The organism is Bradyrhizobium sp. USDA 4473, assembly GCF_054063335.1.
The window spans coordinates 7,264,304-7,379,646 of record NZ_JBSSGE010000001.1 but is presented as its reverse complement, the minus strand read 5'-3'; the positions used below and the strand labels follow the sequence as shown (position 1 = coordinate 7,379,646).

Annotated in this window: 96 protein-coding genes and 2 pseudogenes (1 of these 98 cut by a window edge); 62 read left to right on the top strand and 36 right to left on the bottom strand. The window is 65.2% G+C overall.

The window, feature by feature from the left end; genetic code table 11:
• Positions 1 to 145 precede the first annotated feature (145 nt).
• The gene (glgA, locus tag ACVW17_RS34620) at positions 146 to 1,573 is read right to left on the bottom strand and encodes a glycogen synthase GlgA (protein WP_456798499.1); all 1,428 of its coding nucleotides are present in this window, start codon (positions 1,571 to 1,573) and stop codon (positions 146 to 148) included.
• 153 nt (positions 1,574 to 1,726) lie between these two features.
• Here glgA and ACVW17_RS34615 point away from each other — a divergent pair, with 153 nt between their 5' ends.
• From ACVW17_RS34615 to ACVW17_RS34580, 8 genes are all read left to right on the top strand, one after another.
• Positions 1,727 to 2,959: a CaiB/BaiF CoA transferase family protein gene (locus tag ACVW17_RS34615; protein WP_456798498.1), complete on the top strand. Its 1,233-nt coding sequence runs from the start codon at positions 1,727 to 1,729 to the stop codon at positions 2,957 to 2,959.
• A gap of 116 nt (positions 2,960 to 3,075) precedes the next feature.
• On the top strand, positions 3,076 to 4,617 hold the full coding sequence (locus ACVW17_RS34610; RefSeq protein WP_456798497.1) for an ABC transporter substrate-binding protein: 1,542 nt from the start codon (positions 3,076 to 3,078) through the stop codon (positions 4,615 to 4,617).
• 6 nt (positions 4,618 to 4,623) lie between these two features.
• A complete protein-coding gene (locus tag ACVW17_RS34605) occupies positions 4,624 to 5,574 on the top strand; it encodes an ABC transporter permease (RefSeq protein ID WP_456798496.1) in 951 nt (316 codons plus the stop codon).
• A complete protein-coding gene (locus ACVW17_RS34600; RefSeq protein ID WP_456798495.1) occupies positions 5,561 to 6,427 on the top strand; it encodes an ABC transporter permease in 867 nt (288 codons plus the stop codon). The genes ACVW17_RS34605 and ACVW17_RS34600 overlap by 14 nt, the downstream gene beginning before the upstream one ends.
• The gene (locus ACVW17_RS34595) at positions 6,424 to 7,407 is read left to right on the top strand and encodes an ABC transporter ATP-binding protein (RefSeq protein ID WP_456798494.1); all 984 of its coding nucleotides are present in this window, start codon (positions 6,424 to 6,426) and stop codon (positions 7,405 to 7,407) included. Before ACVW17_RS34600 ends, ACVW17_RS34595 begins: the two co-directional genes overlap by 4 nt.
• Positions 7,404 to 8,372, top strand: a complete 969-nt coding sequence (locus ACVW17_RS34590) for an ABC transporter ATP-binding protein (RefSeq protein ID WP_456798493.1) — start codon at positions 7,404 to 7,406, stop codon at positions 8,370 to 8,372. Before ACVW17_RS34595 ends, ACVW17_RS34590 begins: the two co-directional genes overlap by 4 nt.
• 133 nt (positions 8,373 to 8,505) lie before the next feature.
• On the top strand, positions 8,506 to 9,576 hold the full coding sequence (locus ACVW17_RS34585; RefSeq protein WP_456798492.1) for an alcohol dehydrogenase: 1,071 nt from the start codon (positions 8,506 to 8,508) through the stop codon (positions 9,574 to 9,576).
• A gap of 130 nt (positions 9,577 to 9,706) precedes the next feature.
• Complete coding sequence (locus ACVW17_RS34580) at positions 9,707 to 10,789, top strand: isocitrate/isopropylmalate dehydrogenase family protein (protein WP_456798491.1); 1,083 nt, start codon at positions 9,707 to 9,709, stop codon at positions 10,787 to 10,789.
• 191 nt (positions 10,790 to 10,980) lie between these two features.
• Here ACVW17_RS34580 and ACVW17_RS34575 read toward each other — a convergent pair whose 3' ends face one another.
• Together ACVW17_RS34575 and ACVW17_RS34570 are read right to left on the bottom strand one after the other, a co-directional pair.
• Entirely contained in the window at positions 10,981 to 11,307 is a 327-nt protein-coding gene (locus ACVW17_RS34575) for a hypothetical protein (protein WP_456798490.1), read from the bottom strand.
• Positions 11,308 to 11,740: 433 nt separating this feature from the next.
• Entirely contained in the window at positions 11,741 to 12,136 is a 396-nt protein-coding gene (locus ACVW17_RS34570) for a helix-turn-helix domain-containing protein (protein WP_016844123.1), read from the bottom strand.
• Between the two features lie 566 nt (positions 12,137 to 12,702).
• Between ACVW17_RS34570 and ACVW17_RS34565 the strand changes: the two genes are divergently transcribed.
• On the top strand, positions 12,703 to 13,014 hold the full coding sequence (locus ACVW17_RS34565; protein ID WP_456798489.1) for a hypothetical protein: 312 nt from the start codon (positions 12,703 to 12,705) through the stop codon (positions 13,012 to 13,014).
• Positions 13,015 to 13,065: 51 nt separating this feature from the next.
• On the opposite strand, the gene ACVW17_RS34560 is transcribed toward ACVW17_RS34565, so the two are convergent.
• The 3 genes from ACVW17_RS34560 to ACVW17_RS34550 all read right to left on the bottom strand — a co-directional run bounded on the left by ACVW17_RS34560 (position 13,066) and on the right by ACVW17_RS34550 (position 17,430).
• Positions 13,066 to 14,385 (bottom strand): dicarboxylate/amino acid:cation symporter, encoded by a 1,320-nt coding sequence (locus ACVW17_RS34560; protein ID WP_456756056.1) that lies wholly within the window; start codon positions 14,383 to 14,385, stop codon positions 13,066 to 13,068.
• 102 nt (positions 14,386 to 14,487) lie between these two features.
• A complete protein-coding gene (locus ACVW17_RS34555; protein WP_456756055.1) occupies positions 14,488 to 15,996 on the bottom strand; it encodes a sensor histidine kinase in 1,509 nt (502 codons plus the stop codon).
• 159 nt (positions 15,997 to 16,155) lie between these two features.
• Entirely contained in the window at positions 16,156 to 17,430 is a 1,275-nt protein-coding gene (locus tag ACVW17_RS34550; RefSeq protein ID WP_456756054.1) for a serine hydrolase domain-containing protein, read from the bottom strand.
• Positions 17,431 to 17,576: 146 nt separating this feature from the next.
• Between ACVW17_RS34550 and ACVW17_RS34545 the strand changes: the two genes are divergently transcribed.
• The 6 genes from ACVW17_RS34545 (at position 17,577) to ACVW17_RS34520 (ending at position 23,542) form a co-directional block, all read left to right on the top strand.
• Entirely contained in the window at positions 17,577 to 18,491 is a 915-nt protein-coding gene (locus ACVW17_RS34545; RefSeq protein WP_456798488.1) for an intradiol ring-cleavage dioxygenase, read from the top strand.
• A 346-nt stretch (positions 18,492 to 18,837) separates the two neighbouring features.
• On the top strand, positions 18,838 to 20,148 hold the full coding sequence (locus ACVW17_RS34540) for a CmpA/NrtA family ABC transporter substrate-binding protein (RefSeq protein WP_456798487.1): 1,311 nt from the start codon (positions 18,838 to 18,840) through the stop codon (positions 20,146 to 20,148).
• 66 nt (positions 20,149 to 20,214) lie between these two features.
• A complete protein-coding gene (gene ntrB / locus ACVW17_RS34535; protein ID WP_456756051.1) occupies positions 20,215 to 21,117 on the top strand; it encodes a nitrate ABC transporter permease in 903 nt (300 codons plus the stop codon).
• A gap of 10 nt (positions 21,118 to 21,127) precedes the next feature.
• Positions 21,128 to 21,922, top strand: a complete 795-nt coding sequence (locus ACVW17_RS34530; RefSeq protein ID WP_456798486.1) for an ABC transporter ATP-binding protein — start codon at positions 21,128 to 21,130, stop codon at positions 21,920 to 21,922.
• Between the two features lie 77 nt (positions 21,923 to 21,999).
• On the top strand, positions 22,000 to 22,425 hold the full coding sequence (locus ACVW17_RS34525; protein WP_456756049.1) for a globin family protein: 426 nt from the start codon (positions 22,000 to 22,002) through the stop codon (positions 22,423 to 22,425).
• A gap of 217 nt (positions 22,426 to 22,642) precedes the next feature.
• The gene (locus ACVW17_RS34520) at positions 22,643 to 23,542 is read left to right on the top strand and encodes an SMP-30/gluconolactonase/LRE family protein (RefSeq protein WP_456798485.1); all 900 of its coding nucleotides are present in this window, start codon (positions 22,643 to 22,645) and stop codon (positions 23,540 to 23,542) included.
• 39 nt (positions 23,543 to 23,581) lie between these two features.
• Here ACVW17_RS34520 and ACVW17_RS34515 read toward each other — a convergent pair whose 3' ends face one another.
• Positions 23,582 to 24,667 carry a substrate-binding domain-containing protein gene (locus ACVW17_RS34515; RefSeq protein WP_456798484.1) on the bottom strand — a complete coding sequence of 362 codons (1,086 nt, stop codon included), beginning with the start codon at positions 24,665 to 24,667 and terminating at the stop codon, positions 23,582 to 23,584.
• Positions 24,668 to 24,784: 117 nt separating this feature from the next.
• Here ACVW17_RS34515 and ACVW17_RS34510 point away from each other — a divergent pair, with 117 nt between their 5' ends.
• The 8 genes from ACVW17_RS34510 (at position 24,785) to ACVW17_RS34475 (ending at position 37,047) form a co-directional block, all read left to right on the top strand.
• Positions 24,785 to 26,266 carry an aldehyde dehydrogenase family protein gene (locus ACVW17_RS34510; RefSeq protein ID WP_456798483.1) on the top strand — a complete coding sequence of 494 codons (1,482 nt, stop codon included), beginning with the start codon at positions 24,785 to 24,787 and terminating at the stop codon, positions 26,264 to 26,266.
• A 128-nt stretch (positions 26,267 to 26,394) separates the two neighbouring features.
• Entirely contained in the window at positions 26,395 to 27,234 is an 840-nt protein-coding gene (locus ACVW17_RS34505; protein WP_456798482.1) for an aldo/keto reductase, read from the top strand.
• 276 nt (positions 27,235 to 27,510) lie between these two features.
• Positions 27,511 to 28,467, top strand: a complete 957-nt coding sequence (locus ACVW17_RS34500) for a DMT family transporter (protein WP_456756591.1) — start codon at positions 27,511 to 27,513, stop codon at positions 28,465 to 28,467.
• A 197-nt stretch (positions 28,468 to 28,664) separates the two neighbouring features.
• Positions 28,665 to 32,921 (top strand): autotransporter domain-containing protein, encoded by a 4,257-nt coding sequence (locus tag ACVW17_RS34495; protein ID WP_456798481.1) that lies wholly within the window; start codon positions 28,665 to 28,667, stop codon positions 32,919 to 32,921.
• Positions 32,922 to 33,037: 116 nt separating this feature from the next.
• Entirely contained in the window at positions 33,038 to 34,120 is a 1,083-nt protein-coding gene (locus tag ACVW17_RS34490) for a zinc-binding dehydrogenase (protein ID WP_456756044.1), read from the top strand.
• Positions 34,121 to 34,291: 171 nt separating this feature from the next.
• Entirely contained in the window at positions 34,292 to 35,050 is a 759-nt protein-coding gene (locus ACVW17_RS34485; protein ID WP_456798480.1) for an SDR family NAD(P)-dependent oxidoreductase, read from the top strand.
• A 4-nt stretch (positions 35,051 to 35,054) separates the two neighbouring features.
• Positions 35,055 to 36,314: an NAD(P)/FAD-dependent oxidoreductase gene (locus ACVW17_RS34480; protein ID WP_456798479.1), complete on the top strand. Its 1,260-nt coding sequence runs from the start codon at positions 35,055 to 35,057 to the stop codon at positions 36,312 to 36,314.
• A gap of 64 nt (positions 36,315 to 36,378) precedes the next feature.
• Positions 36,379 to 37,047: an amino acid ABC transporter permease gene (locus tag ACVW17_RS34475; protein WP_456798478.1), complete on the top strand. Its 669-nt coding sequence runs from the start codon at positions 36,379 to 36,381 to the stop codon at positions 37,045 to 37,047.
• A gap of 203 nt (positions 37,048 to 37,250) precedes the next feature.
• On the opposite strand, the gene ACVW17_RS34470 is transcribed toward ACVW17_RS34475, so the two are convergent.
• Positions 37,251 to 38,129 (bottom strand): transporter substrate-binding domain-containing protein, encoded by an 879-nt coding sequence (locus ACVW17_RS34470; protein WP_456798477.1) that lies wholly within the window; start codon positions 38,127 to 38,129, stop codon positions 37,251 to 37,253.
• 225 nt (positions 38,130 to 38,354) lie between these two features.
• Entirely contained in the window at positions 38,355 to 39,302 is a 948-nt protein-coding gene (gene ppk2 / locus ACVW17_RS34465; protein WP_456798476.1) for a polyphosphate kinase 2, read from the bottom strand.
• Between the two features lie 147 nt (positions 39,303 to 39,449).
• Between ppk2 and ACVW17_RS34460 the strand changes: the two genes are divergently transcribed.
• From ACVW17_RS34460 to ACVW17_RS34450, 3 genes are all read left to right on the top strand, one after another.
• Positions 39,450 to 40,622, top strand: a complete 1,173-nt coding sequence (locus ACVW17_RS34460) for a fumarylacetoacetate hydrolase family protein (RefSeq protein ID WP_456798475.1) — start codon at positions 39,450 to 39,452, stop codon at positions 40,620 to 40,622.
• A 424-nt stretch (positions 40,623 to 41,046) separates the two neighbouring features.
• Positions 41,047 to 42,348 (top strand): cytochrome P450, encoded by a 1,302-nt coding sequence (locus ACVW17_RS34455; RefSeq protein WP_456798474.1) that lies wholly within the window; start codon positions 41,047 to 41,049, stop codon positions 42,346 to 42,348.
• Between the two features lie 3 nt (positions 42,349 to 42,351).
• Positions 42,352 to 42,750, top strand: coding sequence for a hypothetical protein (locus ACVW17_RS34450; protein WP_456798473.1), 399 nt, complete (start codon positions 42,352 to 42,354; stop codon positions 42,748 to 42,750).
• Between the two features lie 29 nt (positions 42,751 to 42,779).
• Here ACVW17_RS34450 and ACVW17_RS34445 read toward each other — a convergent pair whose 3' ends face one another.
• From ACVW17_RS34445 to ACVW17_RS34435, 3 genes are all read right to left on the bottom strand, one after another.
• On the bottom strand, positions 42,780 to 44,282 hold the full coding sequence (locus tag ACVW17_RS34445) for a Spy/CpxP family protein refolding chaperone (RefSeq protein ID WP_456798472.1): 1,503 nt from the start codon (positions 44,280 to 44,282) through the stop codon (positions 42,780 to 42,782).
• Between the two features lie 293 nt (positions 44,283 to 44,575).
• Positions 44,576 to 45,244 (bottom strand): Clp protease N-terminal domain-containing protein, encoded by a 669-nt coding sequence (locus ACVW17_RS34440; RefSeq protein WP_456798471.1) that lies wholly within the window; start codon positions 45,242 to 45,244, stop codon positions 44,576 to 44,578.
• 821 nt (positions 45,245 to 46,065) lie between these two features.
• On the bottom strand, positions 46,066 to 46,527 hold the full coding sequence (locus ACVW17_RS34435; RefSeq protein WP_029078130.1) for an Lrp/AsnC family transcriptional regulator: 462 nt from the start codon (positions 46,525 to 46,527) through the stop codon (positions 46,066 to 46,068).
• Between the two features lie 130 nt (positions 46,528 to 46,657).
• Between ACVW17_RS34435 and ACVW17_RS34430 the strand changes: the two are divergent.
• Both ACVW17_RS34430 and ACVW17_RS34425 read left to right on the top strand, forming a co-directional pair.
• Positions 46,658 to 49,025: pseudogene (locus ACVW17_RS34430) on the top strand (transketolase).
• A gap of 214 nt (positions 49,026 to 49,239) precedes the next feature.
• Positions 49,240 to 50,673, top strand: coding sequence for an aldehyde dehydrogenase family protein (locus tag ACVW17_RS34425; RefSeq protein WP_456798470.1), 1,434 nt, complete (start codon positions 49,240 to 49,242; stop codon positions 50,671 to 50,673).
• A 119-nt stretch (positions 50,674 to 50,792) separates the two neighbouring features.
• Here the strand turns inward: ACVW17_RS34425 and ACVW17_RS34420 are convergent, their stop codons facing one another.
• Complete coding sequence (locus tag ACVW17_RS34420) at positions 50,793 to 51,755, bottom strand: SMP-30/gluconolactonase/LRE family protein (protein ID WP_456798469.1); 963 nt, start codon at positions 51,753 to 51,755, stop codon at positions 50,793 to 50,795.
• A 113-nt stretch (positions 51,756 to 51,868) separates the two neighbouring features.
• On the opposite strand from ACVW17_RS34420, the gene ACVW17_RS34415 reads away from it, so the two are divergent.
• Positions 51,869 to 52,690: an NAD-dependent epimerase/dehydratase family protein gene (locus ACVW17_RS34415; RefSeq protein WP_456798468.1), complete on the top strand. Its 822-nt coding sequence runs from the start codon at positions 51,869 to 51,871 to the stop codon at positions 52,688 to 52,690.
• On the opposite strand, the gene ACVW17_RS34410 is transcribed toward ACVW17_RS34415, so the two are convergent.
• On the bottom strand, positions 52,691 to 53,263 hold the full coding sequence (locus tag ACVW17_RS34410) for an invasion associated locus B family protein (protein WP_456798467.1): 573 nt from the start codon (positions 53,261 to 53,263) through the stop codon (positions 52,691 to 52,693). It abuts the gene before it with no gap.
• A gap of 34 nt (positions 53,264 to 53,297) precedes the next feature.
• Positions 53,298 to 53,990 carry a GntR family transcriptional regulator gene (locus ACVW17_RS34405; RefSeq protein WP_456756022.1) on the bottom strand — a complete coding sequence of 231 codons (693 nt, stop codon included), beginning with the start codon at positions 53,988 to 53,990 and terminating at the stop codon, positions 53,298 to 53,300.
• Between the two features lie 173 nt (positions 53,991 to 54,163).
• On the opposite strand from ACVW17_RS34405, the gene ACVW17_RS34400 reads away from it, so the two are divergent.
• The 4 genes from ACVW17_RS34400 to ACVW17_RS34385 all read left to right on the top strand — a co-directional run bounded on the left by ACVW17_RS34400 (position 54,164) and on the right by ACVW17_RS34385 (position 59,109).
• A complete protein-coding gene (locus tag ACVW17_RS34400; protein ID WP_456798466.1) occupies positions 54,164 to 55,867 on the top strand; it encodes an IlvD/Edd family dehydratase in 1,704 nt (567 codons plus the stop codon).
• Between the two features lie 163 nt (positions 55,868 to 56,030).
• Positions 56,031 to 57,023, top strand: coding sequence for a TRAP transporter substrate-binding protein (locus tag ACVW17_RS34395; RefSeq protein ID WP_456798465.1), 993 nt, complete (start codon positions 56,031 to 56,033; stop codon positions 57,021 to 57,023).
• Between the two features lie 164 nt (positions 57,024 to 57,187).
• Positions 57,188 to 57,772, top strand: coding sequence for a TRAP transporter small permease (locus tag ACVW17_RS34390; RefSeq protein ID WP_456798464.1), 585 nt, complete (start codon positions 57,188 to 57,190; stop codon positions 57,770 to 57,772).
• Positions 57,769 to 59,109, top strand: a complete 1,341-nt coding sequence (locus ACVW17_RS34385; protein ID WP_456798463.1) for a TRAP transporter large permease — start codon at positions 57,769 to 57,771, stop codon at positions 59,107 to 59,109. The genes ACVW17_RS34390 and ACVW17_RS34385 overlap by 4 nt, the downstream gene beginning before the upstream one ends.
• 233 nt (positions 59,110 to 59,342) lie before the next feature.
• Here ACVW17_RS34385 and ACVW17_RS34380 read toward each other — a convergent pair whose 3' ends face one another.
• Positions 59,343 to 60,134: an enoyl-CoA hydratase/isomerase family protein gene (locus ACVW17_RS34380; protein WP_456798462.1), complete on the bottom strand. Its 792-nt coding sequence runs from the start codon at positions 60,132 to 60,134 to the stop codon at positions 59,343 to 59,345.
• A gap of 249 nt (positions 60,135 to 60,383) precedes the next feature.
• On the opposite strand from ACVW17_RS34380, the gene ACVW17_RS34375 reads away from it, so the two are divergent.
• A complete protein-coding gene (locus ACVW17_RS34375; RefSeq protein WP_456798461.1) occupies positions 60,384 to 61,601 on the top strand; it encodes an NAD(P)/FAD-dependent oxidoreductase in 1,218 nt (405 codons plus the stop codon).
• Positions 61,602 to 61,698: 97 nt separating this feature from the next.
• Here ACVW17_RS34375 and ACVW17_RS34370 read toward each other — a convergent pair whose 3' ends face one another.
• Together ACVW17_RS34370 and ACVW17_RS34365 are read right to left on the bottom strand one after the other, a co-directional pair.
• Positions 61,699 to 62,607, bottom strand: coding sequence for a ribokinase (locus ACVW17_RS34370; protein WP_456798460.1), 909 nt, complete (start codon positions 62,605 to 62,607; stop codon positions 61,699 to 61,701).
• Between the two features lie 23 nt (positions 62,608 to 62,630).
• Positions 62,631 to 63,524: a sugar kinase gene (locus tag ACVW17_RS34365; RefSeq protein WP_456798459.1), complete on the bottom strand. Its 894-nt coding sequence runs from the start codon at positions 63,522 to 63,524 to the stop codon at positions 62,631 to 62,633.
• A gap of 216 nt (positions 63,525 to 63,740) precedes the next feature.
• Here ACVW17_RS34365 and ACVW17_RS34360 point away from each other — a divergent pair, with 216 nt between their 5' ends.
• From ACVW17_RS34360 to ACVW17_RS34315, 10 genes are all read left to right on the top strand, one after another.
• The gene (locus tag ACVW17_RS34360; RefSeq protein ID WP_456798458.1) at positions 63,741 to 64,601 is read left to right on the top strand and encodes a VOC family protein; all 861 of its coding nucleotides are present in this window, start codon (positions 63,741 to 63,743) and stop codon (positions 64,599 to 64,601) included.
• A gap of 247 nt (positions 64,602 to 64,848) precedes the next feature.
• Positions 64,849 to 65,553, top strand: coding sequence for a TetR family transcriptional regulator (locus ACVW17_RS34355; RefSeq protein WP_456798457.1), 705 nt, complete (start codon positions 64,849 to 64,851; stop codon positions 65,551 to 65,553).
• Between the two features lie 235 nt (positions 65,554 to 65,788).
• Positions 65,789 to 66,598, top strand: coding sequence for an ABC transporter permease (locus tag ACVW17_RS34350; RefSeq protein ID WP_456798456.1), 810 nt, complete (start codon positions 65,789 to 65,791; stop codon positions 66,596 to 66,598).
• A 58-nt stretch (positions 66,599 to 66,656) separates the two neighbouring features.
• Positions 66,657 to 67,655 (top strand): ABC transporter substrate-binding protein, encoded by a 999-nt coding sequence (locus ACVW17_RS34345; RefSeq protein ID WP_456798455.1) that lies wholly within the window; start codon positions 66,657 to 66,659, stop codon positions 67,653 to 67,655.
• A gap of 169 nt (positions 67,656 to 67,824) precedes the next feature.
• Complete coding sequence (locus tag ACVW17_RS34340) at positions 67,825 to 68,673, top strand: ABC transporter ATP-binding protein (protein WP_456798454.1); 849 nt, start codon at positions 67,825 to 67,827, stop codon at positions 68,671 to 68,673.
• Between the two features lie 13 nt (positions 68,674 to 68,686).
• Positions 68,687 to 70,093 (top strand): hypothetical protein, encoded by a 1,407-nt coding sequence (locus ACVW17_RS34335; protein ID WP_456798453.1) that lies wholly within the window; start codon positions 68,687 to 68,689, stop codon positions 70,091 to 70,093.
• Complete coding sequence (locus ACVW17_RS34330) at positions 70,090 to 71,241, top strand: Gfo/Idh/MocA family protein (RefSeq protein WP_456798452.1); 1,152 nt, start codon at positions 70,090 to 70,092, stop codon at positions 71,239 to 71,241. Before ACVW17_RS34335 ends, ACVW17_RS34330 begins: the two co-directional genes overlap by 4 nt.
• 15 nt (positions 71,242 to 71,256) lie before the next feature.
• A complete protein-coding gene (locus ACVW17_RS34325) occupies positions 71,257 to 72,450 on the top strand; it encodes a dihydrodipicolinate synthase family protein (protein ID WP_456798451.1) in 1,194 nt (397 codons plus the stop codon).
• Positions 72,450 to 73,313 (top strand): sugar phosphate isomerase/epimerase family protein, encoded by an 864-nt coding sequence (locus ACVW17_RS34320; protein ID WP_456798450.1) that lies wholly within the window; start codon positions 72,450 to 72,452, stop codon positions 73,311 to 73,313. Before ACVW17_RS34325 ends, ACVW17_RS34320 begins: the two co-directional genes overlap by 1 nt.
• Positions 73,314 to 73,425: 112 nt before the next feature.
• Positions 73,426 to 74,571: an alpha-hydroxy acid oxidase gene (locus ACVW17_RS34315; RefSeq protein WP_456798449.1), complete on the top strand. Its 1,146-nt coding sequence runs from the start codon at positions 73,426 to 73,428 to the stop codon at positions 74,569 to 74,571.
• Positions 74,572 to 74,595: 24 nt separating this feature from the next.
• On the opposite strand, the gene ACVW17_RS34310 is transcribed toward ACVW17_RS34315, so the two are convergent.
• Positions 74,596 to 75,288, bottom strand: coding sequence for an ion channel (locus tag ACVW17_RS34310; protein ID WP_456756004.1), 693 nt, complete (start codon positions 75,286 to 75,288; stop codon positions 74,596 to 74,598).
• 230 nt (positions 75,289 to 75,518) lie between these two features.
• Complete coding sequence (locus tag ACVW17_RS34305) at positions 75,519 to 76,445, bottom strand: Spy/CpxP family protein refolding chaperone (RefSeq protein ID WP_456798448.1); 927 nt, start codon at positions 76,443 to 76,445, stop codon at positions 75,519 to 75,521.
• Positions 76,446 to 76,496: 51 nt separating this feature from the next.
• Between ACVW17_RS34305 and ACVW17_RS34300 the strand changes: the two genes are divergently transcribed.
• Entirely contained in the window at positions 76,497 to 76,952 is a 456-nt protein-coding gene (locus ACVW17_RS34300) for a hypothetical protein (RefSeq protein ID WP_456798447.1), read from the top strand.
• Between the two features lie 524 nt (positions 76,953 to 77,476).
• Here ACVW17_RS34300 and rocD read toward each other — a convergent pair.
• Complete coding sequence (gene rocD, locus ACVW17_RS34295) at positions 77,477 to 78,691, bottom strand: ornithine--oxo-acid transaminase (RefSeq protein ID WP_456799004.1); 1,215 nt, start codon at positions 78,689 to 78,691, stop codon at positions 77,477 to 77,479.
• A gap of 118 nt (positions 78,692 to 78,809) precedes the next feature.
• Positions 78,810 to 80,033, bottom strand: a complete 1,224-nt coding sequence (locus tag ACVW17_RS34290; protein ID WP_456798446.1) for a cytochrome P450 — start codon at positions 80,031 to 80,033, stop codon at positions 78,810 to 78,812.
• A gap of 208 nt (positions 80,034 to 80,241) precedes the next feature.
• On the opposite strand from ACVW17_RS34290, the gene ACVW17_RS34285 reads away from it, so the two are divergent.
• The 6 genes from ACVW17_RS34285 to cnbZ all read left to right on the top strand — a co-directional run bounded on the left by ACVW17_RS34285 (position 80,242) and on the right by cnbZ (position 87,377).
• Complete coding sequence (locus ACVW17_RS34285; RefSeq protein WP_456798445.1) at positions 80,242 to 80,775, top strand: phosphonopyruvate decarboxylase; 534 nt, start codon at positions 80,242 to 80,244, stop codon at positions 80,773 to 80,775.
• A complete protein-coding gene (locus ACVW17_RS34280) occupies positions 80,772 to 81,362 on the top strand; it encodes a thiamine pyrophosphate-dependent enzyme (protein WP_456798444.1) in 591 nt (196 codons plus the stop codon). Before ACVW17_RS34285 ends, ACVW17_RS34280 begins: the two co-directional genes overlap by 4 nt.
• A 64-nt stretch (positions 81,363 to 81,426) precedes the next feature.
• Positions 81,427 to 82,128, top strand: a complete 702-nt coding sequence (locus ACVW17_RS34275; RefSeq protein WP_456755998.1) for a TetR/AcrR family transcriptional regulator — start codon at positions 81,427 to 81,429, stop codon at positions 82,126 to 82,128.
• A 1-nt stretch (position 82,129) separates the two neighbouring features.
• A complete protein-coding gene (locus ACVW17_RS34270; RefSeq protein WP_456755997.1) occupies positions 82,130 to 83,323 on the top strand; it encodes an efflux RND transporter periplasmic adaptor subunit in 1,194 nt (397 codons plus the stop codon).
• Between the two features lie 83 nt (positions 83,324 to 83,406).
• Positions 83,407 to 86,508 carry a multidrug efflux RND transporter permease subunit gene (locus ACVW17_RS34265; RefSeq protein WP_456755996.1) on the top strand — a complete coding sequence of 1,034 codons (3,102 nt, stop codon included), beginning with the start codon at positions 83,407 to 83,409 and terminating at the stop codon, positions 86,506 to 86,508.
• A 125-nt stretch (positions 86,509 to 86,633) separates the two neighbouring features.
• Positions 86,634 to 87,377: a 2-amino-5-chloromuconate deaminase CnbZ gene (cnbZ, locus tag ACVW17_RS34260; protein ID WP_456798443.1), complete on the top strand. Its 744-nt coding sequence runs from the start codon at positions 86,634 to 86,636 to the stop codon at positions 87,375 to 87,377.
• A 155-nt stretch (positions 87,378 to 87,532) separates the two neighbouring features.
• On the opposite strand, the gene ACVW17_RS34255 is transcribed toward cnbZ, so the two are convergent.
• From ACVW17_RS34255 to ACVW17_RS34200, 12 genes are all read right to left on the bottom strand, one after another.
• On the bottom strand, positions 87,533 to 88,420 hold the full coding sequence (locus ACVW17_RS34255) for an ABC transporter permease (protein WP_456755994.1): 888 nt from the start codon (positions 88,418 to 88,420) through the stop codon (positions 87,533 to 87,535).
• A gap of 4 nt (positions 88,421 to 88,424) precedes the next feature.
• The gene (locus tag ACVW17_RS34250; RefSeq protein ID WP_456798442.1) at positions 88,425 to 89,366 is read right to left on the bottom strand and encodes an ABC transporter permease; all 942 of its coding nucleotides are present in this window, start codon (positions 89,364 to 89,366) and stop codon (positions 88,425 to 88,427) included.
• 31 nt (positions 89,367 to 89,397) lie between these two features.
• Positions 89,398 to 90,909: an ABC transporter substrate-binding protein gene (locus ACVW17_RS34245; RefSeq protein ID WP_456798441.1), complete on the bottom strand. Its 1,512-nt coding sequence runs from the start codon at positions 90,907 to 90,909 to the stop codon at positions 89,398 to 89,400.
• A 17-nt stretch (positions 90,910 to 90,926) separates the two neighbouring features.
• Complete coding sequence (locus tag ACVW17_RS34240) at positions 90,927 to 92,030, bottom strand: ABC transporter ATP-binding protein (protein ID WP_456798440.1); 1,104 nt, start codon at positions 92,028 to 92,030, stop codon at positions 90,927 to 90,929.
• Positions 92,027 to 93,016, bottom strand: coding sequence for an ABC transporter ATP-binding protein (locus ACVW17_RS34235; RefSeq protein WP_456798439.1), 990 nt, complete (start codon positions 93,014 to 93,016; stop codon positions 92,027 to 92,029). The genes ACVW17_RS34240 and ACVW17_RS34235 overlap by 4 nt, the downstream gene beginning before the upstream one ends.
• Complete coding sequence (locus ACVW17_RS34230; RefSeq protein WP_456798438.1) at positions 93,013 to 93,723, bottom strand: DUF1028 domain-containing protein; 711 nt, start codon at positions 93,721 to 93,723, stop codon at positions 93,013 to 93,015. The genes ACVW17_RS34235 and ACVW17_RS34230 overlap by 4 nt, the downstream gene beginning before the upstream one ends.
• A 222-nt stretch (positions 93,724 to 93,945) precedes the next feature.
• Positions 93,946 to 95,751: a gamma-glutamyltransferase family protein gene (locus ACVW17_RS34225; RefSeq protein WP_456798437.1), complete on the bottom strand. Its 1,806-nt coding sequence runs from the start codon at positions 95,749 to 95,751 to the stop codon at positions 93,946 to 93,948.
• Between the two features lie 107 nt (positions 95,752 to 95,858).
• Entirely contained in the window at positions 95,859 to 96,854 is a 996-nt protein-coding gene (locus tag ACVW17_RS34220) for an ABC transporter ATP-binding protein (RefSeq protein ID WP_456798436.1), read from the bottom strand.
• Positions 96,851 to 97,834: an ABC transporter ATP-binding protein gene (locus ACVW17_RS34215; protein ID WP_456798435.1), complete on the bottom strand. Its 984-nt coding sequence runs from the start codon at positions 97,832 to 97,834 to the stop codon at positions 96,851 to 96,853. Before ACVW17_RS34215 ends, ACVW17_RS34220 begins: the two co-directional genes overlap by 4 nt.
• Positions 97,831 to 98,790, bottom strand: a complete 960-nt coding sequence (locus tag ACVW17_RS34210; protein ID WP_456798434.1) for an ABC transporter permease — start codon at positions 98,788 to 98,790, stop codon at positions 97,831 to 97,833. The genes ACVW17_RS34215 and ACVW17_RS34210 overlap by 4 nt, the downstream gene beginning before the upstream one ends.
• 11 nt (positions 98,791 to 98,801) lie before the next feature.
• Positions 98,802 to 99,782 carry an ABC transporter permease gene (locus ACVW17_RS34205; protein ID WP_456755985.1) on the bottom strand — a complete coding sequence of 327 codons (981 nt, stop codon included), beginning with the start codon at positions 99,780 to 99,782 and terminating at the stop codon, positions 98,802 to 98,804.
• A gap of 103 nt (positions 99,783 to 99,885) precedes the next feature.
• Positions 99,886 to 101,484: an ABC transporter substrate-binding protein gene (locus tag ACVW17_RS34200; protein ID WP_456798433.1), complete on the bottom strand. Its 1,599-nt coding sequence runs from the start codon at positions 101,482 to 101,484 to the stop codon at positions 99,886 to 99,888.
• A 379-nt stretch (positions 101,485 to 101,863) separates the two neighbouring features.
• On the opposite strand from ACVW17_RS34200, the gene ACVW17_RS34195 reads away from it, so the two are divergent.
• From ACVW17_RS34195 to ACVW17_RS34170, 6 genes and pseudogenes are all read left to right on the top strand, one after another.
• On the top strand, positions 101,864 to 102,112 hold the full coding sequence (locus ACVW17_RS34195; protein ID WP_018270495.1) for a DUF6489 family protein: 249 nt from the start codon (positions 101,864 to 101,866) through the stop codon (positions 102,110 to 102,112).
• A gap of 8 nt (positions 102,113 to 102,120) precedes the next feature.
• A complete protein-coding gene (locus ACVW17_RS34190; protein ID WP_456798432.1) occupies positions 102,121 to 102,912 on the top strand; it encodes an esterase/lipase family protein in 792 nt (263 codons plus the stop codon).
• 57 nt (positions 102,913 to 102,969) lie between these two features.
• Positions 102,970 to 104,521, top strand: a pseudogene (locus ACVW17_RS34185) (WS/DGAT/MGAT family O-acyltransferase).
• A 9-nt stretch (positions 104,522 to 104,530) separates the two neighbouring features.
• The gene (locus tag ACVW17_RS34180; protein WP_456798431.1) at positions 104,531 to 105,526 is read left to right on the top strand and encodes an alpha/beta fold hydrolase; all 996 of its coding nucleotides are present in this window, start codon (positions 104,531 to 104,533) and stop codon (positions 105,524 to 105,526) included.
• Between the two features lie 122 nt (positions 105,527 to 105,648).
• Positions 105,649 to 108,882 carry a bifunctional cytochrome P450/NADPH--P450 reductase gene (locus tag ACVW17_RS34175; protein ID WP_456798430.1) on the top strand — a complete coding sequence of 1,078 codons (3,234 nt, stop codon included), beginning with the start codon at positions 105,649 to 105,651 and terminating at the stop codon, positions 108,880 to 108,882.
• A gap of 167 nt (positions 108,883 to 109,049) precedes the next feature.
• Positions 109,050 to 109,724, top strand: a complete 675-nt coding sequence (locus tag ACVW17_RS34170) for a spermidine synthase (RefSeq protein WP_456755978.1) — start codon at positions 109,050 to 109,052, stop codon at positions 109,722 to 109,724.
• Between the two features lie 137 nt (positions 109,725 to 109,861).
• Here ACVW17_RS34170 and ACVW17_RS34165 read toward each other — a convergent pair whose 3' ends face one another.
• Positions 109,862 to 110,257 carry a nuclear transport factor 2 family protein gene (locus ACVW17_RS34165; RefSeq protein WP_456756589.1) on the bottom strand — a complete coding sequence of 132 codons (396 nt, stop codon included), beginning with the start codon at positions 110,255 to 110,257 and terminating at the stop codon, positions 109,862 to 109,864.
• A 176-nt stretch (positions 110,258 to 110,433) separates the two neighbouring features.
• Positions 110,434 to 111,354 carry an alpha/beta fold hydrolase gene (locus ACVW17_RS34160; RefSeq protein ID WP_456798429.1) on the bottom strand — a complete coding sequence of 307 codons (921 nt, stop codon included), beginning with the start codon at positions 111,352 to 111,354 and terminating at the stop codon, positions 110,434 to 110,436.
• A gap of 178 nt (positions 111,355 to 111,532) precedes the next feature.
• On the opposite strand from ACVW17_RS34160, the gene ACVW17_RS34155 reads away from it, so the two are divergent.
• The 5 genes from ACVW17_RS34155 to ACVW17_RS34135 form a co-directional block, all read left to right on the top strand.
• Positions 111,533 to 111,916 (top strand): hypothetical protein, encoded by a 384-nt coding sequence (locus ACVW17_RS34155; protein WP_456755976.1) that lies wholly within the window; start codon positions 111,533 to 111,535, stop codon positions 111,914 to 111,916.
• Positions 111,913 to 112,995, top strand: coding sequence for a PHA/PHB synthase family protein (locus tag ACVW17_RS34150; RefSeq protein WP_456755975.1), 1,083 nt, complete (start codon positions 111,913 to 111,915; stop codon positions 112,993 to 112,995). Before ACVW17_RS34155 ends, ACVW17_RS34150 begins: the two co-directional genes overlap by 4 nt.
• 26 nt (positions 112,996 to 113,021) lie before the next feature.
• A complete protein-coding gene (locus ACVW17_RS34145) occupies positions 113,022 to 113,618 on the top strand; it encodes an N-acetyltransferase family protein (RefSeq protein WP_456798428.1) in 597 nt (198 codons plus the stop codon).
• Positions 113,619 to 113,801: 183 nt separating this feature from the next.
• Positions 113,802 to 114,278 (top strand): phasin, encoded by a 477-nt coding sequence (locus ACVW17_RS34140; RefSeq protein WP_194455579.1) that lies wholly within the window; start codon positions 113,802 to 113,804, stop codon positions 114,276 to 114,278.
• A 221-nt stretch (positions 114,279 to 114,499) separates the two neighbouring features.
• Positions 114,500 to 115,343 carry the 5' portion of a DUF445 domain-containing protein gene (locus ACVW17_RS34135; RefSeq protein WP_456798427.1) on the top strand. The gene runs 440 nt beyond the window's last position, so 844 of the gene's 1,284 nt are visible here — the first part of the coding sequence; the start codon lies at positions 114,500 to 114,502; its stop codon lies off the right edge, out of view.

Below are 115,343 nucleotides of genomic sequence, written 5' to 3'. Positions count from 1 at the left end.
AATTTCATGCATGCGTCGTCGTCCGGGTGGGCACCCGGGAGGAGCAGCATGATCGCACAAATAGGTTCGGCGGCGGAGGCTGATTGCTACGCGGCGGCTGGGATCCCAGCGTGGCCGACTTCACAACCCTGCGAGGCTTTGCGCCTTAGGCCGCTGCTCGCGGCAGGATGAGCTTTTTATACAGCGCGCTGTAGCAGGCGGCCGACAGGTCCCAGCTGTAGGATTTGGCCATCGCGCTGGCGCGCATGGCGTTGAGGCGATCCTTGGCGCGGTAGGCGTCGAAGGCACGCCTGACACCGCCGAGGAAGGATTCCGGCGATGGTTGGGAGAACAGGAAGCCTGTCTCGCCGTCGGCGATGGTTTCCGCAAGCCCGCCGGTCTGGTGGCCGATCGGCAGCGAGCCGAAGCGCTGCGCGTACATCTGGCTGAGGCCGCAGGGCTCGAAGCGCGACGGCATCAAGGTGAAATCGCTGCCGGCGAAGATCCGGCGCGCCTGCGCATCGTTGAAGCCGATGATGACGCCGATCGCGTCCGGCCGGCGCCGGTGCGCGGCGACCAGCGCGTCCTCGATCGCGGGCTCGCCGCTGCCGGTGACGACGATCTGCCCGCCGGCCTCGAGGATCTCGTCCGCGGCCGACAGCACGAGGTCGACGCCCTTCTGATGCACGAGCCGCGCGACCAGGCCGAAAATCGGCCCGCGCGAGACCGCCAGCCCGAATTGCCGTCGGACATAATCGGCGTTGGCCTGCTTGCCCTTCCAGTCGCCGGCGCCGAACGGCTGCGCGAGCTGGGCGCAATGGCGCGGATCCCAGCTCTCGTCGATGCCGTTCAGGATGCCGGTCAGCTGGTCGGCGGCGGAGCGCACGCGCAGCAAGCCCTCCAGCCCGCAGCCGAGCTCCGCCGTGGTGATCTCCTTCGCATAGGTCGCGCTGACCGTGGTCAGGTGCGAGGCGTAGACGAGGCCGCCCTTGAGGAAGGACAGCTTGTCGTAGAACTCCAGCCCGTCGATGTGGAACGAGCTTTCCGGTGCGCCGATCCGCCGCAGCGAGTCCTTCGGAAACAGGCCCTGATAGGCGAGGTTGTGGATGGTCAGGATCGATGGAATCCGCGAGTCGCGCCACGCGAGGTAGGCGGGTGTGAGTGCGGCCTGCCAATCGTTGGCGTGAACGAGGTCGGCTGCCCAATTCTTGTCCAGCGTTCCGGCTGCAAGTTCGGCAGCAGCCGAAGCAAAGCGCCCGAAGCGGATGTCGTTGTCCGGCCAGTCGCGACCGGATTCGTCGCCATAGGGATTGCCCGGCCGGTCGTAGAGCTCCGGACACAGCAGCACGTAGACCGGCAGCCCGTCCTTGGTCGATGCGCGGCCGAGCGTGCAGGCCGGCATCTCGGCAAGCGCTGCGCATTGCCCGACGATCTCAATACGCGTGAATTGCTCGACCACATCCCGGTAACCGGGAAGCATGATCCTGACGTCGCTCCATGGTCGGAGCGCCCGAGGCAGTGCGGCGGAAACGGCGCCGAGCCCGCCCACGCGGACGAAATCGTCCATCTCGGTCGTGACGAATAAGACCTTCAACAAGCGCCCTCGTTCCAGCCCGTGACAGGGCTATGCAAGATCGGGTCCAATCTGCCTTTGAGTCAAATGCAAGACCGCCCGCGGTCCCGGTCTGGACGAGACGCTTTCCTGTCAGGATGGCTCACTTTAGGGTCGCGCGATGCCGAACAACCAATGACGAACGTGGAGGAAGCCTTGCCAACGACAATAGCTGCCGACGATGAGGGGAATTTGACACGAAGTTTCGACGGCCTTCGTGTGCTCGATTTTTCGACCACGATCGCCGGACCTCATTGCACGCGGATGCTCGCCGACATGGGCGCGGAGGTGATCAAGATCGAGCCCGCCGAGGGCGAGACGATGCGGACGCGGCCGCCGGTGCGCAACCATTGCTCGACGGCGTTCGGCCAGCTCAATATCGGCAAGAACAGCCTGGTGCTCGACCTGAAGTCGCCCGCGGGCGTCGAGGCCGTGCGCCGGCTGATCGCGACCGCCGACGTGCTGGTGGAGAATTTCCGCCCCGGCGTGATGCGGCGGCTCAAGCTCGACTATGCCTCGGTGCGCGACATCAATCCGAAGCTGATCTTCTGCTCGATCTCCGGTTACGGCCAGACCGGCCCGTCGGCGGAATTGCCGGCCTATGCGCCGGTGATCCATGCCGCCTCGGGCTACGAGATGGCGCATCTCGCCTACCAGCCGGGCCGCTCGCGCCCGGACTATTGCGGCATCTATCACGCCGACGTGCTGACCGGCGTCTATGCCTTCGGCGCGATCTCGGCGGCGCTTTATCAGCGCAGCTTAAGCGGCAAGGGCCAGCACATCGACGTCTCGATGCTGGAATCGACGCTGAGCCTGACCCTGAACGAGTTGCAGTGGTCGCAATTCGAGGTCAAGCAGAGCCAGCGGCCGATGTTCGGCCCGATCGAAACCACCGACGGCTACGTGATGGTGGCGATCGCGAGCGAGAAGACGTTTCAGAATCTGATGCAGGCGATCGGCCGGCCGGAATGGGTGTCCGATCCGCGCTTTGCCAAATATTCCGATCGGCGGGACAACTGGGCGGGTTTGATGGAGGGCGTCGAGGCATGGTCGCGCGCGATCAGCACGCAGGCCTGCCTTGCCGCGCTCAATGAATATGGCGTGCCGTCGTCGGCCTATCGCACCGTGCGCGAGGCGCTCGCCGATCCGCAAATCGCCCATCGCGGTGCGCTGGCCGAGGTCGAGGACGGCGGCGGCAGCTTCAAGGTGCTCAACCTGCCGTTCCGCATGTCCGGCGCTGCGGTCGGCGCGCGCAAGCGAATGTCGACGCTCGGCGAGCACACGCTGACCTATCTGAAGGAGATCGGCCTTTCCGACGACCAGATCGCAGGGTTCGCAGCGCAACCGGCGAAGACGGCGAGCGATTAAGCCTGCGGCTTTTCATCCGTTTTACGGTCTTGTCGCGCGCGGCGATTCCGGACAAGCTGCCGCCAACACACGACGATCCGGAACACCGGACGTCGCCCACCTGGGAGGGAGCATCGATGAAGCTGGTCGGGCGCGCGCACGCGGTGGCGCGCATATTTCTTGCGGCGGGAATAGGTGCGGCCGCATTCGCTGTACCTGCCCATGCGCAAAAGCAGGGCGGCACGCTCACCGTCGGCCAGGAGCTCGACATTCCGGGCTTCGACCCGCTCAAGGTCGGTGTCTACGACACCTCGGCCAACACCGCAGCGGCCGCGATCTTCGACACGCTGATGACGCTCGACGAGAAGGGCGAGCCGAAACCGAAGCTCGCGCTGTCCTGGGAGCATTCCGACGATTTCAAGACCTGGACCATCAAGCTGCGGCCCGGCGTCAAATTTCACGACGGCACGCCGTTCAATGCGCAGGCGGTGAAGGAGAACTTCGATCGCCAGAAGGATCCGGCCAACAAGTGCCGCTGCGCCTTCTACATTACGAGCATCAAGAGCGTGGACGTCATTGACGACCTCACGGTGCGCTACAATTTCAGCGATCCGGCGGTGAATTTCCCGGCGACGCAGTCGATCCAGAGTTCCAACAATGTGATGCAGTCGCCGACCGCGTGGAAGACCAAGGGCGACGATTACAATCGCAACCCGGTCGGCACCGGCCCCTACATCCTGAAATCCTGGACCGCCGGCGACCGCATGGTGCTGGAGAAGAACCCGGACTATTGGGACAAGGGCAAGCCCTATCTCGATCGCGTCGTGCTGAAGCCGTTGCCGGATGCGCAGTCGCGCTTTGCCTCGCTGCAATCGGGTGAGGCCGACGTCATCTGGGACGATGAGTACGACGCCGACAATATCGTCAAGGCGCAAAAGGATTCCAGCCTGACCGTGCATTCCTATGCCGGCTCCGGCGCGCAGGTCTACGCGTTCAACACCAAGGCGGCACCGTTCGACGACGTCCGCGTGCGCCAGGCGCTGGTGATGGCGCTCGACCGCAAGAAGATCTCGCAGGCGATCACCAACGGCCTGGCGCGGCCGGCCAGCAATCCCTATGGCGACGGCTCCTGGGTCAAGTGCAAGGACGACGGCGCGCTGCCGGAAGACGTCAACAAGGCCAAGGCGCTGCTCAAGGATTACGGCAAGCCGGTCGATTTCAAGATGATCGTCTCGGCGACGCCGCGCGGCCGCACTGTCGGCCAGGTTTTGCAGCAGATCTGGAAGCGGGTCGGCGCCAATATGGAGATCGAGCAGGTCGATCAGGCCACGATCGTACCGCGCGCCTTCATGCGCCAATTCCAACTGACGCCGTGGCGCATCGTCGATCTCGCCGATCCCGATCCGCAGATGTACGCCAACTTCCACACCGGCAGCCCGGTGGCACTGGCGAATTTCTCCGATCCGGAGCTCGACCGCCTGCTGGAGCATGCCCGAACCACCGCCGATGTCGCCAAGCGGACCGAGGACTATTGTGCGGTCAGCCGCCTGATCAACAAGGAGGCGATCTGGTTCTGGACTTTCCAGAACACCTATTACGCGATATCGAGCGCGAAGGTGAAAGGCATGCCGAAGATGTTCAACGGGGTGCTCGACGTCTCCACCGCCTGGAAGGAATAGCCTTTCATGCTGTTCTTCGTCGCGCGCAGGCTCCTCTATCTGGTGCCGGTGCTGATCGCGGTTTCGGTTCTCACCTTCGTGATCGCCTCGCTGCTGCCTGGCGATCTGGCGTACGTGATCCTCGGCGACCAGGCGACGCCGGAGAACGTCGCGGCGCTGCGTCACGACATGGGGCTCGATCAGCCGATCTGGCTGCGTTATCTCGGCTGGCTGTGGCACATCCTGCAAGGTGACTTCGGACGATCGTTCCGCACCGGGCAGACCGTGCTGCAGGCGGTCAGCGAGCGCATCCCGGTCTCCTTCGAGCTGATGATCCTGGCCGAGCTGATCGGGCTTGCGATCGGCGTGCCGCTTGCGATCGCCTGCGCGGCCAAGGCAGGCTCCGCGTTCGACCGCTTCATGACCGGCTCGGCCTTCGGCATGCTGTCGGTGCCGACCTTCCTGTCGGCGATCCTCTTGATCTATCTGTTCGCGGTCGAGCTGCGGCTATTGCCGGCGACCGGCTATGTGCCATTCAGCGAGGATCCCGTTGCCAACCTGCGCTTCATGGTGCTGCCGGCGCTGACGCTCGGACTTGCGGAATGGCCGGGCATCATGCGCGTGCTGCGCTCCGACATGATCGCGGCGCTGCAGGAGGACTATATCGCGCTTGCCAAGGCCAAGGGTCTGAAGCCGTCGCGCATCCTGTTCGTGCATGCGCTGAAGCCGTCGTCGCTGACGCTCGTCACCATCACCGGCATCAATATCGGCCGCCTGATCGGCGGCGCCGTCATCGTCGAATCGATCTTCGCGTTGCCGGGCATCGGCCGTCTGCTGGTCGGCGCGATCTATACCCGCGACCTCATCATCCTGCAGGGCGTGGTGCTACTGGTCGCCGCCGGCTTCGTGATCATGAATTTCATCGTCGACATGCTCTACGCCCTGCTTGATCCGAGGATCCGTCATGGCCACGCTTGAGCTGAGCTTCGAGGAGGAGGGGACGGCGCCGGTTCGCCGCCGCCAGCTCGGCACGCTGTTCTGGATCGCGGCCGGCTGGATGGTGCTGGTGTTCGCGGTCGCGATCTTCGCCGATTTGCTGCCGCTGCCGAGTCCGACCGACATGGACATGCTGGAGCGGCGCGCGCCGATCTCGGCCGAGCACTGGCTCGGCACCGACGGCCTCGGCCGTGACGAGCTGTCGCGGCTGATCTACGGTGCGCGGATCTCGCTGATCGTCGGGCTCTGCGCGCCGATGATCGGCGTCACCATCGGCGGTGCGCTCGGCATGCTTGCCGGCTATTTCCGCGGCCGTTTCGAATCCTTCGTGGTCGGCAGCATGGATGTGCTGCTGGCGTTCCCGCCGCTGATCCTGGCGCTCGCGGTCACCGCCTATCTCGGCCAGTCGATCTTCAACCTGACCTGCATCCTCGGCGTGCTCGGCATTCCCGCCTTCATGCGGGTGTCGCGGGCCGCGACCCTGTCGCTGGCGCGGCGCGAATTCGTCATCGCGGCGCAGGCACTCGGCGCCACCCATGCGCGCATCCTGCTGCGCGAGCTGCTGCCCAACGTGATGCTGCCGCTGCTCGCCTTCTTCCTGCTCGGCGTTGCCGTCACCATCGTGGTCGAGGGCTCGCTGTCGTTCCTCGGCCTCGGCGTGCCGCCGCCGATCTCGAGCTGGGGCAGCATGATCGGAGAGGGCCGTGAAAGCCTCGATGTGGCGCCAATGCTCGCCTTCATTCCGGCGATCGCGATGTTCCTGACCGTGCTCGCGTTCAACCTGATCGGCGACACGATGCGGGCGCTGACCGATCCCAGGCAGGGTGCGCTATGAGCGGCGTGCTGCTGTCGGTCGAGAACGCGGTGGTCGATCTGCCGACGCCGCGCGGCAATCTGCGGGCGGTGGATCATATCGATCTCGCCGTCGGCGCCGGCAGGACGCTCGGCATCGTCGGGGAATCCGGTTGCGGCAAGACCATGCTGTCGCGCGCGATCCTGCAACTCTTGCCCAAGAAGGCGAAACTGTCGGGCAAGGTGATGTTCGACGGGCAGGATCTGACGGGGTTGTCGGCCGAGAAGTTGCGCAAGCTGCGCGGCCGCTCGCTCGCGGTCGTGTTCCAGGACCCGATGACCTCGCTCAATCCGGTGCTGACCATCGGCACCCAGCTGATCGAGACCATCCAGGAACATCTCGCGCTCGATCTGGCCCAGGCCAGGCAGCGCAGCATCGAACTTTTGGCGGCGGTCGGTATTCCCGCGCCCGAGCAGCGGCTGGCGCAGTATCCGCACCAGCTCTCCGGCGGCATGCGCCAGCGCGTCGCGATCGCGGTGGCGCTGTCCTGCGAGCCGAAGCTTTTGATCGCCGACGAGCCGACCACCGCGCTCGATGTCACGATCCAGGCCCAGATCCTCGATCTCCTGGCGCGCGAGCAGCAGCGCCGCCACATGGCGATGATCATCATCACGCATGACCTCGGCGTGGTCGCCGGCCGCACCGACGAGGTCGCGGTGATGTATGCCGGGCGCGTCGTCGAGCGTGCGCCGACGCCGGCCTTGTTCAAGCGGATGCGGATGCCCTACACCGAGGCGCTGCTGGCCGCGCTGCCGAAGCTCGACGTCGCGCCGCACACGCCGCTGCCGGCGATATCGGGGCGGCCACCGGATCCGACCCGGCCGCTCAAGGGCTGCTCGTTCTCGCCGCGCTGCCGTTATTCGGCCGGGCGTTGCGGCACGGAGAAGCCGCGGCTCAGTCCGGCGGAGACACCGGAGCATCTCTATGCCTGCTTCCATCCGATCGCGGGGGCCGACGCATGATGTTGCAGGCGGCATCCGATCCGCTAATGAAGGTGGAGAACCTCGTCGTCGAATATTCGGTCGGCGGCAAGACCATCCATGCCGTCTCCGATGTCAGCCTCGAGATCGCGCGCGGCGAGACGCTGGGGCTGGTCGGCGAATCCGGCTGCGGCAAGTCGACGCTCGGCCGCGCCGTGCTGCAATTGCGCCAGGCGGTCTCCGGCAAGGTGCTGTTCGATGGTCACGATCTCACCAGCTTGAAGGGCGAAGCGCTGCGCCGGATGCGGCGGCGCGTGCAGTTGATCTTCCAGGACCCGATCGCCTCGCTCAATCCGCGGCGGCGGATCGGCGATATCGTCGCCGAGCCGCTGGTGATTGCCGGCATCAAGGATCCGGAGGAACGCAAGCGGCGCGTCAGTGAAGTGCTGTCGGCCGTCGGCCTCGATCCCGTGCTGGTAAGCGGGCGGCTCCCGCATGAATTCTCCGGCGGCCAGTGTCAGCGCATCTGCATCGCGCGCTCGCTGGTGCTCAATCCGGAATTCGTGATCTGCGACGAGCCGGTGTCGGCGCTCGACGTTTCGATCCGCGCCCAGATCCTCAACTTGCTGGAGGAGATGAAGGCGCGTTATGGCCTGACCCTGCTGTTCATTGCCCACGACCTCGCGGTGGTGAAGGCGGTCTCGGATCGTGTCGCGGTGATGTATCTCGGCCGGCTCTGTGAGGTCGCTCCGTCGGAGCAGCTGTTCGCGCGGCCGGCGCATCCCTATACCGCGCTGCTCATCGAAGCGATTCCGATGCCTGATCCGGATGTGCGTCCGACCCAGAGCGTGCCGGTCGGCGAGCCGCCATCACCGATCGCGCCGCCGTCCGGCTGCCGCTTCCGCACCCGCTGCCCGCGCGCAGATGCACGCTGTGCCAGTGAGGTGCCGGAACTGCGCGTGGTGGCGCCGGGCCAATACGCGGCTTGCCATCATCCGCTGGTCTGAATAGGGCTTGCGCTTAGATCTTCCTTCGAGCGCGCCGCATGGCGGCTTGCTCGAAAATGAGGTCATGAACGTTTGTCCCGCGCGGGCAGGCGTGGCAAGGTCCGCCACAACAACAAGCTTCGGGAGAACAGCGATGAAGAGTTTCCAGGTCGTCGATTTCAACGCCCCCTTGAAGGAGGTCGATCAGCCGACGCCGCAGCCGTCCGGCACGCAGGTCTTGATCAAGGTCAAGGCCGCCGGCGTCTGCCACAGCGACCTGCACATCTGGGAGGGCGGCTATGATCTCGGCCACGGCCGCAAGCCGCTGTCGCTGAAGGACCGCGGCGTCTCGCTGCCGCGCACGATGGGCCATGAGACGGTCGGCGAGATCGTCGCCTTCGGGCCCGACGTCAAGGACGCCGACAAGGGCGGCCTCACGGTCGGCGACGTCGCGCTGGCCTATCCCTGGCTCGGCTGCGGCAAATGCCCGACCTGTCTCGGCGGCGACGAGAACATGTGCGCGATCAAGCCGAATGCGCTCGGTGTCTATTGCGACGGCGGCTACGCCGATCACATGACGGTGCCGCATCCGAAATATCTGCTCAACCTCAGGGGCCTCGATCCGGTCACGGCTGCGCCTTATGCCTGTTCGGGTGTCACCACCTACAGCGCGCTGAAGAAGGTCGAGAAGGATTTCGACACGCCGATCGTGATCTTCGGCGCCGGTGGGCTCGGACTGATGGCGCTCTCGCTGCTGAAGGCGATGGGCGGCAAGGGTGCGATCGTGGTCGATATCGACGCCAGGAAGCGCGAGGCGGCCGAGGCCGCCGGGGCGCTCGCGACCGTCGACGGCAAGGCGCCCGACGCGCTGGAGCAGCTGATCAAGAAAGCCGGCCAGCCGATCCGCGCCGCGATCGACCTGGTCGGCAATGCCCAGACCTCGCAGCTCGGCTTCGATTGCCTGACCAAGGGCGGCAAGCTCGTGATCGTCGGCCTGTTCGGCGGTGGCGCGCCGTGGGCGTTGCCGCTGATCCCGATCAAGGCGGTCACCATCCAGGGCAGCTATGTCGGCAATCTGCGCGAGACCCAGGAGCTGCTCGACCTGGTGCGGACTAAGAAGATTCCGGCGATCCCGGTGACACCGATGCCGCTCGCCAAGGCGAACGAGGCGCTGACCAATCTGCAGAAGGGCCAGCTCGTCGGCCGCGCCGTGCTGACGCCGTAATTTCTCTACCGTCATTGCGAGGAGCGAAGCGACGCGGCAATCCATATCTCCACACGTGGCGGGATGGATTGCTTCGCTTCGCTCGCAATGACGACTGACTGCCACGTCGCTTCGAGCCAGAGGAATTCCCATGTCCGCCAACGACGCACTTCACATCGCAGTTCTCGGCGGCGACGGCATCGGGCCCGAGGTGATGGCGCCGGCGCTCGAAGTGCTGCGCAAGATCGAGGGATCGGCCGGCCTCAAATTCCGCTTCACCGAGGCACCGGCCGGCGCCGGCCATTACAAGGAGACCGGCAAGTCGATGCCGGACAGCACGATCAAGCTGTGCGAGGAGGCCGATGCGATCCTGCTCGGCGCCTGCGGCCTGCCGTCGGTGCGCTATCCCGACAACACCGAGATCGCACCGCAGATCGAACTGCGCATGATCTTCGATCTCTATGCCGGCGTGCGGCCCGCGCGATTGATCCCGGGCGTAAAGAGCACGATCGTCGGCGCCGATCAGAAGGGCATCGATCTCGTCGTGATCCGGGAATCGACCGAGGGCCTGTTCGCCTCGATGGGCAAGGGTGTCGTCACCGACAGTGAGGCGCGCGAGACCATGGTGATCACGCGCCACACCTCCGAGCGGCTGTTCGAGTTCTCGTTCCGGCTCGCCGAACGCCGCAAGGCGCGCGGCAAGGTTGGCGGCGGGCTGACTTGCGTCGACAAGGCGAACGTGTTCAAGGCGTTCGCATTCTTCCGCAGCATCTTCGAGGAGACCGCGAAGCGTCACCCCGACGTCAGGGCCGATCACCTCTACATCGACGCGACCGCGGCGGCGCTGGTGAAGCGTCCATGGGATTTCGACGTCATGGTGACCGAGAACATGTTCGGCGACATCCTGTCCGATCTCACCGCCGGCCTGATCGGCGGCATGGGCATGGCACCGTCGGCCGACATCGGCGACCGCTACGCGGTGTTTCAGCCCTGCCATGGCACGGCGCCCGACATCATGGGGCAGGGCAAGGCCAACCCGACCGCGATGATCCTGTCGGCTGCGATGATGCTGGACTGGCTCGCCGACAAGCACGGCCTCGCAGGCGCAGCCGAAGCCGGTGAGCGGATCGAGCGCGCGGTCGACAAGGTCTATGCCGGCGGCATCAAGCCGTTCGAGTTCGGCGGCAGCAACGGCACCGCGGATGTCGCGAAGGCCGTGCTGGCGGCGCTTTAGAGCATGATCCGGAAAAGTGCGAAGCGGTTTTCCCTCGCGACCAACGCGAATGCGTTTGCGCGGAGATCATGCTCAAACAAAGACCTAACTTGCGATGACGATTCGACTCAATCTCATCGCGCTCTGGTGCGCCGGCGCAGTTGCGCGGGGTGACGGAAAAGAAGAGGGGGCCGAAGCCCCCTCGAGGGTGATCAGCGCCGGTGTCCGCCGTGGTGCCCGCCGCCGTGGTGGCCGCCACCGCGATGACCGCCGTGATGCCGGTGCCCGTGATGATGGTGGCGCGGGTAGAAGTGCGGACGATGATGCCAGCCGTGATGACGCGGTCCGTAGCCATAGCCCGGTTGCCAGTAGCAGCGGCCCCAGCGGTCACAGACCTGGCGCACCTTGTCGACATTGGACGTTTCGCCTGCGATATGGCCGGCCTGCGGCAGCCCGTTCGGCATCGCCGATGCCGCGCCGGACAGCAACGCTGCGCTTCCGAGCGCGGCGAGTCCAATAACGGCAAGCTTGATATTCATCGAGATCTCCTTGGTTGAAGCCTGAAAACGTCCATGCGGCCACTTCGTTGCTGCGACAAAAAAGACGAGCCGTGCACTTGGTTCTGGCGACGTTGGTTCAACGCAGGAAATGCGGGAGTTGTGAGATGGTCGCGTGCGCGGGCGACAATTGGCCGCGCGACAGAATGGCGACGAAGGGCGCGCGCGTGCAGTGCATGGGATACGCAGTCAGCGCGCGCGAACTGATCATCTGCGTTCGGAAGCCGAACTGGCGAAGCCCGGATCACAAGTTCTTGAGAGCCCTCGCCGAAGAAAAAAGCGCCGCCATCCGCCGATGGCAGCGCTTTGACAACTTCCCGGCCCCACCGGCGTGTTGCGGTCGCGGCGACCGACCGGCGGCCGATCGCTGCGGCGTGGTGGATCGCGTTCGCGGCCTCGCGACCCGATCCGCGGCTCAGTCTTCGTTGGCGGCGATCGATTCCATCAGCGACACCAGCTGGCGCTGCACGGTCTGATCCTTGATCTTGCTGTAGGCGCGCAGCAACCGGAGGCTGAACGCGCTGTCGAGGAACAGCAGGCTCTCGACTTCGCGGGCCTTGTTGTCGCCGTCATAGAAGAAGGTGACCGGCACATCGAGCGCGGTCGCGATCTGCTGCAGGCGGGCGGCGCCGACACGGTTGACGCCCTTCTCGTACTTCTGGACCTGCTGGAAGCTGACGCCGAGCTTGTCGCCGAGTTCGGCCTGCGAGATCTTCTGCTCGACACGGCGCAGGCGAATCCGTTTGCCCAACTCAATGTCCGGCTTGCCGGCGCTGCGCTGCTTCATCTTCTTTGCTGCTGATCTGTTCATTCTTGTGACCCGTCCTTCAAATCGAGAATCCCTGGCCCGGTCGGGTCAGAGACACGTTGATGATGTACCGCGTTAAGCTCGAGTGGATCGTCAGTTCGTCCGAACGACGAATTCCAAGAAGATCGCGGGATGGTATCCAAACGCATTGGCGCGTTGGAAGCACCCTTTACCGATACGGCCGACTACCTGAAGTCGATCGCACCAAGGTGTCTCTCGACACCCCGCCCTCAACATTTGGCAAAATATTGACCAAATCACAACTAGCGCGAGTTTGATCGTCACAGATTTTGCGCGCATGCTTACTGGGCGGCACTGCACTGCGCCCGTAGTTCTACGGGCAGCAATATTGTACGGGCGTCTTTGCAAGGATGCAACCCCAGCTAGTGCACCCTGAGGTCGCGGCGATGGTCCAGGGTTGCTTGACTGAATCGCCGTCAATGCGAAAAGTTTGACCTAAGTCCAAGTCGGGCTTTCGGAATGTTGCTGGACAATTGCCCAAAAGTTCTGAATCATCCGGAACAAATCTGTGCCTACGAGAAGTCGGCGAACTCTGGCGGGAGAGGCCAATGAAGCGAAAGAGGGGTACTCCCCGACTCTACCTCGCGGCTTCGGGAGTGGAAGATATGCCGGTGGCAAATACGGAAGAACGGTTGCTGGCACTGCTTGCAACTCTGGAAGAATGTCAGGCGTTTCTGACCGACCGGGCGAATACGGAGACAGCGCGGCTGCTGTCCCTTGCCATCCTCGAACTCCGGATGGAACTCCACAAGGTGACGGATTCCGAACTGAAGGCGCTGTGTGACATGATCGCGTCGGACGAGCCGGTGCAAGAACCGGCGACCAGGCCGTTGCCGCCCTATCTGAGGCTGATCAAGTAAGCGAGCGCCCCGCGCCAGGCGCGGGACGCTGCCGATTTTGAGCCGCGCCGCTCAACCTGCGGTCACGTCGACCGCCTCGGCGCCCTCGAGCACGCGACGGGCCTTGTCACGGTCCAGGTCACCTTCCCATGCCGCGACCACGACGGTGGCGACGCAATTGCCGATCAGATTGCCGACGGCGCGCGCCATGCCGATGAACCAGTCGACCGAGAGCACCAGCACGAGGCCGATCGCCGGGATGCTCGGCACCGCATTGAGCGTCGCCGCCAGGATCACGATCGCCGAGCCCGGCACGCCATGCGCGCCTTTCGAGGTGATCAGCGACACGCCGAGCACCAGCAGCAGGTCGCCGAACGACAGCGGCGTGTTGGTCGCCTGGGCGATGAACACGACGGCGAGCGTCAGATAGATCGAGAACGCATCGAGGTTGAAGGAGTAGCCGGTCGGGATCACGAGGCCGACCACCGAGTCCTTGACGCCGAGCCGTTCGAGCTTGCGCATGATCTGCGGCAGCACCGCGTCGGAGGATGCGGTGGCGAGCACGATCATCAGCTCCTCACGCAGGTAGCCGAGGAATTTGAGGATGTTGATGCCGGCAAGCGCCATCACCCCGCCAAGCACGCCGAGCACGAAGATCGCGACCGAGATGTAGAACAGCGCGACCAGCGACAGCAGCTGCTTCAGCGAGCCGACGCCGTATTTGCCGACCGTGTAGGCGACCGCGCCGAGCACGCCGATCGGCGCGAAGCGCACGATCAGGCCCATCGCGCGGAACAGCACGGTCGAGACCGCGTCGATGAAGGAGGTGATCTTCTCGCCCTTTTCGCCGCCGACCAGCGCCAGGCTGACGCCGAAGATGATGGCGAAGAACAGCACTTGCAGCACGTCGTTGCGCGACAGCGCGTCGAACGAGGTGGTCGGGATGATGTTGAGCAGGAAGCTGCCGACGCCTTCGCCCTTCAGCTTCTGCGCATTGCTGGCGTAGTTGCCGAGCGCCTTGGGGTCCAGCGTCGAGGTGTCGATGTTCATGCCGTGGCCGGGCCCGAACAGATAGGCGAGCAGCAGGCCGACGACGAGCGCGACCGTGGTCATGGTCTCGAAATAGACCAGCGCCTTGACGCCGACCCGTCCGACCTTCTTGAGGTCGCCGGCGCCGGCGATGCCGTGCACCACGACGCAGAACACGATCGGCGCCACGATCATCGAGATCAGCTTCAGGAAGGCATCGCTGAAGATCTTCAGCCCGATCGCGAAATCGGGCGCGGCCATGCCGATGATGATGCCGAGCAGCAGCGCGACGAGCACCTGCACGAACAGCGATGTGTAGAGCGGCTTTCGTGCCACGGTGGCTTCGGCTGCAATGGTCGACATGAACTCCCCCTGTTTCTGGCCGGTGCTTCTTGCCGGCCGAACCCGTCCCATCTTAGCAACTTGCGTGCCAAGATGTCGCAGGATTGGGGGCGATTTGCGCGGTCATTCGCCGATTTCGAGGGTGCTGGTCACGGTGTAGACGACGCCATCGGGCCGGAAATCGACCGTGGCCTCGCCGCCGAGCTGGTCGCGGGCGCTGCGCTCGATCAGCCGGGAGCCGAAGCCGCGCTGCACCGGCGCCGCCACGGGCGGGCCGCCGGCCTCGGTCCAGATCATCCGGAGCTTCGGCCCGGGGCCTTCTTGCAGGATCTCCCAGTCCAGCGTCACCGTGCCGGTGTCGTTGGACAATGCGCCATATTTGGCGGCGTTGGTTGCCATCTCGTGCAGGATCATCGACAGCACCAAAGCGAGCCGCGGCGACAGCGGCACGCGCGGTCCGAACATCCTGACCCGCTCGGAGGTGTTCAGGAGATAGGGCCGCAGCACGCGGCTGACCACGTCCTGCAAGTCGGAGCCCTGCCATTTGTCGGTCGAGAGCAGATTGTGCGCCTCGGCCAGCGCGCCGAGACGTCCCTCGAATTTCTCGCGCTCGGCGCGGCTCGCGCTGCGGAAGGTCTGGGTGGCGATCGATTGCAGGATCGCCAGCGTGTTCTTGACGCGGTGGTTGAGTTCCTCGATCAGCAGGTCGTGCAGCATCTCGCCGCGCGCGATCGTGGTCGCCATCCGCAGGGCAAAGCCGAGGCCGACCATGAGCAGGACGCCGCCGATCACGCTGGTGATCGAAAGGGTGCGCCACAGCGGCGCCACCAGCGAGTTCTCGGCGATCCCGGCTGCGACGGTCCAGTCGGTGACGCGCGAACGGGTGAAGCCGGTGATCAGCGCCACGCCTTCGAGCGAGACCGTCGGCAGCGTTGCCTCGCTGCGGCGGAACATCTCGGCAAACAGCGATGGCGATGCGTGCTGACCGATGGTCGCCTGCGGATTCGGCACCCGCGCCAGGTTGACGCCGTCGCTGTCGAAGATCGAGATGGTCCAGTCCTGGTTGAGGCGCTGCTTCTCGATGATGGCCTGGAAGACATCGATCGGCGGGCTGAAGGAGATGTCATAGAGCACCTCGCCGTCGCGGATCACCGGCACTTCGACGGTGATGATCAGCCGCTGCTTCACCGCGCCGAAGAACAGGTTGGAGTATTGCGGCTGCCGGGTCGCGAACACCTTCTCGACGATTGCGAGATTGTTGCGCGGCGGCAGGCTCGCGGTATCCGTCGTCAGCGAGGAAAACGCCTGGCGACCGCTGCGGTCGGCCACCAGGATCACGCCGTCCTTGCCGTACTGATCGAGGAAGCCGGCCGCGACGCGGCGGAAATTGCCGAAGTCGCTGTTGCGCAGCGAATTGGTCAGCGCGAGCACCTCGAGCCCGCCGGTCATGCGCTGCATCTCCGCATCGAGCAGCAGGCGCACATTGCGCGCGGTCTCCAGCACGCGCTGCGTGGCGGCCTGGCGCTCCTGTCGGTAGTTATGAAAGACGATGCCGACCGCGAAAATGATCAGCGGCAACATCGTTCCCGCGACCAGAAGCGCGAGACGCACTGGCAATGTCAGTTTCGGCACATAGTCCCCGGGTCGGTGCCCATTTGCTGTGAGCTTAGGGGAGGCGGGAAAAATCCGCCAAAGGAAACAGCTTGATATCAGAAAGCTTCCGCGGCGCCATGATGCTCAAGCGAGGTGTGCGCCGCGGAATAGCTTTTGCAATTGCTGGGAGCCCCGGCGTCAGAGGTTGCTCTCGGTGATCGCGGCGTAGACCATGGTGCGCAGCTCGCGCCGCAGCGGATAGGCGCTCGACGGCAGCACCTGGGTCATGAAGATGGTGATCAGCTCTTCGGCCGGGTCGATGAAGAACGACGTCGTCGCGGCGCCGCCCCAGTTGAATTCGCCCGGGCTGCCCGCGATCAGCGTCTGCGACGGATGCATGGTGACCGCGAAGCCGAGGCCGAAGCCGATGCCGTTATAGGCGGCTTCGGCGAACATCGAGCGCGACATCGCCGGCAGGTCGACGCCGCCGGGCAGGTGGTTCGAGGTCATCAGCTTCAGCGTCTTCGGGCCGAGCAGCCGGACGCCGCCGAGCTCGCCGCCATTGAGCAGCGCCCGGCAGAAGGTCAGATAGTCGGCTGCGGTCGAGCACAGTCCGCCACCGCCCGAGATCAGCGAGGGTGGCGACAGGAATGAACTCGTCGTCGGATCGTCCTGCAAGGTCAGCGTGCCCTTGCGCTCGGCGGCGAGCGGATTGAAGCCGCCCTGCGGGTCGGCCGAGTAGCAGGCGGCAAAGCGGTGCGCCTTGTCTGAAGGCACGAAGAAATCGGTGTCGTTCATGCCGAGCGGCTTGAAGATGCGCTCCTTCAGAAATTGCTCGAACGGCTGGCCGGAGATCTTGCCGACGAGATAGCCGAGCACGTCGGTCGAGACCGAGTAGTTCCACGCCTCGCCCGGCGAGAACTCCAGCGGGATCTTGGCCAGGTCCTCGATCATGCTGTCGAGCGTGCCGGCCTTGATGACCTCGCCGATCTTCTTCTCGCGATAGGCGGCGTCGACATTGGAGCGCTGCTGGAAGCCGTAGGTGAGGCCCGAGGTGTGCCGCAACAGGTCGACGATCTGCATCGGCCGCGTCGGCGGACGGGTCAGGAATGCGGGCGCAGTGCCGGCGACGAACACGCCGAGATTCTTCCATTCCGGAATGTACTTTGCGACCGGCTCGTCGAGCGCGACCTTGCCTTCCTCGACCAGCATCATGAAGGCGACCGAGGTGATCGGCTTGGTCATCGAATAGATGCGGAAGATGGTGTCATCCTTGACCGGCACCTTGCGCTCGAGATCGGCAAACCCCTGGACGGTGGAGTGCACGATCTTGCCCCTGCGGTAGATCAGGACCTGAGTGCCGGGAAAGCGGCCGGCATCGATGTAGCGGCTCTTCAGATGCGCTTCGAGACGGTTCAGCGCGGCGGTCGACATTCCCGCGGATTCGGGCGAGGCAGGCGTGGGGGCTAACATCGGGCGTTTCTCCGGCTGGCAAGGCAGCCTTGATAGCCGAAAAGTGTCTGTTTCACCAACCGGCCGCTGCTTACCGGCGCAGGGCCGGTGGTGTAGGCTCGCCGGCGCAATCGTGCTCCAAAAAGGGGTTCAAGGGAAACGCCGAGATGACCCAGTTCAACGAAACCGAGCTCACCGCCGCCGTCATCCGCAGCTTCGACCAGACGCCCGATCCCAGGGTCAAGTTCCTGCTTCAGGAACTGGTGAAATCGCTGCACGATTATGTGCGCAGGACCGATCTCACCTTCGAGGAGTGGGACCACGCGATCGGTTTCCTGACCCGCACCGGGCAGAAATGCACCGACATCCGCCAGGAATTCATCCTGCTGTCCGACGTGCTCGGCGTGTCGATGCTGGTCGATGCGGTCAACCACCGGGATCGCGACGGCGCCACCGAGACCACGGTGCTCGGCCCGTTCTATGTCGGCGAGCACAAGGTGACGCCGCACGGCACCGATGTCTCGGCGAGCCTGCCCGGCGAGCGCATGTTCGTGCAAAGCCGCGTCACCGACCTCGACGGCAAGCCGCTGGCCAACGTGCCGGTCGACATCTGGCACGCCGACGACGACGGATTCTACGACTCGCAGAAGCCGAGCTATGCCACCGAAGGTCCGTCGTCGCGGGCGCGCTTCATCACCGATGCCGACGGCCGCTTCTTCTTCCGCACCATCGTGCCGTGCAGCTACCCGATCCCGACCGACGGCCCGGTCGGGCAGATGATCACGCAGACCAACCGTCACCCGATGCGGCCGGCGCATGTGCACTTCCTGGTCAACGCCAGGGGCTACGAGCCGCTGATCACGCATGTGTTCGTCGAAGGCGACAAGTACATCGACTCCGATGTCGTGTTCGGCGTGAAGGACGAACTGATCGCCAAGGTCGAGCGGCGCACCGATCCCGTGATGCCCGACGGCCAGCGATCGGATGGGCCGTGGAGCCTGATGACCTACGAATTCCGCGTGAAGCCCGGTGGCGGAATGGCGCCCGCGCCGCTCGGCACCAAGGTCACCGAAGACGCCTGATCGTCATCCTCCAAGCCGTCTGCCCAGTTTTTGTGCGTCGCACAACAATTGGGCGAATCGCAATTTTTGGCAGCGTGCGGGAAGCTCGCGCGTGCTGCGACATGTTTCGCAAGACTTTGCAATAAAATCAATTTTTGCAATGCGGTAGCTTGGCACAAGGCTTGAATAGTCAAGTGCCGACGCCATTGAAGCCGTCCCTCGAGGCCACCCCATCGGATTTCTGACGCCGCCAGTCCCGGGGCCTCCCCGGTGCATGCCCTTTTGCGCCCTGCGCGCGTCGCCACCCGACGGGGGGTGCCCGACGCACAGCCGCAACACCGCAACGCAACGACGCAAAGGACGACCGATGACCAAGCCCAGCAACACGCCCCCGAGCCGTGCGATCAGCCGTCGCCGGCTGCTGAAGGCGACCGGTGGCGCCGCCGCGCTGCTCGCCGCAGCCAAGCTCAATTTTCCCGCTGGTGCATTCGCGCAAGGTGCGGGCCCCGAGGTGAAGGGCGCCAAGCTCGGCTTCATCGCGCTGACCGATGCCTCGCCGCTGTTCGTCGCCAAGGAGAAGGGCATCTTCGCCAAATACGGCATGCCCGACGTCGAGGTGCAGAAGCAGGCCTCGTGGGGCACCACGCGCGACAATCTGGTGCTCGGCTCCGAGGGCAACGGCATCGACGGCGCGCATATCCTGACCCCGATGCCGTATCTGATCTCGGCCGGCAAGGTGACGCAGAACAATCAGCCGACGCCGATGTACATCATGGCGCGGCTCAATCTGAACGGTCAGTGCATCTCGGTCGCCAAGGAATATGCCGATCTCAAGGTCGGCCTCGACGCCGCGCCGTTCAAGGCGGCGCTGGAGAAGAAGAAGGCGTCCGGCAAGGCGGTGAAGGCCGCGATGACCTTCCCTGGCGGCACGCATGATCTCTGGATCCGCTACTGGCTCGCCGCCGGCGGCATCGACCCCGACAAGGACATCGAGACCATTGTGGTGCCGCCGCCGCAGATGGTGGCCAACATGAAGGTCGGCACGATGGACTGCTTCTGCGTCTGCGAGCCGTGGAATCTGCAGCTGATCCACCAGGACATCGGCTACACCGCGATCACGACCGGCGAGCTCTGGGACAAGCATCCGGAGAAATCGTTCGGCCTGCGCGCGGCGTGGGTCGACAAGAACCCGAAGGCCGCGAAGGCGCTGCTGATGGCCGTCATGGAAGCTCAGCAATGGTGCGAGAAGATGGAGAACCGCGAGGAGACCGCGGCGATCTGCGCCAAGCGGCAGTGGATCAACTGCCCGGTCGAGGACATCACCGACCGCATGAAGGGCAAGTTCGACTACGGCATCGGTCGCGTGGTCGAGAACTCGCCGCAGCAGATGCGGTTCTGGAAGGACAATGCGTCCTATCCCTATCAGAGCCACGACCTCTGGTTTCTCACCGAGGATATCCGTTGGGGCAAGTATGAGGCGGGCTTCGACACCAAGGCGCTGATTGCCAAGGTGAACCGCGAGGATCTCTGGAAGGAGGCGGCCAGGGAGCTCGGCGTGTCCGACATTCCGGCTTCCACCTCGCGCGGCAAGGAGACCTTCTTCGACGGCAAGGTGTTCGATCCGGAGAATCCCGCCGCCTATCTAAAGTCGCTGTCGATCAAGCGCGTCGACGTCTGAGCCGACGACCAGAGGGCCGCGCTCTTCCTGCGCGGCCCGTCGCCCGACCACGGAGATGCTTTTTCAATGTCGATGCCTGCCATGAAGACCGAAATGTTGGAAGTCGCGACCCCGCCGGCCGCTGTCGCGGCGCCGGTCGTGACCATGACGCCGAAGCGCGCACCGCGCGCCGAGGCCTACGCCAGGATGGCGAAGGAGACCGCCGCGCGCGTCGTCCCACCGCTGATCGTGGTCGCGTTGCTGCTCGTGGTGTGGGAGCTGGTCTGCCGGCGCGCCGGCTCCAGCCTGCCGCCGCCGTCAAAGGTGTTCAAGGACACCAAGGAACTGATCCTCGATCCGTTCTTCGACAATGGCGGCATCGACAAGGGCCTGTTCTGGCATCTCTCCGCCAGCCTGCAGCGCGTCGCCTACGGCTATTCGCTGGCGGCGATCGCCGGCATCGCGCTCGGCACGCTGGTCGGACAATCGGTCTGGGCGATGCGCGGGCTCGATCCGCTGTTCCAGGTGCTGCGCACGATCCCGCCGCTGGCCTGGCTGCCGTTGTCGCTTGCCGCGTTCCGCGACGGCCAGCCCTCGGCGATCTTCGTCATCTTCATCACCTCGGTGTGGCCGATCATCATCAACACCGCGGTCGGCATCCGCAACATCCCGCAGGATTACCGCAACGTCGCCGCGGTGGTGCAGCTCAATCCGGTGGAGTTCTTCACCAAGATCATGATCCCGGCGGCCGCGCCCTACATGTTCACCGGCCTGCGTATCGGTATCGGTCTGTCCTGGCTCGCGATCGTCGCCGCCGAGATGCTGATCGGCGGCGTCGGCATCGGCTTCTTCATCTGGGATGCGTGGAATTCCTCGCACATCAGCGAAATCATCCTGGCGCTGTTCTATGTCGGCATCATCGGCTTCGTGCTCGACCGCCTCATTGCGGGTCTCGGCAAAGTCGTGACCCGCGGCACCGCCGCCAATTGAGGGACAAATCATGCAGGCCTATCTGAAGCTCGATCACATCGACAAGACGTTTACCCGCGGCAGCGCCACCACGGAGGTGTTGAAGGACATCAACCTGACGATCGAGAAGGGCGAATATGTCTCGATCATCGGCCATTCCGGCTGCGGCAAGTCGACCCTGCTCAACATCGTCGCCGGCCTCACCGGCGCAACCAATGGCGGCGTGCTGCTGGAGAACCGCGAGGTCAATTCGCCCGGGCCCGATCGCGCCGTCGTGTTCCAGAACCACAGCCTGCTGCCGTGGCTCACGGTGTACGAGAACGTCAAGCTCGGCGTCGACAAGGTGTTTGCCAGGACCAAAAGCAAGGTCGAGCGCGACGCCTGGGTGATGCACAATCTCAGCCTGGTGCAGATGGCGCATGCCAAGGACAAGCGGCCGAGCGAGATCTCCGGCGGCATGAAGCAGCGCGTCGGCATCGCGCGTGCACTTGCGATGGAGCCGAAGGTGCTGCTGCTCGACGAGCCGTTCGGCGCGCTCGATGCACTGACCCGGGCGCATCTGCAGGACTCGGTGATGGCGCTGCACCAGAAGCTCGGCAACACCATCCTGATGATCACCCACGACGTCGACGAGGCCGTGCTGCTGTCGGACCGCATCGTCATGATGACCAACGGCCCGAGCGCGCGGATCGGCGAGGTGCTCGAGGTGCCGCTGGCGCGGCCGCGCAAGCGGCTGGAGCTCGCGACTAACCCCGGCTACCTGAAGTGCCGGCAGCGCGTGCTCGAATTCCTCTACGAGCGCCATAGCTTCGTCGAGGCGGCATGAGCGGACGCTTGCTCATGTGAAGTGCTTTTTCTGTCTCGCCGCAATGGCGCGGCGAGGAAGCGTGCACGGAGGCACACATGACGGAAGACCAGGTCAAGCTCGTCCAGGAGACCTTCGCCAAGGTGGCGCCGATCTCGGAGCAGGCGGCGGTCATCTTCTATGACCGCCTGTTCGAGGTCGCACCGGCGGTGAAAGCGATGTTTCCCTCGGACATGACCGAGCAGCGCAAGAAGCTGATGGGAACGCTCGCTGTCGTTGTCAATGGATTGAGCAATTTGCCGTCGGTGCTGCCCGCCGCGAGCGCGCTGGCCAAACGTCATGTCGGCTATGGTGCCAAGCCCGAGCATTATCCGGTGGTCGGTGGCGCGCTGTTGTGGACGCTGGAGAAGGGCCTTGGCGAAGCCTGGACGCCTGACGTCGCCGCTGCATGGACCGCCGCCTACGGCACGCTGTCCGGCTACATGATCTCGGAAGCCTACGGCAGCGCGCAGGCGGCCGAATAAGGTCGGCTGTCGTCGGCGTTCGCCGCACGACATGCGTGCGTAGCGCGCTGGGCGCCATCCCGCGTCATTGCGAGCGCAGCGAAGCAATCCATGCCTCGGCGTGCGGGGACGTGGATTGCTTCGCTGCGCTCGCAATGACGCAATGTCCCCAGCGCATTCGACGCCGCGAGCCTTCTCCACTATGGTCCAGCCCGTTCCGCCAAGGGGTGAACCAACAATGATGTTCCTGGAAACGCCACCAAAACTGATCCCGACCGAGATCTTCTCCACCGTGCCCGCCGAATTCCGCCGCAAGGTGGCGAGCGAATGGGCCGACGCCAACCGGCCGGGCGCGGTGACCGACTGCTTCATCGAAGGGCCGTCGTTCGATGCCGATGGCAATCTCTACATCGTCGACATTCCGTTCGGCCGCATCTTCAGGATTGCGCCGGACAAATCATGGTCGCAGGTCGCCGAATATGACGGCTGGCCGAACGGGCTGAAGATCGACCCGATGGGCCGCATCCTGATCGCCGACTACCGGCACGGGCTGATGGAACTCGACCGCAGATCGGGCGCGGTCACGCCGCTGCTGCGCTCGCGCAATTCGGAATCGTTCCGCGGCTGCAACGATCTGCACATCGCCTCCAATGGCGACATCTATTTCACCGATCAGGGCCAGACCGGGCTGCACGATCCGACCGGCCGCGTCTATCGGCTGCGGGTGAACGGCGCGCTCGACTGCCTGATCGACACCGGCATCAGTCCGAACGGTCTGGTGCTCGATCCGCGTGAGGCCGTCTTGTTCGTTGCGATGACGCGCGACAATTCGGTCTGGCGCGCGCCGTTGATGAAGGACGGCAGCGTTTCCAAGGTCGGACGCTTCTGCTCGCTGTTCGGCCCGAGCGGACCCGACGGCATGACGATGGACAAAGCCGGGCGGCTGTTCGTCGCGCACGCCTCGCTCGGCCATGTCTTCGTGTTCGCGCCGAACGGCGAGTGCATCGCGCGGATCAAGTCCTGCGCCGGACAGAGCTGCACCAACGTCGCGATTGGCGGCGCCAACCGCGATCGCCTCTACATCACCGAATCCGTGACTGGATCGGTATTGGTCGCCGATATCGGCGGATTGGCCTGATCGTTACACACCAGTCCAGCCGCCGCCCCACGTGGCTGGTCAGCGGTCGGAATGCATCTTCTCGAGAAATTCCTTCACGCCGCTGACGGCGCCGGTCTGCGAGGCGACATAGCCGGGAAGGGCGCCCACGGCCTTGTGAAACTCGCTGCTCTTCATGATCGCGAGCACGCGCTGCATCGGCTCGGTGTCGAGGAACGCACGCTTGCAGACGAAGAAGTAATCTTCCGTCAGCAGGCGGATGAAATCGAGCCCGAATTGCCGCGCGGCGGCCTCGACACCAAAACTCGCATCCGCCATGCCGCTCGCGACATAGGCGGCAACCGCGGCGTGGGTGAACTCCATGTGCTGGGCGCCGTTGATCCGGCCTTCGGGGATCTTGTGCAGCGCCAGCAATTGATCGAACAGCAGCCGGGTGCCGGAATCGTGGTCGCGGTTGACGAAACGGGCCTTGCGCTCGACCAGGTCCTTCAGCGTGGTGATCTTCAGCGGGTTGCCGCGCTTGACCATCAGGCCCATCTCGCGGGTCACGAAATTGATCACGCGGTCCTCGCGCGGATCGAGCCATTCGCGGCAGGCCTTGATGCCCTGCGCCCGCAACTCGCCGCGCGGCAGGTGCACGCCGGAGAGATCGCAGGCGCCCTGCGCCAGCGAGAGCAGCGAGTTCTGATTGCTGACGTAGCGCAGGTCGACGCCGACGCCGCTTGCGCGGTCGAGGAACTCGCGCAGCTTGGACACCGCAAAGCCGTGGCTGGCATGGACGCGGATCACCTGCGGCCGCTGCTCGAGGAACGGCTTGATCTCGGTGACCAGTTCCTGCGCGAGGTTCTGCAATTGCAGGCTGAGCCGCGCCTGCATGCGCTCGCCGGCCCACACCAGCTTCTCGCCGAATGGCGTCAGCTTCGAGCCCTTGCCGCGCTGGGTCTCCACCAGCGGCACGCCGAAGAATTCAGACCATTGCTCGATCAGGTTCCAGACATGGCGATAGGACAAATGCGCGTCGTTGGCGGCGCTGGTGATCTTCCCGGTCTTGCGGATCTCGTTGAGGATGCCGAGCATCACCACCGCGGTCTGCGGCGAGTTCTCCTTGCGAAAGCGCCAGACGGTCTCGATTTCGATTTGCAGCATCGCGGTCACCGCTTATGAAGTTGACTTCATATCCTGGCATGCCAATAGGCACAAGATATCATATTTACTGCTGATCAGAGCCTCCTAGGTTGAGGGACAAGACCAGGAAGAAATATGATGTCGATTGCATATAACTATGAACGCGATCGCCGCGCCCCGACCGTCAGGGACGAATTGCTGCTGATCGACGGCGCCCGTGTCCGCTCGCTGTCCGGAAACAGCTTCAAGTCGCTCAATCCCGCCACCGGGCAGGTGATCGCCACGATTGCCGAGGGCAACGAGGCGGATGTCGACCGCGCGGTCGCGGCCGCGCGTCGCGCCTTCGATGGCCCTTGGCGCACCATGCGCGCCGCCGAGCGCGGCCACCTCCTCTTGAGGTGGGCCGAGTTGCTGAAGCAGCACGCGGATGAAATCACAGAACTGGAGAGCCTCGATGCCGGCAAGCCGATCTCGGCCGTGCTGCGCCAGGACTTTCCTGCCGCCATCGACACGCTGACCTATTACGCCGGATGGGCTGACAAGATCAGCGGCGACGTGGTCTCGGCGCGCGACGATGCGCTGACCTACACGGTGCGCGAGCCGGTCGGCGTGGTCGCCGCGATCGTGCCGTGGAATTTCCCGCTGATGATCGGGATGTGGAAGTTGGCACCCGCGCTGGCCTGCGGCTGCACCGTCGTGATGAAGCCGGCCGAGCTGACCTCGCTGTCGGCGCTGCGGATCGGCGAGCTCGCGCTGCAGGCGGGGCTGCCGAACGGCGTGCTCAACATCGTGACCGGTCCCGGCCGTTCCGTCGGCGAGGCGCTGGTCAATCACCCCGATGTCGACAAGGTGACGTTCACCGGCTCGCCCGGCGTCGGCCGCGGCATCATGAAGGGCGCCGCCGGCAACTTCAAACGGGTCTCGCTCGAGCTCGGCGGCAAGTCCGCCAATGTGATCTTCGACGATGCCAATCTCGAAGCCGCCGCCAAGGCTGCCGCGGCCGGTATCTTCTTCAATGCCGGGCAGGTCTGCTCGGCGGGCTCGCGCGTGCTGGTGCAGGAGAACGCCTATGACGAGGTGGTGGAGCGCCTGGTCGCCCGCGCAGAAGCCTTGCGGATCGGCGATCCCGCGGAGCGCACCACCGTGCTCGGGCCCGTGATCTCCGAGAAGCAGATGCGCTCGATCCTCGACTATGTCGAGATCGGCAAAAACGAAGGGGCACTGCTCGCCACCGGCGGTGAACGCGTCGGCGACCGCGGCTATTTCATCAGCCCCGCGGTGTTCGCCAATGTCGCGCATGAAATGCGGATCTCGCAGGAAGAGATCTTCGGTCCCGTCGTCAGCGTGATCAAGTTCAAGGACGAGGCGGATGCGCTGCGCATCGCCAACGGCACGGCGTATAGCCTCGCCGCCGGCGTCTGGAGCGCCGACATGGGCCGCGTGCAGCACTTCGCCAAAAAGGCCCGCGCCGGCACGGTGTGGATCAACACCTATGGCTACACTGACGTGCGGTTGCCGTGGGGCGGCGAGCGCGACTCCGGCCTCGGCCGCGAGCACGGCACCGCCGCGCTCGACAATTTCACCGAGCCGAAGGCGGTGTGGATGAATCTCAACGCGTGAGGATCGCCGAGAGGCGCGGGATCACGCCCGCCAACAGGTGTCGTTCCGGCTTTCGCCGGGACGACGTGAGGGGACATCGCCTCACACTTCGTCTATGGTGCACGCGGACGGCAAGGAACGAGGCGACCGTGCAGACAAAAAAATTCGGCAACAGCGGCCCGCAGGTCTCGGTGATCGGGCAGGGCACCTGGTACCTCGATCGCGGTGACCGCAAAGCGGCCGTTGCGGCGCTGAAGCGCGGCATCGATGCCGGCATGACGCATATCGATACGGCGGAGATGTATGGCGACGCCGAGCTGGTGATCGCCGATGCCATCGCCGGCCGCCGCGACGAGCTGTTCCTGGTCTCGAAAGTGCTGCCGAGCAACGCCTCGCGCCGCGGCACCGTCACCGCCTGCGAGCGCTCGCTGAAGCGGCTGAAGACCGATCGCCTCGATTGCTATCTGCTGCACTGGCGTGGAACCTATCCGCTCGCCGAGACGGTTGCGGCGTTCGACGAGTTGGTCGCATCCGGCAAGATCCGCTCCTGGGGCGTCAGCAATTTTGACACGGATGATCTCGACGAGCTGCGCGATGTCGCCGGCGATGGCAAGATCGCCTGCAACCAGGTGCTCTATCATCTGCAGGAGCGTGCCATCGAGCACGCCGTCATTCCGTGGTGCGAGCAGCACGGCGTCGCCGTCGTCGCCTACTCGCCGTTCGGGCACAATGATTTTCCGTTGCCGTCGACCAAGGCCGGCACGGTGCTGCAGCAGGTCGCGCAGGCGCATAAGGCGACGCCGCGCCAGGTCGCGCTGAGCTTCCTGACGCGGCTGCCGTCGGTGCTTGCGATCCCGAAGGCATCGAACGCGGAACACGCGGCGGCGAATGCGGCCGCAGGCACGCTCACGCTCAGCGGCGACGAAATCGCCGCGCTCGACAGGGCCTTCCCGCGCGGGCCGAAGCCGCGCTCGCTGCCGATGCTCTGACACGTCACACGACGATCCACAGTCCCGCAAATTCGCGGGATTCACGCGTCCGCTCCACACAGGTGTTAACAAACTGTTGCAGGTGCGGCCGCATTGCGGCTGCGGCGGGCGGTCGCGCGCGCTGGTGCATATCGGAGTCCCGTTTTCGGGCATTGTTCTCGCGGTGGAATTGGCGTTCTGTACGAACAGCAGATTCCCCTTATTTTGCTCATCGAGATTGCCGTGACACCGCCCCCCGCCGCCGTAGCCGCCAGGCTGGACAGCGTTCCCCTTTCATTGCCCGCCAAGACCGCGCCCTCAACGACAAGCGTCGCACGAAACAAGGCGCCTGCGCGCACCGACCGGCCCTTCAAGGGCATCGCGCTGATCCTGCTCTCGACGGTGTTCCTGGGAACGTCGGACGTCACCGCGAAATATCTTTCGTCCACGCTGCCGTCGATCGAGATCGCCTGGATCCGCTTCCTGGTGTTTGCGCTGATCATGACGCCGGCGATGCTGCCGGGCTCACCGCTGTTTGCGCTGCGCAGCAGCCGGCCCGGCCTGCACGTGCTGCGCGGCGCCGCGCTGCTCGGCTCGTCGCTGATCTTCATCACGGGACTGGGCTTCCTGCCGATCGCCGAAGCCTCGGCCACCAGCTTCGTCTCGCCGCTGTTCGTTACCGCGCTGTCGATCGCTTTCCTCGGCGAGCGGGTCGGCATGCGGCGCTGGATCGCGACCGCGGTCGGTCTCGCCGGCGTGTTCATCATCCTGCGGCCGGGCACCAGTGCCTTCCATCCCGCCGCGGTCTTTCCGCTCGTCTCGGCGCTGGCCTGGGCCGGCACGCTGATCCTGACGCGCATGATGAGCGGCAGCGAGCGCCCGGTCACCGTCATGACCTATTCGTCGATTGTCGGCGTCGCCATCGTCAGCGCACTGGTGCCATTGGTCTGGGTCACGCCGACCTGGCACGACATCATGTTCGGCATCCTGATCGGCGTTGCCTCCACCGTCGGACAGTGGATCGTGGTGCTGGCGTTCCGTTACGGCGATGCCTCGGTGCTGGCACCGTTCTCCTACACGCAACTGCTGTGGGTCAGCGTCCTCGGCTTCCTGATCTTCGGCGAGGTGCCCGACCGCTGGACCATCCTCGGCGCCGGCTTCATCGTCGCCTCGGGCCTCTACACCGCGCATCGCGAGCGCGTCAGGCGGTCGCAGTTGCTGACCACGGCCAGCGAGCCGTCGCCGAACGCCTGACCTCGCGTATCCATTTTACAACAGATGTCCTGAATCCGACCTGATGCGCTGACCCTGCACGGCTTGAGAAGACGCGCCTCCCGCGAGTTGCAAGATAGCCCATTCGGGTCAAGCCGCGTCCGCGCGGCGCTATCGATTTGGGGGCTGGGGCAATGCCGGAGTGGGGCTACGCGCGAATCCGTCTGCGAGGCTGGTTGATGGTCGCGATCATCCTTGCAACCGCTCTGCTCGCCGGGCCGGTTGTCGCACAAAACGGCGGCGCCGGCGGCGAGGGTAATTATCAGTCGACAGGACAATATGGCGGCGCCGGCGGCATTCCCGGTGTGAGCGGTGGCGTCGGTGGCGACGGTGGCGCTCCGAATCGCTCGTGCCAATGCACCGGTGGTGGTGGTGGCGGCGGCGCTGAGGGCGCCGCCGGAGGTGCCGGCGGCCCCGGCGGCAATAACGCCTCTCCCGCCGGAGGTGCCGGTGGCGCGGCCGGACAGGATGGCGTTGCTGGAACGATCGGTGCAGTTACCGCGAGCGGTGGTGGCGGTGGCGGCGGCGGTCTCAGCGGAATGTCCGGTGCGACGCTGAACAATAACGGGATATTGACGGGCGGCAATGGCGGCAAGGGTGGCGACGGTGGCGTCAACGCCTCGAACCCTTCAGCCCAAATCGCTGGCGGCGGCGGTGGTGGTGGTGCGGGTGGCAGTGCATTCACTATCACCGGCGCAGGAATCCACTCGAACAGCGGCAGCATCAAGGGTGGCAATGGCGGCGCGGGCGGCGCCGGAGATGTTGGTGGCGGCGGCGGTGACGGTGGCACCGGCATCGTCGTCAGTGCGCCAGGCGCAACGATCAGGAATTCCGGCTCGATCTCCGGTGGCGCGGGCGGTGGTGGCGGCGCGCAGGTGTCCGATGTCGACGCGAATCAGGGCGAGCCGTCCACCGGCGGCACGCGGGGGAAGCCCGGTGCAGCAGGCACGGGCGGTTCCGGGATCGTCGGTGGCGGCTTGACCATCATCAACAGCGGGACGATCACCGGTGGCGGCGGCCCGGGTGCGCAGGGCAACGCGATCGGCTTCACCGGCGGAGCCAATACGCTGACGTCGATCGGAGGAACGCTCAGTGGCAATCTTGCGATTGCAAATGGCGTCGGTGCCAGCCTGACGTTCCTGCAAACCAGCGCGGCCGGCGCGTCGGGCAATGTCACCATCTCCGGCATCACGGGCCTCGATGGCCTGGCCACCGACGCCTCGGTTGCCGTCAAGCTGGATGGTGGGCGCTCGCTGATCGTCACCGGTGCCAGCACCTACACCGGCGGCACCTCGGTGAGCGACGGATCGACGCTCGTCATCCGCAACAGCAATGCACTCGGCAGCGGCACACTGAAGATGGGCGAGACGCTTGCCGGTCTCACCAAGCTGGTGCTGGACGGCAACGGCCTCAACATCGCCAACACCATCGTCATCAACAGCGATCCTTTCATCACCGTCGCCGCCGGTACCACAAACACGATGTCGGGGCCTATCAGCGGTGCCGGCGATATCGTGCTCAACGGGCGCGGCAGGCTGGTGCTGTCCGGCGCGAATACATATACCGGCGGCACCACGATCTGCGGCACTGCGTGCGGCGTTGCCGGCGGCAGCAGCGTGCTGCAAGTCGGGGTCGGCACCGTGGGTACGCCGGGCGCGATCGTCTCGTCGGCGATCGGCACCGGCCTGCTGACCTTCGACGGCGGGACGCTGCAGGCCGGCGGCAACTACACGATCGCGAACAACGCACAGCTCAACGCGACCGGCGGCAGCATCGACGGCAACGGATCCACCTTCACTTACTCGGGCAACATTGGCGGCGCCGGTGGACTGTCAGTGCTGGGCGCTTCGGCCTTCTTCGGCCGCGTGGTGTTGACAGGCTCCAACACCTATGCCGGCGGCACCACGATCTGCAATTGCGCAACGCTGCAACTCGGCGACGCCAGCCACGCCGCCTCGATCGTCGGCGAAGTCGCTGTCAACGGCAGGTTCGAGATCGTCAACGCCAACACGGCGGGCATCACCAAGATCGTCAACGACGGCTCCAACGGCGCCAGCACGACGTTCCACAATTCCACGACGGCGTCGACGGCCGTGATCGTCAACCGGAATTTCGGCGCCACGGTGTTTGGCGACAGCAGCACCGCGGGCAATTCCACCATTACCAATGGTGACAACACCAATGGTAACAACGTCGGTTCGACGTATTTCCTCGGATTTTCGTCGGCGGCGTCGGCGAAGATGACGACGTCCGCCACCGGTTATATCAGTTTCTTCCAGAGCAGCACCGCGGCGAACGCGACCATCGACAACAGCGGCTTGACCTATTTCGGCCCGTTCGGCGACGCAACCGAGGCGCCGACCGCAGGCAACGCGACGATCACCAACCGGTCCGGCGGCGCGCTGATCTTTGCCGGATATGCGACGGCCGGAAACGCCATGATCACGACCGAGAGCGGCGCGAGCGTCACGTTCGTCGACAACGCGACCGGCGGCGCCGCGCAGTTCATCACCCAGGGAACCGGCTATGTCGACTTCGGCGGCAGCCTTGGGCCGAACGGTGATGGTCGCATCACCGCAGGTTCGATCGCGGGCTCGGGCACCTACTACATCGGTGGCGGCAACACGCTCGCGGTCGGCGGCAACAATCTCTCGACCGTCGTCAGCGGTGTGATCGCCGATTCCGATCCCTGCGGTTGCGGCCCGGCCGGGCCTGGCAATCTGGAAAAGACCGGCAGCGGCACGCTGACTCTCTCGGGTGTCAACACCTATACCGGCACCACCGTTGTCAATGGCGGCATCCTGCAAGTCGACGGCTCGATCGCGTCGTCGAGTTCGGTCACGGTGAATTCGGGCGGTGCGCTTGCCGGCATCGGCACTGTCGGCAACACCACGATCGCGAGCGGCGGCATCCTGCGGCCCGGTAACGCGGCGCCGGGCACATTCCTCAACGTGGCGGGCAATCTCGCCTTCCAGTCCGGTGCGTTGTATCTCGTCGGGCTCAATGCGACCGCCGCGACATCAGCCAATGTGACCGGCACCGCGGCGCTTGCCGGATCGGTCGGCGTCAGTATCGCTGCCGGCAGCACAATCGCCAGGCAATACACCATCCTGTCGGCGGCCGGCGGTCGCGCCGGAACGTTCGCCGGCATCGATCCAACCGGGGTGCCGTCGGGGCTGATCGCGACGCTCGGCTACGACTCGAACCATGCCTATCTTAATCTCGCGCTCGATTATGGCACTGCTTCGAAGCTCAACATCAATCAGGGCAACGTCGCCACCACGCTTCAAAACTTCTTCAACGCCAATGGCGGCATCAAGGCGGTGTTTGCCGGCCTCTCGCCGAATGGCCTGACGCAGGCCTCGGGCGAGGGCGCGACCGGATCGCAGCAGGCGACGTTCAACGCGATGAGCCAGTTCCTCGGTTTGTTGACCGATCCGTTCGCCGCCGGGCGTGACGATGGCTTTGGTGGCAGCGCAGGCGCGACGCCATTCGCCGAGCAGAGCACGCCGCTCGCCTATGCCGCGCGCAAGACCGATCCGCGCGACGCGCTGGCCGCGATCTACAACAAGGCACCGCCGCAGCCGAACTTTGAGCAACGCTGGAGCGTCTGGGCGGCAGGCTATGGCGGCTCGCAGACCACCAGCGGCAACGCGGTGCTCGGCTCGAACAACACGAGCAGCAGCATCTATGGCACGGCGGTCGGTGCCGACTACCGTCTCTCGCCGAACACCATCGCAGGCTTTGCGCTGGCCGGCGGCGGCACCAGCTTCAGCGTCAACGGCCTCGGCTGGGGCCGGTCGGACCTGTTCCAGGCCGGCGCGTTCGTCCGCCACACCGTCGGCGCGGCCTATCTGAGCGCGGCGCTCGCCTATGGCTGGCAGGACATCACCACCGACCGCATCGTCACCGCCGCAGGCGCCGATCATCTGCGTGCCAGCTTCAATGCCAATGCGTGGTCGGGCCGGCTGGAGGGCGGCTATCGCACTGCGACGCCGTGGATCGGGCTGACACCTTATACGGCAGCCCAGTTCACCAGCTTCGAGCTGCCGGCTTATGCCGAGAGCGTGGTTGCCGGTGGCGGCGCCTTCGCGCTGAATTATGCCGCGAAGAGCGTCACCGATGTCAGGAGTGAGCTCGGCATGCGCAGCGACAAATCGTTCGCGGTCGATGGCGGCATCGTGACACTGCGTGGCCGCGTCGCATGGGCGCATGACTTCAGTCCCGACCGCAGCGTCGGTGCCGTGTTCCAGGCGCTGCCCGGCGCGGCCTTCGTGATCAATGGCGCAGCGCAGGCCAGCGAGTCCGCGCTGACCACGGCCTCGCTCGAGATGAAGTGGCGGAGCGGCTGGTCGGCGGCTGCGACCTTCGAGGGCGAATTCTCCGACGTCACCCGGTCCTACGCCGGCAAGGGCGTTCTGCGCTATACGTGGTGACCCTCCGTGCTATAGCGTCTTGAAGCGAAAGCCGGCGCGGACTTGATCCGCGGCGGTGTATTTCGCGAGACGAAATACGCATCAAAATGAGTGGGACAAACCCACGTGGAGGGAATATGCGCGCAGCGATCTTCAGGAATGGCGAGATTGTCGTCGACCAGATGCCGGAGCCGAAGCCCGGCGCCGGCCAGGTGCTGGTCAAATCGCTGGCCTGCGGCATCTGCGGCTCCGACCTGCACGCGCGCAAGCACGCCCACCGCATGGTCGAGCTGAGCAGGTTCCTGCCCGGCCGCACGCCGATGGATCTGTCGCGCGACGTCGTGTTCGGCCACGAGTTCTGCTGCGAGATCCTGGATTACGGCCCGGACACCACGCGCAAGCTGAAGCCCGGCACGCGCGTCTGCTCGCTGCCGGCGCTGCTGACGCCGGAGGGGCCGAAGGGCATCGGCTATTCCAACGATTACGCCGGCGCCTATGCCGAGCAGATGCTGCTCAGCGAGCCGCTGCTGCTCGAAGTGCCGAATGGGCTTGCCGCCGAGCACGCCGCGCTCACCGAGCCGCTTGCGGTCGGCGTGCATGCGGTGGCGATGGCCAACATCAGGGGCGGTGAAGTGCCGCTGGTGATCGGCTGCGGGCCGGTTGGGCTCGCGGTGATCGCGGCGCTCAAGATCAGGGGGCTCGGCCCGATCGTTGCCGCGGATTACTCGCCGGCGCGGCGCGCTCTCGCCGAGAAGATGGGCGCCGACGTCGTGGTCGATCCCGCGAAGACGCAGCCCTATGCGAGCTGGGCCGAACACGCCCAGATGACCGAGGCAGAGAAGGCGGCGCGGCCGCCGATGCAGGCGCTGCTGCCGCCGCTGAAGCCCGCGCTGATCTTCGAATGCGTCGGCGTGCCCGGCGTGTTGCAGCAGGTGTTTGAGGGCGCGCCGCGCAGTGCCCGTGTCGTCGTGGTCGGGGTCTGCATGGAGACCGACAAGTCCGAGCCGATGCTCGGCATCATCAAGGAGCTCAACGTCCAGTACGTGCTCGGCTACACGCCGGAGGAGTTCGCCTATTCGCTACGCCTGATCGCGGAAGGCCAGGTCGACGCGGCGTCGCTGGTCACCGGCCGCGTCGGCATCGACGGCGTCGCGCAGGCCTTTGCCGATCTCGCCAATCCCGAGGCGCACACCAAGATCCTGGTCGAGCCGTGGCGGTGAGTTTTTGTAGGGTGGGTTGGGCGAAGCGTAATCCACCGTTCCCACACGCGGAGCGAAGGTGGGTTACGCTGCGCTAACCCACCCTACGGACCGCCGTTCGGCCGCGGTTTGCATTTCGCGGCACCGAACCTATAGTTCGCTGTCCCTTATCGCACCGACAGCACCCACCTCATGCGCGTTACAATCATCACGGGAGGCGGCTCCGGCATCGGCGCGGCAGTTGCACGCAGGCTCGCCGGCCCCGACCAATCCCTGATGCTACACGGGCAGGGCGCCGAGGCTACTGGCCTCGCGCGGCTGAATTCGGTTGCGGAGGAATGCCGCAGCAAGGGTGCGAAAGTCGCGGTCGCGACCGGCGATCTCGCCGCAGCCGGCGCCGGCACCGCGCTGGTCGAGGCCGCGCGCGGTACGTTCGGGCCGATCGATGCGATCGTGCACTCCGCGGGCTTTGCCGACCGGCGCGACTTCGCCAGCCTGCCGCGCGCGGCGCTGGAGCGCGCCTTCGCCGTGATGGCGGCGGCATTCCATGAAATCGCAGCGGCCGCGCTGCCTGACCTCGCGCGCAGTGCACAAGGCCGCGTCGTCGCAATCTCCAGCTTCGGGCCGCATCGCTTTCTGCCGGGCGCGACCTATCCGGGATCGGCCGCTGCGAAGGCCGCGCTTGAAGTGCTGGTGAAGTCGCTCGCGATCGAGCTCGCAGCATCGGGCGCCACCGCCAATGCCGTGATGCCCGGCTACACCCGTAAGGATCCCGGCCTGTTCGGCGCGCTGGATACCGCGACCTGGGATCGCGTCGCAAAGGCCAATCCGATGCAGCGGCTGGCCGAGTCCGACGAGGTCGCCGCGGTCGTCGCCTTCCTGCTGTCACCGGAAGCGGGCCACGTCACCGGCGCCACGCTGCCGGTCGACGGCGGCCTGACCTTGATGTGACGGCGTGGGCGAGGGCGCGCCAGCACAACGGGTCGATGTCGCGGTGCTCGGCGCCGGCATGGTCGGCGTCTCGACGGGTCTCGCCGCGCGGCAGCGTGGGCTCTCCGTCGTCATCGTCGACCGCCGCGAGCCGGGCAGCGAGACCTCCTACGGCAATGCCGGCATCATCTCGTCAGGCTCGATCCTGCCGCTCAACACGCCATCGCTCCTCAAGAACCTGCCGAAATATCTCACCAACACGCATCCGGCGCTGCGCTGGAACCTGCCATGGGCCATCGCCAACGCGACCTGGGTGATCCGCTTTCTCGCGACGGCAATGCCGGCGCAGACCAAACCGCGCGCCGCAGCTTTGCACGGCTTGATCGGAACGTCGCTGGCCCTGCATCGCGACTGGATCGTGCAGGCCGGCGTCGGCCATCGCATCCGCGAGACCGGCTGGCTGAAGGCCTGGCGCGGCGATGGGCTCGCCGCCGCGAAGGCCGAGCAGGCGGCGCTTGCCGAATTCGGCATCAAAAGCGAGGTGCTCGATCGTCAGGCGATCTCCGCGCTCGAGCCTGGTATCATTCCTGCCTATCGCGTCGGCCTGCTGCACAGCCAGACGGCATCGGTCGATTCACCCGGTGCGGTGGTCAGGGCCTATGCGCAAATGCTCGCGGTCAGTGGCGGCACGGTGCGGCAATCCGAGATCCGGCGGATCGAACCGCAAGGCGACGGCTGGCGCGTGCAGCTTGCCGACGGCGAGATCGCCGCGCGCCATATCGTGGTCGCGCTCGGGCCGTGGTCGGCCGAACTGCTGCGGCCGCTCGGCTATCGCGTGCCGCTGGCGTTCGAGCGCGGCTATCACCAGCATTTCGTGCCGAACCCGGCACGCAAATTGCTGCGCCCGATCCATGACGCGGAGGGCGGTTTTCTGATGACGCCGATGGAGCAGGGCATTCGCATCACCAGCGGCGTCGAGCTCACCGCGCGCGACGCGCCGTCGAATTTTGCGCAGCTCGAGGCGGTGGTGCCGATGGCGCGCAGCGTGGCCGAGTTCGGCGAAGCGGTTGGCGAGCGCTGGCGCGGCGCACGGCCGACGCTGCCCGACAGCCTGCCGATGATCGGGCAGGCGCCGCGGCATCGCGGGCTCTGGCTCGCCTTCGGCAACCAGCATATCGGCTTCACCACCGGTCCGGGAACGGGTGCCGCGGTCGCCGCGATGATTGCGGGAGACACACCGCCATTCGAGGTCAAGGCGTTTTCGCCCGGCCGGTATATCGCGTGACACGCGCAAGGCCGCCTGCGATGCTGCGACGTCAAGAGAACGGGCGCGGCAACCGAGGGGCAGGATGAACTACGTCTGGGATTTCGGGATCCTCGCCAAGTACAGCCATCTGTTCTGGCTCGGGCTCGGCTGGACCATGGCCTACACGATCGGCACCATCATTCTGGGTACGCTGATCGGCCTGATCGTCGGCATGCTGCGGCTCAAGCGCATTCCGGTGATCGACTGGCTCCTGATCGCCTATATCGAAACCTTCCGCTGCACGCCGCTCCTGGTGCAGATCATCTGGTTCTACTACGCGTTTCCGGTCGTGATCGGCGTCAACATCCCGGCGCATGTCGCGGCCGTCAGCGTGCTGTCGCTTTATGGCGGCGCGTTCTATGCCGAGATCGTGCGCGGCTCGATCGAGAGCGTGCCGATCGGGCAGTGGGACGCAGCCAAGGCGCTCGGCTTCCGCGGCTGGCGCCTGATGCGGCTCGTGATCCTGCCGCAGGCGCTGAAGCCGATGATGGCGCCCTATGTCAACCAGTCGGTGACGCAGCTCAAGAACACCTCGCTGGTCTCGATCATCGCGGTGCCCGACCTCGTCTACAACGCAACCCTGATCAATGCCGACACCTATCGGCCGCTCGAGGTCTACACCATCGTGGCGCTGATCTATTTTGCGATCCTGTTCCCGTCGACGCTGGCGGCGCGGCGGCTGGAGCGCGGGCTGACCTACGACAAGGTGTGAGGCTTCTTCTCCCTCGCCCCGCTCTTGCGCGGTCGAGACCAGCGAAGCTTGCTCTTAGAGGGTCGGGGTGAGGGGCTCTATCCGGCAAGCAGTTCGTGGCTTGTTGAGCAATGTGCCTCGCCTCTCACCGGATCGCATCTGCGATGCGATCCGACCTCTCCCCGCAAAGCGCGGGGAGAGGTGAAGAGGAGACATCCTCGACCTCAGATATTCAACTCCACCGGCACATCCTCGGCCTTGACGCCGGCAAGCCCGAGGCCCTTGACGAACCATTCGCGCATCTGGCCGATGCCGCGGTTATAGTCGATCCAGACCGATAGGAAATCGCGCCAGCGCTTGTCCTGTTCGCGCCGCACCGCGGTGCCGCTCGCGATCGTCACCGAGGGCGAGGTCAGGATCTTGTAGGTGCCGAGATTCGGGTTCTTGGCGATCGCGGTCAGCCCGAGCACCAGCGCGTTGACCACGCAATCGACGCGGCCCGACGACATTTCCAGCATCACCTCGTCGCGCGACTTCAGCGACTTGATGGTGGCGTTCGGCGCGAAGCGCCGCGCCACTGCCTCGTTGGCGGAGCCGACGTCGACCGCGATCTTGACCTCGGGCTTGTTGATGTCGGCCCAGGTTTTTGCCTCCAGTCCCTTCTTCAGCATCGCGCCGAACGGATGCGGGAACACCAGATTGGTGAAATCGACCACCAGCGCACGCTGCGGCGTCGGGTTGAGCGCGAAGCCGAGATCGATCTTGTTGGCCTGCAGATCGAGGATCGAATTGCCGTAGGTCGACTCGACATATTCCAGCTTGACGTCGAGCAGTTTTGCCAGATCGTTGGCCATCTCGATCGAGAAGCCGGACCAGGTGCCGGTGGCGAGGTCCTTGTTGAAATAGGGCAGCTCGCCGGGCAGCACGGCGATCCGCAGCACCTTGTTGGCGCGGATGCGATCCAGCGTGTTGTCGGCCGGGGTCTGCGCCGAGGCCGGCGCCGCCATCGCGGCCGCGAGCGCCGCGCCGCCGCCGATCCCGAGTGCATAGCGCAGCGCGTCGCGGCGATCTTCGGAAATTTTGATGTCGTCGGATTGAGTCAAGAGGGCCTCCCTGCACCAGATCGCCGAAGCCTAGCGTCGGGTTCCGGCGCCAGCAAGGGCGCGCGCCTGCACCATTGGTAGGCTTGTCGACGAGGAGATGCCTATCCCTTCGCCTCATCCCGCGTGTGGCAGGGCTATCGCATATGTCGCTTCCGCAGGAGGCGACCCTCACCCTGACCCTCTCCCCGTAAGAACGGGGAGATGAGAGCGTGCCTGCGGCTCGCCTCAATACCGTCCCGGCACGTACATCTCCTGCGGGATCGGGCCGCGGTGATAGTCGGGGTTGCGCACCCGCGGCGGCAGCACCACCGGTTGGTGGGTGACCGACTGGTAGGGGATCTGGCTCAGCAGATGCGAGATGCAGTTGAGCCGGGCGCGCTTCTTGTCGACGGCATCGACGATCCACCATGGCGTATCAGGCAGATGGGTGCGCTCCAGCATGGTCTCCTTGGCCTTGGTGTAGAGCTCCCAGCGGGTCCGCGCCTCGACGTCCATCGGGCTCAGCTTCCACTGCTTCAACGGATCCTGGATCCGCATCGAGAAGCGGAACGCCTGTTCCTCATCGGTGATCGAGAACCAGTATTTCAGCAGGATGGTGCCGGAGCGGATCAGCATGCGTTCAAATTCCGGCACCGAAACGAAGAACTCCTCATACTGCTCGTCGGTGCAGAACCCCATCACCTTCTCGACGCCGGCGCGGTTATACCAGCTGCGGTCGAACAGCACGATCTCGCCGCCGGCCGGAAGATGCGAGACGTAGCGCTGGAAGTACCATTGCGTGCGCTCGCGCTCGTTCGGCGCCGGCAGCGCCGCGATCCGGCAGACCCGCGGGTTGAGCCGCTGGGTGATGCGCTTGATAACGCCGCCCTTGCCGGCGGAATCGCGCCCCTCGAACAGCACCACGACCTTCTTCTTCTCATGCTGCACCCAGTCCTGCAGCTTCACCAGCTCGCCCTGCAACCGCAGCAATTCGCGGAAGTAGAACTTGCGGTCGATCGACGGCTTGCCGGCGGCGCCGTCGTGATCGAGCTCGTCGAGCCTCATGTCGTCGAGCTCGAGCTCGAGTTCCTCGTCGAGGCTGTCGGCCATCTCCTGATGAATGCGGGCGCGCAAGGCTTCGTCCCGCAAGGCTTCATCTCGAGAGGCTTCGTCGGTGAGGTGGGGGGCGGTCATGAAGGTCCGTCTTTCAGTGTGCTAGATGGATCGCCGGGAGCATTGACGGGCGATGTTACCCCTCTATGACAAGGGCATGACCGCTGTTTCACGCCGCCGGTCGGACTGTGCTAACAAGCGACCACAAGATCAAAAAAGGAGACGCCGATGATTTCGCTCACGCCAAAAGACGTCCTGCCGGAGGACGGCACCGCCGGCACGCTGGTCGGACGGGTCTGGCTGCCGCAGGCCGGCGGACCGGCCGTGGTCGCGGTACGCGGCGACGGCGTGTTCGACGTCACCGCGCGCTTCCCCACGGTGAGCGCGCTGTGCGGGGAGAGCGATCCGTCAGGTGCGTTGCGTGCGACCAAAGGCGAGCGGATCGGCGATCTCGCGGCGATCCTCGCCAACACGCCGCCCGACGGCCGCGACAAGGCGAAGCCGCATCTGCTGGCACCGGTGGATTTGCAGGTGCTGAAGGCCGCCGGCGTCACCTTCGCGATCTCGATGCTGGAACGCGTGATCGAGGAGCGGGCGCGCGGCAACCCGTCCTCGGCCGAGGCGATCCGCAAGGAGGTGGTGCGCCTGGTCGGCGACGATCTCTCCAAGCTCAAGCCCGGCTCCGAGCAGGCGATGCGGCTGAAGCAGGTGCTGATCGACCAGAATGCCTGGAGCCAGTATCTCGAGGTCGGCATCGGCCCCGACGCCGAAGTCTTCACCAAGGCGCCGACGCTGTCCTCGGTCGGCACCGGCATGGATGCCGGGCTGCATCCGAAGTCGACCTGGAACAACCCGGAGCCGGAGGTCGTGCTTGTCGTCTCCGGTGCCGGCAAGATCGTCGGTGCCGCGCTCGGCAACGACGTCAACCTGCGCGACTTCGAGGGCCGCTCGGCGCTCTTGCTGTCGAAGGCCAAGGACAACAACGCGTCGTGTGCGATCGGCCCGCTGCTCCGCCTGTTCGACGCGACCTTCTCGCTCGACGACGTCAGGCAGATGGATGTCGGCCTCACCGTGACCGGCGCCGACGGCTTCGTGCTCGAGGGCCATTCCTCGATCTCAAAGATCAGCCGCGACCCGACCGACCTGGTCGCGCAGACCATCGGCCCGGTGCATCAATATCCCGACGGCTTTGCGCTGTTCCTCGGCACGATGTTCGCGCCGGTCAAGGATCGCGACGCCAAGGGCGAGGGCTTCACCCACAAGCGCGACGACATCGTCACGATCGTAGCCCCGCAGCTCGGCAAGCTCGTCAATCGCATGCGCAGCAGCGACCAATGCGAGCCCTGGACCTTCGGCGTCGGCGCGCTGATGAAGAATTTGGCGCAGCGCAAGGTGCTGTGAGGACAAGCGTAGGGTGGGTTAGCCGAAGGCGTAACCCACCGACTTCGTGCTGCGGGGAAGAGGGACCATCGTGAGGTGAGCACGCGCGTCAGGCTCCCTGCCCCCTTGCGGGGCCAGCAAGGGGGAGGGAACCCTTCCTCCGGTGCTCGCCTCACTTGGTCATAGCTCACACGTAATTTGCCGTCACGCTGCCGAGCGGCATGAAAATCGGGCAACGCAGGTATCGTCGTCGCGGCCGCGCCCGCCGTCTCGTGCTGCAACACGAAACGCAGCTTGAGGAACCGATCGTATTTCGCGTTATTATTCGCCGGTACATTGAACATTTTCACGGTGGCCCATGTTGCAGTGCCACGAAGGCGATTATTGCCCGCCTGTCCCGCATCCGCCGCGAAGCCGGCTTGGATTCATTGAGCTGCTGACCAGGTTGCGGCGAAATCCACTTGAGTGCTGGAGCGAGGACTTCTTCCGGGAGCCGATCGTCAAGCTGCGTCTGCCGTTCACCGACGCATTTGTCGTTCACGATCCGCACGCCATCAAGCACGTGCTGATGGACCGTGCGGGGAATTACCCGAAAGACACAATCCAGCGCCGCATTCTCTCGTCCGGATTGTCCGACGGCCTGCTGAGCGTCGACGGAGAGCGTTGGGAGGTGCAGCGGCGAACACTCGCCCCGATCTTCGCGCGCCGCAACGTCACCTCCTTCTCGATGCGGATGCTGGTTGCCGCCAACGAACTGTCGGCGAAATGGTCCACGATGGGACCCGATGCCACGGTGGATGTTGCCGCCGAGATGACGCTGGTCACGCTGAACGTGCTCGCGCTGACGATCTTCTCGGACGGCATCGGCGATGATCTCGACGAATTCCGGATGGCGATGAATGTCTATTTCAGCGTGATCGGTCGCATCGGGGCGCTCGATCTGCTCGGTGTGCCGAGATTCGTGCCGCGCCCGGGTCATCGCCGCCTGCGCGCGACGATGGCTTACTTCGAGGCCGTGATCGACAGGATCATCGACGTTCGATGCCGGGGACGTACCGTCCCTGTCGAGGGCCCGAGCGATCTGCTGGCCTTGTTGTTGCGTTCGCCGGATCCTTCGACCGGACGGCAGCTGAGCCCGCGGGAGATTCGCTCCAACGTCCTCACCTTTCTCTCCGCGGGACATGAGACGACCGCAAACACGCTCGCCTGGTCGATCTTTCTGCTGTCGCAGTCGCCTGAGTGGCGGTCGCGTGTCGCGGCGGAAGCCGAGCGCGAGCTGTCCAATCCGGCCGATGACCTCGCCGAGCGGCTGGTCGTGACGAAGGCAGTGATCGAGGAGGCGCTGCGTCTTTATCCTCCGATCGCCGCCCTTAGCCGGACGGCGCGCGAGGCGGACAGGCTGGGCGACCTGGCGGTCGGCGCGCGATCCCTGATCGTGATCGCGCCCTACGTCCTGCATCGGCATCACAGGCTCTGGCGCCGCCCCGATGCATTCGACCCCTCGCGCTTCCTGGCGGAGGCGCGCGGCGCAATTCCGCGGTTCGCCTATCTGCCTTTCGGGGTCGGGCCGCGAACCTGCATCGGCGCGTCGTTCGCCCTGCAGGAGGCGGCCATCGTGCTCGCGGTCCTGATCCGCGATTTCGAGATGAGGGTGCTGCCGAACGCCGACGTGCAGCCGCTCCAGCGCATCACATTGCGTCCAGCGCATGGACTGCCGATGGCGATCAGCCGAAGGTCCGCGGCGTAGCGCTTGTTGCGCAAGATATTTCCATTCGAGTCCGTCAGCGCGATCCCTGCGCCGCGCGACTTCGGCGGCTGCGCGCTGCGCAATGATGTGCTAGTGTTCGCTGCTGCCGCCTTCGTTGTCGAACATGTTCAGAAACCTGGGCGGCAGATCAATCGCATGCCGCAACTTGTGCGCGCGCAGATGCGCGAAATCCGGAGCGACCGCTTGTCGCGCCGTTGTGTGAACCAGTTCATCCTCGTCCGCGCCGATCCGTTTCAGCATGGTGGCTCGACGCGAACAGAAGGAGTCGCGGACATGAACGAGCAGCCATCAAATGGAATGCCCGATTGGCTCACGACGGACATGCTGGTGATCGCCGTCGCATTGGCGATCATCGTGATGGGAATCTGGATCGCGCCGTAGCGGCCGCAGGCGCGCGGCAATGACGCGGCTTACAGGCCGATCATGCGGAAGATCATGCCTCCGATATTCGGACCATGATGGTGGTGGCGGCGATGACGGCCTCGCGGAGCTTCGTCATTGCTTGCGGCCATCGCGGTGCTGCCGCCGTTCCGCTCGGGGCCAATCGCGTCGAACGCGGCCTTCTGCTCGTCGCTGAGCGCGCTGTAGAAGGTATCCAGCGCAGGACGCACCGTGCCGATCGCCTGCAGCATGGCATCGAGCCGGGCTTCGACCGCCGCAAGGCGCGCCGGCGGCGTGCGGGCGTCGGTGGGCGGACAGGATGATTTCAAGGTGTCCTCGGCCTTTGTCGCCGCATCCCGCAAGGCCTCGAGGCTCGCCCGCTGTGCGTCGGTCGGCTTGACGTCGCGGTCGATGATGTCGCCGGGCCACGCAATGGCGGCAGGCTGCGCCGTGTTGCAGGTGGCATTGTCCGAGGTCGCCTCACGCTGGCCGCGGTGCTGATCCGCCACCAGTGCCGTCACCTTGGCTTTCTGATCGTCGCTGAGCAGCCCGTAGAACTTCTCCAGCGCCGGCTGCAGGATCCCGACCGCATCGCGCATCGCCTGGAGCCGCTGCTGCATCGCGGAGAGCCGGCTCGGCGCGGTCAGCGGCACGTCCTTGGGACAGGAATTGAGAATGGTCTCGGACGCCCTCTGCGAGGCGCTGGCGAGTTCGTCGAGTGCCGCGCTCTGCTCCGCATTGGGCTGGATGGCGCTGCGGAATTGCTCGATCGGGAAGCCCGCGATGTCGGTTCGATCGCTGCCGCACATGTCGGCGAGAGTCGTTGCCTGACTGCTGCGCGATCGACCCGTGGCCGGCGGCCGGGGACCGGCATAGCCGGGCAGGTAGTAGGAATAGCCGCTCAACGCATCGTAGTCGTAGGGACCGAACAGACCGGCATAGAGATCGCCGTAGCCGTAATCCCAGAAGTACGGGTCGTAGCCCCAGCCCCACCAGGTGTAGTCGTAGAGATCGTAATAGGCGTAGGGCCAGAACACCGGGCCGACCCAGCCATAACCGCCATTCGGATGGCGCCACCAGCCATCACCATTGCGATAGCCCAGGGCGGCTCCGGCGGCGGCGGTTGTGATGGCGGCGCGCGTCATCGGGTTGCGCAGGCCGCCGGGTCTGCCCATCGCGGCTCGGATCTGGCGAGAGGCCAGCGAGCGCCCCACGACGTTCGCATTGTGCCGCATCGCGGCGGGCGAGGCGGCAGCACGGCCGGCGGCTACCCCCGGCGCGGAGCGTGCCGTGCGCGCGGCAGGACGGAATTGGGAATGGCGTGCGGCTGAACCGCCGCCGAGCCTCGCTCGGGCTCTTTGCGGCCGGACGGATGGTATGAAAGCCGCCGCCGCGATGAAAACCACCGCCAGCGTGGGCGGCACCGCCGCCATGAAACCCGCCGCCATGAAACCCGCCACCGTGGAAGCCGCCTCCGCCGCCATGAAATCCACCACCACCATGGCCGCCGCCACCGTGACCTCCACCACCATGGCCGCCGCCACCGCGCGCGGCGTCCGCGCTCCCTGCCAACAGCGCAGTCGATGCCGCGATTGCCAGGATCGCGGCGAGTGCCAACACGGTGTGTCGGCCGCGAGCAGGCCTCAGCATGGGTCGTTACCCTCCGGATACTCAGTGATGCCCGACATCAACATTGCACGCCGCCGCCGGGTTCCGGCGGGGGCGTGGATCGCGACGGATTTAATTGGCGAGGCGGGCCTTCAAGGCGGTCGGCACCCGGTCGTCTCGCGTCACAGGTTGCTGAATTTTGCACGCCGGCCGACGCTTACGATGACGGTTGTGGCGCTTGCCCGGTCATTCCCTGCTGGCCTAACAGCCAGACCGCGGGACTCTCGGTCTCGCCGAGCATCGTGCCCAACACGTCCGCGCCGTTTGTCGCGCGATCTAGGCTGCGGACGGTCGCGCGATGCACCACACGGCGAAACGCAACGGTCGGCGTCGTCTCGCGTTCGTCATTGCTCGTGACCCAGGTCTTCAGCTTGTGGTCGATATAGGCAATGATGCCGTCCCTGAGCGCCTGGAAGTCGAGCCCATTGGCCTTCATCACGGCCGATGCATCGGCGTCATCGAGCAACGCCAGCAGGAGATGCTCCAGCGTCGCGAATTCATGCTGCCGCTCTCGGGCATATGCGATCGCTCGATCGAGCGTCGCCGCCAGCTCGTGGGTAAATCCGGAGGGCCAGACCACATTCGCGCCCGGCCTTGAGGCCGTTTCCGACTTTTGGTCGGAAACGCCGCGCCGGATCGCGGCAGCAAGGGTGTTCCAGTCGGGAAGACCGAACATCTCGGCGGTCAATTCGAGACTCTGACCGATCGTGATCTTGAGACCTTTGGTGGCGAGAGCGGCACGAAGCGTGTGTGCCATGGCTTTTGAATCGCGAAAGTCGCGCATGTCCTGTCCTTTGCGTCGAAACGGAAATGCCAGGGCTTGCATTGCTGACCCGTTTGTCCGGGCAAAGGGATGTGACGTCGCCGCGATACGTTCACCATTCCCCGACTGGGGCGCAAGCGGCAGGTCGTATCGAACCCGCTGAAAAAATTGGTCCGCTGGACCGGGGTTGTCAAGATCGGGTGCGGTCAGCGGAGAGCCTGACAGAATGCCGATCACTGAGTTGCCCGACGGCGCAAGCCCCTTGTGAAAAAATATTTCGCTTTATCCGAAGGGCAACTCAGTGTATGGTCTGTGCGTCTCACCCGATCGAGGGGCGCTTCGCGGTCGTCACGAACGCGGGTCGAGATGCGGTGGACGCCGATTGCGCAGTCGACGAATGCGCATGAGGCGGACGGCGAAATCGTGCAGGCCTGACGCCCTAGCGGCAGGTGTCTCTTCGCATTGCGCGACGCGCGTTGCGAAGACGGTGACAACAAAGCCAAGTCTCGCCGGGGAGAGCACGTATAAGCCGTAAGCCATCGCGCAGGGAAAGCCGGGTTGCTCCGGTTACACCTGTGGTCCTACCCCCGAGCTTTCTACCCATTGCTCGGGGCCCATGGGTGCGATCGGCACCCGGCTTTCCCTGCGCCCTCTGATCGAGAGAGGGCGGAACGACAAGCAAAGCTCGGACAGATCATGTCGCGAGAACGCGCAGTTGCATCCTTATCCTCACCTGTCATCGTCCGGCTCGATGTCCAGTCCAAACAATGCGCGGTTTATGACACCGATGTTGGATATCTTGAATCGAGAACCATCCTCATCGTCGTCCTGGCCTGCCAGGACGACGCCGTGGTGTCGGCACCGTTCGCGTGATCAACCAACACTCACACCGGCAACGCCGTCGAATACTTCACCTGGCTCAGGGCAAAACTCGACTCGATCGAGGCGATGCCGTCGAGCCGGGTCAGCTTGTTCTTCAGGAATGCTTCATAGGAGGAGAGGTCGGCGGCGACGACGCGCAGCAGGTAATCGCGGTTGCCGGTCATCAGGTAGCATTCGAGCACCTCGTCCCATTTCGAGATCGCGCGGGCGAAGCGGTTGAGATCCTCCTCCTTCTGCCGCGCCAGCTTGATCGAGATGAAGACCGAGACGTGCAGCCCGATCGATTTCTGGTCGACCGTTGCGATGTAGCGCGAGATCACGCCGCGCTGCTCGAGCAGCTTGACCCGGCGGTGACATGGCGACACCGACAGCCCGACCTTGTCGGCGAGCTCCTGCATGGTCATGCGGCTGTCGGTCTGGAGCAGACTCAGGATCTTGCGGTCGATGGCGTCGAGGGCAGGCATTGGGATGAACTCGCTGGTTGCGGCAGGATCGTGGAAATTTATCCCAATTTTTTCTGTGCTGTCGCGTGGAATTGAGATTTTCGGCGGCGCAGCCGGCAGTAACATCGGGAATATCGCTCGGAGCCCTGCCATGGGAATTGCGCCTGAACGCCTCGACATGCTCACAGCCCTGGCCCGCAAGGTGCTGTGGCTGTCGTCGTGGACCATCCATCACGCCAACCATGTCAGGCCAAATGCCGATGGGCTGAAGGTCGGCGGCCACCAGGCCTCGTCGGCCTCGCTCGCCAACATCATGTCGGCGCTGTACTTCTCGGTGCTGCGGCCGCAGGACCGCGTCGCGGTGAAGCCGCATGCGAGCCCGGTGTTTCACGCCATCCAATATCTGTTCGGTCACCAGACCCGCGGCAAGCTGGAGAATTTCCGCGGCTACAAGGGCGCGCAGTCCTATCCCTCACGCACCAAGGACGCCGACGACGTCGACTTCTCCACCGGCTCGGTCGGCCTCGGCGTGGCGCAGACGCTGTTCGCCTCGCTGGTGCAGGACTACGTCAAGGCGCATGGCTGGATGAACGACCGGCCCGAGGGCCGCATGATCGCGCTGGTCGGCGATGCCGAGATGGACGAGGGCAATATCTTCGAGGCGCTGCTGGAAGGCTGGAAGCACGGCCTGCGCAACACCTGGTGGGTGGTCGACTACAACAGGCAGTCGCTCGACGCCGTGGTGCGCGAGGGGCTGTGGGCCAAGTTCGAGACCATGTTCCGCAATTTCGGCTGGGACGTGGTGATCGTGAAATACGGCAAGCTGATGCTGGAAGCGTTTGCCGAACCCGGCGGCGAGGCGTTGCGGCGCTGGATCGACAACTGTCCGAACCAGATGTACGCGGCGCTCTGCTTCCAGGGCGGCGCTGCGTTCCGCAAGCATCTGCGCGACGATATCGGCGACCAGGGCGACGTCTCGGCGCTGATCGATCGCCGCAGCGACGACGAGCTCTTGGCGCTGATGTCGAATCTCGGCGGCCACGACATGGCGAGCATGATCGAGGCGTTCGAGGCTGTTGATCACGACCGTCCGGTCTGTTTCATCGCCTACACCATCAAGGGCGTCGGGCTGCCGATGCAGGGCCACAAGGACAACCACGCCGGCCTGATGACGGTGGCGCAGATGGAGAAGTGGCGCACCGCGCAGAACATTCGCGCCGGCCATGAATGGGACAAGTTCGAAGGCCTGTCGCAGCAGCCTGCGAAGCTCGAGGCGTTCCTGGCCGAAGCGCCGTTCAACCGCGAGGGACGCCGCCGGCTCTCGGCGCCGGAAATCGAGGTGCCGGAGCGGCTGGCGTTCAAGGCCTCCGCGCAGATGTCGACGCAGCAGGGCTTTGGTCTCGTGCTGCATGAACTCGCGCGCGGCGACAGCGAGCTTGCCTCGCGCATCGTCACCGTGTCGCCCGACGTCACCGTGTCGACCAATCTCGGTGCCTGGGTCAACCGCCGCGGCCTGTTCGCCAAGGCGGAGAACCACGATCTGTTCCGGCAGGAGAAGATCCCGTCGGCCTACACCTGGGAATATTCACCGAAAGGCCAGCACCTCGAGCTCGGCATCGCCGAGATGAATCTGTTCATCATGCTGTCGGCGCTCGGCCTGTCGCAGCAGATCAACGGCGCGCGGCTGCTGCCGGTCGGCACGCTGTACGATCCCTTCATCGAGCGCGGCCTCGATGCGCTGAACTATGCCTGCTACCAGGACGCCCGCTTCATGGTGGCGGCGACGCCGTCGGGCATCTCGCTGGCGCCGGAAGGCGGCGCGCACCAGTCGATCAAGACGCCGCTGATCGGCATGGGGCAGGACGGGCTCGCCTCGTTCGATCCGGCCTTCGTCGATGAACTTGCCGTGATCATGGGCTGGGGCTTCGGCCACATGCAGCGCGAGGGCGGCGAGGGTGGTTCGGTTTACTTGCGGCTGTCGACCCGGACGGTGGAACAGCCGCAACGGATCATGACGCCGGAGCTGCAGCGCGACATCACCGATGGCGCCTATTGGATGCGCAAGCCCGGCCCGAACTGCGACGTCGTGATCGCCTATACCGGCCACCGTCGCGCCGGAGGCGATCGAGGCGGTCGGCCTGATCGGCGAGAGCCACCGCGATGTCGGTCTCCTGGCGGTCACCTCGGCCGACCGGCTCTATGCCGGTTGGTCCGCGGCGCGGAATTTGCGCCGCGACCGCCGTGGCGCGCAGCATTTGAGTCATATCGAGCGCATGCTGGCGCCGCTCGGCCGCGACTGCGGCATTGTGACCGTAATCGACGGCCATCCGGCTACGCTCGGCTGGCTTGGCAGCGTGCGCGGCCACCGCCTCGAGGCGCTCGGCGTCGAGCATTTCGGCCAGACCGGCACCATCGGCGACCTCTACCGCCACTACGGCATCGACGCCAATGCCATCATCGACGCGGCGGAGAGCGTCTCGGCCGGCGCCCCGGTGCGGCATCGCAAGATGGCGGTGTAGCCGCATCGTGGTCCCGGCCCCGTGCGCAATTGCGCACAAGGCCGGGACGACGGATGTAATCTTGCCACCGGCGCGGCAGCGACATTATATGCCGTTCGCGTGCACGAGCCGCGCCCCGCATATGGCGGGTTCAATTCGCCCTGCTTTCATGCAAGGATGCCTGCCGAACGCTTTCCGTTCCCCTTATCCATACGCCCCCTACAAGAGGTTTCCGATGGTCAATCGCATGCAATTCTACATCGACGGCGCCTGGGTCGATCCCGTCGTCAAGGGCAAGTCCACCCCGGTCGTCAATCCGGCGACTGAAGAGGCGATGTATGAAGTTGCGCTCGGCTCCAAGGCCGATGTCGACAAGGCAGTCGCCGCCGCCAAGCGCGCCTTCGAGACCTATTCCCAGACCAGTCGCGAGGAACGCATCGCGCTGCTCACCAAGATCGTTGAGGTCTACAAGGGCCGCATGAAGGAGATCGGCGCCGCGGTTTCCGACGAGATGGGCGCGCCGCTGCCGATGGCCGAGAAGCTGCAGGCCGGCGCCGGCCTCGGCCACCTCATGAACACCCTCGAAGTGCTCAAGAAGTACGAGTTCGAGGAGACCATGGGCACCGCCGTGATCGTGCGCGAGCCGGTCGGCGTGGTCGGCATGATCACCCCCTGGAACTGGCCGCTCAACCAGATCGCCTGCAAGGTCGCGCCCGCGCTCGCCGCCGGCTGCACCATGATCCTGAAGCCGTCGGAGTTCACCCCGACCTCGGCGCTGATCTTCGCGGAAATCCTCCATGAAGCCGGCGTGCCGAAGGGCGTGTTCAACCTGCTCAACGGCCTCGGCCCGGAGGTGGGTGCCGCGATGAGCGAGCACCCGGACATCGACATGATCTCGTTCACCGGCTCGACCCGCGCCGGCGTCGACGTCGCCAAGCGTGCGGCGCCGACCGTCAAGCGCGTCAGCCAGGAGCTCGGCGGCAAGTCGCCGAACGTGATCCTCGAGGGCGCCGATCTCGCCAAGGCGGTGACCGGCGGCGTGATGCACATGTTCAACAACTCGGGCCAGTCCTGCAACGCGCCGTCGCGCATGATCGTGCCGCTCTCCAGGATGAAGGAAGTGGCCGCGATCGCGAAGGGCGTCGCCGACAAGACCAAGGCCGGCGATCCGCGTGCCGACGGCACCACGATCGGCCCGGTGGTCAACCGCGGCCAGTGGGACAAGATCCAGGCGCTGATCCAGAAGGGCATCGACGAGGGCGCAACGCTCGTCGCCGGTGGCCCGGGCCTGCCCGAGGGCGTCAACAAGGGCTTCTATGTCCGTCCGACCATCTTCGCCGACGTCACCAACGACATGACGATCGCCCGCGAGGAGATCTTCGGACCGGTGCTGACGATCCTCGGCGCCAAGGACGAGGCTGAGGCGGTGAAGATCGCCAACGACACGCCCTATGGTCTCGCCGGTTACGTCTCCGCCGACACCGTGGAAACCGCGCGCCGTGTCGGCCGCCAGATCCGCGCCGGCAACGTCAACCTGCAGGGCGTGCCGAACGAGCGCACCGCGCCGTTCGGTGGCTACAAGCAGTCCGGCAACGGCCGCGAGTGGGGCCGTTACGGTCTGGAAGAATATCTCGAGGCCAAGGCGGTCGCCGGCTATAACGCCGCGTAAGCCGGAGCTGCGAGAGACGCGATTCTGGCGCCGGGGCGGGCAACTGCTCCGGCGTCAGACGTTTTGGGATAGCTGCATCTTCAACGTCGTCCCGGCCTTCGCCGGGACGACGTTGAAGTCTAACCGCCGGGCGCGCCCTGGGTGTTGACGTAGAGCGCGTAGATCGACTGGCTCGCCGCCATGAACAGGCGGTTGCGCTTGACGCCGCCGAAGCAGAGGTTGGCGCAGCGCTCCGGCAGCGCGATGCGGCCGATCATGACGCCGTCGGGCGCGAACACGACGACGCCATCGAGCTCGGGATCGCCCATGCCCCAGCCGCACCACAGATTGCCGTCGATGTCGCAGCGCATGCCGTCCGGCGTGCCGGGACCGGCATCGATGAACACGCGCTTGTTGGAGATCGTCGTGCCGTCGGCGGCGACGTCATAGGCGAGGATCTTGCGGTTCGGCTCGCCGCGGGATTCCACGACGTAAAGGATCTTCTCGTCCGGCGAGAAGCACAGCCCGTTCGGGCCGAGCACGCCCTCGGCGACGATGGTGGCCTTGCCGGTTTCGGGATCGAGCCGGTAGACGTTCGGCGCGATCTCGGGGTCGGCCTTGTAGCCCTCGTAATTGCCGAGCAGGCCGAAGGTCGGATCGGTGAACCAGATCGAACCGTCGGATTTCACCACGACGTCGTTCGGCGAGTTCAACCGCTTGCCGCCGAAGCTATCGATCAGCACGGTAATCGATCCGTCATATTCGGTGCGGACCACGCGGCGGCCGCCATGCTCGCAGGTGATCAGCCGGCCCTGGCGGTCGCGGGTGTTGCCGTTGGCGAAGTTCGACGGCTTGCGGAAGATGCTGACCGCGCCGGTCTCTTCCTCCCATTTCAGGATGCGCTGGTTCGGGATGTCGCTGCACAGGAGATAGCGGCCATCGCCGAACCACACCGGGCCTTCGGCCCAGCGCAGGCCGGTGGCGATCCGCTCGACGGCGGAGAGTTTCAGCCAGTATTTCTCGAAGCGCGGATCGAGCGCGTGGATCGCGGGATCGGGATAGCAGGTCGCGGGACGCCAGCCGGCGGAATGAACATCGGACATTTGCTGTTCTCGTTGTTGTGTTTCGATGGTGTTTCCTTGAGCGCATGGTTTGCTATCATTGTCGGCCTGCGACCGCAATTCGATCGCAGCAATCAGGACAGACGAGGGACGGCATGCCACGCATATTGATGACCGGCGCATCGGGTGGAATCGGAACAAGCCTGCGCAAGATGCTGCCGTCGATCTATCCGGATCTCCTGCTGAGCGACATCAAGCCGCCCTCCGATCTCGGCGCACACGAAAAATTCAAGGCCGCCGATCTCGCCGATCTGGCGCAGGTCGAGGCGGTCTGCGAGGGCGTCGACGGCATCCTGCATTTCGGCGGCTATTCGGTGGAGGGCTCGTGGGACGCGATCCTGCAAGCCAACATCATCGGCGGCTACAATCTGTTCGAGGCGGCGCGCAAGCAGGGCGTCAAGCGCGTGATCTTCGCCTCGTCCAATCACGCCGTCGGGTTCTATCCGCGGCATCATCGCATCGGCACCGACGTCACCGCGCGGCCGGACAGCCGTTACGGCGTCAGCAAGGTGTTCGGCGAAGGCATCGGCGCGCTCTATGCCGACAAGCACGGCATCAAGGTGACCTGCATCCGGATCGGCAATTTCGGCGACGCGCCGCTCGATCACCGCAGACTGTCGATCTGGCTCAAGCCGGAAGATCTGGTGCAGCTCTGCCGCATCGGGCTCGAGCATCCCGATATCCATTTCGAGGTGCTGTACGGCGCCTCCTACAATGAGCGCTCATGGTGGGACAATCACCGCGCCTATGATCTCGGCTATCGCCCGACCGGGCGGGCTGAGGATTTTCGCGAACACGCAATGGCCGAGCAGGCCAAGCTGCCGCCGGATCCGGTCGGCGATTACTACCAGGGCGGCGCGTTCTGCAGCATGGAGTTCGACGGCGACCGGACGAGGGTGATCGACTGGAAGACGTGATCAATCCTCGCATTGCGGCAGCTGCTTGACCGCCTCGGTGTGCTCGCGCTGCGGCTCAGTCGCGCTTTTTCCGGACGTCGCCTTGGGTGCGCTTCCGGACCCGTCATAGACTTGCGAAAAGTGGTTGAGCGGGAAGCTGAGGCTGATTGTCCGTCCGGTCAGGTTCTTGGCTTCCACCGCGATCGCCTGCGCGTGCTTGAGCCGTTCGATCAGCTCGCCATTGGCCTCCAGCGTGCCGCCGCAGCCGAGCGTGTAGCAGTGCGTCCTCGCGATCTGCATCGGCTCGTCCTGGTCGATCCGCAGGCTGATCGTGCCCTCCAGCATGGTCCGCGTGCCGACATTGGCGGTGAGCAGCGCGCGTGTGCTGCTCTGCGGCGAGATGCTGATGGTGCCGCCCGACGGCGCGCACTTGCCGCGCGCGGCGGCCGCGACGAAGCAACTGGCCTCGGTGAGGCAGGTCTTGCTCCATGGCTCATAGGTCAGCTCGGTGGCGCGCGGATCGGCCGCCTCGGCAATGCCGCCAAGCGCAAGCTGCGCCGCGAACGATCCCACCAACAAAGCCACATGACGCATCGCCGTCTCCTTTACGAGGAGGCCGCGTATCGCGCTATTGCGGCTTTTTGTCGTTGGAGATGCGGACGAGATAATCCGCCTTGCTGTACTGCATGTGATCGACGCAGAGCTGTGCCAGCGCCCAGCTGTCGCGGCCTTTCAAGAGCTCGATCATCAACTCATGCTGGCGGCGCGACAGTGCGAGGCCTTCGCTGTCGGCGAGGTTCTTGGCGCGCATCGGCAGCGTCAGGTTCATGTAGTCCTGCAACGAACGGACCAGATACGGATTGCCGCAGGCCGAGAACAGCGCGAGATGGAACGCGTCGTTGGTCTCGTGGATGCCGCGCATGTCCTGCGCGTCGGCCCTGAGGCAGTACTGCCGTTGCAGCTCGCTCAACCGGTCGATCAGGCCGTCGGGCGCGGGCAGGGCGATCATCAGCGCGGCCTGGCGCGTCAGCATCTCGCGCACCTCGTAGATCTGCCGCACTTCCTCGGCCGAATAGAACCGCACGGTGGCGCCGACATTCTTCTCGCGCAGCACGATGCCCTGGCGCTCGAGCTGGAACAGGGCCTGGCGGACGAAATGCCGGCTCGCGCCGTAGCGCTGCATCAGCGTATCCTCGACCAGCCGCAGGCCGGGCGCGAAGCGGCCGAAGATGATGTCCTCCTCCAGCCGGCGGATCACTTCGGCCTGTTCCTCCTCGCGCGAGGGGGCCTGGAGTTCGGACAAAGTGGGCTCGGCTTTCATGTGCGCTCGGCTACAGGTCGATGCCAGAGGTCAGCATGGCGGCCGGGTTATTGTCAATAATGAGGGGGATTTTGCGGCATAGTGCCGTCGCTCTGCCGCCGGATTATCTCATATTGACAATAATTCCCGCCGCTCCTTAAGTGCGTCCGACCAACCAACGGGACGAGAAGAAAATGGCCGACGGACTTCGCAAGGGACTGACCAGCTATGGTGACGCCGGCTTCTCGCTGTTCCTGCGCAAGGCCTTCATCAAGGCGATGGGCTATTCCGACGATGCGCTCAATCGCCCGATCGTCGGTATCACCAACACCTACAGCGACTACAATCCCTGCCACGGCAACGTGCCGCAGATCATCGAGGCGGTGAAGCGCGGCGTCATGCTGTCGGGCGCGATGCCGTTCGTGTTCCCGACCATCTCGATCGCCGAGAGCTTTGCGCATCCGACCTCGATGTATCTGCGCAATCTGATGGCGATGGACACCGAGGAGATGATCCGCGCCCAGCCGATGGATGCGGTGATCGTGATCGGCGGCTGCGACAAGACCCTGCCGGCGCAGATCATGGCGGCGATCAGCGCCGACCTGCCGACGGTGGTGATTCCGGTCGGGCCGATGGTGGTCGGCCATCACAAGGGCGAGGTGCTCGGCGCCTGCACCGACTGCCGCCGGCTGTGGGGCAAGTATCGCGCCGGCGAGATTGACGATGTCGAGATCGAGGCCGTGAACGGACGTCTTGCGCCTTCCGTAGGGACCTGCATGGTGATGGGCACCGCGTCCACCATGGCCTGCATCACCGAGGCGCTCGGCCTGTCGCTGCCGATGAGCGCGACGATCCCGGCGCCGCATGCCGAACGCTTCCGCTCCGCGGAGGCCAGCGGCCGCGTCGCCGCCGAGATGGCGAAGACCAAGGGGCCGAAGCCGAGCGAGATCCTGACGCCGTCGTCGTTCCGCAACGCCCAGGTCGTCATGCAGGCGATCGGCGGCTCGACCAACGGGCTGATCCATCTCACTGCCATCGCCAACCGCTCGCCGCACAAGATCGATCTCGCGTCGTTCGACAAGCTCGGCCGCGAGGTGCCGGTGCTGGTCGACCTCAAGCCGTCGGGCGAGCACTATATGGAGCATTTCCATCACTCCGGCGGCGTGCCGAAGCTGATGGCGCAGCTTGGCGACCTCATCGACCTCGATGCCAAGACCATCACCGGCCAGACCTTGCGCGAGGTCGTCGCCAACGCGGAGGACGTGCCGGGACAGGACGCGATCCGCTCCAAGGCGAACCCGATCAAGTCAGAAGGCGCGATGGCGATCCTGCACGGCAATCTCGCGCCGCGCGGTGCCGTGATCAAGCAATCGGCGGCGAGCGAGAGGCTGCTGCAGCACACCGGCCGCGCCGTGGTGTTCGAGTCGGTCGAGGACATGACGCTGCGGGTCGACGATCCCGCGCTCGACGTGACCGCCGACGACGTGCTGGTGCTGCGCAACGCCGGGCCGAAGGGCGCGCCGGGCATGCCCGAAGCGGGATATCTGCCGATCCCAAAGAAGCTCGCGCGCGCTGGCGTCAAGGACATGGTCCGCATCTCCGATGCGCGGATGAGCGGCACCGCGTTCGGCACCATCGTGTTGCATATCACGCCGGAGTCCGCCGTCGGCGGTCCGCTCGGCTTGGTGAAGAACGGCGACATGATCCGGCTCGATGTCGCCAAGCGCAGCATCGATCTCCTGGTCGACGAGGCCGAGTTGCAGAAGCGCCGCGCCGCGCTCGCCCCGGCCGGCACGCCTGATTGGGCCAGGCGCGGCTATGCGCATCTCTTCAACGAGACCATCCTGCAGGCCGACGAGGGCTGCGATTTCGACTTCATGCGCGCCAAGGGGAAGTAGCACGCGAAAATTCGGCGCAGCAGCCGAATTGTCGATAATTTCTGCAATGCGGCGCTCATTCTCGCCTACGACGAGCTGGTTACCTCTGTTTTATTGACAATCCCGCGCCGCAGGTGGGATGATCCTGTCAATCAAAAACAGGGGGAACGTCGCGATGGGCTATATGGCCAAAATCGTCGGGATCGTCATGGCCGCAGCGGCGCTGCTGCTGCCCGCGCGTGCCGGCGCGCAGGAGGTCAAGCATTTCCGCTTCGCCTACGACCAGCCGCGCAACACCGGCTATTCGGTCGCCGGCGATCTGTTCGCCGACAAGCTCAAGGAGTTGAGCAAGGGCACGTTGATCGTCGATCAATATCCCGGCGCGCAGCTCGGCCAGGAGCCGCAGCTGCTGCAACTCGTGAAATCAGGCGATATCGAGTTCGCGATCATCTCCTCCGCCAACACCGCGACGATCTCGCCGCAGGCCGGCGTGATGTCGCTGCATTTCCTGTTCCGCAACGACGCCCATGTGACCAAGGCACTGGCCGACCCGCAGGTGTTCGACGCGATCAGGACCATGATCGACGAAACCACGCAGGGCCTGCACGTGATCGGCACCGGCTCGCAGGGCGTGCGCCACATCTACAGCAAGCGGGAAATCCACAACGTCGGCGACCTCAAGGGATTGAAGGTCCGGGTGCAGGCGACTGCGACCGAGGACACCATGTTTCCGGCCTACGGCGCGCAGACCGTGCACATGCCGTTCGGCAGCGTCTACACCTCGCTGCAAACCGGCGTGGTCGACGCCGCCGAGAACAGCATCAACGTCTATCTCGTCAACAAGCACTATGAGGTGGCGCCGGTGCTCTCGATCACCGAGCACGAGGCCAACAATGCGCTGCTGTTCGTCTCCGACAAGCTCTGGCAGAGCCTCTCCGCCGAGCAGAAGCAGTGGGTGCAGGCGGCCGCCAACGAGGTCAGCGCCAAGGAGCCGCAGAAGGCGTTCGAGCTCGAGCGGAGCGCGCTGACCAAGCTGAAATCGTTCGGCGTCAAGGTGGTCGAGGACGTCGACAAGAAGAGTTTTACCGCGATCGCCGATCCCTATCTCGACAAGCTCGCCAAGGATCTCGGTCCGCATGCGGAGAAGATCAAGAATTTGATCCGTGCGATCAATTAGCCCCTCCATGCGTCGTCCCGGAGAAGGCCGGGACCCATACGCCGCGGCCTATCGGTTGAAGCACTGGCCGCCGCTTTTATCAAAACAACACGCGCCGGGTGTTACGGGTCCCGGCCCCCCGTGCGCAATTGCGCACTAGGCCGGGACGACAAGGAATTCCGAGCATGGCCATCGCCGACAAACTGGTGCTGCAACGGCAGCGGCATCTGAAATGGCGGGCGCTCGACCGGCTCGAGCTGGTCCTGATGATGCTGTGCGGCCTGTTGTGCTTCGGCTTCTCGCTCTCGGTGACTGCCGACATCGTGACTCGGACCATCGGCCATCCCTGGCTATGGCTGCAGGAGGTGACCTCGACGCTGTTCATCTACGCGATCTTCATCGGTGCCGCGGTCGCGACGCGGCGCAACGATCATCTCTATCTCACCGCGATTTCGGAGGCGATGCATGGCACGTCGCGGACATTCGTCGAGATTGTCATTCGTCTGGTCGTGCTGGGCGTCGCCTTCTGCCTGGTCTGGTATGGCTACCAGAACTACCTGCGCGGCTTCGGCAGCTTCCGCCTGCCGTCGGGCACGCCGATCGCCTCGCTCTATGCGGTGATCCCGCTGTCCGGCATCCTGATCGGGCTGTTCACGATCGAGCAGCTCGTCAACGGCATTCGCAACGGCTTTGATCATCCGGAGCCGCCGGATGACGACCTTGCGATCCCGGCGATCAATACCGGCGCAGCGACGGGAGCGCAGCCGTGAGCGCACCGGTCGTGCTTGCGCTGATGTCGTTCTGCTTCCTGTTCTTCGGCTATCTCGGCGTGCCGGTGCCGTTCTCGCTGATGGCCGGCGTGTTCATAGGCGCGATGCTGTCCGACGTGTCGCTGGCCGCGATCATCCAGAAGATCTTCGACGGTGTCGATTCCGAAGCACTGCTTGCGATTCCGTTCTTCCTCCTGGTCGGCGAGCTGATGAGCTCGGCAAACGTCGTGGTCCGCATCGCCAACCTCTCGGTTTCGCTGGTCGGGCATATCAGGGGCGGGCTGTCGCAGGTCGTCGTTGTGTTCAGCATGTTCTTTTCGGAAATGTCGGGCTCGACCACCGCCGACGTCGCCGTCATGAGCCGGGCGCTCGGCGGCCCGATGCGGCGTGAGGGTTACGAGCCGGCCTTCATCGCCGCGATCATCGCCTCGGCCTCCACCATCGCGGCGCTGGTGCCGCCGAGCATCACGGCCGTGGTCTATGGCGCGGTCGGCAATGTCTCGATCGCCGGCCTGTTCATGGCCGGCGTCGTCCCCGGCCTGATGATCGGCTTCGGGCTGATGATCTATTGCTACTTTTTTGGCCCCTCAGGCCTGCGCAAGCCGCGCGCGCCGCTGCGCCAGATCGCGTTCGCAGCCGGCGACGCAGCGCTGCCGTTGATGATCCCGGTGATCCTGCTCGGCGGCATCCTGACCGGTTGGTTCACGCCGACCGAGGCCGGCGTGGTCGCGGTGGCCTACATCATCATCGTGGTGATCCCGGCGCTGAACCGCGGGCACCTGAAGAAGATCCCGTACGATTTCTGCCTCGCCGGCCTGATCTTCTCGCTGCCGCTGATCACGATCGGCGCGGCGAACGCGTTCGGCTGGATGCTCGCCTATCTGCGCGGCGCGATCTACATCGCCGACTGGATCACCTCGATCGCCGGCAACGATCCGCATCTCATCATGCTCTTGATGGTGCTGCTGTTCACCGTGGTCGGCGACTTCATCGAGCCGGTGCCGACCATCATCATCTTCATGCCGCTGGTCAATGCGCTGACCCAGGCCGGCGACATCAACGGCGTCCACATGGGCGTGGTGCTGATCGCGACGCTGGCCTTCGGCCTGATCACGCCGCCTTACGGGCTGGTGCTGCTGATGGCCTCGAAATTCGTCGGCATCAGTTTTGCGAAGGCACTGCGGGCGGCGCTGCCGATCTACGTCGTGTTCCTGGTCACGATCTGCTTCACGATCTATTTCCCGAAGGTCGTGCTGTGGCTGCCCAAGCAGGTGATCCCGGAATCCGTCGGCTGCTTCAAGGCCCCCGGCGGCACCGGTTACATCTGCCCGAACTAGCCCTACCGGGGAGGACCTTCATGGGGAGGAGCTCGCATCGCTCCATCCACGTCATTGCGAGCCACCCGGTCGGCGCGAAGCGCCGCCGGATGACAGGCTCCGCGAAGCAATCCATCGCCCCGCAAGCGGAGAAATGGATTGCTTCGTCGCTATCGCTCCTCGCAATGACGGCAGTGCGAGGTGGCACCGGATGACAGGCAACAGCGGCTGTCACGCAGTCGTACCTATTGTTGCTACTTCGACTTGCTGGTGAACTTCTTCACCGCGACGCGGAAATCGTCGGTATGCATGGTCGTGATGATCTTGTGCTCCTCGGCATCGAGCTGCTGTTTGGTCGGCGTGGTGGCAGCCTGGTACACCAGTGACTTGGTGGCCGCGATCGCGGCGGGCGGATTCTTGGCCAGGCGCTCGGCGAGCTGCCGGGTGGCGGCCTTCAGCTCGGTCGCCGGCACGGTCTTGACCACCAGCCCCCATTCATAGGCCTGCTGCGCGGTGAAGCCGTCTTCCGCCAGGAAAATTTGCAGCGCGCGGCGGGTACCGACAGTGCCGACAATGCCGACCGTGCTGCCGCCGTCCGGCGACACGCCGATCTTGGCGTAGGCGGGGGTGAAGCGGGCGTCGTCCGCGGCGATGCACAGGTCGGTGACGAAGGCGAGGCCCATGCCGGCGCCGGCCGCCGAACCATGCACGCTGGACAGCACGATCTTCGGCATCCGTCGGACCGTCTCGATGAAGGCGTGGTAGTGATGCAGCATCTCGCCGACCACGGGCGTGACATTGTTGGCCTCAGTCGCGGCGCCAATGGTTTGCAGATCGCCGCCGGCACAGAAGGCGCGGCCTTCGCCCTCGATGACCAGCACGCGGACGTCCTTGTTGGCCTCGACCTCGGCGCTCAGTTGCTCGAGCTTTTTGGCGATCGTCAGGTCGATCGCATTGAACGCGGCCGGCCGGTTCAGCGTGATGGTGGCGATGGCGCCGTCGATGCGGAGCAGAGCGGGGTCGTTGGCGGAGGCGGGTGCTGGCATTTTGAAGACCTCGGGCTTGTCATTTCCGGACATTTAAGGCCTTGCCGGGAGCTGTGGCAATCCGGCCCGGCGCCGCGGCGGACCCAGAATCGCCGGGGACCCCCCTTGCATCGACGCGGTCCATGAGGCCAAATAGCCCGCGCCTTCGGTACGCAGACACGAGCGCTGTGGGGACGGGGCGAGCAAGCTAACATCGACAAGAGGAAACGGCATGGGTCACTCCTGCTCGCGCGTATTTGGGTTGTTCCGATGACAGGCTCGGTCATCATCGTCGGCGCCGGACATGCCGGCTTCCAGCTCGCGGCCTCGCTGCGCCAGGCTGGCTTCACCGAGCGCATCGCCTTGCTCAACGACGAAGGTCATTTGCCGTATCAGCGGCCGCCGCTGTCGAAGGCCTATCTGAAGGGCACCGGCGGGCCCGAGACCCTGATGTTCCGGCCCGAGAAATTCTACCACGACAACAAGATCGAGCTGATCACCGATCGTGCCCACGCCATCGATCGCAACGCCCGGAAGGTCGCGCTCGCCTCCGGCACCTCGCTCGACTACGGCCATCTGGTATTTGCGACCGGCGCGCGGAACCGGCTGCTCGATATTCCCAACGCCAGGCTCGACGCCGTTCGCTATTTGCGCATTCTTGACGAGAGCCAGGCGCTGCGCGATTTGATCGCGCCCGGCATGCGCGTCGTGGTGATCGGCGCCGGCTTCATCGGGCTCGAATTCGCGGCCACCGCGCGGGCCAAGGGGCTCGAGGTCGACGTGGTCGAGCTGGCGTCGCGCGTGATGGCGCGGGCGGTGACTGCGGAGATTTCCGAGTTCTCGCAGTCGCGCCACGCCGCGGCCGGCATCCGGATTCATCTCGGCGTTCAGGTTACCGCGATCGAGGCCGATGGTACCAAGGTCACCGGCGTCAGCCTGAGCAACGGCACGCATATCCCCGCCGATCTCGTCGTGGTCGGCGTCGGCGTGCTGCCGAATGTCGAGCTCGCAGCAGAAGCCGGTCTGCCGGTCGCATCCGGGATCATCGTCGACGAGCATCTTCTGACCGCCGATCCGAATGTTTCCGCGATCGGCGATTGCGCGCTCTACACCAGCAAGCGGTTCGGCGGATCGCTGCGGCTGGAGTCGGTGCAGAACGCGACCGACCATGCGCGCTGCGTGGCATCGCGGCTGACCGGCAAGACCGAGGTCTATGACGGCCTGCCGTGGTTCTGGAGCGACCAGGGCCCCGACAAGCTGCAGATGGCGGGCCTCACCACCGGCTACGACCGCGTCGTGGTGCGCGGCGACCGCGCGCAGGGCGCGTTCTCGGCGTTCTGCTATCGCGGCGACCAGCTGCTCGGCATCGAGTCGGTCAATCGCGCCGGCGATCACATGTTCGGCCGACGGCTGCTCGGCGCCGGCGGCTCGATCACGCCGGAGCAGGCGGCGGATGCGAGCTTCGATTTGAAGAGTGCGCTGAGCTGAGTGCGTAGGGTGGGCAAAGCGATAGCGTGCCCACCATCACGAGCAGTGCGCTCGATGGTGGGCACGGCGCAAACGCGCCTTTGCCCACCCTCCGTTTCTACGCATCGAGAGCGGCTTTGACCTCCGCCGCCGTCGGCATCGACGGCGCGGCGCCCATCCGTTGCACGCAAATCGAGGCGGCAGCGTTGGCGTAGCCCAGCGCGTCGCCGAGCGGCTTGCCGATGGCGAGCTGCGAGGCGAGGGCGCCGACGAAGCAGTCGCCGGCGCCGGTGGTGTCGACGGCCTTGACCTCGCGTCCCGGCACCAGCAGCGGCTGGCCCTCGACCAGCGCCAGCACGCCGCGCTTGCCGAGCGTGACGCAGATTGTCTTGCCTTGCCCCAACTGTCGGGCCGCCTCCGAGATGCGCTCCGGCGTGTCGCTGTCTCGCAGCTCCGTTCCGGTGAGGGCGCCGAGCTCGGTCTCGTTGAGAACAAGGATGTCGACCAGATCGAGCAGCGTCCCGTCGGCCTGCTTTGCCGGTGCCGGATTAAGGATCGTGGTGGCGCCGGCGGCGCGGGCACGGCGGAAGAACGCGGTGATCGCCGGCAGCGGAATCTCGAACTGGCTGACCGCGACGTCGCCCTTCATCAGGGCGGGCACCGCGACATCACGAGCGTCGACAAGCCCATTGGCGCCCGGCACGACCACGATCGTATTGTCGGCATTGGCAATGGTGATGATCGCCGTGCCGGAATGCGCACCAGCCGTGGTCTTGACGAGGCTGAGATCGACGCCTTGCGCGACGAGGAACGCTCTCAGCTCCTTGCCGAACGCATCGGTGCCGAGCCTGCCGATGAGTGTGGTCGCTACGCCGAGTTTTGCCGATGCCACGGCCTGGTTGGCGCCCTTGCCGCCGGGAAAATAGAGCACGGCCTCGCCGGCCACGGTTTCGCCGACCCGCGGATGGCGCTCGGCGGTCGCCACGACGTCCATATTGATGCTGCCGGCGACGAAAACGTGCCGCATGGCCCTAGCCTCGATCCGCCCGGTCAGGCCTCGGCACGAAACTCCTGCTTGACCGCCGCGATATCGGCGAGCGTCGGCAGGCCGGCCTCATTGCCGAGCTTCTGGATCTTGTAGGTCGACGCCGCGCGCGCGAACTTGAAATGCTCATGCCAGCCTTTGCTCGGATTCGAGAGGTAAGAGTAGATGTAGGCGCCGTGGAAGACGTCGCCCGCGCCGTTGGTGTCGATCACGCGCTCGCGCGGGATCGGGAAGGCCGGCAGGGTGCGCACCACGCCCGCCTCGTCATACCAGAGCAGGCCGCGCTCGCCCATGGTGACGCCGCCGACCTTGCAGCCGCGGCTCTTGAGATAGTCGAGCATCTGCTCCGGCGTCTTGTCCATCTGCTCGCACAGCCGCTCGGCGACGATCGCAATGTCGATGTAGGCGAGCAGCTCGTGGGTGTTGGTGCGCAGGCCGCCGCCGTCCAGCGAGGTCAGGATGCCGTCCTCGCGGCAGAGCTTTGCGTAGTGGATCGCGGCGTCCGGCTGGTGGCCATCGATATGCAGCGCCCGGCAGCCCTTGATGTTCAAGAGCGGAAAGGGATGGATGTGCTGGTCGTCGCGGCAGCGGACGATGGCGCGCTTGCCGTCATGGGGCATGATGAAGGACAGCGAGGAGGAGTTGACCTTGCGGGGGTGGAACGAGATACCGTAGCGGTCGGCCATGTCCCAGAACATCCGTCCCAGCCAGTCATTGGCCATGGTGGCGATCAGGTCCGGCTGGATGCCGAGCTTGGCGCAGCAGAACGCCGCGGTCACGGCGTTGCCGCCGAACGATACCGCATAGGCGTCGGCGACGTGCTTCTCGTCGCCAACCGGCATGTGATCGGTGATGAAGGTGACGTCGATATAGGTCTGTCCGATGAAGAGAGCCTGCATTCGTTGTCCGTCGTCGCTTGGTGTGGTCCCGGCCGGCAACCAGACTAGAGCATTTTCGGTTCTGATTGAAATCAGAACCGAAGCTCTCGAATCGCTGAAAATATTCGCAACCCTGCTTGGTTTACAGGTAGAGATGATGGATTCCCCGGGCGGTCCGTGGTTCCGGGGCGGGTTGAGGAGACGCACAATGACGGCAGATTCCGGGAGACCACAGCCATGATTAGCGGCCTCGATCATGTCGTCGTCCTGACCGGCGACATCACCGCCGCCAGCGCCGCCTATCAGACGCTGTTCGCGCGGGCGCCGGCCTGGCGCAACAGCGGCGACGGCGCCGACCGCGTGCTGTTCACGCTCGACAACACCACGATGGAATTGATGGCGCCGCGCGGCGATGATGCCGCAGCCCAGCGCGTCCGCAGCGCGCTGGTGACGCAGGGCGAGGGGCTTGCGAGCCTCTGCTTCCGTGTCGGCGATATCGCCAGGATGCACCGCCGGCTCGACCGGCTGACGCTGAAGCCCGAGCCGGTCGCCGAGGTCGAGAGCCGCGACGAGACCAGCGGCGCCACGCTGTCATGGCGGCGCACGCGCGCCGCGACCGATGCGACGCGGGGCATCCGGATGTTCTTCCTGGAGCGGGAGCAGGAGCGGCCGCTGTCGGTGCGCGCCACGCCGGCCTCGATCACCGCGATGGATCATGTCGTGGTCTCGACGGCCGATCCGGAACGCGCCGCTGCACTCTACGGCGCGCGGCTCGGGCTCGACATGGCGCTCGATCGCTCGCATCCCGAATGGGGCCGGCTGATGTTCTTCCGCTGCGGCGACCTCGTCGTCGAGGTCACGCACCGGCCGGGCAAGGGAAACAGCAAGGCGGAGGCGGACGCGCCGGACCGGCTGCGCGGCATCTGCTGGCGGGTGGCCGATATCGAGGCCACGCATGCGCGGCTGGTTGCCGCCGGCGTCGACGTCTCGGAGATTCGCACCGGCCGCAAGCCCGGCACGCGCGTGATGACGGTACGCAACGGCACCTGCGGCGTGCCGACGCTCCTGGTGCAGCCCTCGCAGGGAAAGCCGGACTAGGCGGCGTTTCACACGCGCGTCGTTCCGGCAGCGGGCGTGATGGGGAAGTGCGTCCATTTTTCTTTGTCATTCCGGGCTCGCGAAGCGAGAACCCGGAATCCATCAAGCCGCACGTTCTGCGGACTGATGGATTCCGGGCTCGTGCTGCGCACGCCCCGGAATGACGAAGCGACCGTCACGACAACATTCGTTCTCAAACCGCGTGCTTCATGCTACATTCGTCAGCTCAGCATCACAGGCGATCGAATTGGCCAAGGCAAAGCGGATACAGAGATGGCAGCGCGACCCGGAGGGGATGCGGCTGCGGATTCTCGAGGCGGCCAAGCAGGAATTCGCCGCCCATGGCCTTGCGGGCGCGCGGGTCGACCGCATCGCGGCCAATGCCGGCGCCAACAAGCGCATGCTGTACTACCATGTCGGCAACAAGGAGGATCTTTATCTCGAGGTACTGGAAGGCGCCTATGAGAAGATCCGCGCCGAGGAGCGCACGCTCGATCTCGAGCATCTCGATCCGCCCGAGGCGATCGGACGCCTGATCGACTTCACCTGGAACTATTTCCTGCGCAACCCCGAGTTCCTGGCACTGCTGAACACGGAAAACCTCGCCAAGGCAAAACACCTGAAGCGCTCGACCAAGGTCAAGTCGATGCACTCGCCCTTCGTCGAGATGATCCGCACCGTGGTGACGCGCGGGGTCGAGAGCGGCGATTTCCGCGTCGCGATCGATCCGGTGCAGCTCTATATCTCGATCGCGGGGCTTGCGTTCTTCTATCTCTCCAACAGCGCCACCTTGAGCGTGATCTTCGGCCGCGACCTCTTGAAGAAGGACGCCCGCGACGAGCGCCTCGAGCACATGACCGCGCTGGTGCTGGCGGCGCTGACCGGCAAGTCCACCGCCGCATTCGGTGGCGCGATGCCGGTGCTGCGCGCTGCGGAACACCGCGTGGTGTGAGGTCTCGCGATCATTGCGATGATCCGTGACCCGGATGAAGCGAAGCGTAATCCGGGGCGCCTCTATCCATGTCGAGGCCGGCCCCCGGATTTCGCTTCGCTGCATCCGGGCTAAAAATTTCTCATCTGACGAAATGTGGAATTTCAGTGCGATTTTGCCGCGTGCCGGGGGCTGGACAGTATTTATCCAACGGGTTAATTTCTAATCGAATTGAGAAACGGCAAGGGAGCGTGGCGTGGCGGAGGCAAAGAGCCCTTCGGGCCTGTCGAAGGTGCTGAATGCAGCATGGGTGCGCCCGTTCCTGTTCCTGGTCGTCATCGTGGCGGCCTGGGACCTTTCGATCCGGCTGTTCCATATCCCGGCCTATCAGATCCCGTTGCCCGGCGACGTCGTTGCGGTTCTGATCAGCGACTGGCCCGAGCTGCTGCGGCAGTCCTGGCCGACCACCTATGCGACGATCTGCGGCTTCCTGCTCTCGGCGCTGTTCGGCATTCCCGTCGCGATGCTGATCGCGGGCTCGAAGACGGTCGAGAGCTACGTCTATCCGCTGCTGGTGTTCTCCCAGTCGGTGCCGAAGATCGCGATCGCGCCGCTGTTCGTGGTGTGGTTCGGCTTCGGCATCATACCCAAGGTGATTTCCGCGTTCCTGCTCGGCTTCTTCCCTGTGGTGGTCTCGGCCGTGCAGGGCTTCAAATCGGTCGATCCCGACATGGTCGATCTGGCGCGCGCGATGCAGGGCAGCCGCTTTAAGGTGTTCTGCGCGGTCAACCTGCCGCATGCGATGCCAGCGATCTTCTCCGGGCTGAAGGTCTCGGTGACGCTCGCCGTGGTCGGCGCCGTCGTGGGCGAGTTCGTCGGGTCCAATTCCGGCATCGGCTATGTGATGCAGCGATCGATCGGCACCTTCGACCTGCCGACGATGTTCGCCGCATTGGTGATCCTGGCGCTGCTCGGCGTCATCCTGTTCTGGATCGTCGACCGCATCGAGCGGCTGGTGATCCCCTGGCACGTCAGCCAGCGCGACGACATCAGCTTCGCGTCCTAGCGCGGCAACCGGACAAGCGGCCCACGCAAGGGCCGCGGACAATAAAGGGAGAACAACCATGAAGCGTTTGATTGCGGTCGCCGGCGCCGCACTGGCCTGGACCGCGCTTGCGGTGGCACCCGCGTCTGCGGCGGACAAGGTCGTGCTGATGCTCAACTGGTACGTCTATGGCGAACACGCGCCGTTCTATTACGGCAAGGCCAAGGGCATCTATGCGGCCGAAGGCATTGATCTGGAGATCCAGGAGGGCCGCGGCTCGGCCGCGACCACGCAGGCGGTGGCCGCCAAGACCGCGGATTTCGGCTATGTCGACGTGCCGACGATGATGCGCGCGGCGGTGAAGGGCGCACCGGTGATCGCCACCGGCGTGCTGTTGCAGACCAGCCCGATGTCGGTGATGGGCTTCGTCGACAAGAACATCAGGAAGCCGGAGGACATCAAGGGCAAGACGGTCGCGATCACCCCTGCCGATTCGATGACCCAGATCTGGCCGCTGTTCCTGAAGAAGACCGGCCTGAAGGAAAGCGATTTCAACACGGTTGCCGGCGACGGCCAGACCAAGCTCAACGCCGTCATCAACGGCCAGGCCGATCTGCTGCTCGGCTATGTCATGGACCAGTCGATGAAGATCAAGGACGCCACGGCTAAGGACGTCTATCCGATCAAGTTCGCCGACTACGGCATCAACATGGTGTCGTCGGGCATCATCGCGAACTCCGACTACGTGAAGGCCAACGCCGACCTGGTGCGCCGCTTCATGTCGGCGACGACAAAGGCGGTTGAAGCCGCCGAGAAGGAGCCGAAGGCCGCCGCGCAATCGATCCTCGACGCCAACCCGAAGGGCGGCAAGATCGACACGCTGACGCAGGGGTTCGAGCTGACGATCCCGCTCTATCGTACGCCGGAGACCAAGGACAAGCGGCCATTCCAGGTCACCGACCAGAACATGACCGAGTCGGTCGATCTGATGGTCGAGTATGGCGGCCTCGACGCCAAGGCCAAGGCCAATCCGAAGGCGTTCTACACCAACGACTATCTGCCGAAGGGTAATTCGTGACCCAATATTCCCCACTGTCGTCCCAGCGAAAGCAGGGACCCATAACCACCGATCTTGTTTGTTGCGAAAGGTCTCTCCTCGCGTGCCCGAACGAGAAGCCGCGGCGTATGGCTCCCTGCTCCGTGCGCAATCGCGCACTCGGCAGGGACGGCGGGTGGAGAAAGCTGCGATGAATCCTGCGACGAAGCCAACTCACGCTGACCAACCCGCCGCGCATCTGCGCCTGGTGTCGGACCGCGCAGCCGGCGCGGCGCCGGGCATCAAGCTCTCGGGCGTCTCGAAGACCTACCGGTCGCGCGACGGCGACGTGCCGTCGCTGCGGCCGCTCGACTTCACCATCAATGACGGTGAGTTCTTTGTCGTGGTCGGGCCTTCCGGCTGCGGCAAGTCCACGCTGCTCAAGATGATCTCGGGCCTGCTGCCGCCGACGACAGGCGAAGTTCTGGTCGACGGCGAGCCGGTAACGAAGCCGCACGGCAATGTCGGCATCGTGTTCCAGAACGCGCTGCTGCTGCCGTGGCGCAACATCCTCTCCAACGTGATGTTGCCGATCGACATGAAGCGGCTCGCCCGCGACAAATATCTCGACCGCGCCAAGGCGCTGTTGAAGCTGGTCGGGCTCGAAGGCTTCGAGAAGAAGCTGCCCTGGCAGCTCTCCGGCGGCATGCAGCAGCGCGCCTCGATCTGCCGCGCGCTGGTGCACGATCCCAAGATCATGCTGATGGACGAGCCGTTCGGCGCGCTCGATGCCATGACGCGCGAGCGCATGAATGTCGAGCTGATGCGGATCCAGCGCGAGACCGGCAAGACAGTGCTGCTGATCACGCATTCGATCCCGGAGGCCGTGTTCCTCGCCGACCGCGTGCTCGTGATGACCGAGCGGCCCGGTGCAATCGCGGCGATCTACGACGTGCCGATGCCGCGGCCGCGCTCGCTCGAGACGATGTCCGATCCGGTCTTCACCGAGCTGGTGCAGCGGATCCGCAAGCATTTCTTCACGCAGGGGTCGCTGGACTAACGCCGAGCCTTCCATGCCGCTTCGCCTCAAAGTCAACGATATCGCCTTCTTCGAACGACCGCTGCTGTTCGCCCGGCCGTTCCGCTTCGGCGCGGTGACGATCACCGCGTCGACGCAGCTGTTCGTGCGGGTCGAGATCGAGGTGGAAGGCAAGGGCCGCGCGACCGGTGCCAGCGCCGAGATGCTGGCACCGAAATGGTTCGACAAGCGGCCGCATCTGACGGCCGAGCAGACGGTCGACGAGCTCCGCTGCTCGCTCGCGATCGCGCGCGAGCTCTATCTGACAAGCAAAGGCTTCGACACCGCGTTCGGCCTGCACGCCGCGGGTATCGGCCGGCAGGTCGCGACCTGTGCCGCGAAAGACATTCCGCCGCTCGCGGCCGGCTTCGGCCCGGCCGAGATCGACAAGGCGATCCTGGATGCGCTGCTGCGCGCGGTCGGGGTGAACTTCTTCGACGGCATGGCCGGCAATATTGCCGGCATCGACGCGCGGCTGACGCCGGATCTCGATGATGCGGCGATCGCGCGGTTCCTGTCGACGCGCAAGCGGCTCGACCGTGTCGCCGTCAGGCACACGGTCGGGATGGACGACGAGGTTGAGGGTGAGGGCGGTGTCGCAGACCCCAACGAGAATGCCGGCGCACGCTACTTCAAGCTCAAGCTGAACGGCGATCCGGCGCATGATGCGGCGCGGCTGGCGCGGATCGGCAGTGAACTCGCAAAGCTGCCTTACGCCGTCAAGGTCACGCTCGATGCCAACGAGCAATATGCCGACCTTGCCGCCCTGAATGCGCTGGTCGAGCGGCTCGACCATGACGCCGCGCTGCGGCCGATCGCGGCGAACCTGCTCTATATCGAGCAGCCGATGCCGCGCGATATCACGAAGGCCTCGCTGCTCAGGACGCTGGCGGCGCGCAGCTTCATCATCGACGAGGCCGATGATTCCTATGATGCATTCCCGCAGGCGCGGGCGCTCGGTTATCGCGGCATCTCCTCGAAATCGTGCAAGGGCATCTACAAGTCGATCATCAATGCGGCGCGCGCGGCGGCGTGGAGCGCGGATGGCGGCCGGTATTTCATCAGCGGCGAGGATCTGACCTGCCAGGCCGGGCTCGCGGTGCAGCAGGATCTCGCGCTCGACGCGCTGATCGGCGTCGCCCATGCCGAGCGCAATGGACACCATTACGTCGATGGCTTTGCCGACACCCCGGCTGATGAGGCCGATGCCTTCCTTACCGCGCATCCAGATCTCTACGCGAGCACCGGCGGCAAGGTCCGCCTCGCGATCCACGGCGGCGATCTCCTGACCGGATCGATCGCCGCCGCCCGGGGCTTTGCCAGCTCGGTCCATCCGGACTGGTCCACCATGCAGCCGCTGCAGCGGCCAACATCACGCGTTTCCCAGGAGCAGACAGTATGACGACCAAACGCCTCGGCCTGATCATGAACGGCGTCACCGGCCGGATGGGGCTCAACCAGCATCTGATCCGCTCGATCGTCGCGATCCGCGAGCAGGGCGGCGTGCTGCTTGCGAACGGCGACCGCATCATGCCCGATCCGATCCTGGTCGGCCGCGACGCCGAGAAGGTCGGCGCATTGGCAAAACGCTACAACATCGAGCGGCACACCACCGATCTCGACCGTGCGCTGACCGACAAGGATGACACCGTGTTCTTCGACGCCGCCACCACGCAGGCGCGGCCTTCGCTGCTGACCAAGGCGATCGACGCCGGTAAGCACATCTATTGCGAGAAACCGATCGCGACCAATCTCGAGGAAGCCGTTGCGGTCGTGAAGCTCGCCAACGCAAAAGGGCTCAAGCACGGCACGGTGCAGGACAAGCTATTCCTGCCCGGCCTCAAGAAGCTCGCCTTCCTGCGCGACTCCGGCTTCTTCGGCCGCATGCTCTCGGTGCGCGGCGAGTTCGGCTACTGGGTGTTCGAGGGCGGCTGGCAGGAGGCGCAACGGCCGTCCTGGAACTACCGCGCCGAGGACGGCGGCGGCATTATCCTCGATATGGTCTGCCACTGGCGCTACGTGCTCGACAATCTGTTCGGCGAGGTCGAGAGCGTGGTCTGCATCGGAACAACCGATATCCCCGAGCGCTACGACGAGAAGGGCAGGAAGTACGAGGCGACCGCCGACGATTCCGCCTACGCCACCTTCAAGCTGAAGGGCGGCGTGATCGCGCATATCAACATGAGCTGGGTGACGCGGGTCTATCGCGACGATCTCGTCACCTTCCAGGTCGACGGCACCCATGGTTCGGCGGTGGCGGGCCTGACCGACTGCGTGATCCAGGCGCGCCAGGCGACGCCGCGGCCGGTGTGGAATCCGGACGAGAAGCGCATGCATGATTTCTATGCCGACTGGCAGAAGCTGCCCGAGAACGTGGTCTACGATAACGGCTTCAAGGAGCAGTGGGAGATGTTCATCCGCCACGTCTGCGAGGATGCGCCCTACAAATACACCCTGCTCGAAGGCGCCAAGGGCGTGCAGCTCGCCGAATGCGCGCTGAAGAGCTGGAAGGAGCGGCGCTGGATCGACGTCGCCCCGATCGTGGTCTGAGAGAGGACCTTTGTCATGAACAAGCCAGTCCTGCCGATCTCGTCGCTGTCGTTGAATCTGCCGACCGCCGATGGTGGCCTTGAGACCTATCGCTTGGCGGCATCGCGAACCTTTCCGGCGAAGCTCGAGGGCACACTCAATCGTGTGGCATTCTCGGCCGCCCATGTGGTCGCCGATCCCCGCGCCGACGTCGATCCGTGGCTGACGGCCGCGATCGATTGGGACAAGACGATCGCATTCCGCGAGCATGTCTGGGACCTCGGCCTCGGCGTCGCCGAAGCGATGGACACCGCACAGCGCGGCATGGGGCTGGACTGGGCGACCTCGCTGGAGCTGATCCGGCGCTCGGTCAAGGCCGCAAAGGCCAGGGGCAACGCTCTGGTGTTCTCGGGCGCCGGCACCGACCACCTCGCTGTGGAAGATGCCAGGTCGATCGACGACGTGATCCGGGCCTATGAGGAGCAGATCGCGGCCGTGGAGAAGGCCGGCGGGCGGATCATCCTGATGGCGTCGCGCGCGCTGGCCAAGCTCGGCAAAAGCGCGGAGGACTACGCTGGGGTCTACGACCGCGTGCTGTCGCAGGTCCGCGAGCCCGTGATCATCCACTGGCTCGGCGACATGTTCGATCCGGCGCTGGCCGGATATTGGGGCACGGCCGCTCTCGACAAGGCGATGGACACGGCAGTTGCGATCATCAACGCCAATGCGGCCAAGGTTGACGGCGTCAAGGTCTCGCTGCTCGACAAGCAGCGCGAGATCGACATGCGGCGGCGGCTCGATCCCCGCGTCAAGATGTATACCGGTGACGACTTCAACTATGCCGAACTGATCGCCGGCGACGACAAGGGCTTCTCCCATGCACTGCTCGGCATCTTCGATGCGATCGCGCCGGCCGCGTCCTACGCACTGTCGCGGCTGGCCGCGGGCGATGCGGCCGGCTTCCATGATGTGCTGGGCCCGACGGTGCCGCTGTCGCGCCACATCTTCAAGGCGCCGACGCGCTTCTACAAGACCGGCATCGTGTTCATGGCCTATCTCAACGGCCACCAGAATCACTTCACGATGGTCGGCGGACAGGAGAGCGCGCGCTCGACGTTGCATCTCGCCGAACTGTTCCGGCTCGCCGACCAGGCGGGACTGTTGGCCAATCCGGAAGCCGCGACCCACCGGATGCAGGCCATCCTGACCACACGCGGCATCGACGCCTGATGCGTGACTTTTCCCACGACCACCGCTGGCTGTCGCTGAACACGGCGACCGTCCGCAAACAGGGCGATCTCATCGCCATCATCGACGCCTGCGCTCGCCATGGCATCCGCGCCATCGATCCCTGGCGCGACCAGGTCGCAGCCATTGGCCTCGATCGTGCCGTGCGCGCGGTCCGGGATGCCAGGCTCGATCTGTCGGGCTATTGCCGCGGCGGCATGTTCACGGCGGATGGAGCGCACCGCAGCGAGGTACGCGACGACAACCGCCGCGCGGTGGACGAGGCGGCGGCGCTCGGCGCCTCCTGCATCGTGCTGGTGGTCGGCGGCTTGCCGCAATATTCGCGGCCGGGCAGCGCGGCCTCGAAGGACATCGCGGCAGCGCGCAACCAGGTGCATGACGGCGTCGCCGAGATGCTGGATTATGCCAAGCAGGCAAAACTGCCGCTCGCGATCGAGCCGTTGCATCCGGCCTATGCCGCCGATCGCGCCTGCGTGAACACCACGAAGCACGCGCTCGACATCTGCGACGCGCTCGATCCCGGCCGTACCGGCGCGATCGGGGTCGCGCTCGACGTCTATCACATCTGGTGGGATCCCGAGCTGACGAGCCAGATCGCCCGCGCCGGCAAGGATCGCCTGCTGGCGTTCCATGTCTGCGACTGGCTGGTGCCGACCAGGGACATCCTCAACGACCGCGGCATGATGGGTGACGGCGTCATCGACATCAAGTCGGTGCGCGCAGCGGTCGAAGCGCAAGGCTTTGCCGGCTATTCGGAGATCGAGATCTTCTCGAACGACTGGTGGACGAAGCCGATGGATGCGGTCTTGACGACGTGCATCGAGCGGCACCGCTCGGTGGTTTGACCCAGCGGCCGGTGCGGTGGACAAGGCGAAGCGTGCCCGCTATGCCGGATGCCGTGGCGTGAACGGCACAGAGAGCCGTTGAACGCCGCGGTCCGGACCTTCGGAGCACGACATGCGCTTGAGCCATTGCCACAACTTCCATGATTTCCGCGAGCTGGCGCGGCGGCGGCTCCCGGGACCGATCTTCAATTATATCGACGGCGCCGCGGATGACGAGGCCACGCTTCGGCAGAACACCGCGAGCTTCGAGCGGTGCGACCTGGTGCCCAACGTCCTGCGCGGCGTGGAGAACGTCGATCTCTCGGTCACCGTGATGGGACAGAAGCTGGCGACGCCGTTCTATTGCTCGCCGACCGCGCTGCAGCGTCTGTTTCATCATGATGGCGAACGGGCCGTCGCCGCAGCAGCGTCGAAATTCGGCACGATGTTCGGCGTGTCGTCCCTCGGTACCGTGAGCCTCGAGGAATTGCGCAAGGCCTATGCGACGCCGCAGGTCTATCAGTTCTATTTCCACCGCGATCGCGGCCTGAACACCGCGATGATGCAGCGCGCCAAGCAGGCCGGCGTCAACGTGATGATGTTGACGGTCGACAGCATCACCGGCGGCAACCGCGAGCGCGACCTGCGCACCGGGTTCTCGATTCCGTTCCGCCTGACGCTCGGCGGCATGCTGCAATTCGCCGTCAAGCCGGCTTGGGCCATCAACTACGTCACCCATGAAAGCTTCAAGCTGCCGCAGCTCGACGACCATGTCGACATGAGCGGCGGCGCCATGTCGATCGGACGGTACTTCACCGAAATGCTCGATCCCGGCATGACATGGGACGACGTCGCCAAAATGGTGCGGGAGTGGAAAGGCCAGTTCTGCCTGAAGGGCATCATGTCGGTCGAGGATGCCAAGCGCGCCGTCGCGATCGGCTGCAGCGGCATCATCCTCTCCAACCATGGCGGCCGGCAGCTCGACGGCTCGCGGGCGGCGTTCGATCAGCTGGCCGAGATCGTCGATGCCGTGGGCGACCGGATCGACGTGATGATGGACGGCGGCATCAAGCGCGGCAGCCATGTGCTGAAGGCGCTGTCGCTTGGCGCCAAGGCCGTCGGCCTCGGGCGCGCCTATCTCTATCCGCTGGCATCAGCCGGCCAGGCCGGAGTCGAGCGGGCGCTCGGTCTGCTGCAGGCGGAGCTGGTGCGGGACATGCGGCTGATGGGGTGTTCCTCGATCAGTCAGCTCTCGCGCGCAAACCTGCGGTTCAGATAGCCGCCCGGTTAACCCGCATCGCGCTCACGAGTCCTGATCCTGGTGCGCGATCTCGAGCGTGACCAGCCGCGCCAGCAGCGTGGCGGGGTAGAGCTGGCCGAAGATCGCCTCGACGTTGCACAGGCTGCGTGCAATCGGATGCAGCGGCGCGACGTCGCCATAGCCTGTCGTCGTCAGCGTGGCAAAGGAGAAATAGATCAGCTGGCTCGCGAGCGTCGGGCGGTCCTCGACCTTCATGCCGGCGAACGCATCCGGCACCAGCGTGCCGATGAAGGTGTAGAGCGCCGAGAAGATCACCGCGACCGTCAGATAGAGCAGGATCGCGCCGATCACCCGGTGATAATTGACGCGCCCCGGGGCGAAGGTGGCGCGCGCGACCGTCACCGCCATCGTGATGCCGACCAACAGCCAGGAGCCGGCGAACAGATTGAGGTCGAGGATCGAGGGCGAGCGCAGGCGCAGGATCGCGCCGGTCACGATCATCGCGAGCGCGATCAGCATGGTGACGACGGCAAGTGCGCTGCCCGACATCACGAATACGCCGCCGACCAGGAAGAGGGCGAGCAGCAGCTCGAAGATCTGAAACTCGAATAGGCCGAGCGCCTGCAGAGGTGCCACCACGAACATCATGACAAGGATCAGGACAGTGAGCACGGTCAGCAGCGAATCGCCCCAGCGATCGCGCAGCTCACTGATGCTCGTCCAACTGCGTTTCATGTCCTGCCCCGTCACTCGGCATGGCATCAGGATGCCGGTGCCGGACATTGCTGTGCGGCGGCCGCAAAGGCAAGGCGGGGGGCCGGCGTCGCCCGCACCGGGCAGCGAAGATCGCAGGGCCGGCGGCCTCAGAGCGTTTTCGAGCGAAATGGATACCGGTTCGCGTCAAGAAAACGCGCCAAAACAAGAATCTAATGCCCCGTTCCGATTCCATCCGAACGGAAAAGCCTCTAGGGGCTCGCGACCTGCTGCAGCGTGTTGAAGCGTGCCTTCTGCTCGCTGCTCAGCGTGGCATAGAACTGGTCCAGTGCAGGCTCGATCAGCTGCGCGGCTCGCTGCATGGCCTCGAGCCGGTGCTGCATTGCCTCGAGCCGGCCGACCGGCGTCAGCGGCACGTCGTTCGGGCAGGCCGCCTGCAGATCCGCAATGGCTCTTGTGGTCGCATCGCTCAAGCGGCCGAGCGCTTCCTTCTGCTTGCCGGCCGGATGAAGCGAGGCCTCGATCCGGTTGATCGGCAATTGGGCGAGGTCGGATTTCGAATCGCCGCAATTCCCGGATTGCGCGGTCGTTTCCTGCTGTTGCGGCGAACGTTCGCCGACATGTGGACCGAGCGCATTGAAGCGGGCCTGTTGCTCGTCGCTGAGTGAGCCGTAGAAATTCTCCAGCGCGGGCCGCACGATCTTGATCGCCTCGAGCGTCGCACCGATGCGGTTCAGCATCGACCGCAGGCGGCCGGCCGGCGTCAGCGCATAGCTGTCGGTGCAGGAGTCCTTGAAGACATTGGCGGCCTGCGCCGCGGCAGCCTTCAGATCGTCCAGCAAGACGCGCTGCTGCTGGTCCGGCCGCACCGCCCGGGCGATGTCGGCAAGCGGCCAGGCGGTGACGCCCTTGTCGGGTTCACCGCACAGCTGCTTGATCGCCTGCGGGCTCGTATCGGCGCGTTGACGGGACCGAGCGCGGCCTGCGGTCGACGGATAATCGCCCGGCTCGATGCTGGCATAGGCGGAGTAGGGACTGTTGGTGTCCCAGAACACGGTGTCGACGAGGTCGTCATAGGCGTAGGCCCAATAGCCGGGGTCGTAGGCGTAGGACCAGAACGTGTAGTCGAAGATGTCCGAATAGGCGTAAGGCAGGAACACCGGGCCAAGCCACGCCACGAATGCCGCGCGGTGGCCGCGCCGCCAGGCATTCCGCGGCGCCCAGCCGCCTTGGCGCGCCGCAAGCGCCGCCTGGCCTTGTGCGGCTGCCTGTTCGCGGAAGCGTGCGGCAAATCGCTCGCGCTGGGCCGCCTGCGTCGCGGCGCTGGTTGCGGCGGCGACCCCAACTGTCGCTGCCGGTGCCAATCGCTGCTGCCGGGCAAGGTCGGCTTGCTGTGCGCGTTGCTCGCGCTGCAGCAGGCGGTTCTGCGCCTCCAGGGCGCGGTCGTGGACGCGTTGCGCACGGGCGCCTTGAACCTTTTCCGATTGCAATTGCTGCACACGCTGCTGCAGGCGATCGATCCGGATTTGCTGCTCCGCGGTCTGGCGCGAAAGCGTGTCACGCTGCCGCTGCTGCGCGGCCTGCTGGCGCTGCTGGGTGAGCTGCTGCCGCTGCTGCACACGCTGTTGAATTCGCTCGGCCGGCGAGGGCCGCTCGCTCACGCGCGCCGGCAGGCTCGGGCGTGATGGCGCGGCCGTGCGGGGAGCAGGGCGCGGCGACGGGGCGCTGCGACGAAATTCGGGTCGGTGCGTTGCGACGTGCGGCGCGGCGATATGAGGAGCCTGGCGTACCGACGGAGCGGCGAAATGCGGTGCCGGGCGCGCCGCCATCGCCGGTCGCTGCGCGGCATGGAAGGCAGGTGCGGCCGGTCGAGCCATCGCTGGTGGCCGAGCCATTGCAGGCGGTCTCGCCATCGCGGGCGGGGCGGCGTGGACCATCGGCGCGGCAGGCCGCGTCATCGCCGGCGGCGCGGCCGGACGTGCCGCCGCTGCTGAGGCTCCACCTCTTGCGTGTGGATCGTGTGGTTGGGCGGCCGCGTCGCTCGCCGCCAGCGTCGCGGCACCAACCAGGAGCATGGCAAAGCAGATACCGTGGGGAGGCATGAGCGTGGCTCTCCATCCATCCCTGCCCGCAGCGCTTCAACGCACAGATGTCGAAATCGTTCGAGTTGGCCATCGCCGGCGGTGCGGTCTTGCGACGCAGGGCACCGTCAGGAGACATCCTGCGTCAAAGCGGCCGCGATCCGCTCCGTCGTCCAGTCGACCTGATCGGCGGTGATCACCAGCGGCGGGGCGATGCGGATGGTGTGCTCGTGGGTGTCCTTGGCGAGGATGCCGCGCGCCTGCAGCGCGAGGCAGTAGCGGCGGGCGCCGCCGGCTTCCGGGTGCAGTTCGATCGCCAGCATCAAGCCGCGCCCGCGCACCTCACGGATGACGTTAGCGCGGATGTCCTGCAGTCCGGCGAGAAAGCGCGCACCCTGTTGCGCCGCGTTCTCGATCATCCCTTCCTCGACCAGCACCCGCAGCGCGGCGCGTGCCACCGCGCAGGCCAGCGGATTGCCGCCGAAGGTCGAGCCGTGCTGGCCCGGCCGCAGCGTGCCGAGCACCGCGTTGTTCGAGAGCACCGCCGACACCGGATAGAAGCCGCCCGATAGCGCCTTGCCGAGCAGCGTCACATCGGCCTCGATGCCCTCGTGCTGCTCGGCGAGCAGCTTGCCGGTGCGGCCGAGCCCGGTCTGGATCTCGTCCAGCACGAGCATCACATTGCGCGCGGTGCACAGCTCGCGCACGCGCGCGAAATAGCCCGGCGGGGGAAGGATGACGCCGGCTTCGCCCTGCACCGGTTCGACCAGGAAGGCCGCGGTGTTCGGCGTGATCGCCTGCTCGAGCGCCGCGGCATCGCCGAACGGGATGATCTTGAAGCCCGGCGCGAACGGGCCGAAATGGTCGCGCGACCCCGGATCGGTCGAGAAGCCGACGATGCCGAGCGTGCGACCGTGAAAATTATTGGCGCAGACGATGATCTCGGCCTGTCCATCCGGCACGCCCTTGACCTCATAGGCCCATTTGCGCACCGACTTGATTGCGCTCTCCACCGCTTCGGCGCCGCTGTTCATCGGCAGCACCTTGTGCGAGCCGGTCAGCTCCGCGAGCTCGCGGTAGAAGGGAGCGAGCTGGTCGTTGTGGAAGGCACGCGACGTCAGCGTCAGCCGGCGCGCCTGCTCGATCATGGCTGCCAGGATCTTCGGATGACAATGGCCCTGACTGACCGCCGAATAGGCGGAGAGACAGTCGAGATACCGGTTGCCGTCGGTATCCCAGACCCAGACGCCTTCGCCTCGGGATAGCACCACCCCGATCGGCTCGTAATTGTAGGTGCCGAACTGCGCTTCGGTTGCGAGGAAATCAGTGACCGATGCATTCATCATGCGTCACTCCCGCTGCAGCGCACGAGAGATTACATCAATCCGTGCCTGCAGTTGATTTGGCTATCAGTTCTTCCACAGGGAAGTGTTGCCGCCAGCCAAATTCGCAGGGGAGAATCTATGCGTTGATGCTGCATGGCACGCTGAGGAAGCCGCGGAAGCGCACCCGCCCGCCGCGCAACGGCTCGCCATCAAGCGCGTAATTCGGAAAGCGCGCCAGGAAACGCGAGATCGCGATGGCGCCCTCGAGGCGCGCCAGTGCCATCCCTGCGCATTGATGCGCGCCGGTGCCGAAGGCGAGGTGACGGTTCGGCGTGCGTGCGACGTCGAAGCGCTCGGGCTCGGGAAATTGCGCGGGGTCGCGGTTGGCGGCGCCGATGCACAGCGTGACCAGCGTGCCGGCCGGCAGCTTGATGCCGCCGAGCTCGGTCTCCTCCACGATCATCCGGTTGCCGAGCTGGTTCGAGCTCTCGTAGCGCAGCATCTCCTCGACTGCGGTCTTGATCAGCTCCGGCTGCGCGATCAGCCGCTGCTTCTGATCCGGATTGTGGGTGAGCGTCACCAGCCCATTGCCGATCAGGTTGGTCGTGGTCTCGTGGCCGGCGTTGAGCAGGAAGATGCAATTGTGCAGCAATTCCTTCGCGGTCAGCCGCTCGCCATTGTCTTCGCCCTGAATCAATCGCGTCAGCACATCGCGTTCGGGATTGCCTGGTTTGGTGCGGCGGCGTTCGACGAGGGTTTCGAGATAGGCGAGAAAATCCTTCACCGCGTTGTTGCCGCGGTCGAACGCCTGCCTGCCGATCACCGGCTCCAGCGCGCCCAAAATCGCCAGCGACCAGTCGCGCAGCGGCTCGCGTTCGTCGTGCGGCACGTCGAGCAGATTGCCGATCACCTCGACCGGAATTGCCGAGGCGAAATCCTCGATGAGCTCGAAATGATCTTTCGTGGCGATCCGGTCGAGCAGGCTGTCGACCAGCGCGATCAAATCCGGCTCCATGCCGGCGATCGCCCGCGGCGACAATGCGCCCATGATCAAGCGCCGCACGCGGGTGTGCGCCGGCGGATCGTTGAAGACGAGGCTGGTGGTGTGGTGCTCGTAGAGCAGCGAGTCGCCGTATTTCGGCAGGAACTCCTTTTTCTTATCGGAGGAGAACGCCTTGGTGTTCTTGTAGGCGGCGATCAGGTCGTCGTAGCGGGTGAGGAAATAGCAGCCGTTCGGCAGGCGTTTGACCGGCGCGGTCTCGCGCAGCGCGCGATAGGTCGGGTAGGGGTTGGCGTAGAACTCAGGCGTCAGCTTTTCCAGGTCGAAGCCGTCTGCCAGCTCTCGCGCGTGCCCGTCCATGGCGGATATCCAGCCCTGATTAGTTTCATTTGCAACTATCGTAAGGCGCTGGCGGCGGCCGCGCAACACAATTTGCGGGCTGACGGAACAGCGCACCGCGCGCCGCGCGATGCCTGTAAATCGCAGAGCCACATGCGGTATTGCACTTTGATGAAGCCCGCGCGCCCCTCTACAGTCGCGGCCAAACAAGAGAGAACCGGAAACGCCGATGCATGCCCGTGCCGAGACTGCGGCCTCCTGGCCCGAGGAGATCTTTTCGATATTGCAGCGCTTCGAGGTGCGCCAGGTGCCCTACGTGCCGGACGCAGGTCATTCGGAGCTGATCGAGCGGGTGCTGGGTTCGACCTCGATGCGCGGTGTCGCGCTGACGACCGAGGAGGAGGGCGTGGCGCTGCTCGCAGGCGCCTGGGCCGGCGGCCAGCGCGGCGTGCTGCTGATGCAGTCGAGCGGCGTCGGCAATTGCATCAACATGCTGTCGCTGGTGCAGATCTTCCGCCTGCCGTTCCTCACGCTGGTGACGATGCGCGGCGAGTGGGGCGAGTTCAATCCCTGGCAGGTGCCGATGGGCTCGAACACCCAGGGGATTCTCGAATTGTCCGGGATCAAGGTGTTGCGCGCCTCGCATCCCACTGAGGTCCGCGAGGTCGTCGAGGCCGGCGCAGCCCAGGCCTACAACGCCTGCACGCCGACCGCCGTCCTGCTGTCGCAGCGCCTGATCGGGGCAAAGGTCTTCACCAGATGAGCAAAGCCAATCTCCTCGACCGCCGCGCCGTGGTTTCCGAACTGCTGCGGGATCGCAAGGGCGCTTTCGCCGTCGGCGGCCTCGGCGCCTCGACCTATGACATCGCCGCCGCCGGCGACCACGACCGCAACTTCTATCTCTGGGGCGGCATGGGCGGCGCCGTGATGATCGGGCTCGGCCTGGCGCTGGCCCAGCCGACGCTGCCGGTTGTCGTGATCACCGGCGACGGCGAGATGCTGATGGGGATGGGGAGCCTTGCCACCGTCGGCTTGCAGCAGCCCAAAAACCTCTCGATCATTGTGCTCGACAACGAGGCCTATGGCGAGACCGGCGGCCAGGCCAGCCACACCGGTGGAACCGCCGACCTCGTCGGTATTGCCAAAGCCTGCGGAATCGGGGATAGCCGGGCGATCAGCACGATGGCGGAGGTCGAGGCTTTTGCTTCGTCTTTGCAAGACGTTACGGCAGGGCCGCGGTTCGCCAGCGCGAAGATCGACGGGGCTAATCTGGAGCGCGTGCTGTCGAGCCGTGACGGCACCTACATCGTCAACCGCATCCGCGGGTCAATCGGCCACACTCCAATTTAAAGTAGCTTTCGCGGTGCAATAGAACCTTGACTTTTGGTAAAGTGAGTGATTACTCACGACCCAAATGTCTACCTTACGCATGACGAGTGACTTGCGGCGTCAGTTGATCCTGAGCGCCGCAAAGCGGTGTTTCGCCCGCAATGGCTTTGCCGGCACCACGACAAAGAGCGTGGCGGCTGCGGCTGCCATTTCGGAGGGGCTGCTGTTCAAGCACTTCCCGTCGAAGGCGGCGCTCTATGCCGAAATCCTTGCCGAGGAGTGCGAGGCCGATCCCGATCTTGCACACCTGCTTGGCCAGGAGCCCTCGACCGCGACGCTGGTCGAGCTGGTGGAGGGCATGGTCGGCCACTTCATGCAGCTGCGCGATGCGCCGGACCAGGAAGAGGCGCAGCGGATGCGCCTGATGGTGACGAGCCATCTCGACGACGGCGAGTTTGCCCGCCTGCTCTATGACAAGGTCGGCAAGCTGATCGGTCCGACCTTCGCCGCCTCGCTGGATCGGGCGATCGCCGCCGGCGAGGCGACGCGGATCGGCGACGAGCCGCTCAACCTGTTCTGGTTTGCGCATCACACCGTGCTTATGGGCGCGTTGACGCAGTTGCCTGCGACACCATGTCTCCCCTACGGCGATGCCGCCGCGGCCGAGCGGCAGCTTTGCCAATTCATTCTTCGCGGCATCGGACTTACCGACGCCGCAATTTCAACTCATTTGGGCCGCCAGCCGTCGCCGAGCGCAGGACCGTCGGTAACTGCAGAAAGTGCATGACATGAATATTCAGACCGAAAGCCACATCTCGGGGCAACCGATCAAGGAAAAGCAGGCCAAGCGTCCGGTCAAGCTGGTGCGCTGGTTCATCATCGTGGGGTTGCTGCTGGCGCTGCTGGTCGGCGCGCTGGTCGGCTTCAACGCCTTCCGCAGCCACATGATCGCGCAGTTCTTCGCCAACAATAAGCCGCCGCCGTCGAACGTCACGGCGGCCGAGGCGAAGACGGAAGTGATTCCGAATCTGCTGACCGCCGTCGGCGATCTCGTCGCCGTGCACCAGGTCAACGTCACGACCGACGTGCCGGGCCGCATCACCGAGATCCTGTTCACCGCCGGCAGCCATGTGAAGGCCGGCACCCCGCTGCTGCAGCTGTTCGACGCGCCGGAGCAGGGCGACCTCGCGAGCTTCAAGGCGCAGGCGATCGTGGGCGAGCAGCAGCTCGACCGCGCCAAGCAGCTTGCGTCGCGCCAGTTCGGGCCGCAGTCGACCGTCGACACGGCGCAGGCGACCTACGACCAGGCCAAGGCGGGCATTGCCAAGACCGAAGCGCTGATCTCGCAGAAGCTGGTGCGGGCGCCGTTCGAAGGTGATCTCGGCGTTCGCCAGGTCGAAGTCGGCCAGTATCTGACCGCCGGCACGCAGATCGTGTCGCTGACCGATTTGTCGGTGCTGTACGCCAACCTGACCGTGACCGAGAAGCAGAGCTCGCAGATCAAGGTCGGCCAGGCGGTGCGGATCTCGGTCGACGCCTATCCGGGCCGCACCTTCGACGGCAAGATCACGACCATCGAGCCGCAGATCGCGACCGACACCCGCAACATCCGGGTGCAGGCGACGATCCAGAATCCGGACAGCATCCTCAAGCCCGGCATGTTCGCGACCGCCACGATCGTGCTGCCTGAGAAGCCGCCGGTCGTGACCATTCCGGAAACCGCGGTCGACTACACGCTGTACGGCGACTCCGTGTTCGTGATCACCGAGAAGAAAGGCGAGGACGGCAAGACCACCCTGACCGCCGAGCGCACCTTCGTGAAGACGGGCAACCGCGTCGGAGGCCGAGTCGAGATCCTCAAGGGGCTGAAGGCCGGGGACCGTGTCGTGGCCGTCGGTCAGATCAAGCTGCAGTCCGGCATGGCGGTCGCGATTTCGACCGATCCGCCGCCGCCGGTGCCGGCCGAGCCGCCGCGCTACTGATCTCCACTATCTGAATTCGGAGGGCCGATTGGCCCTCCGCCACATGTTGCCGCAACCGGCAGACAACACGAATCGAGTTGGCGATGGCCTTCACTGATATTTTCATCAAGCGCCCGGTGCTGTCGGTCGTCGTCAGCCTGCTGATCCTCCTGATCGGCTTGCGCGCGGCGATGGTGCTGCCGATCCGGCAATACCCGAACCTGTCGAACACCGTGGTGACGATCACGACGTCCTATCCAGGCGCGTCGCCCGAATTGATCAACGGCTTCATCACCACGCCGATCGAGCAGGCGGTCGCTTCGGCCGAAGGCGTCGACTACATGACGTCGAACTCGGTGCTCGGCACCTCGACGATCCAGGTCTACGTCAAGCTCAACCATGATCCGAACCAGGCGCTCACCGAGGTGCTCGCCAAGGTCAACTCGGTCAAATATCTGATCCCGAAGGAAGCCTTCGATCCGGTCGTGACCAAGGCGACCGGTGACACCATCGCCGTGATGTATCTCGGCTTCTCCAGCGAGGAGCTGACCGGATCGGCGATCTCGGACTATCTGACCCGCGTCGTGCAGCCGGTGCTCTCGACGGTCGACGGCGTCGCTTCGGCCGACATCCTCGGCGGCCAGACCTTCGCGATGCGCGTCTGGCTCGATCCGACCCGCATGGCCGGCCGCGGCGTGTCGCCGAACGACGTCGCCGCCGCGATCGCCGCCAACAACTTCCAGGCGGCCGCCGGCCAGACCAAGGGCTTCTTCATCGTCTCCAACGTATCGGCCAATACCGACCTGCAGAACATCGATCAGTTCAAGCGGATGATCGTGAAGGCGAAGGACGGCGGCTTCGTGCGCATCGAGGACATCGCGACCGTTGAGCTCGCGGCGCAGTCGACGGACGCCAGCGTCGCCTTCAACGGCGAGCACGCGATCTTCATCGGCATCAAGGCGACGCCGCAGGGCAACCCGCTGACCCTGGTGAAGGGCGTCCGCGCGCTGTTTCCCGATCTCGAGCGCAATTTGCCGCCGTCGATGAAGATGAAGGTGGCTTACGACTCCACCAAGTTCATCCAATCCTCGATCGACGAGGTCGAGAAGACGCTCACCGAAGCGGTGCTGATCGTCGTCGTCGTGATCTTCCTGTTCCTGGCCTCGCTGCGGTCGGTGATCATCCCCGTCGTCACCATTCCGCTGTCGCTGATCGGCGTCTGCATCCTGATGCTGGCAGCCGGCTTCAGCTTCAACCTGCTGACGCTGCTGGCGATGGTGCTGGCGATCGGCCTCGTGGTCGACGACGCCATCGTGGTGGTGGAGAACATCCATCGACACCTCGAGGAGGGCCTGCCGCCCGTGCAGGCATCGCTGAAAGGCGCGCGCGAAATCGTCGGTCCCGTCGTCTCGATGACGATCACGCTGGCGGCGGTGTATGCACCGATCGGCTTCCTCGGCGGCGTGACCGGCACGCTGTTCCGCGAATTCGCCTTCACGCTGGCCGGTTCGGTGATCGTGTCGGGCGTGATCGCGCTGACGCTGTCGCCGATGATGTGCTCGGTGTTCCTGAAGAGCGCGGACGAGGGGCGGTTCGCCAAGCTCGTCAATCGCGTGTTCGGCGCAATGACCCGCGGCTATGGTCGCCTGCTCGACCGTTCGCTCGACTACCGTCCGATCACGGCGCTGTTCGCCGTGACCATCCTCGGCCTGGTCGGCTTCCTCTACATGCACATCCAGAAGGAGCTGGCGCCGCAGGAAGACCAGGGCATCGTGTTCGCGGTGACCAAGGCGCCGAAATACGCCAACATCGACTACATCGATTTCTACGGCGACAAGATGGACAAGGAGTTCCAGAAGTTTCCCGAGACCGACCTGCGGTTCATCCTGAACGGCATCACCGGTCCGCAGGGCGGCTTCGCCGGCATGCTGCTCAAGCCGTGGGATGAGCGCAAGCGCTCGGCCCAGACGCTGCAGCCGCTGGTTCAGGCCGAACTGTCCAAGATCGAGGGCGTCAGCGCGTTCGCGTTCAGCCTGCCGCCGCTGCCCGGCGGCCCCGGCGGTCTGCCGGTGCAGATGGTGATCTCGTCGACGGCCGGCTTCCAGCAGGTGTTCGATCAGATGAACAAGCTGAAGGATGCCGCGCGCAAGAGCGGCCTGTTCATCGTCACCGACAGCGATCTCGACTTCAACCAGCCGGTGGTCCGGGTGAAGGTCGATCGCTCCAAGGCAAGCGACCTCGGCATCACCATGCAATCGATCGGCGGTGCGCTGGCGACGCTGCTCGGCGGCAACTACGTCAACCGCTTCAACCTGGAGGGGCGCTCCTATCAGGTGATCCCGCAGGTGCCGCGCGCCAACCGGCTCGCGCCCGAAGCGTTCAACGATTACTACGTCCCGACCGCGACCGGGCAGCTGGTGCGGCTGTCGACCGTGGTCTCTGTCGAGACCGGCGTCGATCCGAACGCGCTGACCCACTACAACCAGCTCAACTCGTCGACCTTCCAGGCCGTGCCGATGCCCGGCGTCTCGATGGGCCAGGCGGTCGAGTTCCTGCAGGGTGAAGCCAAGAAGCTGCCGTCCGGCTTCAGCTATGACTTCCTTGCCGACTCCCGGCAGTACGTTAACGAAGGCAATCAGCTCCTGGTCACCTTCGCGTTCGCCATCATCATCATCTTCCTGGTGCTGGCGGCGCAGTTCGAGAGCCTGCGCGATCCGTTCGTGATCATGATCTCGGTGCCGATGGCGATCGTTGGCGCCTTGATCCCGCTGTTCTTCGGCGTCGCCACCATGAACATCTACACCCAGGTGGGCCTGCTGACGCTGGTCGGACTGATCACCAAGCACGGCATCCTGATGGTGGAGTTCGCCAACGAATTGCAGCTCAACGAGGGACTGGACCGCCGCTCGGCGATCGAGATGGCGGCCCGGATTCGTCTGCGTCCGATCCTGATGACGACGGCGGCGATGGTCACCGGCCTGCTGCCGCTGCTCACCGCCTCGGGCGCCGGCGCCGCCAGTCGCTTCTCGATCGGGCTCGTCGTCGTCACCGGCATGACGATCGGCACGCTGTTCACGCTGTTCGTGCTGCCGATGGTCTACACGGTCATCGCGACCGACCATCAGGCCGCGGCCCGTTCCGACCGCGCCAAGCAGATCGCCGACTATGAGCTCGAGGGCCGCGGCGGCGCACTGAAACCGACCTGAGCCCTCCAGGCTCATGCTCACGGAGAAGGCGGCACTGGCGAAAGCCACTGCCGCCTTTTTCTTTGTCTCGTGATAGCCTTGCCGAAGGGCGAGGCCGAATGTCCTCGCCACCCGGAGGATGAGGCATGGCGAGCGAATTTGCGGCAGGCAATTACCGGTTCATTCCGGCCGTGTTCCAATACTCAAGCGGCGCGCAGGCGAACGCCGGCTACGAGATCGAGCGGGTCCGGTTCGACCGGCTGGTGCCGCTTGCGGAAGGCTTTGCGCGGATCGCGGCCTACATCAAGGACGCCGGCCGGCCGCTGACCTCGTTCTGCGCCTGCGAACTGCGCTCGCCGGCCGCCTTCACCGAGGACGGCTTCCGCGCCTTCAACCAGCACTATGTCAAGACGCTCGCGGAGTGGGGCCTGTTCGACGGCACCATCAATCCGGTGGCGCGCAGCAATGTCTGTCCCGAGATCGATCCGCCGGCCGAGCCGTCGTTCCATGCGTTCTCGTTCACGCGGCCGAGCACGAGCACGTCGCCGTCCTTCGTGATCGCCGGCGGCGCCGAGGCGCGCGACGGCACCGCCCCCTATCCCGACCGCATCGTATGCTATCGCGATCTCAGCCCCGGCGCGTGGCGGGAGAAGGTCCGCTTCACCACAGGCGAGATCGAACGGCGCCTGGCCGAGTTCAGCTTCGGTTGGCAGGACACGACCGCGGTGCAGGCCTACACCGTGCACGACATCCATCCGGTGATGGCCGACGAACTGGTCCGCCGCGGCGCCACGCGCTCCGGCCTGACCTGGCACTTCTGCCGCCCGCCGGTGATCGATCTCGAATATGAGATGGATTGCCGGCGCGTGTTGAGGGAAGTGGTGATCTAGCCGAAGAGCTTTGGATCGCGTGCACTACTGGTCCCGTCATCCTGAGGAGCCGCGAAGCGGCGTCTCGAAGGATGTACGGCCACCGGCCGGGCCGTTCATCCTTCGAGACGCGCTACGCGCTCCTCAGGATGACGGCGGGAGAGTGGAGGCCACGCTCACCGCGCCTTCGGATCCAGCGCATCGCGCAGGCCGTCGCCGACTAGGTTGAACGACAGCACGACCAGGAAGATCGCAAGGCCCGGCCAGATTGCCATCCAGGGCGCGGTGGTCAGGAAACGCTGCGCGGCGTTGAGCATGCTGCCCCAGGACGGCGAGGGCGGCTGCTGGCCGAGGCCGAGGAAGGAGAGGGCGGCTTCGGCGATGATCGCAGCCGCGATCGACAGCGTCGCCTGCACGAGAAGCGCCGGCAGGATGTTGGGCAGGATGTGGACCAGCGCGACGCGCCAGCGCGGATTGCCCATCGCGCGCGCCGCCTCGACAAAGTCCTCGACCTTGACATTGATCACTTGGCCGCGGGTCAGGCGGATGAAGATCGGGGTGGCCGAGACGCCGATCGCGATCATCGCATTGCCGAGGCTCGGGCCGAGAAAGGCGGACAACGCGATCGCCAGGATCAGGAACGGGCAGGCCAGCATCGCATCGGTGATGCGGCCGATCAGGGCATCGACGAAGCCGCCGCGATAGCCGGCGAGCAGGCCGAGCGGAACACCGATCGCAAGCGCGATGCTGACCGAGATGAGGCCCGCCAGCAGCGAGGCGCGGGTGCCGTACACGACACGCGCGAGGACGTCGCGGCCGAGGTCATCGGTCCCGAACCAGTGCTGCGCCGACGGCGCCTTGCGCACCAGCGACCAGCTTGCCGCGATCGGATCGTAGGGCACGATCAGCGGCGCGAACACTGCAAGCAGGATGAAGAACCCGATCACGAGCAGGCCGGCGACGGCGCCCTTGCGCCGTTTCAGCCGCCGCCAGGCGCGGCGCGACGGGCTCTCCAGCGTATCGGAGGCGGCAAGCGGGACCAGCCCGAGCGCGGTGTCGGTCATGGCGTCAGCCCCTCAGCCGCGGGTTGACGAGGATATAGGCGACGTCGGCGATCAAATTGAGCGTGATGTAGATCGTCGCCGTGGTCAGGACTACGCCCTGCACGACGGCATAGTCGCGGTTGAACACGGCATCGACGATCAGCTTGCCGAAGCCCGGGATCGAGAAGATCTGCTCGGTAAGCACCGCGCCCGACAGCAGCGTGCCGAGCTCGAGCGCGCCGAGTGTGATGATCGGCGTCAGCGCGTTGCGCATCGCGTGCTTGAGGATCACCGTGCGCTCCGAGAGGCCCTTGGCGCGCGCGGTGCGGACATAGTCGCTCTCCAGCACCTGCAGCATGGCGCTGCGGGTATGTCGCATCAGGATCGCCGCGATCGCATTGCCGAGCACGAAGGCCGGCATGATCGACGCAGCCAGGCTAGCGCGCCAGTTTTCGCTCAAGGGCACGTAGCCCGAGGCCGGCAACCAGCCGAGCTTGATGGAAAACAGGAAGATCAACATGATGCCGAGCCAGAAATTCGGTGTCGAGATCCCCCACAGCGCGAACAGATTGGCGCCGTAATCCCAGGCGGTGCCTTTCTTGACCGCGGAGACGATGCCGGCCGGAATGCCGATCAGTAAGGCGATCACGATGGCCATGCCGCCGATCTGCAGCGTCACCGGCAGCTTCTGCGCGATCAGGCTCAGCACCGGCATCTTGTTACGCAGCGATTCGCCGAAATCGCCCGACAACACGCCCTTGATCCAGTAGACATATTGCATCGGGATCGGTTGATCGAGGTGATACTGCTGCCGGATCTGCTGGATCACGGCCGGGTCGCGCTCCTCGCCGGCCATCACCAGCGCGGGATCGCCCGGCAGCAGATGTTGCAGCGAGAAGATCAGGATCGACACGAAGAACAGCGTCGGGACCAGCTGAACCAGCCGCTTGGCGAGGAAGTTCAGCATTGTCGGCCCCGCGTGCCCTGCGCCGTGGCGGTCATTTCAATTTCAGCCCGGTCACGCGCACCAGGCCGTCCGGCATCTGCCGGTAACCCTCGAGCTTGGTCGTGTGCGCGATCAGCAGCGTGCGATGATAAAGGTAGATGATGGGCTCGTCATCGAGCAGGATCTTGGTCAGCTTCTCGTAGATCGCCTTGCGCTGCGCCGGATCGGCGATCAGCCGGGCGTCCTCCATCAGTTTGTCGGCTTCCGGATTGGAATAGCCGCCGTCGTTCTGCGGCGCCTTCGCGTGCATGAAGATGTAGGAATTGCCGTCGGGATCGATCCGGCCGCTCCAGTTGATCTGGAAGATCTGGAATTCGCCGGCCTGGGCCTGCTTGAAGGTGGTGGCGAACTCGACCACCCGGATCTTGATGTCGAAGCCGGCTTCCGCCGCCATCGACTGGACCACCTGGGCCACCGCTTCATATTCCGTGCCCTTGGGCACCATGTAGTCGACGGTCACCGGCAGCGCGACGCCGGCTTCCTTCAACAACGCCTTGGCCTTGGCGACGTCGGCGCCGCGAACCGGAAACGCCTTCTGGTAATAGGGATGAGTCGGAGAGACCCATTGATTGCCCGGCGTGAACTCGCCGTTGAAGACGACCTGGTTGAGCGCCTCGCGATCGATCGCCAGATCCAGCGCCTGGCGCACCTTGACCGACTGGCTGAGCGGTCCCTTGGCCTTGTCGTTGCCGATGTTGATGGTCAGGCCGAGATAGCCGAGCTCGGGCGCCGTCGACAGCACCAGCTTCGGGTCGGCGCGAACGTCCTTGATATCGGTCGCCAGCACGCGCTCGATCAGGTCGAGCCCGCCGGATTTCAGATTGGCGAGCCGAACCGTGGCGTCCACGATCGGCAGATAGACGATGCGATCGATGAAGACGTTGTCCTTGTTCCAGTAGTCGGCGAATTTCTCGAACACGATGCGGTCCTGCTGCACGCGCTCGACGAATTTGTACGGGCCGGCGCAGACCGGGTGCAGTCCGAACTTGTCGCCGGCCTCCTTCGCCGCCTTCGGCGACACCATCATGCCGGCCCGGTCGGTGAGCTGGGCGATCAGCGGAGAGTATGGCGTCTTCAGCACCAGCTTGATGGTGAGCGGATCGACCACCTCGACGTGATCGACGCTGGCGAGCTCCGATTTGCGGAATGAGGTCGGCAGCGTCATGTGGCGGTCGAGCGAGAATTTGGCGGCGTCCGCGTCGAACGGCTCGCCGTCCTGGAACTTGACGCCGGGTCGCAGCTTGATCGTGACTTCCTTGCCGTCGGCCGAGGTTTCGTGCGCCAGCGCGAGCTGCGGCACGATGTTGAGCTTTTCGTCGATGTCGAACAATTTGTCGCAAACGGCGGCAAACACGATCCGGCCGACATAGGTGCGTGCGGTAGAGGGATCGAGAATATCCGGGTCCTCGGCGAGGCCGATCCGCAACGTGGTCTGGGCCTGCGCGCCGGCGCCGAGCGCCAGCAACAGCGCCGCGGCCATCGCCGCCAAACGAAACATCTTCATCACACTGCTCCCCATGTTCACGCGCCGACCTCGGTCCCGCCTGTACCAACCCCGGAGCGTCCGGCCCCTTCCGCCGCGCCAAAGGCAGCGAGTAGCTTTTCCAATGTCGGCGAAAAACCGCCGTCGGACGGGGCGATCGCATCCGCCGGCGGCAGCTCCGCCGTCCGGTGACATGCCGTTGCATGTCCGGTGCCATCTTCGACAAGCTGCGGCATTTCGCTGCGGCAACGCGCGACGGCATAGGGACATCTGGTGTGGAAGCGGCAGCCCTTCGGCGGATTGAGCGCGCTCGGCAGCTCGCCTTGCAGGACAATCCGGTTGCGTTTTGCCTTCGGTTTGGGCACCGGGATCGCCGACAGCAGTGCGCGGCTATAGGGATGGCGCGGCGCGGTGAACAGCGCTTGCGCATCCGCGGTCTCGACGATCGTGCCGAGGTTCATCACGGCGACGCGGTCGGCGATGTGCTTCACCACGGCCAGATCGTGCGAGACGAAGATGTAGGCGAGCTTCAGGCGGTCCTGCAGGTCGCGCAGCAGATTGAGAATCTGCGAGCGGATCGAGACGTCGAGCGCCGACACCGGCTCGTCGCAGATGATCAGTTTCGGCTCGACCGCGAGCGCGCGCGCAATCGCGATGCGCTGGCGCTGGCCGCCGGAGAATTCATGCGGGTAGCGGCGGGCGAAGCGCGGCTCCAGCCCGACCAGGCGCAGCAGCTCCTCGACCCGCTCGCGGCGGCCCGCTGCCGGCACCAGATTGTGCAGGGCCAGCGGCTCGGCCAGGATCTGGCTCACCGTCATGCGCGGATTGAGCGAGGCGTAGGGATCCTGGAAGATCAGCTGGGCGTCGCGGCGGAACGCGCGCAATCGCTCGGCATCGAGCGTGCCGAGGTCGCGGCCCTCGAATCTGACGCGGCCGGCATCCGGCTCGATCAGCCGCAGCACCAGCCGGCTGACGGTGGATTTGCCGCAGCCGGACTCGCCGACCAGCGCCAGCGTCTTGCCGGCCTCGACCGTGAAGCTGACGCCGTCGACCGCCTTCACATGAGCGGTCGGCCGGCCGAACACCGAGCGCTCGGCGACGAAATGCTTCACCAGCCCTTCGACCTCGAGCAGCGCGGTCATGACACCAGCCGTTCCAGCGGCGCGCGGAGGCAGCGCGAGGCATGGGTCGCGCTTAGCATTGCCAGCGGCGGCGGCGATTTTGTGCAGGCATGCTCCACGAACGGGCAACGCGCGGCGAAGCGGCAGCCCGCCGGCGGGTTCGCCATGTTCGGCACCATGCCCTCGATGGTGGCGAGATGGTTGGTGCGGCGGTCGAGCCGCGGGATCGAGCCGAGCAGGCCGACCGTGTAGGGATGCTGCGGATTGGCAAACAGCTCGTCGACCGGCGCCCGCTCGACGATCTCGCCGGCATACATCACGGCGACCTCGTCGCAGACGTCGGCGACGACGCCGAGATCGTGGGTGATCAGGATGATCGCAGCCCCGCTCGCGGCCTTCAGCTCGCGCATCAGATCGAGGATCTGCGCCTGCAGCGTGACGTCGAGCGCGGTGGTCGGCTCGTCGGCGATCAGGAGCTGCGGATCGCAGGCCAGCGCTATCGCGATCATCACGCGCTGGCGCATGCCGCCGGACAGCTTGTGCGGATAGTCGTCGATGCGTTTCTCGGGCGAGGGGATGTGGACGCGGCGCAGCAGCTCGACGGCGCGTTCGCGCGCCGCGCGTCGGGAGCCGCCGCGATGGCGCAGAATCGTCTCGGTAATCTGGTCGCCGATGCTGAAGCTCGGGTTGAGCGAGGTCATCGGCTCCTGGAAGATCATGGCGAGCCGATTGCCGCGCAGGTCGCGCAGCGTCGCATCCGGCACCTCGAGCAGGTCGAAGCCGTCGAAACGGATTGCGCCGGACACGGCGGCGGATTGCTTTGGCAACAGTCCCATGATCGCAAGGGACGTCACGCTCTTGCCGCAGCCGGACTCGCCGACCAGCCCGAGCGTGGCGCCGTTGGCGACGGACAGGTCGACGCTGTCGACCGCGTGCGTGATGCGGCCATCGTCGCCGTGGAAGCTGACGCGCAGGCCCTCGATCTCGATCAACGGGCCCGCACTCATTCGTGGCCCGCTTTCGCGGCGGCGATGCCGGCGTCGATCCTGGCGCGGTCGCTGATTCCGGCCGGGTTGTCCCGGGTCGGCATGAAGCCCCGGAACGGCACCCAGTGCTCGCGGCTGACCGCTTCCAGCCGCTCCAGCTCGCGCAAGGGATCGGCGTGGTCGTCGACCCGCAGGTCGAGCAGCGGCCATTGCTCGGCGCCGTGGATCAGGAGGGCCGCCGATTGCTTGCCGCGCTTGTCGCCACCAGCCGCTTCGCCGGCGAACATCGCCTTGATCAGCCGCTCCGCGAACGGCAGCCGTTCATTCGCGGCATAGACGTGCGCGGTCTCATCGAGCACCGCAGGTCCGGCCAGCATGTTTCCGGCGATCGAAAAACCGTCGCCGACGATCTGGCCGAACCAGTCGATGCAATCCTTGCCGGAATGCGCCGCGATGCGGCCCTTGGAGTCGATGGCATGCAGCTGCCGGCTCTCGCGGCCGCCGTCGGGCGCGATCAGCGCCGCGATCACCTCGTGCGGGGTCTTGCCGTCGCGCAGCAGCGCGAGGCCGTCGATGCCGTAATAGGGATTGACCAGGGCCTGCGTCGCGATGGCGCCGACCCCGGGTGCAATATGCGGCACCAGCGCACCGACCGCGAAGAACCGCGTCGCGACGGCGATGCCGAGCTGGCCGGTGGCGCTGTCGCGGGCGATGATCGACCAGGTCATCTCGCTTCTCTTCTCCCTCGCCCCGCTCTTTGCGGGGAGAGGGTTGGGGTGAGGGGCTTGTTCCGCGAAGATGGTACAAATCGAGATTGCGGTGACTCCCCCTCACCCGGATCGCATCTTCGATGCGATCCGACCTCTCCCCGCAAGCGGGGCGAGGTGGAGTTTGGGGCTCGCTCCGCGATCCGACCCGACGTCATCATGCTGTGGCGATCACCTTCGTGTTTACCGGCCTGCGGCGTAACCCTGCATGCCGCGCGGGTTCGCGGCGGCGCGGCGACGGGGGCCGACCTTCGAGGCCGCGGTGAGGCGGCCTTCCGACCAATCGGGGCCGATCTCCACCACATGGCCGCGGCGCTTCAATTCGTCGATGGTCGATTTCGGCACGCGGTTTTCCAGCACCAGCACGCCGGGGCGCGAGGTGCGCGGCCAGAACGAGATCGGGAAATGCTCGGAGTGCCAGGCCGGCGCGTCGATCGCTTCCTGCAAATTGAGCTTGGCGTGGACGTGGCGCAGGAAGAACTGCGTGATCCACTGATCCTGCTGGTCGCCGCCCGGCGAGCCCCAGGCGAGATACGGCGTGCCGTCGCGCAGCGCCATGCTCGGCGAAAGCGTGGTGCGCGGCCGCTTGCCCGGCGCCAGCGAAGCCGGGTGGTTCTCTTCCAGCCAGAACATCTGGGCGCGGCTGCCGAGGCAGAAGCCGAGCTCGGGAATCACCGGCGAGGATTGCAGCCAGCCGCCGGACGGCGTCGCCGAGATCATGTTGCCGGCCTTGTCGATGATGTCGAAATGCACGGTGTCGCCGCGTACCTCGCCGAACCGGCCGACCGTCGGCTCGCCCGCGCCCATGGCGCCGACGGCCTCGCGATGCCCTTCGGCGTGACGCAGCTTGACGACGCCGCCGAACCCTTCGACCGAGCCGGGGCGGAAGTCGAGCGACGCCTTGTCCTTCGAAATCAGCTTGCGCCGTTCGTTGTTGTAGGCATCGGACAGCAGCGTCTCGATCGGAATGTCGGTGAACTTGGGATCGCCGTAGAACGTCTCGCGGTCGGCATAAGCAAGCTTGGCGGCCTCGATCTGCAGATGGATGAAGTCGGGGCCTGCAGGATCGAGCCCGTCGAGCTCGAAGCCCTTCAGCAGCGCGAGCTGCTGCAGCATCACCGGACCCTGGCTCCAGACGCCGCACTTCTGCACGGTGTAGCGGCCGTAATCGTAGGTCAGCGGCGCCTCGATGGTCGGCTGCCAGCGCGCCATGTCGTCGGCCGACAGCACGCCGCGGTGCGGCGAGCCGGAGACGTCCATCACCTCGTGGGTGCGGCAGAACTTGTCGATCGCTTCCGCGACGAGGCCCTTCGACCAGGCCTGCCGCGCACGCTCGATCTGCGCGACGCGATCGCCGCCCGCGCCCTCCGCCTCGGTCAGGATGCGGGTGTAGGTCTCCGCGAGCTTCTTGTTGGTGAAAATGGTGCCGGGCTTCGGTACGTCGCCATTGGGCAGATAGACGTCGGCCGATGTGGTCCAGTATTTCCGGAACAGCTGCTCGACGGTCTTGATGGTGGCGGACGCGCGCTCGACCAGCGGGTGGCCGTCACGCGCATAGCCGATCGCGGGCTCCAGCACGTCACGCAGCTTCAATGTGCCGTAGTCGCGCAGCAGCAGCATCCAGGTTTCGAAGGTGCCGGGCACGCAGGCAGCGAGCAGCCCGGTGCCGGGCACCATCTCGAGCCCCTCGCTGCGATAATGCGCGATGGTCGCCTTCGCCGGCGCCGGACCCTGGCCGCAGATCACCTCGGTTTTGCCGCGCTTGATGTCGTGCACGATGATCGGGACGTCACCGCCGGGGCCGTTCAGATGCGGCTCGACCACCTGCAGCGTGAACGCGGCTGCAACGCCGGCGTCAAATGCGTTGCCGCCCTTCTCCAGCGTCGCCATGCCGACCGCGGTGGCGATCCAGTGCGTCGAGGTGACGACGCCGAACGTGCCTTCGATCTCGGGCCTTGTGGTGAATGGATCGGGGTTGACGTTGCTCATGGCTATTCACCGTTCGGCGGCTGGCTGGGCGTGTTGCGCGCGCACTTGATCACAGGCGGGCTGGCATGCCAACCGCTTGGTGGACATGGCCGCTCCCATCCGCGTGATCATGCCGGAATGGCCGCTGCCGGACTGTTGACGGCGTGGCAGGCGACGCCGTCGATCAGGTCCGGCGTCTTCCGGCGGCAGAGGTCGAAGGCGAGGGGGCAGCGCGGATTGAAGGAGCAGCCCGACGGCGGATCGATCGGGTTCGGAATCTCGCCCTTGACCGGGATGCGCTGGCGCCCGGACATCGCAAGGTCCGGAACCGCGCCGAGCAGCATCCTGGTGTAGGGCATAAGCGGGTTCTCGAACAGTTTCCGGCCCTCGGCGATCTCGACGATGCGGCCGAGATACATCACGCCGATCCGGCTCGCCATGTGGCGGACCACAGCGAGATTGTGGCTGATGAACAGATAGGTCAGGCCGAACTTGTCCTGCAAATCGCGCATCAGATTGAGGATCTGCGCCTGCACCGAGACGTCGAGCGCCGAGGTCGGTTCGTCGCAGACGATGAACTCGGCCTCGGATGCCAGTGCGCGGGCGATCGCGATGCGCTGGCGCTGGCCGCCGGAAAATTCGTGCGGGAATTTCTGGCCGTCGTCGGGATGCAGGCCGACCAGCGAGAGCAATTCGCCGACCCGGGCCTTGATGTCGCGCTCGCCCTGGATCAGGTCGAAGGCGCGGATCGGCTCGGCGACGATGGCAGCGACCCGGTAGCGCGGATTGAGGCTCGCATAGGGGTCCTGGAAAACCATCTGGATGCGCCGGCGCAGCCGGCGGCGCGCCTGGCCCTGCCGCGGATCGGTCATCGAGACGCCGTCGATCACGACTTCGCCCGAACTCGGCGGCAGCAGGCCGACAACCATGCGCGCCACGGTGGTCTTGCCGGAGCCGGATTCGCCGACCAGCGCAAAGGTCTCGCCGCGCCTGATGTCGAAAGAGACGCCGTCGACGGCCTTGAGATATTCGAGATGGCCGCCCTCGAGCACGCGGTTGAGCCATGGCTTCGAGACGTCGAACACGCGGCGCAGGTTCCTGACCTCGATCAATGTCCCGCTCATGCCGCGGTCTCCTTCGCGGGATCGAACAGGTGGCAGGCGACCGATTGCGCGCCCTGCCGGATCGGCTCGGGGCGTTCGACGCGGCAGCGATCGAAGACAAATGCGCAGCGCGGATTGAACGGGCAGCCCGGCGGGATCGCCGACAGCCGCGGCATCGAGCCCGGGATCTGCACCAGCCGCTTGTCCTCGCCCGCAAGTGTCGGGATCGCGCCCATCAGGCCACGGGCGTAGGGATGCAAGGGATTGCGCACCACCTCCTGCACCGGGCCGATCTCGGCGATGCGGCCGGAATACATCACCGCGACGCGGTCGCAGGTCTCAGCGATCACGCCCATGTCGTGGGTCACCAGCATCACCGCGGTGCCGTGGTCGCGGCCGAGCCGCTTGATCAGCGCGATGATCTGCGCCTGCACCGAGACGTCGAGCGCGGTGGTCGGCTCGTCGGCGATGATCAGCTCGGGCTCGGCGCAGATCGCGAGCGCAATCACGACGCGCTGACGCATGCCGCCGGAGAATTCGTGCGGATAGCCGTCGATGCGCTTCTCGGGCGCGGGGATGCCGACCTCGGCCAACAGATCGATGGCGCGCCGTCGCGCGGCGCTTTCGCTTAAGCTGGTGTGGGTGCGGATGGTCTCGACGATCTGGTCGCCGATCCGGTAGAGCGGATTGAGGCTGGTCAGCGGATCCTGGAAGATCATGCCGATCCGCTTGCCCCTGACGCGGCGGATTTCTTCCGCCGGCAGATGGTCGATCCTTGTGCCCGACAGCTCGATCTCGCCGGCGCAGATGCGGCCGGGCGGATCGATCAGCCCGATCACGGCAAGGCCGGTGACCGATTTGCCGGCGCCGGACTCGCCGACCACGCCGAGCACCTCGCCCTTGGCGATCTCGAACGACACGCCGTTGATGGCGCGCAAGGTGGCGCGGCGGGTGACGAATTCCACCTCGAGATTGCGCACAGAGAGAACGGGCCTGGTCATCGGAGCTTCGGGTTGAGGGCGTCGCGCAGCCAGTCGCCGAGCAGGTTGATGGAGAGGATCAGGCCGGCCAGCGCAATGCCCGGGAAGGCGACGATCCACCATTCGCCGGCGAACAGGTAGTTGTTGCCGATCCGGATCAGGGTGCCGAGCGAGGGCATGGTGTCGGGCATCCCGGCGCCGAGGAACGACAGCGTCGCCTCGGTGATGATCGCGAGCGCGAGGTTGATGGTGGCGATCACCAGGATCGGTCCCATCGTGTTCGGCAGCACGTGGCGGAACATGATCTTCGGCGCCGGCAGGCCGATCAGCTGCGCTGCCGCCACATAGTCCTTGTTCTTCTCGACCATGACCGAGCCGCGCACGGTGCGGGCATATTGCACCCAGAAACTGAGGCCGATCGCGATGATCAGGACGCCGAGCGTGCTCATCTCGTCGAGCCGGTTGCCGAGCAGCGATTTGGCGACGCCGTTGACCAGCAGCGCGATCAGGATCGCCGGGAAGGTGAGCTGCACGTCGGCGATCCGCATGATCACGGTGTCGACCGCGCCGCCGAAATAGCCGGCGATCATGCCGAGGGCGATGCCGAGCGCGCCGGCGAACACCACGCCGGCCAGGCCGACGGCAAGGGAGATGCGCAGGCCGTAGAGGATCGCCGAGAGCACGTCGCGGCCCTGCTCGTCGGTGCCGAGCAGGAACGGACTCTGGCCGTCGGCGGTCCACAGCGGCGCGATCCGCGAGTTGATCAGCTGCAACTGTGCCGGATCGAACGGATTCTGCACCGCAAGCCAGGAGGCGAAAATCGCCAGCAGGAAGAACAACAGCGTGATCGCAGCGGCGACCATCGTCAGTTTGGAGCGGCGGAACGAATAGAAGATGTCGCTGTCGAGCGCGCGGGCGAACCAGCCGGCAGGTGGCTGGTGGTCTTCGGCGCGATGGGGGACGACGGCGTCGGACATCGGTCAGCCCCTCACGCCGCGCGGCCGACGGTCGACCGCAAGCGCGGATCGACCACGGTGTAGAGGATGTCGACCACGAGATTGATGGTGACGAAGATCAGCGAGACCATCAACAGATACGCGGCCATGATCGGGATATCGACGTTTTGCACGGCCTGGACGAACAGGAGCCCCATGCCCGGCCATTGGAACACGGTTTCGGTGATGATCGAGAAAGCAATAACCGAGCCAAACTGCAGGCCAGCCACCGTGATCACCGGAACCAGGGTGTTCTTCAGCGCGTGGCCGAAATGGATCGCGCGCGTGGTCAGCCCGCGGGCGCGGGCGAAGCGGATATAGTCGGTGCGCAGCACTTCCAGCATTTCGGCGCGCACCAGCCGCATGATCAGGGTCATCTGGAACAGCCCGAGCGTGATCGCCGGCATGATGATCGCCTTCCAGCCGGAGACGGTGAGCAGCCCGGTCGACCACCAGCCGAGCTTCACGACCTCGCCGCGCCCGAACGAGGGCAGCCAGCCCAAGGTTACGGCAAACAGATAGATCAGCAGGATGCCGATCAGGAAGGTCGGCAGCGAAATGCCGATCAGCGATATCGCCTGGAATAATCTGGCCAGGATGGTGTCGCGGCGCAGCGCCGAATAGACCCCCATCAGGATGCCGGCCACCATCGCGAAGATGGTGGCGACGATCGCAAGCTCCAGCGTCGCCGGCATGCGCTCGGCGAGCAGTGAAGAGACCGGCAGGCGGAACTGATAGGACACGCCGAACTTGAACTGCAGCGCATTGATGAAATAGCGGCCGAACTGCACCAGCACGGGATCGTCAAGGCCAAGCGAGTGCCGGATCTCGGCGCGCTGCGCGGCCGAGGTGTCGATCGAGACGATCTGGTTGACCGGATCGCCGGCGAAGCGGAACATCGCGAACGCGATGATGCCCACGGCGAGCATGACGCCGATCGCCTGCAGGAAACGGCGAAGAGTGAAAGCGAGCATCTCTACCTTTCACTGCTTTTGACATTTGGCGCGCGGCGTTGCGCGACCGGAAAACGCGAGGTCCCGGAAGCCTGCGCTTCCGGGACCCAATTCGCCGAGACCACTATTCACCCTCTTTGGTCGCCCAGTACAGCAGCACCTGGTTGTCCGCGCGCTGGGTCAATTTGACCTTTTTCGACACGCCCCACACCAGCGGCTGCTGATGCAGCGGAATGTAGCCGTAATCCTTGATGACGATCTCGTAGGCCTGCTTGATCAACTGGTCGCGCTTGGCGGTGTCGCTCTCGACCAGCACCTTGTCGGTGAGCGCGTCGACGTCCTTGTTGCAATAGCCGCCGAGATTGGCCTCGCCCCGGGTCGAGTCCTTCGGGTCGTCGCGGCAGCCGAGGATGTCGTGCAGCACGTTGTGCGAGTCGGACGTGGCGGGCGTCCAACCCAGCATGAAGAACGAGGTCTGGTAGCCGCCGGGCTTCAGCACCTTGCCGAAATACTGCGCCTTCGGTTGCGCCAGCAGGTTCACCTTGACGCCGATGCGGGCCAGCATGCCGACCACCGCCTGGCAGATCGCGGCGTCGTTGACGTAGCGGTCGTTCGGGCAGTCCATCGTGACCTCGAAGCCGTTCGGATAGCCGGCCTCGGCCAACAGCTTCTTGGCGCCTTCCGGATCGGGCTTCGGCCGGGTGAACTCCTTCGACAGCGGATACAGCTCGGGCGCGATCATCAGGGCCGAGGGCGTCGACATGCCGCGCATCACGCGGGTCTTGATCAGGTCGACGTCGATCGTCTTGTAGAAGGCTTCGCGGACCGTGATGTCCTTGAACGGATTCTTGCCCTTGACGTTGGAATACAGCAGCTCATCGCGCGCCATATCCATGCCGATGAAGATGGTGCGGATCTCGGGCGCGGTCATCACGGTGGCGACGCCGCTGGAATTGACACGCTGGATGTCCTGCAACGGAACCGGTTCGATGACGTCGACCTCGCCCGACAGCAATGCGGCGACGCGGGTGGCGTCGGAGCCGATCGGGGTGAAGATGATCTCCTTGAGATTATGCTCCGGCTTGCGCCAATAGCGCGGGAACGCCTTGAACACGGTCTTCACGCCGGGCTGATGGCTCTCGATCGTGAACGGGCCGGTGCCGTTCTCGTGCAGCGCCGCGTAGCTCGGCGTGGTCGCGGAGGCCGGTGTCGGTGCAACGGAGTTGTTCTCCTCGCACCACTTCTTGTCCATGATGTACCAGCTATCCCACTGCGAGATCAGGATGGGGTTGGGCGAGTCCAGCGTCACGTCGACGGTGGTGTCGTCGACCTTGGTGAACTTGGCATCTGCGGGGACGTTGCTGAGGAAGTTGGAGCCCTTGGCGCGGACCCGGTCGGCGGAGAACAGCACGTCGTCGGCGGTGAAGGGGTCGCCATTGTGGAATTTGACGCCCTTGCGCAGGTGGAAGCGCCATTTGGTCGGGCTCAGCGTCTCCCAGCTTTCCGCCAGGGCCGGAATGATCTTGAGGTCCTTGTCGCGGGCGGTGAGGCCTTCGTAGACGTGCGCATGGTGCGCGATCGTCGTGGTTTCCTTCAGCGTGTAGGGATCCAGCGACTTCAGCTCGCCCTGGTTGGCATATTTCAACGTCTGGGCCGACGCCGGCAAGGCAACGGCGACCAGTGCGACGGCAGCCGCCGCAAACAAACTCCAACGTACCGACATGTGATCCCGCGTCCCCGTTCTTGTCGGCCGGCTGCTTTGTCCGGCTGGTATTATTGATGCATGTTGCCAGAGTTTACCGGCCGCGCAAGCGCGATTTGCCAAAGGGTTAACCTGCTTGCGCGGGTGCAGCGCAACCACTGGGATTCTCACGACAGGCGGTCGATATCGGCGCGTGACATTCGACTTTCGGAGTGCTGCGTGCGGGGCACGGGAGTGATCTGCGGCGCGCGCTGCCGATGCCGGTCGCTGCAAGACAGTTTGGTTGACCATAACGGATGATTGAGGCCGACTGCATCTTCGGACGGCCGGGGCCGACTTGCGCAACGCACCCCGTCGCGGCGATACTGAACCGGGTCACGGCGCATTTGAGGAGGCGGATATGAAAGTCAACGTCGAGATAGATTGTACGCCCCTCGAAGCGCGGCAATTCTTCGGCCTGCCCGATGTGGCGCCGATGCAGACCGCCGTCATGGACAAGCTGCAGCAGCAGATGCTGTCGAACATCGAGAAGATTTCGCCGGAATCGCTGATGCAGAGCTGGTTCACCTTCGATCCCAAGCTCGCCGAGCGCTTCCAGGACATGTTCGTGGCGATGGCCGGCTTCGGCGGCGCGAGCAAGAAGAAATAGTGACCGACATGGCCAGGAGCGTTGATCGGACCGAACGCCGGTTGCGCCCGCCCAGCCTGTTCCTGATGCTGGCGGAAGCGCGCGGCGTGCTCGAGCTCAATTCGAGCCTGCTGCTGTCGCCGCTCCTGATGCAGGCGCCGAGGGGCGACGGTCATCCGGTGCTGGCGCTGCCCGGCTTCCTCGCCAGCGACCTGTCGATGGCGCCGATGCGGCGCTATCTGAAGGAGCTTGGCCACGACGCCTACGCCTGGAACATGGGCCGTAATTTCGGCGGGGTTTCCAGCAGGCGAGGTGCACTGCGCGACCTGCTGAAGCGGGTTCATGAGGCCACCGGGCGCAAGGTCTCGATCATCGGCTGGAGCCTCGGCGGCGTCTATGCGCGCGATCTGGCGTTGCAGATGCCCGAGCTGGTGCGCTGCATCGTTACGCTCGGCAGTCCGTTCGCCGACGACATCCGCGCCACCAATGCGACCCGGCTCTACGAGCTCTTGTCCGGCGAGGGCGTGGACGACATCCCGGATGTCCGCGCCGCGATCGCCGGCGACATGCCGGTGCCGGCCACCTCGATCTATTCCCGGACCGACGGCATCGTGAATTGGCGGACCTCGCGGGTGCGGCCGTCGGCGACCGCCGAGAACATCGAGGTGCATCTGGCGAGCCATCTCGGCCTCGGCGTCAACCCCGCAGCGCTATGGGCGATCGCGGACCGGCTGGCGCAGCCGGAAGGCGAATTCCGGCATTTTGACCGGTCCGGCCCCTTTGCCATTGCCTACGGACCGGCAGAACAGGCACTATCCTAACCAAACGACGAGAAGCGCCTCAAGGCGCCCGCGTGAGTTGGTTCTCGGGAGGAGATCATGAGCGACGCCAAGAAGCTGTCCTCGCTGGACGCATCGTTCCTCTATCTGGAAACGCCGGAAATGCCGATGCATGTCGGCAGCATGGCGATCTTCCGCCTGCCCGACGGCTACAAGGGCGACTTCTTCGAGGAGTTCAAGGGCGATGATCGCCTCGCGGCTGCACATCGCGCCGATCCTGAAGGCGCGCCTGCAGAAGGCGCCGCTCGATATCGATCATCCGTCGTGGGTCGAGGACGACCAGTTCGACATCGACCGCCATATCTTCCGCGCCAGCCTGCCGGCGCCGCGCGACCGTGCCACGCTGGAGCGCATCGTCGGCTGGATGCACGCCAAGCTGCTGAACCGCGCCCGCCCGCTCTGGGAATTCTACGTCTTCGAGGGCATGAAGGACAACGAGATCGGGCTCTATTCCAAGATGCACCACGCCTGCATCGACGGCGGCGCAGGTGCCGCGCTGACCAGCATGATCTACGATTTGACGCCGGTGCCGCGCGAGATTGAGCCGCCGAGCGCGAAGAAGGTCGCGCAGGAGCCGCGCGACATCGCGGCCAACCTGATCGATGCCTATCAGCAGCTCTGGACCCAGCCGTTCGAGGCGGCCGCCGCCGCGCAGAAGAGCCTGGAACTGCCGCGCTCCGGCAAGAGCGACCTCGGCTCGATCCTGTTCGACAACGCCATGTTCCAGATCGAGAGCGCGGTGAAGTTCGCGGGCTCGATGCCGACCGTGATGAAGAGCCTGTCCGACGTCGTCGCCAAGGTCGCCGATCCCCGTTCGCGCGAGAGCCTGCAGGCGATGTCCTCGCCGCCGACCATCCTCAACAAGGCGATCTCGTCGGAGCGCAGCTTTGCCGGCACCTCGATCTCGCTGTCGCGCGCCAAGGCGCTGGCGAAAGCGTCCGGCGGCAAGCTCAACGACGTCGTGCTGGCGCTCGCCTCCGGCGTGGTGCGGCGCTATCTGATCAGCCAGGGCGCGCTGCCGAACAAGTCGCTGACCGCCGGCGTGCCGATCTCGCTGCGCGAGGAGGGCAATGCCGAATCCAACAACCAGGTGTTCGGCATGATCTGCTCGATCGCGACCGACATCGAGGATCCCAGGAAGCGGCTGGAGACCATCATCGCGCAGTCCACCAAGTCCAAGGAGATGTCGCATCCGCTGCGCGCCCTGATGCCGCAGGTCTCCAACATCTCCATGCTCGGCGCACCGATCCTGGTGCAGATCATGGCGCTGCTCTACAGCCGTTCCGACCTCTCCAACGTGCTGCCGCCGGCGACCAACATCACGGTCTCCAACGTGCCGGGGCCGCGGCAGACGCTGTATGCGGCGGGAGCGGAGCTGTTGCATATCTTCCCGGTTTCGATCTCGACCCACGGCGTTGCGCTCAACATCACCGTGCAGAGCTACCGCGATCAGCTCGATTTCGGCTTCATCGTCGGTGCCAACATCATTCCCCACGTGCAGGTGATGTGCGACATGCTGCCGCTCGAGTTCGATGCACTCGAGGCGGCGTTCGCGCCTCCGCCTGCGGACATCAAGGGCGCGGCCGAATAGGATTTCACAATGATCGAAATGCCACCGCTGCAGTTCGCCGAGACCAACGGCATCCGCATGGGCTTCTACGAAGCCGGCCCCAGCACCGACACGCCGCCGGTGGTGCTGTGCCACGGCTGGCCCGAACTGGCGTTCTCCTGGCGCCATCAGATCAAGGCGCTGGGCGACGCCGGCATCCGGGTGATCGCGCCGGATCAGCGCGGCTATGGCGCGACCGACCGGCCGGAGCCGGTCGAGGCCTACGACATGGAGCATCTGACCGGCGATCTGGTCGGCCTGCTCGATCATCTCAAGATCGACAAGGCGATCTTCGTCGGTCACGACTGGGGCGGCTTCGTCGTCTGGCAGATGCCGCTCAGACATCATCAGCGGGTCGCCGGAGTCGTCGGCGTCAACACGCCGCATTGGGATCGGGCGCCTGTCGATCCGATCGCGTTGTTCCGCCAGCGCTTCGGCGACCAGATGTATATCGTCCAGTTCCAGGATCCGGGGCGCGAACCGGACCGGATTTTCAGCAGCCGGGTCGAGCAGACCTTTGACGCCTTCATGCGCAAGCCGGCTGCCCGCCCGCCCGGCGCGCCGGAGGAGCAGCCGGTCGCCGGCGTCGGCGCGTCGGCACGGCTCAATCTGGCGTTTCCGCAGATGATCGCGAATTACGACGCCAGGCACGATCCGCGGACGCCGATCCTGTCCGCCGACGAGAAGAAGGTGTTCGTCGACACCTTCAGCAAGACCGGCTTCACCGGCGGCATCAACTGGTACCGCAACTTCACTCGCAACTGGGAGCGTTCGGCCGGGCTCGATCATCACGTGCGGGTGCCGTCGCTGATGATCATGGCCGAGAACGACGCGGTGCTGCCGCCGTCGGCCGCCGATGGCATGGAGCGACTGGTGCCGGACCTCGAAAAATATCTGGTCAAGGACAGCGGCCATTGGACGCAGCAGGAAAAGCCTGACGAGGTCAGCGCCAAGCTGATCGAATGGCGCAGAAAGCGGTTCGGGTAATTCCTGGCCGTCATTGCGAGGAGCGAAGCAACGAAGCAATCCATTCTATCCGCTTGCGGCACGATGGATTGCTTCGCTTCGCTCGCAATGACGGTTGAGACAAGGTAGGGGGCAATCTCGACATGGCGTCCGGCAACAGACTGAGTCCGATCCCGCAACCGCCGACAAAGCCGGTGGTCGGCAACATGCTGTCGCTGGATTCAAGCGCGCCGGTGCAGCATCTGGTGAAGCTCTCCAAGGAACTCGGCCCGATCTTCTGGCTCGACATGATGGGCGCGCCGATCGTGATCGTGTCCGGCCACGACCTCGTCGACGAGCTGTCCGACGAGAAACGCTTCGACAAGGCGGTGCGCGGTTCGCTGCGCCGGGTGCGTGCAGTCGGCGGCGACGGGCTGTTCACCGCCGACACCAGGGAGCCGAACTGGAGCAAGGCGCACAACATCCTGATGCAGCCGTTCGGCAACCGCGCCATGCAGTCGTATCACCCGAGCATGGTCGATATCGCCGAGCAGCTGGTCAAGAAATGGGAGCGGCTCAACGCCGACGAGGAGATCGAGGTCGTCCACGACATGACGGCGCTGACGCTCGATACCATCGGGCTGTGCGGCTTCGACTACCGCTTCAATTCGTTCTACCGTCGCGACTACCACCCGTTCGTGGAATCGCTGGTGCGCTCGCTCGAGACCATCATGATGACCCGCGGCCTGCCGCTCGAGGGGCTGTGGATGCAGAAGCGGCGCAAGATGCTCGCCGACGACGTCGCCTTCATGAACAAGATGGTCGACGAGATCATCGCCGAGCGGCGCGGCAATACCGACGTGACCGACGACAAGAAGGACATGCTGGCCGCAATGATGACCGGCGTCGACCGCTCAACCGGCGAGCAGCTCGACGACGTCAACATCCGCTACCAGATCAATACCTTCCTGATCGCCGGCCACGAGACCACCTCTGGCCTGCTGTCGTGCACGATCTACGCGCTGCTGAAGCATCCCGAGGTGCTGAAGAAGGCCTATGAGGAGGTCGATCGCGTCCTTGGTCCCGACCTCGATGCCAAGCCGACCTATCAGCAGGTGACGCAGCTCACCTACGTCACCCAATGCCTGAAGGAGGCGCTGCGGCTGTGGCCGCCGGCGCCGGCTTACGGCATTGCGCCTTTGGCCGATGAGACGATCGGCGGCAAATACAAGTTGAAGAAGAACACCTTCATCACCGTGCTGGTGATGGCGCTGCATCGAGACCCCTCGGTCTGGGGCCCGAACCCTGATGTGTTCGATCCCGAGAACTTCAGCCGCGAGGCCGAGGCCAAGCGGCCGATCAATGCCTGGAAGCCGTTCGGCAACGGCCAGCGCGCCTGCATCGGCCGCGGCTTTGCCATGCACGAGGCGGCGCTGGCGATCGGGATGATCCTGCAGCGCTTCAAGCTGATCGACGTGCATCGCTATCAGATGCATCTGAAGGAGACGCTGACCGTCAAGCCCGACGGCTTCAGGATCAAGGTGCGGCTGCGCGACGACAGGGATCGCGGCGCGTTCGCCGGCAGCGCGGGCGCGGTTGCGGCCGCGCCGAAGCCTCAGCGCGCGCCGACCACGCGTCCCGGCCACGACACGCCGATGCTGGTGCTCTATGGCTCCAATCTCGGCTCGGCCGAGGAATTGGCGACCCGCATGGCCGATCTCTCGGAGATCAACGGGTTTGCAACCCGCCTTGGCCCGCTTGACGATTATGTCGGCAAGCTGCCGGAAGAGGGTGGTGTCCTGATCATCTGCGCGTCCTACAATGGCGCGGCACCGGACAACGCGACGCAGTTCGTCAAATGGCTGGAGAGCGACCTGCCGAAGGACGCCTTCGCCAAGGTGCGCTACGCCGTGTTCGGCTGCGGCAACAGCGATTGGGCGGCAACCTACCAGTCGGTGCCGCGCTTCATCGATGAGCAGCTGACCAAACATGGCGCCCGCGCGGTCTATCCGCGCGGCGAGGGCGATGCGCGCAGCGATCTCGACGGCCAGTTCCAGAAATGGTTCCCGGAGGCGGCCAAGGTCGCGACCAAGGAATTCGGCATCGACTGGAATTTCACCCGCACCGCCGAGGACGAGCCGCTCTACGCGATCGAGCCGGTGGCGCAGGGCGCGGTCAACACCATCGTGACCCAGGGCGGCGCGGTGCCGATGAAGGTGCTCGCCAACACCGAGCTGCAGACCAAGGACGGAGCCCATCCGTCGGAACGCTCGACCCGGCATATCGAGGTCGAGCTGCCCGCCAATCTGAAATACCGCGTCGGCGATCATCTCAGCGTGGTGCCGCGCAACGATCCGACCCTGGTCGACTCCGTCGCGCGCCGGTTCGGCTTCCTGCCGGCCGACCAGATCCGTTTACAAGTCTCGAAAGGCCGCCGCGCGCAATTGCCGGTCGGCAACGCCGTGTCGGTCGGGCGGCTGCTCACCGAGTTCGTCGAGCTGCAGCAGGTCGCGACCCGCAAGCAGATCCAGATCATGGCAGAGCACACCCGCTGCCCGGTGACCAAGCCGAAGCTGATGGCCTATGTCGGCGACGACGAGGCATCGGCGGCGCGCTACCGGACGGAGGTGCTGGGAAAACGCAAATCGGTGTTCGACCTGCTCGAGGAATATCCGGCCTGCGAGCTGCCGTTCCACCTCTATCTCGAAATGCTGTCGCTGCTGGCGCCGCGCTATTACTCGATCTCGTCGTCACCGGCGGGCGAGGCGCAGCGTTGCAGCGTCACCGTGGGCGTCGTCGAAGCGCCCGCAAGCTCGGGCCGCGGCATCTACAAGGGCATCTGCTCGAACTATCTGGCGCGCCGCCGCGCCGGCGACACCATCCACGCCACCATCAAGGAGACCAAGGCCGGCTTCCGCTTGCCCGACGACAACGCCGTGCCGGTCATCATGATCGGGCCTGGCACCGGCCTGGCCCCGTTCCGCGGCTTCCTGCAGGAGCGCGCCGCGCGCAAGGCACAGGGTGCTGTGTTGGGCCCTGCGATGCTGTTCTTCGGCTGCCGCCATCCCGAGCAGGATTTCATCTATGCGGACGAGCTGAAGGCGTTCGCCGCCGACGGCGTCAGTAAGCTCTTCACCGCCTTCTCGCGCACCGATGGGCCGAAGATCTATGTGCAGCACCTCCTGGCCGCGCAGAAGGACCGGGTCTGGGAGCTGATCCAGAACGGCGCGATCGTCTATGTCTGCGGCGACGGCGGCAAGATGGAGCCCGACGTCAAGGCGACGTTGATGTCGATCTATCGCGAGTACACCGGCACCGATGCCGATGCTGCCGCGCGCTGGATCGAGGAGATGGGGACAGGGAATCGCTACGTGCTCGACGTCTGGGCCGGTGGGTAGTTTCCCGCCTTTGTAGCCCGGATGCAGCGAAGCGAAATCCGGGGGCCGTCGCTCCGCATTGACACTGCCCCGGATTGCACGGAGCCTGTCATCGGGCGCGCGTTCGCGCGACCCGTTGGCTCCATCCGGGCTACGGCAGAGGTGCCGCCCATGCTACAAGCCGCCGCATGATTCCATGGGAAAAGATCGATACCGCGCGCATTCCCGGCACCGACGGTGAATTGCGTCTGATGCGGCGGGGCCGCGAATTCTCGATCATGCTCGGCACCAACGAGCTGATGAACAGCCGCCTGTCGGGCTCGGAAGAGGCGCTGGCGACGCTTGCGGCGAAGAAGATCGAGCAGGTCGCAAAGCCGCATTTTCTGATCGGCGGCCTCGGCATGGGCTTTACCTTGCGGGCTGCGCTCAAAGTGCTCGGACAAGACGCGAAGATCACGGTGGCCGAACTGGTGCCGGCGGTCGTTGCCTGGGCGAGGGGTCCGATGGCGGAGATCTTCGGCGACAGCCTGAGCGATCCGCGCGTCAGCATCCAGGAGGAAGACGTTGCCGGCGTCATCGAGCGCCACCCGCGCAGCTTCGATGCCATCCTGCTCGACGTCGATAACGGCCCCGAGGGCCTGACCCGCAAGGCCAATGACGCGCTGTACGATGTCTCCGGGCTCAAGCTGGCGCACACCGCATTGCGACGCGGCGGCGTGCTCGCCGTCTGGTCGTCCGGGCCGAACGCAAAATTCCCGAAATCGCTGTCCCGGGCCGGGTTCGCGGTCAATGAGATCGCCGTCCGCGCCACCGGAAAAGGCCGCGGCGTCCGCCACGTGATCTGGATCGCGGCCAAGGACTAAGAGCGTTTTCGAGCGAAGTGGATACCGGTTCGCGTGAAGAAAACGCGTCACAACAAGAATCTAGAGCCCCCGTTCCGATTCTATCGGAACGGGGCTCTAGCCCGGAATCCGGGGCGGCCTTTGGCCCAGCGGTCGCCTCAGAACATCGTGTTGCTGTTCGCCGGATTTTCCGGAATGGGCTGCACCACGTCCCAATGCTCGACGATCTTGCCGTCCTCGAGCTTGAAGATATCGACGATCGCGTTGCCGCGGGTGCCGGGCTCGCGGACGGCGTGGACGTGCAGGATCACGTAGTCGCCATCGACGAAGGAGCGCTTGATCTCGCTGTGCGAGTTCGGAAATTTTTCACGCAGGAAGGCGATGAACTTGCGGAAGCCCTCGGCGCCGTCGGCCGCGCCGGGATTGTGCTGTACATAGCGGTTGCCGACATAGGCGAGCGCCGCGTCGGCATCCTTCTGGTTCAGCCCTTTCTCGTAGAACGCCAGCACCGCCTTGCGGTTGGCTTCCTGCTGCGCCTCGCTGGTGGCGGCCATCGCGGACGACGATGCGAGCGCGAGGAGGAGGGCGGCGACGGCTGTCCGCGGCCGAAGCAAGGTCTTCATCTGGTTGCTCCCGGTGGCTGAGCGATGGATAGCGCTCTCTACAGCGTCTATGCCGCGCCCGGAAGAACGCACTCCCGGCTCACATGGTTACCGGGAGATACCGGCCCTCACGCTGCCTTCGCTGCCGCCCCGTGTGCGTGCTTGTCGATGGCGTCGATGATCTCTGGCCACATCGGGATCGGTAGGGCATGGCCCATGCCTTCGATCATCAGGAGCCTTGCGCCCGGGATCGAGGCTGCAGTGTCCCGGCCGCCTTCGGGATGCACCAGCGGATCGACGGTGCCGTGGATCACCAGGGTCGGCGCCTTGACGCTGCGCAGCCGCTCCTTGCGGCTGCCGGAGGAGAGAATGGCGCGCAACTGGCGACCGACGCCCTCCGGATTGAGGCCGCGCTCGAAGGTGCGCCGCGCGCGCTCGGCATCGAGCGCCTCGTCTTCCGGGAACGAGCCGTTGCGCAACACCTTCCAGGTCTGCCCGAAGCGGACGAAGTATTCTTCCTTGCTCTTCGGCGGCGGCGCCATCAGTACCGCGGTCGCCTCGCGGGTCGGCCCAGGGATCTTTGGATTGCCCGTCGTCGACATGATCGAAGTCAGCGAGAGCACGCGCTCGGGAAAGGTGATCGCAACCTCCTGCGCGATCATGCCACCCATCGAGGCACCGACCAGATGTGCTTTGCGGATGCCGAGCGCGTCCATCAGGCCGATCGTGTCCCGCGCCATGTCGGCCAGTCGGTAGGGCGCCGCGACCGGAATTTTCAGGAAGCGCAGCTTGATGAGCTCGAGCGCGGTCAGCCGCTTGCCGCCGCTCATGCGGGAGGATTTGCCGATATCCCTGTTGTCGAATCGGATCACCCGAAAACCGCGCGCGGCGAGCTGGCGGCAGAATTCGTCGTCCCAATGGATCATCTGGGCGCCGAGGCCCATGATCAGCAGCAGCGGCTCGGAATGCGCCTCGCCAAAAACCTCGTAGCAGATGTCGATGCCGTTGGCGCGGGCAAGCTGCGGCGGCTGATGGGCGAGCGTGGTCACGGGCGTCCCCTGCTGGTGTCGCGGTCAGCAACCTCTATGCCACGGATTGACGCAGCGCAGAAGGGCTCCGACGTCGCCGGGCGTGTCGCACTGTTGACCGATCATCGGCAACAGTGTCGTATGGCACAAACAAGTGGAAGCGCGGCAAGCGCTCGCAATTGGTGTGGAGGAGCGCCGCATGGCCGACAAGGGCAACGACCCTGCCGTGATTTGGCAGACGATGATTGGCGAGATGGAGAAGGGGTTCAACTCCTTCGGCAATCAGTTGATGAGCTCGCCTGAATTTTCCAAGGTGATGAATCAGGCCGGCGGCGTCGCGGCTGGTGCGCAGAAGCAGCTCGGCGAGCTGATGGAGAAATATCTGCTGGCGATGAACCTGCCGAGCCGCTCCCAGCTCGTCGGCATGGCCGAACGCCTGCAATCGATGGAGAACCAGCTCAACGAGATCAAGACGCTGCTGCAGCAGGTGCACCACAATTCGCTGGCGCCGGATGACGGCCACGGCGCAACGCCACGGCCGCCGCGCACCAGGCAGCCGCCAGCGGAGGGAGGCAGCAAATGAATGCGCCCACCCCGTTTGATTTTGCCTCGATCTCCGAGCGGGTGCAGTCCGAGGTGCAGCGCGCGATCCAGCGCAGCATCAAGGGCGTCGAGTATTTCTCGAGCTCCGGGCCCTCGCTCGGCGAGACACCGAAGGACGTGCTGTATTCGCGCGGCACCATGAACCTCTATCACTACCGGCCGCAGGCCAGTGAGGTCTATCGCGTGCCGGTCCTGATCGTGATGGCGACCACCAACCGCGGCTATATCCTCGACCTGGTGCCGGGGCAGAGCTTCATCGAATTCCTGCTCAAGCGCGGCTTCGATGTCTACATGCTGGACTGGACCGCGCCGAAGCCCGAGGAGAAATCGCTGCGCATGGAGGACTATGTCCTCGACTTCATCCCGGAATCGGTCCGCCGGGTGCAGCAGGATTCCGGCGAGAAGGACGTCTCGGTGATCGGCTATTGCTTCGGCGGCGTGCTGTCGCTGCTCTATGGCGCGATCTTCAACGACGGGCCGATGAAGAACCTGATCTGCTTCACCACGCCGATCGATTTCCGCGAGATGAAGCTGTTCTCCAATTTCGCCGACCGCCGCTATTTCGACGTCGATCGGCTGATCGACAGCACGGGCAACATGCCGCCCGAGCTGATCCTGCAATCGTTCGACATGCTGCGGCCGGCCGCGCGCGTCGTCGGCCAGATCCAGTTGTGGGACAACATCTGGAACGACGAGTTCGTCAAGTCGTACCGGATGTTCGACCGCTGGGCGACCGACACGCTGCCGCTCGCCGGCGAGTATTTCCGCGCCATCACCAAGGATTTGATGTGGGACAACAAGCTCTACAACGACACCATGACGGTCGGCGGCCGGCCGGCCAGGCTTGCCGACATCAAGGTGCCGATCCTGCACGCGGTCGCCGAGCACGATCACATCGTGCCGTATGACGCGGCAAAGCATTTGATCACCAAGATCGGCTCCGAGGACAAGGAGGAGGTGATGCTGAAAGGCGGTCACGTCTCGCTGGTCGCCGGCGCCAATGCAATCAAGCGGCTGTGGCCGAAGCTGGACTCCTGGTTGGGCAAAAGATCGACCTGAGAAGGGTCGACTTGAGAGAGATCGACATGACCGAACAACGTTCCTATCCGCGCCACGTCAAGACCGAGGCCGGCGACATCGGGTTCCGCCTGATGAAGCGGGCCGACGAGGCCGCGGTGCAGGCCTTCGCGCAAAAGCTGCCGACGCACGACCTGCTGTTCCTGCCGCGCAACATCAGCCAGCCCAAGGTGCTGTCGGCCTGGATCAACGAGATCGAGCGCGGCGACATCACGAGCCTGCTCGCGATCAAGGACGGCAAAGTGGTCGGCTGCGGCACGCTGGTGCGCGATCCGCATTCCTGGTCGCCGCATGTCGGCGAGATCCGGATGGTGGTGTCATCAGACGTGCGCGGCCAGGGCGTCGGCCGGGCGCTGTCGCAAGAGACGTTCGCCATTGCCCTCGGCGCCGGGCTGGAGAAGTTCTCGGTGCAGATGACCGTCGACCAGCGGGCCGCGATCGCGCTGTTCGAAAGCCTCGGCTTCAAGGCGGAGGCCCTGCTGCGCGACCATGTCCGCGATGTCGAGGGCAAGACCCACGACATCGTCGTGCTCGGGCATAATGTGGCGCAGGTCCGGGCGCAGATGGAGGCGTATGGGCTGCCGGCCGCGGTTGGAGGTGCTTAAACACCTCTGGCTGCCGGTTCCGCAGGCAATCTGCCGGATATTCATGCTGTTCACGAATTCGTGATGTCGCGCTGCAACATCAATGTTGCGACGCACCATGGGGTGTGCCATAACACCGCTGCCCCGGGCCAATCCGGACGGGGTGAGCCCATAGCTCAAATCTGAGGATGGAGAGAGACCCCAATGACCACTGAAACCAATTCCGTGCTGAACAGCGTCAAGGAAGCCTTCGCGCCCGTCACCGAGGCGTTCACCAAGCTCCAGAACCTGGAAGTTCCGGAAGCCGCCCGTGAGTTCGTGAAGAAGCAGGCTGAGGCCGCCAAGACCCGCGCTGCCGATGCCTATGCCGGTTCCGAGAAGGTGACCAACGTGATCGAGACCGCCGTTGCCGGTTCGGTGACCGAAGCCGCCAAGATCAGCCGCAACATCCAGCAGGCGATCTACCAGGACGCCGAGGCGTTCTTCGCCGGTATCGACAAGCTCGCGTCGGCCAAATCGCTGAGCGAAGCCGCCCAGATCCAGTCGGACCTGGTCCGTGCGCGTGGCGAACTGTTCGTCTCGCGGGCGAAGGCCACGTCGGAGTATCTCGGCAAGCTCGTCAGCGACGGTGCGAAGACCGCGCAGGACAACTTCGCCAAGGTCTACGGCAAGACCGCCTGATCGCGCTTGCACTGACAACTGCCCTTTTCGAAGGCCCGCCATTTCGCGGGCCTTCTTTTTTGGCGGCGTTTCTCATACATCGTTGATGTCGCGCCTGCCGTCATTGCGAGGAGCGATAGCGACGAAGCAGTCCATCTCTCCGCATGCGGTGAAATGGATTGCTTCGCTTCGCTCGCAATGACGGCTAGTGTTGTGCCCGTGCGCGAGCTTCCTCAATTCCCATGACCCTTCCCGCCGCCCTCATCGCAACCCCCGTCGATGCCGAACGTGCCGCCGAACTGCGCCGCGTGAAGTGGCTGGCGACCGGCGTGCTGGCGACGACCCTCATCGTCTTCATTGCGTCGAAGGTCCTGCTCCCGGTGCATCCGCCCTTCGGCTTCATCGCCGCCTTTGCCGAGGCTGCGACCATCGGCGGGCTCGCCGATTGGTATGCCGTCGTCGCCCTGTTCAAGCGGCCGCTGGGGCTGCCGATCCCGCACACTGCGATCATCCAGAGCAATCAGGAACGGATCGCCGAGAAGCTCGGCGAATTCATCGAGAACAATTTCCTGGAGTCGGGACCGGTCGAGGCCAAGCTGCGCGAGATCGATTTCGGCAGTTTCATCGCCGACTGGCTGCGCGACCGCAAACGCTCCGAGGACCTCGCGCGCTTCGTGCTGCGGATGTTGCCCGAAGCGTTCGCGGCGACCGAGAGCTCGGGCTTGATGCAGTTCATCAGCCGCCGCGTCACCACGCAGGTGCTCTCGATCGATCTCGCGCCGCTCGCAGCCGGCGCGCTGCGCGGCTTCGTGCAGGAGGGCAGGCATGGCGGGCTGCTCGACGACCTCTTGCGCGTGCTGCACCAGACGCTGACGCAGCAGGAGACCATGACCGTGATCCGCGACAAGGTCCGCGCCGAGATGCCGACGCTGCTCAGGCTCTATCGTGCCGACAAGTTCGTGGTGAACCGGATCATCGCCTCGGCAACGAAATTCTTCGAGGAGGTGCGCAACGATCCGCAGCATCCGTTCCGCGGCGAGTTCGACCGCATGCTGCTGTCGTTCGTCGACCGGCTCGGCAGCGACA

Bases quoted from the DNA above. Each gene is read 5' to 3' on its own strand.
- ACVW17_RS34615 (WP_456798498.1), top strand. From the start codon at position 1,727: ATGACGAACGTGGAGGAAGCCTTGCCAACGACAATAGCTGCCGACGAT.
- ACVW17_RS34610 (WP_456798497.1), top strand. From the start codon at position 3,076: ATGAAGCTGGTCGGGCGCGCGCACGCGGTGGCGCGCATATTTCTTGCG.
- ACVW17_RS34605 (WP_456798496.1), top strand. From the start codon at position 4,624: ATGCTGTTCTTCGTCGCGCGCAGGCTCCTCTATCTGGTGCCGGTGCTG.
- ACVW17_RS34600 (WP_456798495.1), top strand. From the start codon at position 5,561: ATGGCCACGCTTGAGCTGAGCTTCGAGGAGGAGGGGACGGCGCCGGTT.
- ACVW17_RS34595 (WP_456798494.1), top strand. From the start codon at position 6,424: ATGAGCGGCGTGCTGCTGTCGGTCGAGAACGCGGTGGTCGATCTGCCG.
- ACVW17_RS34590 (WP_456798493.1), top strand. From the start codon at position 7,404: ATGATGTTGCAGGCGGCATCCGATCCGCTAATGAAGGTGGAGAACCTC.
- ACVW17_RS34585 (WP_456798492.1), top strand. From the start codon at position 8,506: ATGAAGAGTTTCCAGGTCGTCGATTTCAACGCCCCCTTGAAGGAGGTC.
- ACVW17_RS34580 (WP_456798491.1), top strand. From the start codon at position 9,707: ATGTCCGCCAACGACGCACTTCACATCGCAGTTCTCGGCGGCGACGGC.
- ACVW17_RS34575 (WP_456798490.1), bottom strand. From the start codon at position 11,307: ATGAATATCAAGCTTGCCGTTATTGGACTCGCCGCGCTCGGAAGCGCA.
- ACVW17_RS34570 (WP_016844123.1), bottom strand. From the start codon at position 12,136: ATGAACAGATCAGCAGCAAAGAAGATGAAGCAGCGCAGCGCCGGCAAG.
- ACVW17_RS34565 (WP_456798489.1), top strand. From the start codon at position 12,703: ATGAAGCGAAAGAGGGGTACTCCCCGACTCTACCTCGCGGCTTCGGGA.
- ACVW17_RS34560 (WP_456756056.1), bottom strand. From the start codon at position 14,385: ATGTCGACCATTGCAGCCGAAGCCACCGTGGCACGAAAGCCGCTCTAC.
- ACVW17_RS34550 (WP_456756054.1), bottom strand. From the start codon at position 17,430: ATGTTAGCCCCCACGCCTGCCTCGCCCGAATCCGCGGGAATGTCGACC.
- ACVW17_RS34545 (WP_456798488.1), top strand. From the start codon at position 17,577: ATGACCCAGTTCAACGAAACCGAGCTCACCGCCGCCGTCATCCGCAGC.
- ACVW17_RS34540 (WP_456798487.1), top strand. From the start codon at position 18,838: ATGACCAAGCCCAGCAACACGCCCCCGAGCCGTGCGATCAGCCGTCGC.
- ntrB (WP_456756051.1), top strand. From the start codon at position 20,215: ATGTCGATGCCTGCCATGAAGACCGAAATGTTGGAAGTCGCGACCCCG.
- ACVW17_RS34530 (WP_456798486.1), top strand. From the start codon at position 21,128: ATGCAGGCCTATCTGAAGCTCGATCACATCGACAAGACGTTTACCCGC.
- ACVW17_RS34525 (WP_456756049.1), top strand. From the start codon at position 22,000: ATGACGGAAGACCAGGTCAAGCTCGTCCAGGAGACCTTCGCCAAGGTG.
- ACVW17_RS34520 (WP_456798485.1), top strand. From the start codon at position 22,643: ATGATGTTCCTGGAAACGCCACCAAAACTGATCCCGACCGAGATCTTC.
- ACVW17_RS34515 (WP_456798484.1), bottom strand. From the start codon at position 24,667: ATGCTGCAAATCGAAATCGAGACCGTCTGGCGCTTTCGCAAGGAGAAC.
- ACVW17_RS34510 (WP_456798483.1), top strand. From the start codon at position 24,785: ATGTCGATTGCATATAACTATGAACGCGATCGCCGCGCCCCGACCGTC.
- ACVW17_RS34495 (WP_456798481.1), top strand. From the start codon at position 28,665: ATGGTCGCGATCATCCTTGCAACCGCTCTGCTCGCCGGGCCGGTTGTC.
- ACVW17_RS34490 (WP_456756044.1), top strand. From the start codon at position 33,038: ATGCGCGCAGCGATCTTCAGGAATGGCGAGATTGTCGTCGACCAGATG.
- ACVW17_RS34485 (WP_456798480.1), top strand. From the start codon at position 34,292: ATGCGCGTTACAATCATCACGGGAGGCGGCTCCGGCATCGGCGCGGCA.
- ACVW17_RS34475 (WP_456798478.1), top strand. From the start codon at position 36,379: ATGAACTACGTCTGGGATTTCGGGATCCTCGCCAAGTACAGCCATCTG.
- ppk2 (WP_456798476.1), bottom strand. From the start codon at position 39,302: ATGACCGCCCCCCACCTCACCGACGAAGCCTCTCGAGATGAAGCCTTG.
- ACVW17_RS34460 (WP_456798475.1), top strand. From the start codon at position 39,450: ATGATTTCGCTCACGCCAAAAGACGTCCTGCCGGAGGACGGCACCGCC.
- ACVW17_RS34445 (WP_456798472.1), bottom strand. From the start codon at position 44,282: ATGGTGGTGGAGGTCACGGTGGCGGCGGCCATGGTGGTGGTGGATTTC.
- ACVW17_RS34440 (WP_456798471.1), bottom strand. From the start codon at position 45,244: ATGCAAGCCCTGGCATTTCCGTTTCGACGCAAAGGACAGGACATGCGC.
- ACVW17_RS34435 (WP_029078130.1), bottom strand. From the start codon at position 46,527: ATGCCTGCCCTCGACGCCATCGACCGCAAGATCCTGAGTCTGCTCCAG.
- ACVW17_RS34425 (WP_456798470.1), top strand. From the start codon at position 49,240: ATGGTCAATCGCATGCAATTCTACATCGACGGCGCCTGGGTCGATCCC.
- ACVW17_RS34420 (WP_456798469.1), bottom strand. From the start codon at position 51,755: ATGTCCGATGTTCATTCCGCCGGCTGGCGTCCCGCGACCTGCTATCCC.
- ACVW17_RS34415 (WP_456798468.1), top strand. From the start codon at position 51,869: ATGCCACGCATATTGATGACCGGCGCATCGGGTGGAATCGGAACAAGC.
- ACVW17_RS34410 (WP_456798467.1), bottom strand. From the start codon at position 53,263: ATGCGTCATGTGGCTTTGTTGGTGGGATCGTTCGCGGCGCAGCTTGCG.
- ACVW17_RS34405 (WP_456756022.1), bottom strand. From the start codon at position 53,990: ATGAAAGCCGAGCCCACTTTGTCCGAACTCCAGGCCCCCTCGCGCGAG.
- ACVW17_RS34400 (WP_456798466.1), top strand. From the start codon at position 54,164: ATGGCCGACGGACTTCGCAAGGGACTGACCAGCTATGGTGACGCCGGC.
- ACVW17_RS34395 (WP_456798465.1), top strand. From the start codon at position 56,031: ATGGCCAAAATCGTCGGGATCGTCATGGCCGCAGCGGCGCTGCTGCTG.
- ACVW17_RS34390 (WP_456798464.1), top strand. From the start codon at position 57,188: ATGGCCATCGCCGACAAACTGGTGCTGCAACGGCAGCGGCATCTGAAA.
- ACVW17_RS34380 (WP_456798462.1), bottom strand. From the start codon at position 60,134: ATGCCAGCACCCGCCTCCGCCAACGACCCCGCTCTGCTCCGCATCGAC.
- ACVW17_RS34375 (WP_456798461.1), top strand. From the start codon at position 60,384: ATGACAGGCTCGGTCATCATCGTCGGCGCCGGACATGCCGGCTTCCAG.
- ACVW17_RS34370 (WP_456798460.1), bottom strand. From the start codon at position 62,607: ATGCGGCACGTTTTCGTCGCCGGCAGCATCAATATGGACGTCGTGGCG.
- ACVW17_RS34365 (WP_456798459.1), bottom strand. From the start codon at position 63,524: ATGCAGGCTCTCTTCATCGGACAGACCTATATCGACGTCACCTTCATC.
- ACVW17_RS34360 (WP_456798458.1), top strand. From the start codon at position 63,741: ATGATTAGCGGCCTCGATCATGTCGTCGTCCTGACCGGCGACATCACC.
- ACVW17_RS34345 (WP_456798455.1), top strand. From the start codon at position 66,657: ATGAAGCGTTTGATTGCGGTCGCCGGCGCCGCACTGGCCTGGACCGCG.
- ACVW17_RS34340 (WP_456798454.1), top strand. From the start codon at position 67,825: ATGAATCCTGCGACGAAGCCAACTCACGCTGACCAACCCGCCGCGCAT.
- ACVW17_RS34335 (WP_456798453.1), top strand. From the start codon at position 68,687: ATGCCGCTTCGCCTCAAAGTCAACGATATCGCCTTCTTCGAACGACCG.
- ACVW17_RS34330 (WP_456798452.1), top strand. From the start codon at position 70,090: ATGACGACCAAACGCCTCGGCCTGATCATGAACGGCGTCACCGGCCGG.
- ACVW17_RS34325 (WP_456798451.1), top strand. From the start codon at position 71,257: ATGAACAAGCCAGTCCTGCCGATCTCGTCGCTGTCGTTGAATCTGCCG.
- ACVW17_RS34320 (WP_456798450.1), top strand. From the start codon at position 72,450: ATGCGTGACTTTTCCCACGACCACCGCTGGCTGTCGCTGAACACGGCG.
- ACVW17_RS34315 (WP_456798449.1), top strand. From the start codon at position 73,426: ATGCGCTTGAGCCATTGCCACAACTTCCATGATTTCCGCGAGCTGGCG.
- ACVW17_RS34310 (WP_456756004.1), bottom strand. From the start codon at position 75,288: ATGAAACGCAGTTGGACGAGCATCAGTGAGCTGCGCGATCGCTGGGGC.
- rocD (WP_456799004.1), bottom strand. From the start codon at position 78,691: ATGAATGCATCGGTCACTGATTTCCTCGCAACCGAAGCGCAGTTCGGC.
- ACVW17_RS34290 (WP_456798446.1), bottom strand. From the start codon at position 80,033: ATGGACGGGCACGCGCGAGAGCTGGCAGACGGCTTCGACCTGGAAAAG.
- ACVW17_RS34285 (WP_456798445.1), top strand. From the start codon at position 80,242: ATGCATGCCCGTGCCGAGACTGCGGCCTCCTGGCCCGAGGAGATCTTT.
- ACVW17_RS34280 (WP_456798444.1), top strand. From the start codon at position 80,772: ATGAGCAAAGCCAATCTCCTCGACCGCCGCGCCGTGGTTTCCGAACTG.
- ACVW17_RS34275 (WP_456755998.1), top strand. From the start codon at position 81,427: ATGTCTACCTTACGCATGACGAGTGACTTGCGGCGTCAGTTGATCCTG.
- ACVW17_RS34270 (WP_456755997.1), top strand. From the start codon at position 82,130: ATGAATATTCAGACCGAAAGCCACATCTCGGGGCAACCGATCAAGGAA.
- ACVW17_RS34265 (WP_456755996.1), top strand. From the start codon at position 83,407: ATGGCCTTCACTGATATTTTCATCAAGCGCCCGGTGCTGTCGGTCGTC.
- cnbZ (WP_456798443.1), top strand. From the start codon at position 86,634: ATGGCGAGCGAATTTGCGGCAGGCAATTACCGGTTCATTCCGGCCGTG.
- ACVW17_RS34255 (WP_456755994.1), bottom strand. From the start codon at position 88,420: ATGACCGACACCGCGCTCGGGCTGGTCCCGCTTGCCGCCTCCGATACG.
- ACVW17_RS34250 (WP_456798442.1), bottom strand. From the start codon at position 89,366: ATGCTGAACTTCCTCGCCAAGCGGCTGGTTCAGCTGGTCCCGACGCTG.
- ACVW17_RS34245 (WP_456798441.1), bottom strand. From the start codon at position 90,909: ATGAAGATGTTTCGTTTGGCGGCGATGGCCGCGGCGCTGTTGCTGGCG.
- ACVW17_RS34240 (WP_456798440.1), bottom strand. From the start codon at position 92,030: ATGACCGCGCTGCTCGAGGTCGAAGGGCTGGTGAAGCATTTCGTCGCC.
- ACVW17_RS34235 (WP_456798439.1), bottom strand. From the start codon at position 93,016: ATGAGTGCGGGCCCGTTGATCGAGATCGAGGGCCTGCGCGTCAGCTTC.
- ACVW17_RS34230 (WP_456798438.1), bottom strand. From the start codon at position 93,723: ATGACCTGGTCGATCATCGCCCGCGACAGCGCCACCGGCCAGCTCGGC.
- ACVW17_RS34225 (WP_456798437.1), bottom strand. From the start codon at position 95,751: ATGAGCAACGTCAACCCCGATCCATTCACCACAAGGCCCGAGATCGAA.
- ACVW17_RS34220 (WP_456798436.1), bottom strand. From the start codon at position 96,854: ATGAGCGGGACATTGATCGAGGTCAGGAACCTGCGCCGCGTGTTCGAC.
- ACVW17_RS34215 (WP_456798435.1), bottom strand. From the start codon at position 97,834: ATGACCAGGCCCGTTCTCTCTGTGCGCAATCTCGAGGTGGAATTCGTC.
- ACVW17_RS34210 (WP_456798434.1), bottom strand. From the start codon at position 98,790: ATGTCCGACGCCGTCGTCCCCCATCGCGCCGAAGACCACCAGCCACCT.
- ACVW17_RS34205 (WP_456755985.1), bottom strand. From the start codon at position 99,782: ATGCTCGCTTTCACTCTTCGCCGTTTCCTGCAGGCGATCGGCGTCATG.
- ACVW17_RS34200 (WP_456798433.1), bottom strand. From the start codon at position 101,484: ATGTCGGTACGTTGGAGTTTGTTTGCGGCGGCTGCCGTCGCACTGGTC.
- ACVW17_RS34195 (WP_018270495.1), top strand. From the start codon at position 101,864: ATGAAAGTCAACGTCGAGATAGATTGTACGCCCCTCGAAGCGCGGCAA.
- ACVW17_RS34190 (WP_456798432.1), top strand. From the start codon at position 102,121: ATGGCCAGGAGCGTTGATCGGACCGAACGCCGGTTGCGCCCGCCCAGC.
- ACVW17_RS34180 (WP_456798431.1), top strand. From the start codon at position 104,531: ATGATCGAAATGCCACCGCTGCAGTTCGCCGAGACCAACGGCATCCGC.
- ACVW17_RS34175 (WP_456798430.1), top strand. From the start codon at position 105,649: ATGGCGTCCGGCAACAGACTGAGTCCGATCCCGCAACCGCCGACAAAG.
- ACVW17_RS34170 (WP_456755978.1), top strand. From the start codon at position 109,050: ATGATTCCATGGGAAAAGATCGATACCGCGCGCATTCCCGGCACCGAC.
- ACVW17_RS34165 (WP_456756589.1), bottom strand. From the start codon at position 110,257: ATGGCCGCCACCAGCGAGGCGCAGCAGGAAGCCAACCGCAAGGCGGTG.
- ACVW17_RS34155 (WP_456755976.1), top strand. From the start codon at position 111,533: ATGGCCGACAAGGGCAACGACCCTGCCGTGATTTGGCAGACGATGATT.
- ACVW17_RS34150 (WP_456755975.1), top strand. From the start codon at position 111,913: ATGAATGCGCCCACCCCGTTTGATTTTGCCTCGATCTCCGAGCGGGTG.
- ACVW17_RS34145 (WP_456798428.1), top strand. From the start codon at position 113,022: ATGACCGAACAACGTTCCTATCCGCGCCACGTCAAGACCGAGGCCGGC.
- ACVW17_RS34140 (WP_194455579.1), top strand. From the start codon at position 113,802: ATGACCACTGAAACCAATTCCGTGCTGAACAGCGTCAAGGAAGCCTTC.